76 protein-coding genes, 1 tRNA gene and 3 pseudogenes (1 of these 80 only partly in view) are annotated in these 84,119 nt (G+C 71.0%); 45 read left to right on the top strand and 35 right to left on the bottom strand.

Annotation, left to right across the window (positions count from 1 at the left end; all coding sequences use genetic code 11):
• Positions 1–185 precede the first annotated feature (185 nt).
• Positions 186–362: pseudogene (locus tag ACWD01_RS20925) on the top strand (Sec-independent protein translocase subunit TatA); the annotation flags it as partial.
• Positions 363–517: 155 nt separating this feature from the next.
• Positions 518–925: a hypothetical protein gene (locus ACWD01_RS20920; RefSeq protein ID WP_451163919.1), complete on the top strand. Its 408-nt coding sequence runs from the start codon at positions 518–520 to the stop codon at positions 923–925.
• A gap of 73 nt (positions 926–998) precedes the next feature.
• Here ACWD01_RS20920 and ACWD01_RS20915 read toward each other — a convergent pair whose 3' ends face one another.
• From ACWD01_RS20915 to ACWD01_RS20900, 4 genes are all read right to left on the bottom strand, one after another.
• Positions 999–1,172, bottom strand: coding sequence for a hypothetical protein (locus ACWD01_RS20915; protein WP_451163917.1), 174 nt, complete (start codon positions 1,170–1,172; stop codon positions 999–1,001).
• A 275-nt stretch (positions 1,173–1,447) separates the two neighbouring features.
• Positions 1,448–1,630, bottom strand: coding sequence for a hypothetical protein (locus ACWD01_RS20910; RefSeq protein WP_451163915.1), 183 nt, complete (start codon positions 1,628–1,630; stop codon positions 1,448–1,450).
• Between the two features lie 663 nt (positions 1,631–2,293).
• Positions 2,294–2,911 (bottom strand): hypothetical protein, encoded by a 618-nt coding sequence (locus ACWD01_RS20905; protein ID WP_451163931.1) that lies wholly within the window; start codon positions 2,909–2,911, stop codon positions 2,294–2,296.
• A gap of 235 nt (positions 2,912–3,146) precedes the next feature.
• Positions 3,147–6,128, bottom strand: coding sequence for an AfsR/SARP family transcriptional regulator (locus tag ACWD01_RS20900; protein WP_451163913.1), 2,982 nt, complete (start codon positions 6,126–6,128; stop codon positions 3,147–3,149).
• A 161-nt stretch (positions 6,129–6,289) separates the two neighbouring features.
• Here ACWD01_RS20900 and ACWD01_RS20895 point away from each other — a divergent pair, with 161 nt between their 5' ends.
• A complete protein-coding gene (locus tag ACWD01_RS20895; RefSeq protein WP_451163911.1) occupies positions 6,290–7,015 on the top strand; it encodes a DUF6333 family protein in 726 nt (241 codons plus the stop codon).
• Positions 7,016–7,142: 127 nt separating this feature from the next.
• Complete coding sequence (locus tag ACWD01_RS20890; RefSeq protein WP_451163909.1) at positions 7,143–7,391, top strand: hypothetical protein; 249 nt, start codon at positions 7,143–7,145, stop codon at positions 7,389–7,391.
• Positions 7,392–7,456: 65 nt separating this feature from the next.
• Here ACWD01_RS20890 and ACWD01_RS20885 read toward each other — a convergent pair whose 3' ends face one another.
• The 5 genes and pseudogenes from ACWD01_RS20885 to ACWD01_RS20865 all read right to left on the bottom strand — a co-directional run.
• Positions 7,457–8,119 (bottom strand): hypothetical protein, encoded by a 663-nt coding sequence (locus ACWD01_RS20885; RefSeq protein WP_451163907.1) that lies wholly within the window; start codon positions 8,117–8,119, stop codon positions 7,457–7,459.
• A 58-nt stretch (positions 8,120–8,177) separates the two neighbouring features.
• Positions 8,178–8,621, bottom strand: coding sequence for a discoidin domain-containing protein (locus ACWD01_RS20880; RefSeq protein WP_451163905.1), 444 nt, complete (start codon positions 8,619–8,621; stop codon positions 8,178–8,180).
• Between the two features lie 180 nt (positions 8,622–8,801).
• Positions 8,802–9,029, bottom strand: a complete 228-nt coding sequence (locus ACWD01_RS20875; RefSeq protein WP_451163903.1) for a DUF6243 family protein — start codon at positions 9,027–9,029, stop codon at positions 8,802–8,804.
• 384 nt (positions 9,030–9,413) lie between these two features.
• Positions 9,414–10,247, bottom strand: a complete 834-nt coding sequence (locus tag ACWD01_RS20870; protein ID WP_451163929.1) for a PIG-L family deacetylase — start codon at positions 10,245–10,247, stop codon at positions 9,414–9,416.
• Between the two features lie 318 nt (positions 10,248–10,565).
• Positions 10,566–10,967, bottom strand: a pseudogene (locus ACWD01_RS20865) (hypothetical protein); the annotation flags it as partial.
• A 321-nt stretch (positions 10,968–11,288) separates the two neighbouring features.
• Between ACWD01_RS20865 and ACWD01_RS20860 the strand changes: the two are divergent.
• Genes ACWD01_RS20860 through ACWD01_RS20835 form a run of 6 tightly spaced genes read left to right on the top strand, consistent with a single transcriptional unit; the run spans position 11,289 to position 15,418 of the window.
• Positions 11,289–11,693, top strand: coding sequence for a WXG100 family type VII secretion target (locus tag ACWD01_RS20860; RefSeq protein ID WP_451163901.1), 405 nt, complete (start codon positions 11,289–11,291; stop codon positions 11,691–11,693).
• Between the two features lie 42 nt (positions 11,694–11,735).
• Complete coding sequence (locus ACWD01_RS20855) at positions 11,736–12,035, top strand: WXG100 family type VII secretion target (RefSeq protein ID WP_451163899.1); 300 nt, start codon at positions 11,736–11,738, stop codon at positions 12,033–12,035.
• Positions 12,035–13,783 carry an RNase A-like domain-containing protein gene (locus ACWD01_RS20850; RefSeq protein WP_451163897.1) on the top strand — a complete coding sequence of 583 codons (1,749 nt, stop codon included), beginning with the start codon at positions 12,035–12,037 and terminating at the stop codon, positions 13,781–13,783. The genes ACWD01_RS20855 and ACWD01_RS20850 overlap by 1 nt, the downstream gene beginning before the upstream one ends.
• 11 nt (positions 13,784–13,794) lie before the next feature.
• Complete coding sequence (locus tag ACWD01_RS20845) at positions 13,795–14,400, top strand: hypothetical protein (RefSeq protein WP_451163895.1); 606 nt, start codon at positions 13,795–13,797, stop codon at positions 14,398–14,400.
• Between the two features lie 10 nt (positions 14,401–14,410).
• The gene (locus ACWD01_RS20840) at positions 14,411–14,716 is read left to right on the top strand and encodes an RNase A-like domain-containing protein (RefSeq protein ID WP_451163893.1); all 306 of its coding nucleotides are present in this window, start codon (positions 14,411–14,413) and stop codon (positions 14,714–14,716) included.
• 12 nt (positions 14,717–14,728) lie between these two features.
• Positions 14,729–15,418: a contact-dependent growth inhibition system immunity protein gene (locus tag ACWD01_RS20835; RefSeq protein ID WP_451163891.1), complete on the top strand. Its 690-nt coding sequence runs from the start codon at positions 14,729–14,731 to the stop codon at positions 15,416–15,418.
• A gap of 219 nt (positions 15,419–15,637) precedes the next feature.
• On the opposite strand, the gene ACWD01_RS20830 is transcribed toward ACWD01_RS20835, so the two are convergent.
• Positions 15,638–15,711 (bottom strand) — tRNA-Gly (locus ACWD01_RS20830).
• Positions 15,712–15,931: 220 nt separating this feature from the next.
• Between ACWD01_RS20830 and ACWD01_RS20825 the strand changes: the two genes are divergently transcribed.
• The 3 genes from ACWD01_RS20825 (at position 15,932) to ACWD01_RS20815 (ending at position 17,273) form a co-directional block, all read left to right on the top strand.
• On the top strand, positions 15,932–16,114 hold the full coding sequence (locus ACWD01_RS20825) for a hypothetical protein (protein WP_451163889.1): 183 nt from the start codon (positions 15,932–15,934) through the stop codon (positions 16,112–16,114).
• A 69-nt stretch (positions 16,115–16,183) separates the two neighbouring features.
• Positions 16,184–16,759, top strand: a complete 576-nt coding sequence (dcd, locus tag ACWD01_RS20820) for a dCTP deaminase (protein ID WP_356899406.1) — start codon at positions 16,184–16,186, stop codon at positions 16,757–16,759.
• 16 nt (positions 16,760–16,775) lie between these two features.
• Positions 16,776–17,273: a phosphoribosyltransferase gene (locus ACWD01_RS20815; RefSeq protein WP_451163887.1), complete on the top strand. Its 498-nt coding sequence runs from the start codon at positions 16,776–16,778 to the stop codon at positions 17,271–17,273.
• Positions 17,274–17,358: 85 nt separating this feature from the next.
• Here the strand turns inward: ACWD01_RS20815 and ACWD01_RS20810 are convergent, their stop codons facing one another.
• From ACWD01_RS20810 to ACWD01_RS20800, 3 genes are all read right to left on the bottom strand, one after another.
• A complete protein-coding gene (locus ACWD01_RS20810) occupies positions 17,359–18,240 on the bottom strand; it encodes a Yip1 family protein (protein WP_451163885.1) in 882 nt (293 codons plus the stop codon).
• Between the two features lie 261 nt (positions 18,241–18,501).
• The gene (locus ACWD01_RS20805) at positions 18,502–20,772 is read right to left on the bottom strand and encodes a heterodisulfide reductase-related iron-sulfur binding cluster (RefSeq protein ID WP_451163883.1); all 2,271 of its coding nucleotides are present in this window, start codon (positions 20,770–20,772) and stop codon (positions 18,502–18,504) included.
• 129 nt (positions 20,773–20,901) lie between these two features.
• Positions 20,902–21,468 (bottom strand): sugar transferase, encoded by a 567-nt coding sequence (locus tag ACWD01_RS20800; protein WP_451163881.1) that lies wholly within the window; start codon positions 21,466–21,468, stop codon positions 20,902–20,904.
• Between the two features lie 265 nt (positions 21,469–21,733).
• Here ACWD01_RS20800 and dnaK point away from each other — a divergent pair, with 265 nt between their 5' ends.
• The 4 genes from dnaK to ACWD01_RS20780 all read left to right on the top strand — a co-directional run bounded on the left by dnaK (position 21,734) and on the right by ACWD01_RS20780 (position 26,057).
• Positions 21,734–23,581, top strand: a complete 1,848-nt coding sequence (dnaK, locus tag ACWD01_RS20795) for a molecular chaperone DnaK (protein ID WP_451163879.1) — start codon at positions 21,734–21,736, stop codon at positions 23,579–23,581.
• Complete coding sequence (grpE, locus tag ACWD01_RS20790) at positions 23,578–24,231, top strand: nucleotide exchange factor GrpE (protein WP_451163877.1); 654 nt, start codon at positions 23,578–23,580, stop codon at positions 24,229–24,231. The genes dnaK and grpE overlap by 4 nt, the downstream gene beginning before the upstream one ends.
• A gap of 190 nt (positions 24,232–24,421) precedes the next feature.
• Complete coding sequence (gene dnaJ / locus ACWD01_RS20785) at positions 24,422–25,606, top strand: molecular chaperone DnaJ (RefSeq protein WP_451163875.1); 1,185 nt, start codon at positions 24,422–24,424, stop codon at positions 25,604–25,606.
• Between the two features lies 1 nt (position 25,607).
• Positions 25,608–26,057 carry a heat shock protein transcriptional repressor HspR gene (locus ACWD01_RS20780; RefSeq protein ID WP_451163873.1) on the top strand — a complete coding sequence of 150 codons (450 nt, stop codon included), beginning with the start codon at positions 25,608–25,610 and terminating at the stop codon, positions 26,055–26,057.
• Between the two features lie 66 nt (positions 26,058–26,123).
• Here ACWD01_RS20780 and ACWD01_RS20775 read toward each other — a convergent pair whose 3' ends face one another.
• On the bottom strand, positions 26,124–27,116 hold the full coding sequence (locus ACWD01_RS20775) for a helix-turn-helix transcriptional regulator (RefSeq protein WP_356899398.1): 993 nt from the start codon (positions 27,114–27,116) through the stop codon (positions 26,124–26,126).
• 128 nt (positions 27,117–27,244) lie between these two features.
• Here ACWD01_RS20775 and ACWD01_RS20770 point away from each other — a divergent pair, with 128 nt between their 5' ends.
• Positions 27,245–27,508 (top strand): hypothetical protein, encoded by a 264-nt coding sequence (locus ACWD01_RS20770; RefSeq protein ID WP_451163871.1) that lies wholly within the window; start codon positions 27,245–27,247, stop codon positions 27,506–27,508.
• Complete coding sequence (locus ACWD01_RS20765) at positions 27,505–27,822, top strand: Rieske (2Fe-2S) protein (RefSeq protein WP_100108277.1); 318 nt, start codon at positions 27,505–27,507, stop codon at positions 27,820–27,822. The genes ACWD01_RS20770 and ACWD01_RS20765 overlap by 4 nt, the downstream gene beginning before the upstream one ends.
• A gap of 119 nt (positions 27,823–27,941) precedes the next feature.
• On the opposite strand, the gene ACWD01_RS20760 is transcribed toward ACWD01_RS20765, so the two are convergent.
• Entirely contained in the window at positions 27,942–28,346 is a 405-nt protein-coding gene (locus tag ACWD01_RS20760; RefSeq protein ID WP_451163869.1) for a pyridoxamine 5'-phosphate oxidase family protein, read from the bottom strand.
• 163 nt (positions 28,347–28,509) lie between these two features.
• On the opposite strand from ACWD01_RS20760, the gene clpB reads away from it, so the two are divergent.
• Together clpB and ACWD01_RS20750 are read left to right on the top strand one after the other, a co-directional pair.
• A complete protein-coding gene (clpB, locus tag ACWD01_RS20755) occupies positions 28,510–31,101 on the top strand; it encodes an ATP-dependent chaperone ClpB (protein ID WP_451163867.1) in 2,592 nt (863 codons plus the stop codon).
• 153 nt (positions 31,102–31,254) lie between these two features.
• Positions 31,255–31,791, top strand: coding sequence for a YbjN domain-containing protein (locus tag ACWD01_RS20750; protein WP_451163865.1), 537 nt, complete (start codon positions 31,255–31,257; stop codon positions 31,789–31,791).
• Between the two features lie 216 nt (positions 31,792–32,007).
• Here the strand turns inward: ACWD01_RS20750 and ACWD01_RS20745 are convergent, their stop codons facing one another.
• A complete protein-coding gene (locus ACWD01_RS20745) occupies positions 32,008–33,210 on the bottom strand; it encodes a pyridoxal phosphate-dependent aminotransferase (RefSeq protein ID WP_451163863.1) in 1,203 nt (400 codons plus the stop codon).
• Between the two features lie 766 nt (positions 33,211–33,976).
• Between ACWD01_RS20745 and ACWD01_RS20740 the strand changes: the two genes are divergently transcribed.
• The 18 genes and pseudogenes from ACWD01_RS20740 (at position 33,977) to ACWD01_RS20655 (ending at position 52,073) form a co-directional block, all read left to right on the top strand.
• Entirely contained in the window at positions 33,977–34,597 is a 621-nt protein-coding gene (locus tag ACWD01_RS20740; RefSeq protein WP_451163861.1) for a DUF2617 family protein, read from the top strand.
• A 36-nt stretch (positions 34,598–34,633) separates the two neighbouring features.
• Complete coding sequence (locus ACWD01_RS20735; protein ID WP_451163859.1) at positions 34,634–36,229, top strand: polyamine aminopropyltransferase; 1,596 nt, start codon at positions 34,634–34,636, stop codon at positions 36,227–36,229.
• Between the two features lie 100 nt (positions 36,230–36,329).
• Positions 36,330–37,367 (top strand): CoxG family protein, encoded by a 1,038-nt coding sequence (locus ACWD01_RS20730; protein WP_451163857.1) that lies wholly within the window; start codon positions 36,330–36,332, stop codon positions 37,365–37,367.
• A 19-nt stretch (positions 37,368–37,386) separates the two neighbouring features.
• Complete coding sequence (locus tag ACWD01_RS20725) at positions 37,387–38,184, top strand: aldose epimerase family protein (RefSeq protein ID WP_451163855.1); 798 nt, start codon at positions 37,387–37,389, stop codon at positions 38,182–38,184.
• Between the two features lie 199 nt (positions 38,185–38,383).
• Positions 38,384–38,923 carry an orotate phosphoribosyltransferase gene (pyrE, locus tag ACWD01_RS20720; RefSeq protein ID WP_356899387.1) on the top strand — a complete coding sequence of 180 codons (540 nt, stop codon included), beginning with the start codon at positions 38,384–38,386 and terminating at the stop codon, positions 38,921–38,923.
• Positions 38,924–39,111: 188 nt separating this feature from the next.
• On the top strand, positions 39,112–40,134 hold the full coding sequence (fbaA, locus tag ACWD01_RS20715) for a class II fructose-bisphosphate aldolase (RefSeq protein ID WP_451163853.1): 1,023 nt from the start codon (positions 39,112–39,114) through the stop codon (positions 40,132–40,134).
• Between the two features lie 46 nt (positions 40,135–40,180).
• Positions 40,181–40,584: pseudogene (locus ACWD01_RS20710) on the top strand (aminotransferase class I/II-fold pyridoxal phosphate-dependent enzyme); the annotation flags it as partial.
• A gap of 33 nt (positions 40,585–40,617) precedes the next feature.
• Positions 40,618–42,135 (top strand): MFS transporter, encoded by a 1,518-nt coding sequence (locus ACWD01_RS20705; RefSeq protein ID WP_451163927.1) that lies wholly within the window; start codon positions 40,618–40,620, stop codon positions 42,133–42,135.
• Between the two features lie 11 nt (positions 42,136–42,146).
• Positions 42,147–42,560, top strand: coding sequence for a DUF3151 domain-containing protein (locus tag ACWD01_RS20700; protein ID WP_356899383.1), 414 nt, complete (start codon positions 42,147–42,149; stop codon positions 42,558–42,560).
• Between the two features lie 451 nt (positions 42,561–43,011).
• Positions 43,012–43,785: a DUF3152 domain-containing protein gene (locus ACWD01_RS20695; protein WP_451163851.1), complete on the top strand. Its 774-nt coding sequence runs from the start codon at positions 43,012–43,014 to the stop codon at positions 43,783–43,785.
• 87 nt (positions 43,786–43,872) lie between these two features.
• A complete protein-coding gene (locus ACWD01_RS20690) occupies positions 43,873–44,691 on the top strand; it encodes a tryptophan 2,3-dioxygenase family protein (protein WP_451163849.1) in 819 nt (272 codons plus the stop codon).
• On the top strand, positions 44,684–45,871 hold the full coding sequence (gene kynU / locus ACWD01_RS20685) for a kynureninase (RefSeq protein WP_451163847.1): 1,188 nt from the start codon (positions 44,684–44,686) through the stop codon (positions 45,869–45,871). Before ACWD01_RS20690 ends, kynU begins: the two co-directional genes overlap by 8 nt.
• 435 nt (positions 45,872–46,306) lie before the next feature.
• Complete coding sequence (locus ACWD01_RS20680; protein WP_451163925.1) at positions 46,307–47,179, top strand: alpha/beta hydrolase family protein; 873 nt, start codon at positions 46,307–46,309, stop codon at positions 47,177–47,179.
• Between the two features lie 49 nt (positions 47,180–47,228).
• Positions 47,229–48,050, top strand: coding sequence for an NAD(P)H-binding protein (locus tag ACWD01_RS20675; protein ID WP_451163845.1), 822 nt, complete (start codon positions 47,229–47,231; stop codon positions 48,048–48,050).
• 143 nt (positions 48,051–48,193) lie between these two features.
• Positions 48,194–48,706, top strand: coding sequence for a hypothetical protein (locus ACWD01_RS20670; RefSeq protein WP_451163843.1), 513 nt, complete (start codon positions 48,194–48,196; stop codon positions 48,704–48,706).
• A gap of 88 nt (positions 48,707–48,794) precedes the next feature.
• A complete protein-coding gene (locus ACWD01_RS20665) occupies positions 48,795–50,192 on the top strand; it encodes a sensor histidine kinase (protein ID WP_451163841.1) in 1,398 nt (465 codons plus the stop codon).
• Entirely contained in the window at positions 50,189–50,848 is a 660-nt protein-coding gene (locus ACWD01_RS20660; RefSeq protein ID WP_356894396.1) for a response regulator transcription factor, read from the top strand. The genes ACWD01_RS20665 and ACWD01_RS20660 overlap by 4 nt, the downstream gene beginning before the upstream one ends.
• A 19-nt stretch (positions 50,849–50,867) precedes the next feature.
• Positions 50,868–52,073 (top strand): cytochrome P450, encoded by a 1,206-nt coding sequence (locus ACWD01_RS20655; protein ID WP_451163839.1) that lies wholly within the window; start codon positions 50,868–50,870, stop codon positions 52,071–52,073.
• Between the two features lie 25 nt (positions 52,074–52,098).
• Here the strand turns inward: ACWD01_RS20655 and ACWD01_RS20650 are convergent, their stop codons facing one another.
• Together ACWD01_RS20650 and ACWD01_RS20645 are read right to left on the bottom strand one after the other, a co-directional pair.
• Positions 52,099–53,757 carry an ABC transporter permease gene (locus ACWD01_RS20650; RefSeq protein WP_451163837.1) on the bottom strand — a complete coding sequence of 553 codons (1,659 nt, stop codon included), beginning with the start codon at positions 53,755–53,757 and terminating at the stop codon, positions 52,099–52,101.
• Positions 53,754–54,704 (bottom strand): ABC transporter ATP-binding protein, encoded by a 951-nt coding sequence (locus ACWD01_RS20645; RefSeq protein ID WP_451163835.1) that lies wholly within the window; start codon positions 54,702–54,704, stop codon positions 53,754–53,756. Before ACWD01_RS20645 ends, ACWD01_RS20650 begins: the two co-directional genes overlap by 4 nt.
• 90 nt (positions 54,705–54,794) lie before the next feature.
• Here ACWD01_RS20645 and ACWD01_RS20640 point away from each other — a divergent pair, with 90 nt between their 5' ends.
• Positions 54,795–55,304 (top strand): GbsR/MarR family transcriptional regulator, encoded by a 510-nt coding sequence (locus tag ACWD01_RS20640; RefSeq protein WP_451163833.1) that lies wholly within the window; start codon positions 54,795–54,797, stop codon positions 55,302–55,304.
• Here ACWD01_RS20640 and ACWD01_RS20635 read toward each other — a convergent pair.
• Together ACWD01_RS20635 and ACWD01_RS20630 are read right to left on the bottom strand one after the other, a co-directional pair.
• A complete protein-coding gene (locus tag ACWD01_RS20635; RefSeq protein WP_451163831.1) occupies positions 55,289–57,109 on the bottom strand; it encodes a hypothetical protein in 1,821 nt (606 codons plus the stop codon). The genes ACWD01_RS20640 and ACWD01_RS20635 overlap by 16 nt on opposite strands.
• Positions 57,110–57,146: 37 nt before the next feature.
• Entirely contained in the window at positions 57,147–57,950 is an 804-nt protein-coding gene (locus ACWD01_RS20630) for a diacylglycerol kinase (RefSeq protein WP_451163829.1), read from the bottom strand.
• A gap of 153 nt (positions 57,951–58,103) precedes the next feature.
• On the opposite strand from ACWD01_RS20630, the gene ACWD01_RS20625 reads away from it, so the two are divergent.
• Together ACWD01_RS20625 and ACWD01_RS20620 are read left to right on the top strand one after the other, a co-directional pair.
• Positions 58,104–59,387 carry an adenylosuccinate synthase gene (locus ACWD01_RS20625; protein WP_451163827.1) on the top strand — a complete coding sequence of 428 codons (1,284 nt, stop codon included), beginning with the start codon at positions 58,104–58,106 and terminating at the stop codon, positions 59,385–59,387.
• 477 nt (positions 59,388–59,864) lie between these two features.
• Positions 59,865–60,725 carry an AfsR/SARP family transcriptional regulator gene (locus ACWD01_RS20620; RefSeq protein WP_451163825.1) on the top strand — a complete coding sequence of 287 codons (861 nt, stop codon included), beginning with the start codon at positions 59,865–59,867 and terminating at the stop codon, positions 60,723–60,725.
• 57 nt (positions 60,726–60,782) lie between these two features.
• On the opposite strand, the gene ACWD01_RS20615 is transcribed toward ACWD01_RS20620, so the two are convergent.
• From ACWD01_RS20615 to ACWD01_RS20575, 9 genes are all read right to left on the bottom strand, one after another.
• A complete protein-coding gene (locus ACWD01_RS20615) occupies positions 60,783–61,553 on the bottom strand; it encodes an ABC transporter permease subunit (RefSeq protein ID WP_451163823.1) in 771 nt (256 codons plus the stop codon).
• A gap of 2 nt (positions 61,554–61,555) precedes the next feature.
• On the bottom strand, positions 61,556–62,470 hold the full coding sequence (locus ACWD01_RS20610; RefSeq protein ID WP_451163821.1) for an ABC transporter ATP-binding protein: 915 nt from the start codon (positions 62,468–62,470) through the stop codon (positions 61,556–61,558).
• Positions 62,467–63,423, bottom strand: coding sequence for an LLM class flavin-dependent oxidoreductase (locus ACWD01_RS20605; protein ID WP_451163819.1), 957 nt, complete (start codon positions 63,421–63,423; stop codon positions 62,467–62,469). The genes ACWD01_RS20610 and ACWD01_RS20605 overlap by 4 nt, the downstream gene beginning before the upstream one ends.
• Positions 63,424–63,591, bottom strand: a complete 168-nt coding sequence (locus ACWD01_RS20600; protein ID WP_451163817.1) for a hypothetical protein — start codon at positions 63,589–63,591, stop codon at positions 63,424–63,426.
• Between the two features lie 21 nt (positions 63,592–63,612).
• Positions 63,613–66,399 (bottom strand): DUF4135 domain-containing protein, encoded by a 2,787-nt coding sequence (locus ACWD01_RS20595; protein WP_451163815.1) that lies wholly within the window; start codon positions 66,397–66,399, stop codon positions 63,613–63,615.
• A complete protein-coding gene (locus ACWD01_RS20590; protein ID WP_451163813.1) occupies positions 66,396–68,555 on the bottom strand; it encodes a peptidase domain-containing ABC transporter in 2,160 nt (719 codons plus the stop codon). Before ACWD01_RS20590 ends, ACWD01_RS20595 begins: the two co-directional genes overlap by 4 nt.
• Complete coding sequence (locus ACWD01_RS20585; RefSeq protein WP_451163811.1) at positions 68,556–71,591, bottom strand: type 2 lanthipeptide synthetase LanM family protein; 3,036 nt, start codon at positions 71,589–71,591, stop codon at positions 68,556–68,558. It lies immediately after the preceding gene.
• Between the two features lie 133 nt (positions 71,592–71,724).
• Positions 71,725–71,889, bottom strand: a complete 165-nt coding sequence (locus ACWD01_RS20580) for a class II lanthipeptide, LchA2/BrtA2 family (RefSeq protein WP_451163810.1) — start codon at positions 71,887–71,889, stop codon at positions 71,725–71,727.
• 29 nt (positions 71,890–71,918) lie between these two features.
• Entirely contained in the window at positions 71,919–72,083 is a 165-nt protein-coding gene (locus tag ACWD01_RS20575; protein ID WP_451163808.1) for a plantaricin C family lantibiotic, read from the bottom strand.
• A gap of 393 nt (positions 72,084–72,476) precedes the next feature.
• Between ACWD01_RS20575 and ACWD01_RS20570 the strand changes: the two genes are divergently transcribed.
• A complete protein-coding gene (locus ACWD01_RS20570; protein WP_451163806.1) occupies positions 72,477–74,168 on the top strand; it encodes a protein kinase domain-containing protein in 1,692 nt (563 codons plus the stop codon).
• Between the two features lie 13 nt (positions 74,169–74,181).
• On the opposite strand, the gene ACWD01_RS20565 is transcribed toward ACWD01_RS20570, so the two are convergent.
• Positions 74,182–76,023, bottom strand: coding sequence for a serine/threonine-protein kinase (locus ACWD01_RS20565; protein ID WP_451163804.1), 1,842 nt, complete (start codon positions 76,021–76,023; stop codon positions 74,182–74,184).
• A gap of 179 nt (positions 76,024–76,202) precedes the next feature.
• Here ACWD01_RS20565 and ACWD01_RS20560 point away from each other — a divergent pair, with 179 nt between their 5' ends.
• Complete coding sequence (locus ACWD01_RS20560; RefSeq protein WP_451163802.1) at positions 76,203–77,567, top strand: S1 family peptidase; 1,365 nt, start codon at positions 76,203–76,205, stop codon at positions 77,565–77,567.
• 26 nt (positions 77,568–77,593) lie between these two features.
• Here ACWD01_RS20560 and ACWD01_RS20555 read toward each other — a convergent pair whose 3' ends face one another.
• The 3 genes from ACWD01_RS20555 to ACWD01_RS20545 form a co-directional block, all read right to left on the bottom strand.
• The gene (locus ACWD01_RS20555; RefSeq protein ID WP_451163800.1) at positions 77,594–79,303 is read right to left on the bottom strand and encodes a protein kinase domain-containing protein; all 1,710 of its coding nucleotides are present in this window, start codon (positions 79,301–79,303) and stop codon (positions 77,594–77,596) included.
• Positions 79,304–79,429: 126 nt separating this feature from the next.
• On the bottom strand, positions 79,430–79,930 hold the full coding sequence (locus tag ACWD01_RS20550; protein ID WP_451163798.1) for a MarR family winged helix-turn-helix transcriptional regulator: 501 nt from the start codon (positions 79,928–79,930) through the stop codon (positions 79,430–79,432).
• Positions 79,927–80,520, bottom strand: a complete 594-nt coding sequence (locus ACWD01_RS20545; protein ID WP_451163796.1) for a DJ-1/PfpI family protein — start codon at positions 80,518–80,520, stop codon at positions 79,927–79,929. The genes ACWD01_RS20550 and ACWD01_RS20545 overlap by 4 nt, the downstream gene beginning before the upstream one ends.
• Before the next feature lie 179 nt (positions 80,521–80,699).
• On the opposite strand from ACWD01_RS20545, the gene ACWD01_RS20540 reads away from it, so the two are divergent.
• Entirely contained in the window at positions 80,700–82,055 is a 1,356-nt protein-coding gene (locus ACWD01_RS20540; protein ID WP_451163794.1) for an aminotransferase class III-fold pyridoxal phosphate-dependent enzyme, read from the top strand.
• Positions 82,056–82,344: 289 nt separating this feature from the next.
• Here the strand turns inward: ACWD01_RS20540 and ACWD01_RS20535 are convergent, their stop codons facing one another.
• Both ACWD01_RS20535 and ACWD01_RS20530 read right to left on the bottom strand, forming a co-directional pair.
• The gene (locus ACWD01_RS20535; RefSeq protein ID WP_451163792.1) at positions 82,345–83,583 is read right to left on the bottom strand and encodes an amidohydrolase; all 1,239 of its coding nucleotides are present in this window, start codon (positions 83,581–83,583) and stop codon (positions 82,345–82,347) included.
• Positions 83,580–84,119: the end of a TOMM precursor leader peptide-binding protein gene (locus ACWD01_RS20530; protein WP_451163790.1), read on the bottom strand. The gene runs 1,413 nt beyond the window's last position; 540 of the gene's 1,953 nt are visible here — the last part of the coding sequence; the start codon falls outside the window, past its right edge; its stop codon occupies positions 83,580–83,582. Before ACWD01_RS20530 ends, ACWD01_RS20535 begins: the two co-directional genes overlap by 4 nt.

Genomic DNA, 84,119 nt, shown 5'->3' with positions numbered 1-84,119 from the left:
TGAGACTTCGAACACCTCACCCAACGGCACGGGAGCCCTGTCCGTTGCGGGCACCAAGGCCATCACCCGATCGGTGGTCACGCTGAAAAGGCTCATTGCCTGTGCTTTGCCGAACGACGGCTACGATCCCGCTCGGGAGAACGCGGACGTCCTGAGAGACGGCCCGCTCGGAGAGGGTGGTCACGATGGGTACGTTCAGCGCTTCGCACATCCTGATCGTGCTGGGAGTCGCCGTTCTGCTGTTCGGCAGCGCGAAGCTGCCCGAGATGGCCCGCGCGCTGGGCAAGTCCGCGCGCATCCTGAAGAGCGAGGCCGCCGCCATGAAGAGCGACGCCGCTCCGGACACCGAGCCGGCGCTCCCGGCGGCGCAGCGGAACCACTGAGTCTGCGCTCGCGCGGCCCGGACCCCTTCGCAGGCGGTACGCGTCGTCGGCGAGCAGGTCGTGGCTGAGGTACTCGGTCGGAGCTGAGTACGTGCGCCCTGGCCGGTCACATGTCCAGCCGAGATGCTTCGGCCATGCGACGACCTCTGAAACTTCTTCCCGAGCTGTCGGCCGTCCTCGTGGTGGCTGCGGTGTCGGCCGCGTTGTGGGCGGCCTGGCTGGGCTGGGACCAGCACTATGACGTGCATCCCGACGGTTCGACGACCGGCCCGTACGAGGTGTGGCAGGTGGCAGGGCTGGTGCTGACCCTGCTGGCGCCGGTGTACTGGGCGGCGTCCCGGCGCTACTTCGCGGGCGCCGTGCTCGGCACCACGCTCGGCCTGACGGCCGCCGCCTACTACGACTGGTCGGACGACGCCACCGGCCTCTTCGTGATCGGCGTGGTGCTGGTCATGCTGGGGAGCTTCGCTGCCACGGCCGCGGTCTCCGCCGTGATCGCCGCCGTGAAGAAGGACGGCCGCGGGAGCAGGGGCTCCGCGTAGCGCGGAGGCCAGGGCGCCCGGTCCTCGGGCGCGATCGGGAATCAGGCCCGAGGACCGTGCGCCGTCGTGGTGGCTAATTGCCGGCGCGCTCCTCGGAGAGGATCTGCTGCCGCAGCTCCACCAGGGCCCGGAGCGCAGTGCTGTACATCTGGATGCTCTTCTCGCTGTGCGTGTTCACGGCGGTCTTGACCTCGTTGAAGGTCTTGGCGATGACCTCGTCCAGGTCGTTCTTGTCGATGCCGTTCATGCTGCTTCTCCTTTAGGCGGGGGTGGCCGGTTCCGGTTGACCTTTCACGCCACTCGACCGTCGATAAGCCGCTGCGTTCAGTCGAATCACGGCGGGCCCGGACAGGAAAATCCGAGGCGATTGATCACCGTGAAGAGAAACCCTCGGCGGACTTCAACCGGGTCTTTCGCTCAATAGTTGATTACTTCGGCTTTACCGGGGCGTACGCGGGGACGGAGAACCGGGCGTGCGTACACGGGTGTGACGGCGGCGGCTGTGACGGGCGTCGCGAGGTGCTACTTGACCGCCCTGGTCGTCACGTATGTGGCAACGGCGGTGCTGGCGCTCATGCCCACCCTGGCGGCGGCCGGCGTGAAGACGCCCGGAGCGGCCACGCCGGGCGTTATGTGCACGTCAGGGCCGTGGTCAGCGGCGATGCCCTCGGGTGAGGTGTCCTGGTTCACCTTGTTCGGAAGCATGAGATTCCCCCTTGACTGAGATCACGTGGCTGCGCGGACGCTCGGGACGGCCCCGTCCGGAGGGGCGGTGCGGTGTGGCACCGGCTGTCCGCGGCACCGGGCGAGGATGGTCAGTCCCCGCCGCCGGTGAACGTGCCGTCAGTATATGAGCGACCGGCTCCGCTTGATCAAGTAATTGCCCGAGTGATCGGCGTCACAGCGGGTTTATTTTCGCGAAACTTGAGGTTCCGTTTGTTTCCGGTTGTGTCGGCCGGCATTCGTGGAATCTGCAATAAGCGCATCGCGTCCCGCCGTTCGCGCGTGAAAGGGCCGAACCCTCCCCCGTTCATTTGGGGAAGGGTTCACGGGGCAAGGGGTAAGCAGTCATATTCACGCGGAGGGCGTAGGGCGCCGCTACGGGCGCCAGAGGGGCGCTTTCGACGCCGCGGAAGGGGCGGCGGAGTGAACGGTCCGGCCATGCGGGTCGCTGGTGTCGTTGTCGGTGCACATCCGTCGGCCCGCGTGCCCGGACCCACCGTGACGGCCGAGTCGCCTTGGCGTTCACAAGCGCGGCGCCCGTAGGTCCCGGGCACACCGAGAAGCCCCGGGCCGTCGGCCCAGGGGCTTCTCGTGGAACGGGTGGGGCGGGCGCGGCGGCGAGCTGGCCGGCCGGCGCGTGGGGGGTCAGCTGGTCCAGACGACCGGGCTGTCGCTGTACGCGTCGCCCTCGTCGAACTCGGCCGCCGTGACGGGCTTGCCCGTCGAGGCGGTGAGCGTGCAGGTCTCGTACGACGCGCCCTTGGTGGTGAACTCGGTGGGCGCGGTCTCGCGGTCGCACTTGCCCGGGATGTCGCCGATCAGGACGACGCCCGTACCGGCGCCGCCTTCCAGCACACCGTCCAGCTTCAGCGACGCGTACGACAGGTCGGTGCCGCCGACGTTCTCCACCTTCATCCTGATGAAGTAGGGCGTCATTCCCTTCGCCTTCTCACCGAAGGCGGCCATGTCGGCCTCGGCGCCCTTCTCGATCGCCGTGACCGTGATGGCGATGGTCCCCTTCTTCTTGCTCGTGTACTCGAAGGGGACGACGGCCCTGTCACCGACCTTGAGTTCGGTGCCCGGCGCGGTGACGTCACCCTCGGCCGGAGCGTCGCCTGCGTCACCGGCGTCACCGGCGTCGCCGCTGTCGGCAGCCGGGCTCTCGCTGCTCGGCGCGGGCGCGGCCGGAGTGGAGGCCGCCGGCGGGTCCTGCGCCGCGGGCTCTCCCTCGTCGCCTGTGCAGGCCGAAACCGCGAGCCCCATGGTGGCCAGAGCAGCCGCGAACACGATACGTCCCTTGTGCACTACTACCTCACTGGTAACGAGAGCTGTCCGACACGGCAGCTTCGAGCGTTCGATTGTTTCGAGAAACGACCACCGACAACACGGCCGGACATGCCGGAACGGCCCCCCGACGGCGTTTCGTCGTCGACGCCGACCGTGACACATCGCGGAATACGGCCGGCACACGTCTGGAATCCGAGCCGCGCGGCACGGCTCAGCGGATCTTGGCCCGCACGGCGGACGCCTCGCCGGCCAGGCGCCTCGCCGCGGTGTCGTCTCCCGCCGCGCTCTGGAGCCGGGCGAGCGTTTCCAGCACACCCGCCAGCAGGTACGGGTAGTCGATACCGCGGGCCACCTCGACCGCGCGTTCCCCCTCGCCGATCGCGGCAGGCAGTTCGTGGCGACCGTACAGGCGGGGATCGAGCAGGTCGATGAGACCACGGGTCTCGAACATGGGGTCGTGGAGCGTACGCGCGACCTCGACGCCTTCGAGGAGACGGCGGCGCGCGTCGGCGTACTCACCGCGGGCCAGGTGGAGACAGCCCCACGCGTGGGCCGTGTAGAACACGCCCGACGACCCCACGTCCCGGGCGTACTCGGTCAGTTCGGTGAACGACTCCTCGGCCTCCGCGGGACGGCCGAGAGCGAGCTGCGCCTGGCCGAGCCAGTAGGTGTCCCGCGCGACCAGGGCCCGGATGCCCTCCTTGCGCGCACCGGCGACGATCTCCGTGAGGACCTCTGCCGCGACCGTCGGCCTGCCCGCCTGGAGGTGGGCGAGTCCGACCTGCGAGTACGCGTGCAGGGCCGCCGCGGCCTGCCCGCCGGCGTTGAGCCGTTCGTAGGCCTCGCGGCCTGCTGTGATCGCCTCGGTCAGACGTCCGCCCGGCACGAGGAAGAACGGCGCGTTGCTCAGCGCCTCCAGATAGCCCCGCCGGTCCCCGATCCGCTCGAACAGCTTCATGGCCTCGGTGTTGGACTCCTCGGCCGGACCGTACCGGCGGCGGGTGTAGCGCAGTCCGGCCATCGAGATGAGGAGTCTGGCCCGGCCCCGCACGTTGCCCGCGGCCGTGGCCAGGTTCATCGCCGTGTCGTAGCACTCCTGCCAGTCGTCGAAGTACCGCTCCGTCTCGAACAGCGCGTGTCCGCCCACGGCCAGCTCCCAGCAGAGCTCGTCCCGGCCCAGATCAGCGGCCTGCCGCACACCCGCCACCAGCGGGACGCGCTCCGAATCCAGCACGTCCATCGGCGGTACGGAAGGCGGCAGGCTCGCCTCCACCCGCGCCGGCTGCCACCGGTCGGCGTCCCGCTGGTACATGTTCTGCCCCATGTGGTCACGGTCGGCGATGTCCGTGTGGGCCAGGAGGGCGCCGAGGACACGGACGATGGCCTCCTCCCGGGCCTCCGCCGTCTCCTCCAGCTCCGCGCGTTCCCGCGCGTACGCGCGGATCAGGTCGTGGAAGCCGTAACGCGCCTGACCGTGCGGCGTTCCGGTGACGTCGAGCAGGTGGACGTCGACCAGCTCGTCGAGGAGTTCCTGGGCCGCGCGCAGTTCGCTGTCGACGGCGGCGGCAGCCGTCCAGAGCGGGAAGTCGGGCGCCTCCAGGAGCCCGAGGAGCCGGAACAGCCGCTGTGCCTCGGGCCGGAGCCCTTTGTAGCTCAGCCCGAAGCTGGCCCGTACTTCGAGGTCGCGATAGCGGAGCGCGTCCAGCCGATGCTGCTCGTCCGCCAGCCGCGACACCAGGTCCGCAAGGTGCCAGTGCGGTCGCGACAGCAGGAGCGACCCGACGATCCGCAGTGCGAGCGGCAGCCGGGCGCACAGCCGGACCAGGTCGGACAGCTCCGCCCGGGTGGCCGAGGTCAACCGGTCGGCCGTGCTGTCGCGCAGCATGGCCAGACTGTCGGCCTCGGACATCTCACGGAGCTCGACCCGGTGCGCGCCGCCAAGACCGCCGAGCCGCACGCGGCCGGTGACGATCACTCCGCAGGTGCCGCTCGCCGGCAGCAGGGAAGCCAACTGCTCCTCGTCGTACGCGTCGTCGAGCACCACCAGGACGCGGCGTTCCGCGAGCATGCCCCGGTAGAGATCCGTGCGCTCCTCCGGATCCTCCGGCACCGCGGTGGCGGGCACTCCCAGCGCGCGCAGGAAGCGGCCGAGCACCGTGGCCGGGGCGACCGGCTGGGTACGCGCACCGGCCAGCGCCGCGAACAGCTGCCCGTCGGGGTACGCGGACCTGAGGCGGTGCGCGGCCTGCACCGCGAGCGCGGTCTTGCCGACCCCGCCGGGGCCGGAGATCGTCACCACCGCGGCCGGCTCGTCGGCGGCGCGGTCCTCGCGGAGCACCGCTTCGATCTCCGCCAACTCCGCCCGCTGCCCGCTGAAGTCGCCGAGCGCCGGAGGCAGCATCCGGGCGACGGCGGCGTTCCCGCGTCCCGGCTCCTCGGCCGGGAGCGCCGGGTCCAGCGCGGGGTCCTCGCCGAGGACGGCCCGGTGCAGGTCCCGCAACTGCTGCCCGGGCTCCAGACCGGTCTCCGCGGCCAGGACGTCACGTACCTGGAGGTAGGCGTGCAGCGCGTCCGCCCGCCGGCCACAGCGATACAGCGCGAGCATGAGCTGGGCCCACATCCGCTCGCGGAAGGGGTGTTCCATCGTCAGCGCGGTCAGCTCGCCGAGCAGCTCGCTGTGCCGGCCGAGGCGGAGGTCGACGTCGATCCGCTCTTCGAGTACGCCGAGCCGCAGCTCGTCGAGGCGAGCGGCCTCCGAGGTCAGCGCCGGGACGTCGGCGGTCCCGGCGAACGCGGGCCCCCGCCACAGGCCCAGGGCCTCGTCGAAGATCCGGCGCGACTGATCGAGATCACCCGCCGCCAGCGCCGCTCGGGCCATGCCCGCCAGGTCCTCGAAACGGGCCGCGTCCAGTTCGTCCCGGTCGGCCCGCAGCACATAACCCCGGCCCTGTGTGGCGATGCGCCCCGGCTCCCCCAGGCGCTGCCGGAGCCGGTGGACGTAGGTCTGCACGTTCTTGGCGGCACTCTTCGGCTGCTCCTCGCCCCAGAGCGCCTCCGCCAGCGCGTCACCGGAGACCTGCCGGCCCGGTCGGCTCAGCAGGACCGCCAGGAGCAACCGCCCTTTCGGCGTGCCCAGTTCCAGCGGTACGCCGGCCCGCCACACGGTCAGCGGGCCCAACACTCCGAAGTCCACAACCGCCCCCTGCCTTCGACGGCAACTGTATCGGCCCCGCCGGGCCCGTGACCGGCGCCGCGCGCAGCCCCCGATGCCCTCGGAACGGGCCTCACGTACATGGGCCCGGGCCGGCCACAACCACCCCCGGAGGAACCCAGGAACCCGTTACGGTGACGGGCATGTCTGACACCGACTACTGGACTTTCCCGTCCGACCGCAGGACCCGGGGCAGCGGCAGCCGGTACGAACTGACTGTCCTGCATCCGCCGTTCGCGCTGGACGTCGCCGAGCTCCCGCCCAACGACCCGGAGCGCGCAGCGGAGTTCGCCCGTTCCCTGGGCACGATCGACGACGTGGTCGAAGACCTCGGCCCCCGTGCGCGCAGCGACATGATCACGGTCGCCACGAGAGCCGATCTGGACGTCGTGCAGGCGGGCGCGTGGGGAAACCTCCTGTCGGTCTCCGACCCGGCGTTCGCGGACGACGGCAACGACATGTCGCTGCTGGCGGAGGCCACCCGGCTGCGGGAACGCTTCCCCGACGCGCGGATCGTGGGCCGGGTCGAGGTGCACTGCGGCGCCGAGCACACCGAGGACCTCGTGTGGCTGCCGGGCGGAACCATGTTCCACGCCTGCGGCTGGCCCGGGGACGAACCGTTCGTCGTGACCGGCGACCCGCAGGCCGTGATGTCCGCGCTCGGGATCACGGCGGAAGCCCTCGAAGACCTCGACGTGTACGTCGACCTGGACGACGAACCGAACCAGAACGACTGGGGCGCCCTCGCCACCGCCTGCCTCGCCGACGCGGACCCGTGGGGGAGGGCCGACCTGTACGCCTCCTCGCTGCGGGTGCGGCACAGCGAGCACGCCACCGGCCACATGGAAGCCCTGTACTTCAACGACTGAGGACCCCGCCTTTCCGTTCCGGGTTCCGCCGACGGACGGGACCGGGGCCGCGCAATGGCGCAGCCGGCTGTTCGAGATTCCGCGTTCCGCCGTCGTGCGGCTGCTCGTCATGCCGGCGACGGACGCCATGGACGTGTCGCGACAGTACGGCTTCGCTGACCGCAGGCCGGGCATGGAGGAACACGCGCAGGTGATCCTGTCGCGCTTCCCGCACGGCTCGCAGTTCTTCACGAACACCCGCCACGGCGGCGACCACCCCGACTTCTACGAACGGATCACCGGCTGCCGGCCGATGACTCAGTACGCCTGGGACCTCGGCCTTGTCGCGGTGTCCCGTGCGGAAGTCGGCCTCATCCGGTCGTTCGACGCAAGCTGAAGGTCGACGACGGCAGTGACCATCTCCTGGAAGCCGTAGCCACTGGACCCCTGCCCGGGAGTCCGTCAGTCAGGCGGGGCCCTGGGCGGGGGCACGGGCCAGTGGACGGGGCGCCAGTGCTCCAGCGCATCATCCAGCAGCGGCGCCTCGGGGTCATCCCAGATCAGGCAGCCCCACACCAGGCCGGGCACGTCCGGGCCCATGGCATCCGCCGGCCCTTCGGTGAGTGTGCGGTGAACGGCTTCGAGGTAGGCGGCGATCGACGGATGGCCGGGCTTGTCGCAGGCCAGGTTGTCGGGCAGCGACCAGGAGCCGACGCCGTCCGCGCCCACGTAGTGCCCGGACTCGGGGCCCGTTTGGTCGCCGGTCAGCCACGGAACCACCGCGGCGCCCCACCAGTCCCTGCGGCTGATGTCGGGCAGCCGCGGCCAGAGCGCATCCGCCGGGCCGAGCAGGATCCCGCCCGGCAGGAACGCCCCCGATGCGACCTCGCCCTCTTCCTCATTGGCCTCGATGTACTGGTGTTCCACCCCGCCGCACAGCCGCCAGAGATCGCCCAGCTCGGCGGGAAGACCGAAGTTGAGGTGATGCCTCAACTGGGCGTCCGCAGCCTCAATGGCCTGCTCCGGGGCGGGCGGCAGCAGGGAGGCGTATGAGACCGGGGCATTCACCTTCAGCCAGGCCGTGAGACGGCGCCAGGCCGTCTCCACATTCCGTTGACCGCTCATCCCGCCAACCTACTGAGTCCGTCATCATGGGCTGACATGGGCTTCAGTCCATGATGAGTCAGTGCCGACCAGGACTCACGCCTCGTCCGATGGGTGTCGGGGTCGGTGTGGGGGACGGCGACGGAGCGTCGGTGGTGCCGTAGACCTTGAACTCGTAGAGCGAGTAGCCGTACTGGGCGGCCCGCTGGGTGCCGTACACCCGCAGGTAGCGGGCGTTGCCGGTCACGGCCAGTTCATCGGCGCCGCCGTCGCCGCTCGTGACGGAGGCGAGGTCGGTCCAGGACGTTCCGCTGGCGGAGGACTGGATCCTGTACGCGGAGGCGTGCGCGGCCTCCCAGTCGAGCCGTACCCGGGAGAGGGCGGCGGTGGGGCCGAGGTCGACGGCGAGCCACTGGGGTCGACACCCTTGGCGGAGGCCCAGCGGGTGCCGGCCTGGCCGTCGACGGCCAGGCCGGGCTCGTAGCCGGTGGGCGCGCAGGACTCTGGGTCGGCCCGGACCCACAATTTGCGTCCTGGCATATGACCGGACACGGAGTCGCCCCAATCACGGTCGGCCCTGGTGGCGAGGACGACTGGGTGCGCTGATTGATGCGGCATGGATGAGGCGGCCTTCGCAGGGCCCGGACCGTGCGTCGCGGTCCGGGCCCTGTCCCGTGCGGTGCCTCCCTGCGGCGGCGGTGCGTCAGCTCTGTGCGGTGTCGTCGCCGGTCTGCCCGGTGTTTCCGGCTGCGTCCTCGGCTGCGCCGGCCTTCTCGCGCATCTTGCGCACCAGCTCCGCCTTCTGGTCGGCGGCGCCCTTGCGGTCGAGGTTGCGGTGCGGACCGTTGTTCTGCCGTTCGGCGCGGGACAGCTTCTTGCGCTGACCGCCGCCCATGCCCACGGGGTTGTTGATGTTCTTGCTCACGGTCATGGGCTCTCCCGGTAATGAAGTGATCTATGGACTTACGGGTGGGGGACGGGCGGCGACGTCGAAGGGCGCCGACAGGTCCCCATCACGCTCTCACTCGTAAATCGGAGTCTGGAAGAGCATGCAAAGACGGTACCCGGTTCCGTCCGCCCCGCGCGCCAGGCCTTTGGCCGCCCCGGCGCCGGCCGGGCTCTCGGCGAGTGCCCGGGTTCAGCAATTCCTCCCGGGAATCTCAGCACCCGCCGGCACCCGTCGGAGGTCGCTGCGCGCCCGGAGCAGGTCCAGACGGACATTACTGGGCCGCAGGGGCGTGGTCAGTGATCGCGAGCACACTGGTGACATGAGCACCGGATCCGAGGAACCCGGCGCACACCGACGCGACAGCCGTCAGCGCAGTCCGGCGAAGAGATCGTTCTCGGGTACGGCCGCGTTGGTGGCGTCCTTGACACGTACGAAAGTCTCCAGGCCCATCAACTCGCCGAACCTCTCCTTGCCCATCTTGAGGAAGAAGATGTTCTCGCCCTGACTGGCGTGCGCGGCCAGCGCATCGAACTTCTGACCGCTGAACGCGGTGGTGTCCACCCACGTGGTGATCTCGTCGTCGGGGAGGCCGATCTCGGCCATCGCGGCGGCCTCCGCGGGATCCGGCTCAGGCATGTCCTCACCGAACTCGCGCATGGTCTCTCCGAACCGCTGCATCATCGAGCGGGGCATCGTCGTCCAGTACACCTTCGGTGTCAGCGCGGTCATCTCCAACGCCGCCATCGTGATGCGGTGGGCCTGGATGTGGTCGGGGTGGCCGTAGAAGCCGTTCTCGTCGTAGGTGACGACCACATCGGGCCGGTAGTGCCGCATGAGTTCCGCAAGCCGGGCGGCGCCTTCCTCGACGGGGGTGCGCCAGAAGGATCCGGGGGCGTCGTTACTCGGCCAGCCGATCATCCCGGAGTCGGCATAGTCCAGCATCTCCAGGTCGCTGATCTTCAGGACGTCACAGCTCGCCTCGAGTTCTTGGCGGCGCATCAGGGCGACGGCCGCCGGATCGTGCCCGGGATCGCCCGGCTTGACGCCCCCCGGTCCATCACCGCAGCCGCCGTCGGTACACGTCACGAGAACCGTGCGGATGCCTTCCGCCGCGTACCGCGCGAGGACCCCTCCGGTTCCGGTGGCCTCGTCGTCGGGGTGGGCGTGCACTGCCATGAGCGTCAAGGGCCGGTCCGTCATGAAAAACAGTCCTCCTGCAGAACTACGTCTTGGTCCGAGTGCGCGGCGGGCGTACCGCGGATCTGGGGTCTGGGTCCGGGGCCAGGCGGGGCGGGCGACTCTGTGTCTCCGTCTTCCCCGCCCGTGCGGCACCGGTCCTTCGGTCGATGCAACCGTGACGGCTGGGCCGGCTGTTCCCGGCGCGACCGCTCGGCCTTCCGGGCGTCGGCGTTTTGGGGCACGGGCGATGTGCGATGCTGCGGTGTCCGCCACGGCGCGTGCCTGGGTCGTCCCATGAGGCCGCTCCGAGGCGCGGCTCCTCGAAGTGGGCCGCCGGGTCAGAGAGATGACGCGAATCTGGCTGCCGCAGAGCCTGGTCATGCCGTCGCTGTCGGACCTCAGCGGAGCGACCGGTTTCGGCTGGCGCAGTGCGACCTCGGCCACGGTGGCGTCCTTGTGCCCACGTAGTCCGGCACCTTTGAGAAGTTCTGCCGCATTCGCCGACTGTTCGGTGACCGGCTCCTCCTTGATGCGGGACAGGGCCCGGTGCAGGCGGGGGATGTTGGTACGGGAGTGGTCGACGTCCACGATGGTGTTCGCCCCGATGACCAGGCCGGCCCCCATGTCGTGGAACACCTGCGACATCGCGAGGAGCGTGCGGTCCCGCGCGATCCAGGCGGAGATCCCTTCCGAATCCAGAGCGACGGTATCCAGGACGCCGGTCTCGACGCGCTCACTCACGCGGCGTCCGCGTCCTTGGCGAAGCCGGCGACACCAAAGATCACTGTCAGGGCGAAGACGGCAGAGACGGCAGATCCAGTCCATGGACGCGGGTGGGCGGGAGCGGTGGGGGCAGGCGCACGGGTCCTTGTAGGCAGTTGTCCCGGTCCCGGCCCCCGACCGCACTGGGTGTGGCATCCACCGATACGCGCGGGGTGAGCGACCCCACATTCATGGAGGATTTGCTGCTGCCATGGTCTGAAGTGAAGTTGTTAGGGTGACAAGGGTGTGTCAAGTAACCAGCGGAGCAGCGGGGTTGACGACCGCAAACTGGGGGATGCGATGAGTGGCGCAGGCGGACAGCCACGACTTCGGGCGCAGGACGACCGGCTGACGGACCTGGCCAATGACCTCGACGGTATGCAGGGCTACCTGGACGAGCAGGTCAGACGCATGGACGCGATCGTCGACCGGATCGAGGCGGGATGGCAGGGGCCGGCCGCCCGTGCCTACCGGGACCTCCACCGGGGCGCGGCCGAGGACGCCGTACGTATCCGCATGATCATCCAGGCTGTTGAACAGGCCGTGCGATTGAGCCGGGACGGGTTCTCGGAGCAGGACCTGGACGTCATGGCGCAGCTACGGAAGATCCAGGTCGAGACGGATGTGAAGCGCGAAGCGGACGCGCTTTCGACGCCGAACACAGAGGTGCCCGCCGCGCCGCGCAGCACCCTCTCCGACCTCTGAGGGCCCAACGCCAACTGACGGCTTCTGAACGGGGGAAGCGTGATGGACGACGACCACATAACCGTCGATTTCGCGACGCTGCAGGACCTTTCCGGAGATCTCGAGGACATTCTCAAGCGCCTCAACGAGCAGCTGGACCTGCTCTTCCGGCGCGCCGAGAAGGTGGTCCTGACCTGGGAGGGCGAAGCCCGCGAGGTGTTCATCGACAAGCTAGAAGAGTGGGACCGGTCTGCGGCGGATCTGCAGGCCACGCAGGCCTGGCTGCACGACGTGGTGGTCAACGGCGAGATCAATTACGCGGCGGCGCACCAAGCGGTGCTCCGGGGCTGGGGTGCCGCCTGATGGCCGATCTGCCCTCCGACAAGCAGCGCAAGCAGGAACGCGACCAGGCGAAGACCGCCCCGCCCAATCAGGGCGTCGGGCGCTTCGACGTACAGCCGAAGCACCTCTACTTTACGTCACTTGTCGTCCGCGACGAGCAATTCGCGTACGACAAAAGCGCGAAGAAGTTCATCGAGCGCGTGAACAAGTACAGCCAGTCCGCGGGCACGGGCTGGGGCCCGGACTCCTTCGCCGACCGGTACGGCATCGTCGCCGGGAAGTTCATGAAGCTCTGGGCGAAGAGCGTGGTGTCCGTGGGCGGGGTGTCGGTGGGTTTCACGCAGACCGCGAACAACTACGCGCAGGCGGACTGGGCGGCGAACAAGGGCAAGGGCAGTCCGCCCGAGGAGAAGCAGCCTCCGGCGGTGATCGACAGCGATCCCACGTACGGCCCACCCAATGACCTCACTTGGCGAGGGGAGGGCGAGTACCACGATTCCTGGGCGATCTCGGGAATCCTGGGCGAGGTCCCGGACTTCCTCATGTTCATCATGAAGCCCGTGGTCGACGAAGGGCTGAGACTTGGCCGCGTCCACGAGATCACGCCGGGCGTCAAGGAAGACGAGTTCCGCGACATCGCCGGGGCATGGCGGGATGTCTCAAAGGACGTGAAGAAGGCGGCCGACGGCTTCACGGACGCGATCTCCTACATCACTGATCCCACGGGGAATGGTGAGTGGCAGTCCGCGATGAGGGCCTTCTGCCAGACGATCTGGGGAACCACGGCTTGGGGGAAGGTACGTGACCAGCGGGCGGAGGTGACCGCCAAGAAGGGCGCCCGAAGCTGGAAGACCCTCGGGAAGGTCGACCCCGCTACGAGACGTCCGATCATCGAGGTTCTCGACAAAAGCGCGAACACAATTCAGAAGCTGTTCGACGACCTGGCCGACCTGGGCGAGAAGACCACCGAGACGACCACGCGCCTTGCCAAGGAGGCCGCGGACAAGACAGTGAAGGACCTCACGTCTGGTCTGGACCCCATCGAGCTCACCAGACTCGCGGTTGGGCTCGTGGTCGCGGAGGTCGTCCTGACCTTCCGGTCCCATATGGACAAGGCGGCCATGGACGCGGCGGTCGGGGCCTATCTCGAGGCCTTCGGCGATGCTGCGGGCAAGCTGGCCATGCTTGAGTTCGAGCTCGACGAGGCGCTGCAGAGCGTGCCGACGTTCCAGGCGGAGCGGGCCCGGGCGCAGGGGTTCGGTGCGCGCTCCCTGAATGAGTTCAAGAAGGAGCACCGCTGGCAGTTGCCGGAGAGCCAGTTTCCCTACATGTACTCCATGGACCTCGCCGCGGCGGAGGGGGTGGGCAATGGCCATACCCTTGACAAGCATGTGGGGAAGACCGACGAGCAACTGCTCCAGCGGATGAGGGACGAGAGCAAGGCGGATGGGACGCCCAAGATCCCGGGCGCCTCTACGTACGCCGACATGGAATCCGCTCAGCGGTACACCCAGTACGCTCTGCGTGACAACACGGACGAAATCAACAAGTGGCTCAATGAGAATCCGCCGAAGCCGTTCGCGGAATTCAATACGCCGTCTGTTCCTCTCCAAGGTCCCCTGGCCGGTGACGCGGTGACCGGGCGAGGCACGGCTCTGGTCGACGGGCAGCTCACAGACGTGCGCGACACCAAGGGGGTCTCGCTGCGTCTCATGCACGACCCGAACCTCGATCCGCCGTTCGTCGTCTTCAGCTCGATGCCCAAGTGAGAGAGACCCGGATGGACAGCGATACCGAGCACGACCGGCAGGATGGCCCGCAGCTGCCCCTGGATGCCGAGACCTGGGCGGCGGCTGTGGAGATGTACCGCAACAGGTACTCGTTCGTCGCGGTCGGCCCGCGCGTCCACGAGGACTGGCTGCCCGATGTGGCCGCGGTGATGCACCGCGAGGTTGCCGATCCCCGTGGCTGGAGCGGCAGGGATCCCGAGCAGGGAGACGAGGAGTTGGAGGAGGACCCCGCCTTTCCGTTCCGGGTTCCGCCGACGGATGAGACCGGGGCCGCGGAATGGCGCAGCCGGCTGTTCGAGATCCCGCGTTCCGCCGTCGTACGGCTGCTCGTCATGCTGGCGACGGACGCCATGGACGTGTCGCGGCAGTACGGCTTCGCCGAACGCAGGCCGAGCATGGAGCAACGCGCGCAGGCGATCCTGTCGCGCTTCCCGGAGGGCTCCAGGTTCTTCACGAACACCCGCCACGGCGACCACCCCGACTTCTACGAACGGGTCACCGGCTGCTGGCCCATGACCCGGTACTCCTGGGACTTCGGCCTTCTCGCGGTGTCCCGCGAGGAAGTCGGCCTCATCTGGTCGTTCGACGCAAGCTGAAGTGGAAGACATGACTGTACGAACCAGATCCGCCACCTACCCCGACCGCGCAACCGCCCACTGGGCCACCCAGCAGGTGGTGACCGGCAATGAGCAGAAGATCCACTGCTGGCTCGCCCAGGGCACCCGCGCCCGCCTCGCCATCGAGGCCGCCTGGCCCTCCCGTGAGGCGCCCGTCGGCCGCGTACTGCTGCAGGCGATGATGCTCGCCGGGCGCGAGCCCGTCGATGTGCGCGCGGCACGTGTCGTCCTCAAGCGTGAGCCGGACAGCCCGCACGGCTTCGTCGTGCTCACCACCGTCCCGATCTATCTGTAGAGGTCCAGCGCCGTGTCCATGAAACCGCTCGAATTCGACCGCCGCTACGGCGAGTTGGACCAAGTCATCAGCGCGTACACCGGCATGGCGGCCGACGACGAGCCGGACAAGCCGAGCGAAGCCCTCCAGGCCTACCTCCGCCACACCTGGCACACCCGCCCCTGGGCTCTGGCCGTGGCCGAACAGCAGATCCGCGAGTACGCCCGCAACCCACCGGGCCGGCTGCGCCTGAGCCTCGGTGAGTTCTACCCCGTGCCGGACGTCGGGCTGCCCGAATCGGCGATCCAGGACTGGCTGTTCGTGATCGCGGATCACCTGAAGCGGTCGATCGAGGAGGGCGAGGTCCTCCCTCCGGCCCGCCCTCGCACCCACTGGGAGTGGCACGCCCGCTTTCCCGAGCTCGGCCAGTTCCTCGGCGGCTGGTTCTCGCAGGACATGCCGGACGAGTTCCCGGACCACGACGCGGCCGTACGCGACTACACCGCCACCACGGACCCGCAGCTGGTTGCCCGCCTCACGGGCGAGCTCCACGAGCTGCTCACCCTCGCCCTCGAAGAGTCCGAATATGCCCTCGCGGTGGCACAGCTGGGCATGGAGGTCGACCCACCCCAGCCGTACTCCCCGAGCGGCTGGCTGGCCCACCTTGCGGACTGTCTGGGCGGATTCAAGGCGTACTACGGACCCGGACCGGCCGCGGGCTGACCGCACTGGCGGTGCGACCGTGCACCCCTTCATGCCGTGCCGGCCCGGTTCGGCCCCGCGTGCCGCAAGACGCTGATCGCGCAGCCTCAGAACTTCAACGTGCACACGACGTGTCCCCCGGGCACCTGTGGCGCAGGTCGGGAGCGGTCGAATGGCACGCCGCCCGAAGTGGTCTAGACAAGCAGCAAGGCCCGGGTCTTCGACCTGGGCCTTTATCTTTGGAGCGGGTGACGGGAATCGAACCCGCGCTCTGAGCTTGGGAAGCTCATGTTCTACCATTAAACTACACCCGCGCGGCGGACCGGTGATCGGTACCGCACCGTCGCACACTCTACCTCATCGCTCGCCCCACGGTGTATTTCGCCGCGGGGCGTTCGTGGTTTCCGGGGCGCGGACGCGGCTGCGGGGGGCGGGAGTTGGGGCGTACCGTGGCGGGGCGGAGTGCCGCGTGTGGTGGTGTCCGGGGTATCCCCTAATGTGACCTTCGTCCGCATTCGCTGGGGAAGGGGCCCGATGGACTTGATGGAGCGCACCGTCGTCCGCTGTGCCGAGGGGCACGTGTTCAGTACCGCTTCGTTTCCGATGCAGCAGCTCGGGACCGACCGGATCGGGCCCGGGCGGCTGATCCGGTGCCCGCGGTGCGCGCGGCTGAGGAGCGCCGTACCCGTGGCTCAGGGCCGGCAGAGCACGCAGTAGCGACGCAGGGGAGCGCGCGGGCAGGTGTCCGATTGGGGACGGCCCGCGCGCTCTGCGTATCCTCGGGACGTGCTTCTCTCAGACAAGGACATCCGGGCCGAGATCGCCGCCGGGCGCGTGCGCATCGACCCTTACGACGAATCCATGGTGCAGCCCTCGAGCATCGATGTGCGGCTGGACCGCTACTTCCGGGTGTTCGAGAATCACCGCTATCCGCACATCGACCCCGCCGTCGAGCAGAGCGATCTCACCCGGCTCGTCGAGCCGGAGGGCGACGAGGCTTTCATCCTCCACCCCGGCGAGTTCGTGCTCGCGTCGACCTACGAGGTCATCTCCCTGCCGGACGACCTCGCGTCGCGGCTGGAGGGGAAGTCCAGCCTCGGGCGGCTCGGTCTGGTGACGCACTCGACGGCCGGCTTCATCGACCCCGGGTTCTCCGGGCACGTCACTCTCGAGCTGTCGAATCTCGCCACGCTGCCGATCAAGCTCTGGCCGGGCATGAAGATCGGGCAGCTGTGCATGTTCAGGCTCACCTCGCCCGCCGAGGAGCCGTACGGGAGCGCGCGCTACGGCTCCCGCTACCAGGGGCAGCGCGGGCCGACGGCCTCCCGGTCGTTTCTCAATTTCCATCGGACGCAGGTGTGAGGACTGGAGCAGCGGCATGAGCGACGTACGCGAGAACCTGACCTACGAGAAGTTCGGCGGCGCGATCCGCGAGCTGGCGCAGACGATCGCCGACGACGGGTACGAGCCCGACGTCGTGCTGTCCATCGCGCGCGGCGGGGTGTTCGTGGCCGGCGGGCTGGCGTACGCGCTGGACTGCAAGAACATCCACCTGGTGAACGTGGAGTTCTACACCGGCGTCGGGACGACGCTGGAGATGCCGGTCATGCTGGCGCCCGTGCCCAACGTCATCGACTTCTCGAACGAGAAGGTCCTCATCGCGGACGACGTCGCCGACACCGGCAAGACGCTGAAGCTCGTCCACGACTTCTGCCTGGACCATGTGGCGGAGGTGCGGTCCGCCGTGATCTACGAGAAGTCGCACTCGCTCGTGAAGTGCGAGTACGTCTGGAAGCGCACCGACGAGTGGATCAACTTCCCCTGGAGCGTGGAGAAGCCCGTCGTACGGCGCAGGGGTCAGGTGCTGGACGCCTGAGCGCGGCACCGCGGATGTGCGAAGGCCCCCGCGGACCTGACCGGTCCGCGGGGGCCTTCGCGTCCGCGTCGCCTGCGGACACGGCTCAGATCGTGCCGAGCTTGATGATCGACAGCAGTGCGATCAGCTGGATCGCCGACGCGCCCAGCGCCTTCGGCCACGGCAGGTCGTGCGACTTGCTCACCATCGATGTGAACAGCGCGCCCGCCGCCAGCCACGTCACCCAACCGAGCACCTGCACCAGGGAGTTCTCGCCGCCCAGGAAGAGGGCGACGACGAGGCGCGGCGCGTCCGTGAGGGACATGATCAGCATGGAGAGGCCCACGGTGGGCTGCCAGGCGCCGTTGCCGCCGAGCTGGCGGGCCAGGGTGTGGGTGACGGCGCCGAGGACCAGGCCGCTGATGACGAACGCGGCACTGGTGATCAGCACGTACGAGATCGCGTTCGAGAAGGTCGCCTTGATGACCTCCTCGCGGGGCTCGTCGAAGCCGAAGATCGCGAGCATGCCGTAGAGCACGGTGACGATCAGCGCCGGGAACCAGACCGCGTGGTCGCGCATCTGGAGGAACGTCGGCCCCGGCCGCAGCACGATGCCGCTCAGGAGCTGCTTCCAGTGCAGGCGCGGGCCCACGGGGGCGGGCGCGGCGCCCGCCTGGTAGGTCGCGCCGTCGCCGTAGGGGTCGTCGGGCACGCTGAACATCTGCGTGTGACCGGGGTTGTTGGCCGCGTACGGGTCCTGGGGCGCGCCGTACTGGGAGTGCGGGTCGCCGAAGTACTCCGGTTCGCCGTATCCGCCACCGCCCTGCGGCGCGCCGCCCGCGTGGGGCCACTGCTGCTGATGCGTGTACGGCGGCGCAGGGGCCTGCCCGCCACCCGGGTAGGGCGGCGGCGCCTGCTGCGCCTGCTGCGCCTGCTGTCGTTGCGGGGTGCGGTTGTCCCGGCCGCGTCCGATCCTGAATCCAGCCACGTCAACGAACGTACCTGGTCCGGCGGGACGGGGTGGCGGCGGACCGGAAACGGGAGGGGGTTTGCGGCCGACCTGTGACATCCCCTAGGGGGACCCCGGGGGGCCTGCCCCAGTGCCTGAAGAGGCTCCGACGGCATCTGGCGCGGCGCCCCCACGCACGAGCGGCCGGTCCTGCCCCCGAGGCAGGTCCGGCCGCTCAGCGTTCTCTCGTGTTCTCTCCTGGACTCCCGCGGAGTTGTTCCTCCCCGGAGGGGGAGACGGCTACTTCACCGGCTCCGGTTCCGGCGCCCCCTCGGGCTCCGTCTCCGGCGCGGGGTCGGCCGGCGGGGTCTTGACCGAGTCGAGCAGCAGCTGCGCGACGTCGACGACCTGGAGGGACTCCGGCGCCTTGCCGTCGTTCTTCTTGCCGTTGACCGAGTCGGTGAGCATGACCAGGCAGAACGGGCAGGCCGTGGAGACGATGTCCGGGTTGAGGGACAGGGCCTCGTCGACGCGCTCGGTGTTGATGCGCTTGCCGATCCGCTCCTCCATCCACATGCGCGCGCCGCCGGCGCCGCAGCAGAAGCCGCGCTCCTTGTGGCGGTGCATCTCCTGCTGGCGCAGGCCCGGGACGGCCGACATGATCTCGCGCGGGGGCGTGTAGACCTTGTTGTGGCGGCCCAGGTAGCACGGGTCGTGGTAGGTGATCAGACCGTCGACCGGCGTGACGGGGATCAGCTTGCCCTCGTCGATCAGGTGCTGCAGCAGCTGCGTGTGGTGGATGACCTCGAACTCGCCGCCCAGCTGCGGGTACTCGTTCGCGATCGTGTTGAAGCAGTGCGGGCAGGTGGCGACGATCTTCTTGGCCGACTTCGGCTTCTTCGTCGACTCGTCCTCGTCGTCCTCGCCGAACGCCATGTTCAGCATCGCGACGTTCTCCTGGCCGAGCTGCTGGAACAGCGGCTCGTTGCCCAGGCGCCGCGGTGAGTCACCGGTGCACTTCTCGTCGCCGCCCATGATCGCGAACTTGACGCCCGCGATGTGCAGCAGCTCGGCGAAGGCCCTGGTGGTCTTCTTCGCGCGGTCCTCGAGGGCGCCGGCGCAGCCGACCCAGTAGAGGTAGTCGACCTCGCTGAGGTCCTCGATGTCCTTGCCGACTACGGGGACGTCGAAGTCGACCTCCTTGGTCCACTCGACGCGCTGCTTCTTGGCCAGCCCCCAGGGGTTGCCCTTCTTCTCCAGGTTCTTGAGCATCGTGCCCGCCTCGGACGGGAACGAGGACTCGATCATCACCTGGTAGCGGCGCATGTCGACGATGTGGTCGATGTGCTCGATGTCGACCGGGCACTGCTCGACGCAGGCGCCGCAGGTGGTGCAGGACCACAGGACGTCCGGGTCGATGACGCCGTTCTCCTCGAGCGTCCCGATCAGGGGGCGCTCGGCCTCGGCCAGGGCGGACGCGGGGACGTCCTTCAGCTGCTCCGGGGTGGCCTTCTCGTTGCCCTCCATGTCCTTGCCGCCGCCGGCCAGCAGGTACGGGGCCTTGGCGTGCGCGTGGTCGCGCAGGGACATGATCAGGAGCTTCGGGGACAGCGGCTTGCCGGTGTTCCAGGCGGGGCACTGCGACTGGCAGCGGCCGCACTCGGTGCAGGTGGAGAAGTCCAGCAGGCCCTTCCAGGAGAACTGCTCGACCTGGGAGACGCCGAAGGTGTCGTCCTCGCCCGGGTCCTCCCAGTCGATCTCCTTGCCGCCGGACGTCATCGGCTTCAGCTCGCCGAGGGCGGTCTCGCCGGTCGCGTTGCGCTTGAACCAGATGTTCGGGAACGCGAGGAAGCGGTGCCAGGCCACACCCATGTTGGTGTTGAGCGAGACCGTGATCATCCAGATCATGGTCGTGCTCAGCTTGATCATCGCGAACAGGTAGACCAGGTTCTGCAGCGCGCCGAGGCTCAGGCCCTTGACGGCCAGGACCAGCGGGTACGAGGCGAAGTACGCGGCCTCGTAGCCCTCGACGTGGTGGATGGCGCCCTCGAGGCCGCGCAGCACGTAGATCGCCAGGCCGATGATGAGGATGACGTACTCGACGAAGTACGCCTGTCCCATCTTCGAGCCCGCGAAGCGGGACTTGCGGCCGGGGCGCGACGGCAGGTTCAGCAGCCGGATGACCATCAGCGTGGCGATGCCGAGGATCGTCATCGCGCCGATGAACTCGATGTACATCTCGTACGGCAGGAAGCCGCCGATCAGCGGGAGAGTCCAGTCGGCCTGGAACAGCTGGCCGTACGCGGTGACGATCGTCGGCGGCAGCGTCAGGAAGCCGATGGCGACGAACCAGTGCGCGAAGCCGACGATGCCCCAGCGGTTCATCCGCGTGTGGCCGAGGAACTCCCTGACCAGGGTCACGCTGCGCTGGTAGGGGTTGTCCGTCCGCGTGCCTGCGGGCACCGGCTGCCCCAGCTTGAAGTGGCGGACGAACTGGCCGATGGCGCGGGCGAGCAGCGCAACGCCGACCACGCTCAGGGTCAGCGACACAATGATCGCGGCGAGTTGCATGGAAGGCTCCTCGGGCCTGCGAGGGTGGATGGTCCAGCACTACTACTAAGCGGTAACTTAATCAGTCTGTGCTGAGAGTACCCACTTACTCCGCCGCACTGTAGCCACGCATGCGGTGATCTGTGTCGCTCAGGCAACCCTGACCGGGGTCACCGGGGCGGCATGGACGAGGTTGCGTCCGGCGACCGCCACGGGCACCGTGCGGGCCAGGATCGCCAGGTCGAGTCCCAGCCAGTGCTGCTCCACATAATGCAGGTCCAGCACGGTCATTTCCTCCCAGGGCAGCTCCGAGCGCCCGCAGACCTGCCAGAGGCCGGTCATTCCGGGCCGCACCGCGAGCCGGGCCCGCTCGGGCCCGAGGCCGGCGGTGACGGCGTCCGGGGCCAGCGGATGCGGTCCGACCAGGGACATCTCGCCGCGTACGACGTTGAGAAGCTGGGGGAGGTGGTCCAGGAAGTGGCGTCGCAGTGCCCGGCCGACCGGTGTGACGGCGCCCGGATCTCCGGTGCGGAACGTGAGCATCGAGAACGTGCGGCCGCCGAGGCCCACGCGCTCGCGGCGCCGCAGCACGGGGCCCGGTGACGTCAGCGCCACCGCCGCCGCGGCGGTCAGCAGGAGCGGCGAGAGCGCCAGTAGCAGGAGCAGGGCGCCCGCCAGATCGAGGACCCTCTTCGCCGTCACGGGCGTTGCCGTCATGGGCGTACCCTCCTTGACCGGGCTCATCGTGGAATGACAGTTCTTGACCGCTTTTATCGGATATGACTCTCCCAGAGGCGCGCGTTCCGAAAGGCCTGCGCCACGCGAAGGGCTGCGCCCCGCGCTGCGGCATGCACACAAGGGAGAACTGCCCGTAAGGTCGGGATAAAAGTTGAGTGGCCCCGACTCAGGTCTGTTGACTCCGGGAAACGGGTGAGGCATCCTTGAGCCAGTTCCACTCAAGTCAGTCGTTGGAGGAATCGAAATGGCACGTGCGGTCGGCATCGACCTGGGCACGACGAACTCCGTCGTCAGCGTTCTGGAGGGCGGCGAGCCCACCGTCATCACCAACGCCGAGGGTGCCAGGACCACGCCGTCCGTCGTCGCCTTCGCGAAGAACGGTGAAGTGCTGGTCGGCGAGGTGGCCAAGCGCCAGGCGGTCACGAACGTCGATCGGACCATCCGGTCCGTCAAGCGCCACATGGGCACGGACTGGAAGATCGAGCTCGACGGGAAGAACTTCAACCCGCAGCAGATGAGCGCGTTCATCCTGCAGAAGCTGAAGCGCGACGCGGAGTCGTACCTCGGCGAGAAGGTCACCGACGCGGTGATCACCGTCCCGGCGTACTTCAACGACTCGGAGCGCCAGGCCACCAAGGAGGCCGGTGAGATCGCCGGTCTGAACGTGCTGCGCATCGTCAACGAGCCCACCGCGGCCGCCCTGGCGTACGGCCTGGACAAGGACGACCAGACGATCCTCGTCTTCGACCTCGGCGGCGGCACCTTCGACGTCTCGCTGCTGGAGATCGGCGACGGCGTCGTCGAGGTGAAGGCCACCAACGGCGACAACCACCTCGGTGGCGACGACTGGGACCAGCGCGTCGTCGACTACCTGGTCAAGCAGTTCCACTCCGGGCACGGCGTGGACCTGGCCAAGGACAAGATGGCGCTCCAGCGTCTGCGCGAGGCCGCGGAGAAGGCCAAGATCGAGCTGTCCTCGTCCACCGAGACCTCGATCAACCTGCCGTACATCACGGCCTCCGCCGAGGGCCCGCTGCACCTGGACGAGAAGCTCACCCGCGCCCAGTTCCAGCAGCTCACGTCGGACCTGCTCGATCGCTGCAAGACCCCGTTCCACAACGTCATCAAGGACGCCGGCATCCAGCTGTCCGAGATCGACCACGTGGTCCTGGTCGGCGGCTCGACCCGGATGCCCGCCGTCGCCGAACTCGTCAAGGAGCTCACCGGCGGCCAGGACGCCAACAAGGGCGTCAACCCGGACGAGGTCGTGGCCATCGGCGCCGCGCTGCAGGCTGGTGTCCTCAAGGGTGAGGTCAAGGACGTCCTGCTCCTCGACGTGACCCCGCTGTCCCTCGGTATCGAGACCAAGGGCGGCATCATGACCAAGCTCATCGAGCGCAACACCACGATCCCGACCAAGCGGTCCGAGATCTTCACGACGGCCGAGGACAACCAGCCGTCCGTGCAGATCCAGGTCTACCAGGGCGAGCGCGAGATCGCGGCGTACAACAAGAAGCTCGGGATGTTCGAGCTGACCGGTCTGCCGCCGGCCCCGCGCGGCGTGCCGCAGATCGAGGTCGCCTTCGACATCGACGCCAACGGCATCATGCACGTGACCGCGAAGGACCTGGGCACGGGCAAGGAGCAGAAGATGACCGTCACCGGCGGCTCCTCGCTGCCGAAGGACGAGGTCGACCGGATGCGCCAGGAGGCCGAGCAGTACGCGGACGAGGACCACCGCCGCCGCGAGGCCGCCGAGTCCCGCAACCAGGGCGAGCAGCTCGTCTACCAGACCGAGAAGTTCCTCACGGACAACGAGGACAAGGTCCCCGGCGAGGTCAAGACCGAGGTCGAGACCGCGCTCAGCGAGCTGAAGGAGAAGCTCAAGGGCGAGGACTCCGCCGAGATCCGCACCGCCACGGAGAAGGTCGCCGCGGTCAGCCAGAAGCTCGGCCAGGCGATGTACGCCAACGCCGCGCCCGAGGGCGGCGCCGCCGGCGCCGAGGGCCAGGCCGGACCCGCCGCTGACGACGACGTCGTCGACGCCGAGATCGTCGACGAGGACAAGCCGAAGAAGGATGGTGCCGCGTGACGGAGGAGACTCCGGGTTTCGAGGAGAAGCCTGACGTCCCCTCCGGCGCCACCCCTGACGACGCCGCCGAGACCGCCGAGCACTCCGAGCAGGAGAGCCCGGCGGCCCCGGAAGGGGACGCAGCACAGACCGTCGGCCTGACGGCCCAGCTGGACCAGGTCCGTACCGCTCTGAACGAGCGGACGGCCGACCTCCAGCGGCTCCAGGCCGAGTACCAGAACTACCGCCGGCGCGTGGAGCGCGACAGGGTCACGGTCAAGGAGATCGCCACCGCGGCGCTCCTGACCGAGCTGCTGCCCGTGCTCGACGACATCGGCCGCGCCCGGGAGCACGGGGAGCTGGTGGGCGGGTTCAAGTCGGTGGCCGAGTCTCTCGAGACGGCCGCCGCCAAGATGGGCCTGCAGCAGTTCGGCAAGGAGGGCGAGCCCTTCGACCCGACGATCCACGAAGCCCTGATGCATTCGTACGCGCCGGACGTCACAGAGACGACGTGCGTCGCGATCCTGCAGCCTGGGTACCGCATCGGCGAGCGGACGATTCGCCCGGCGCGGGTCGCGGTCGCCGAACCCCAGCCGGGTGCGGCGCCCGCGGCGCAGAAGGAAGAGAAGCCGGCCGACGAGGAGAGCGGTGGGCCCGAGGAGGGTGCGTGACCGGGCTCCGCGTGGATGAGCGAGCGGCGTCCGGCGCGTGCAGATGCGAGACGGAGGAGGGAGACATGGCGAGGCCATGGCGACCGACGACATCGCAGCGGATGCGCGTGCCGGGGGTCGCGAGCCCACGCGGAGCAGGGGCACGCACCCTGCGGGCCGGCGCAGGAAACGTCCGGGAGGAGGGACGCCGATGAGCACGAAGGACTTCGTCGAGAAGGACTACTACAAGGTCCTCGGCGTCCCCAAGGACGCCACAGAGGCCGAGATCAAGAAGGCGTACCGGAAACTCGCCCGCGAGTTCCACCCGGACGCCAACAAGGGTGACGCCAAGGCCGAGGAGCGCTTCAAGGAGATCTCCGAGGCCAACGACATCCTCGGTGACGCGAAGCGGCGCAAGGAGTACGACGACGCCCGCGCCCTGTTCGGCAACGGCGGCTTCCGGGCCCCGGGCGCCGGCGGGCCCGGCGGCAGCTTCAACTTCGACCTGGGCGACCTCTTCGGAGGTCCCCAGGGCGGGGGCCAGGGCGGCGCCGGCGGCTTCGGAGGCGGCCTCGGGGACGTGTTCGGCGGCCTGTTCAACCGGGGCCCCGGCCCGGGTACGCGGACGCAGCCGCGCCGCGGCCAGGACATCGAGTCCGAGGTGACGCTCAGCTTCACCGAGGCGGTCGACGGGGCGACGGTCCCGCTGCGGATGTCCAGCTCCGCCGCGTGCAAGGCGTGCTCCGGCACCGGCGACAAGAACGGCACGCCCCGGGTGTGCCCGACCTGCGTCGGCACCGGCCAGGTCTCGCGCGGCGGCAGCGGCTCGTTCTCGCTGACCGACCCGTGCGTGGACTGCAAGGGCCGGGGCCTGATCGCCGAGACCCCCTGCGACGTCTGCAAGGGCAGCGGCCGGGCCCGCAGCTCCCGCACCATGCAGGTCCGCATCCCGGCGGGCGTGTCGGACGGGCAGCGCATCCGGCTGCGCGGCAAGGGCGCACCGGGCGAGCGCGGCGGTCCGGCGGGCGATCTGTACGTGGTCGTGCATGTCGACGCCCACCCGGTGTTCGGCCGCAAGGACGACAACCTGACCGTGACCGTGCCCGTCACCTTCTCGGAGGCGGCGCTCGGCGGCGAGGTCAGGGTGCCCACGCTGGGCGGTCCGCCGGTGACGCTGAAGCTGCCGGCGGGGACGCCGGGCGGGCGCACCATGCGCGCCCGGGGCAAGGGCGCGGTCCGCAAGGACGGCACCCGCGGCGACCTGCTGGTCACCGTCGAGGTCGCCGTGCCGCAGGAGCTGAGCGACAAGGCGAAGGAAGCGCTGGAGGCCTACCGCGAAGCCACCGCGGACGAGGATCCGCGAACGGAGCTGTTCCAGGCCGCGAAGGGAGCTTGAGATGGACCGGTCGGGGCGCAGTCGCAACCCTTACGAGCTGACCGACGAGTCGCCGGTGTACGTCATCTCGGTCGCCGCACAGCTGTCGGGGCTGCATCCGCAGACCCTGCGGCAGTACGACCGGCTGGGGCTCGTCTCCCCCGACCGCACGGCCGGCCGGGGCCGGCGCTACTCGGCACGTGACATCGAGCTGCTGCGCACCGTCCAGCAGCTGTCGCAGGACGAGGGCATCAACCTGGCCGGCATCAAGCGGATCATCGAACTGGAGAACCAGGTCGCCGCTCTCCAGCAGCGGGTCGCCGAGCTGTCGGCGGCCCTGGACGGCGCGGCCGCGGCGATGCAGCAGCGTGAGGCCCAGGTGCACGCCTCGTACCGGCGCGACCTCGTGCCGTACCAGGACGTGCAGCAGGCGAGCGCGCTCGTCGTGTGGCGGCCCAAGCGCGCCGACTGACCGGCGGACCGCACGGCCGGCGGGCCGGGAGAGCGACCGCTCTCCCGGCCCGCCGCCGTAACCCCGTCACGCCGTGCCGGTGTCGTCGCCGAGGATTCCGGACTGGGCGATCAGATAGCCGAGTTGGGCGCGGCTCCCGCTGCCCAGCGTGGCGTTCAGCTTCGCGATGTGGGCCCGGCAGGTGCGTACGTTCATGCCCAGGCGGCGGGCGATGGAGTCGTCGACGTGACCCTCGACGAGCAGCTTGGCGATGGAGCGCTGGACGCTGGTGATGCCGTCCAGTTCGGGCGCGTACGACAGTTGCTCCTCCCACGGGGTGGCGTGGAGCCAGAACTGCTCGAAGACGCCCACGAGATACGTCACCAGCCCCTCGTGGCGCAGCTCCAGGGCGACCTGCCGGTCGCTGCGGGCCGGTACGAAGGCGACCTTGCGGTCGACGATGATCAGACGGTCGATGATCTCCTCGAGGGTGCGGACCTCGACGCCGTACGGGCTGACGCGTTCCACGTACGCGAGGGTGGACGGGTGGTGGCGGGCCGTGTGCTGGTACAGCGTGCGCATCTTCACGCCGTTCTTGAGCAGCGGCTCCGCACGGCGCAGACCGTGCTCCAGGGTGTCCGGACGGCGCCCGCTGCCGGGCTGGACCGTGAGCAGTTCCTCCGAGCACTCGGCGGTGACCCGGTCGAGAGCTGCGTTGATGATGCCGAGGCCCTCGAGCACGGTGATCGCGTGCCTGGTCGAGAGGTCCTGCGCCGTCATGGTCATGAACGGCTCGAATGTGCCGGCGATGGACATGGCGAGCTGCCGGCGTTCTTGGATCTCCCGCTCGATGGGGTATATCAGCTGGTTGAGTGCGAGCGACGGTGGAACGGGGCGGAGCCACTGGGCGTCGTCCGGATCGGGCCGCAGCAGGGAGAGATCGAGCAGACAGGGTGCGTCCGCGGCCTCCGCCCGGGAGACCTGGCCGCTGCGCAGAGCCGTTGCGTAGAGATTCTTCCCTGCTTCGCACAGTTCGGCACCACTATGCTTATGCCCGATGTTGTCCTGGTTCGGCGACATTTGACACCCCCTCAGGGTCCTGAATTACAGGAACATGATGCCTGTGGTCGCTGGTGGAAGTATTCGGCGTGAGACATCGTCTTAGACGCGGGGGGAGGGTATTGAACAGAATGGGGTGGAGATCCTCCATGAACAGGACGGTTCGCATACTTTGCGCACTTGCTGCCGGGGCAGCCGCGTTCAGCTTCACTGCGATCAGCGGTGAGCCGACTTGGGAGTCCGAGCCGGCGCACGCGGTCGTCGCGGGTGAGCCGACGTGGGAGTCCGAGACGGCCCACGTGGTCGCCGCGGGTGAGCCGACGTGGGAGTCCGGGCCGGAGGGTGCGGTGATCACGGGTAAGGACGAACTGACGTGGGAGACCGCTCCCGTGGACGCGGATCCGGGCGCATGACCATCCCTCCGGATGATCGTGTCTTCCGGCGCGAGATGGCGACGGCCTACCGGTCCGGGTGGCATTTCATCGACCTCGTCACGGCGATTCCGCACCGTGGCGACTCGTTGATGGTCACCCTGTTCGGTGAGCCGATCGTCGTCGCCCGCGAGGAGGACGAGGATGTCCGCGCCTACCGCTGTCTCCGCCGGCCGAGAGGGGCACCGCAGCCCGTCCGCTGTGCCATCCGGTACGGCATGATTTTTGTCAATCTCGACCAGCGTGACCACCAGCTGGCCGAGCCCGACACCACCGCCACCCCCCGCAGTGCCTGAGCGATTCCCCCGTCGTTTCAAATCGCCCAGGCGCTTCCCCCACACAGCGGCGCCATCGTGGACCTGAAACACGATGGCGCCGTTGTGCTGCCCGGAACACTTCTCCGGGCGCCGGCCGTTTATGCCCGGCCCATCGCTCGCGTGAGCGCGATCTCGATGACGACCCGGTCCGGATTGGGCGTCGGTGTGCGCCCGTACCGCTCCGCGTAACGGCCCACCGCGTCCGCCACGGCCTTCGCCTCCGTGCGGACCGTCGCGACGCCCTCGAGCGTCGCCCAGCGGCCCTTGTCCACCTGGCAGACCGCCACCCGTGCACCCTCCGGGCCGGCGGCCAGGATGTTGGCGACCTTGCGGCTGTGCTTGTTGGTGATCACCCGGGCCGCGCCGCCCGCCGGATCGTAGGTGACCCCCACCGCGACGACGTGCGGAGTGCCGTCCGGGCGCAGGGTCGTCAGGGTGCACATATGGCGGTCTCGCCAGAAGCTGAGGTAGGACGCGTCGGGGTTGCGTGGGTCGATGGCCATGAGGCGGAACCTACCCGGGCGGCCGTGGGCCCTGTCCTCCAGCACCCTGAGTGGAATAGACTCAACTTTGTGCAGGTTGACTGAGTCAGCATTGACGGCCAGTCGTTGACGACCAGTACGTACGGCACGGAAGAAGTGCATCAGCGAGGAGGAGAGACCGGACGTGGACGCCGAGCTGACCAACAAGAGCCGGGACGCGCTCAACGCCGCGACCAGCCGGGCCGTGTCCGACGGGCACCCCGACCTGACCCCGGCACATCTGCTCCTCGCCCTCCTCGAGGGCCAGGACAACGAGAACATCACCGACCTGCTGGCCGCCGTCGAGGCGGACCAGGCCGCCGTGCGGTCCGGGGCCGAGCGCGTCCTCGCGTCGCTGCCCAGCGTCACCGGCTCCACGGTCGCCCCGCCGCAGCCCAACCGTGAGCTGCTCGCCGTCGTCTCCGACGCCTCGCAGCGCGCCAAGGAGCTCGGGGACGACTACATCTCCACCGAGCATCTGCTCATCGGGATCGCGGCGAAGGGCGGCGCCGCCGGCCAGGTGCTGGACCAGCAGGGCGCCGGTGCGAAGAAACTGCTGGACGCGTTCGAGAAAGTCAGGGGAGGGCGCCGGGTGACCACACCCGACCCGGAGGGTCAGTACAAGGCGCTGGAGAAGTTCGGCACGGACCTCACCGCCGCCGCCCGCGAGGGCAGGCTCGACCCGGTCATCGGCCGGGACCAGGAGATCCGCCGCGTCGTGCAGGTGCTGTCGCGGCGCACGAAGAACAACCCGGTGCTCATCGGCGAGCCCGGCGTCGGCAAGACCGCCGTCGTCGAGGGCCTCGCCCAGCGCATCGTCAAGGGCGACGTCCCCGAGTCGCTGCGCAACAAGCGGCTGGTCTCGCTCGACCTCGGCGCGATGGTCGCGGGCGCCAAGTACCGCGGCGAGTTCGAGGAGCGGCTGAAGACCGTGCTGTCCGAGATCAAGGGCAGCGACGGGCAGATCATCACCTTCATCGACGAGCTGCACACCGTCGTCGGCGCCGGCGCGGGCGGCGACTCCGCCATGGACGCGGGCAACATGCTCAAGCCGATGCTGGCCCGCGGCGAACTGCGGATGGTCGGCGCCACGACGCTCGACGAGTACCGCGAGCGGATCGAGAAGGACCCGGCCCTCGAGCGCCGCTTCCAGCAGGTGATGGTCGCGGAGCCGACCGTCGAGGACACCATCGCGATCCTGCGCGGCCTCAAGGGACGTTACGAGGCGCACCACAAGGTGCAGATCAACGACAGCGCGCTCGTCGCCGCCGCCACCCTCTCCGACCGGTACATCACCTCCCGCTTCCTGCCCGACAAGGCCATCGACCTCGTCGACGAGTCCGCGTCCCGGCTGCGCATGGAGATCGACTCCTCGCCCGTCGAGATCGACGAGCTGCAGCGCGCCGTCGACCGGCTGCGGATGGAGGAGCTGGCGCTCAAGAACGAGTCGGACCCCGCCTCCAAGGAGCGCCTGGAGAAGCTGCGCCGCGACCTCGCCGACAAGGAGGAGGAGCTGCGCGGCCTCACCGCCCGCTGGGAGAAGGAGAAGCAGGGCCTCAACCGCCTCGGTGAGCTGAAGGAACGCCTCGACGACCTGCGCGGCCAGGCCGAACGGGCCCAGCGCGACGGCGACTTCGACACCGCCTCCAAGCTGCTGTACGGGGAGATCCCCGGCCTGGAGCGGGAGCTGGAGGAGGCCGCGCAGGCCGAGGCCGAGCAGGAGGCGTCGAAGGACACCATGGTCAAGGAGGAGGTCGGCCCCGACGACATCGCCGACGTCGTCGGCTCCTGGACCGGCATCCCGGCCGGGCGCCTCCTCGAGGGCGAGACGCAGAAACTGCTGCGCATGGAGCAGGAGCTCGGCCGGCGGCTGATCGGGCAGACCGAGGCCGTGCAGGCCGTATCCGACGCCGTACGCAGGACCCGGGCGGGGATCGCCGACCCGGACCGGCCCACCGGCTCATTCCTCTTCCTCGGCCCGACCGGCGTCGGCAAGACTGAGCTGGCGAAGGCGCTGGCGGACTTCCTCTTCGACGACGAACGGGCGATGGTCCGCATCGACATGTCGGAGTACGGCGAGAAGCACAGCGTCGCCCGCCTCGTCGGCGCGCCTCCCGGCTACGTCGGCTACGAGGAGGGCGGCCAGCTCACCGAGGCCGTGCGGCGCCGTCCGTACAGCGTGGTGCTGCTGGACGAGGTGGAGAAGGCCCACCCCGAGGTCTTCGACATCCTGCTCCAGGTCCTCGACGACGGCCGGCTCACCGACGGCCAGGGCCGGACGGTGGACTTCCGCAATACCATCCTGATCCTGACGTCCAACCTCGGCAGCCAGTACCTCGTGGAGCCGCTGACCGGCGAGGAGGAGAAGAAGCAGCAGGTCCTCGAGGTCGTGCGAGCCTCCTTCAAGCCTGAGTTCCTGAACCGGCTCGACGACCTGGTGGTCTTCTCCGCCCTGTCCAAGGACGAGCTGGCGCACATCGCGGAGCTGCAGATCGGCCGGCTGGCCCGGCGGATGGCGGACCGCCGGCTGACGCTGGACGTCACACCGGAGGCGCTCGCCTGGCTCGCCGACGAGGGCAACGACCCGGCGTACGGCGCGCGCCCGCTGCGCCGGCTGATCCAGACGGCGATCGGCGACCGCCTCGCCAAGGAGATCCTGGCGGGCGAGGTCAAGGACGGCGACACCGTACGGGTGGACCGTTTCGAGGACGGGCTGATCGTCGGCGCGGCGCAGTAGCGGGGCGCGCGGCCGGGGCGCCCCGGCCGCAGACCGTTCAGACCATTCGTGCCGGGATCTTGTCAGCCCGCAGCGGATCGCGGGCGGCGGGGCTTGCCACCCCCCGCCGGGGATGGGAGAGGATGGCGGCATCCGTACGAAGGGAAATACACGGTGACCATCGACCCGTCCTCGATTCCGAATTTCGGGGGCCAGCCCAAGCCTCAGGCCGCAGGACCGGCGGGCCCCGTCGTTCCCGACCAGGATCTCGTCAAGCAGCTCCTCGACCAGATGGAGCTGAAGTACGTCGTCGACGACGAGGGTGACCTCGCCGCGCCGTGGGAGGACTTCCGCACGTACTTCATGTTCCGCGGCGAGGACGAGCAGCAGGTGTTCTCGGTGCGGACGTTCTACGACCGTCCGCACGCGGTCACGGAGAAGGCCAAGATCCTCGACGCGATCGACGACTGGAACCGCCGCACGCTGTGGCCGAAGGTCTACACGCACCTGCACGAGGAGGAGGGTGCGGAGCTTCCGACGATCCGGCTCATCGGCGAGGCCCAAATGCTGATCGGCACGGGTGTGAGCCTTGAGCACTTCGTGTCGTCCACGGTCAGCTGGGTGCGCGCGTCGATCGAGTTCGACAAGTGGCTCGCGGAGCAGTTCGGCCTGGCCGTCCAGGAGGAGGAGAAGCCCGCCGACGACGCCTGACGTGTCGGCCCGGCTCCACGGCCCGGCCGGCCCCCGATCCTCATGATCGCGGGCCGGCCGGGCCGCTTCGTCTCCCGGGCCGCGCGCGGATCTCCTTGTCGTGGACGGCGATCCGTCCCAGGACTTCCAGGCCCTGAGGGCCGCCGCCCCCACCTCCCGGAGAGAGCGGCAGGGCGCGGCTGAAGACCGGCCCGCGCAGGCACGGACGCCGTGAGGTCAGGACGTCATGCGCCGCAGCCGGCTGGCCGCCTCCTGGAGGACGTCGTCCCTCTTGCAGAACGCGAAGCGGACCTGGCTGCGTCCGGCGTCGGGGTCGTCGTAGAAGACGGAGTTGGGGATCGCGACGACGCCGCAGCGTTCGGGGAGGGCGCGGCAGAAGGCGTGGGCGTCCTTCTCGCCGAAGGGGGTGATGTCGGTGGTGATGAAGTACGTGCCCTGGGGCCGGTAGACCTCGAACCCGGCTGCCCGCAGGCCGTCGCCGAGCAGGTCGCGCTTGCGGTGGAGGTCGGCGCGGAAGCTGTCGTAGTACGCGTCCGGCAGGCGGAGCGCCTCTGCGACGGCGTACTGGAAGGGGCCCGCGCTGACGTACGTCAGGAACTGCTTGGCCGTCCGGACGGCGGAGACGAGCGGGCCGTTCGCCGTCACCCAGCCGACCTTCCATCCGGTGAAGGAGAACGTCTTGCCGGCCGACGAGATGGTGACCGTGCGCTCGCGCATTCCGGGCAGGGCCGCGATGGGGCGGTGAACGCCCTCGTACACCAGGTGCTCGTACACCTCGTCGGTGACGACGAGCAGGTCGTGTTCGACGGCGAGTGCGGCGATGGCGCTCTGCTCTTCGGCGGTGAGGACCATCCCGGTCGGGTTGTGCGGGGTGTTGAGGAGAAGGAGGCGGGTCCGCGGGGTGATTCTGGCGCGCAGCTCATCGATGTCCGGGCGGAAGGACGGCGCTCGCAGCGTGAGCGGGACGCGCTTGGCGCCGGCCATGGCGATGCACGCGGCGTAGGAGTCGTAGAAGGGCTCGAAGGCGATGACCTCGTCGCCCGGCTCCAGAAGGGCCAGCATGGCGGCGGCGATGGCCTCGGTGGCGCCGGCGGTGACCAGGACCTCGGTGTCGGGGTCGAAGGAGAGGTCGTAGAAGCGCTGCTGGTGGGCGGAGATCGCGGTGCGCAGCTCCGGCACGCCGGGGCCGGGCGGGTACTGGTTGCCGCGCCCGTCCCGCAGCGCCCGTACGGCCGCTTCCCTGACCTCCTCGGGGCCGTCGGTGTCGGGGAAGCCCTGGCCGAGGTTGATCGAGCCGGTGCGCAGGGCCAGCGCCGACATCTCGGCGAAGATCGTGGTGCCGAACTCCGTCAGTCTGCGGTTGAGCAGCGGTCGTGGGCCCTCGTCGCGTGCCGTCCAGTCCGTCGTCATGGCGGCCATCCTGCGCGGAACCTCTGGAGTTGCTCAAGTCTGCTTTGGCTCCGCGCGCCCGGGGGCATCCCTCTGCCACGCGGACAGCTGATCCTGTCATCACAGGAAGCGGTCACGCGGCGTCGTGGGGGTCTGCCTCCCGGAGCCTTCGGCCTGGGCGGCGCTCCCGTCGGGGGAACGAGGAGGACGTGGCAATGACGGCTGTTTTCGTGATGGTGCTCGTACTGGTCGGCGTGGTCTTCGCGGTGTCGATGTCCGGGCGCGGCAATCCGCGCCGCCGCCGCGGGGGGTCCGGCGGCAGCTGGTGGGCCGGGGGCGGTGACTCGGGCGGATCATCGTGCGGGGGTTCGTCGTCCTGCGGCGGTGGCGGTGGCGGTGGCGGTGGCGGTGGCGGTGGCGGGTGCGGCGGAGGCAGCTGACACGGGCGGCCGACCCGGTGAATGCGTCCGGCGGACGGAGGCTGACGGCCCAACGTCCGCCGGGTGCGGGACCATTGGGGGATTGACCGGTCGGGGTGTTGACTTCGGGCTCCCGCACTCCGTTGAACAGTTGAACCGCACTGCCCCCGAGGGGATGGAAACCACGTCAAGTTGGGTAAAAACGCTGTGGGCGTTGCCCAGTTCGTGATTTTCTCGCTGTCGGAACCTGTTGGATTCATTCAGCCCATCGGACCTCACGTGGACCGGAGCAGGCCACCCCCCACATGCCGGCGTTCCCTGCTCGGAGCGTCCTGGTCCACGCGTCCACCCCGCCGAAGCGCGTTTGCGGAGCCGACATGCTCACGACCATCGATACCGCCTATACCGACACCCGCGCCGACGACCTCGCCTGGGCCCTGGGGCGGGAACCACTGCCCGCCCTGGCCGTCCTCGACCTCGAACTCTCGGGAGCGCACGTACAGTTGCGCCTCCTCGGCGCGTCCCATCAGGTGCTGCTCGAGGAGGAGCGGGGCACGTGTTCGGAGACCGTCGCCTGCATCCCGGGCAGCAGCACCCCTCTGCCACTGGGCGTCGCCAAGCGGCTCGGTGCATGGGAGTACGAGTTCGCCGCACGCGTCGAGACGCTCTCGCAGCGCTCGTTCGCGGGCCGGGCCCAGGAACTGCTGGCCCTGGTGGCCGATCACCCGCACGGTCTCGCCGGTACGTTCCCCGGTTCCCCCCACGCGTTCACCGCGATGGTGGCGCAGAGCGACGAGGGCCAGGTCCGCTGGCGCACCTGGCACGCCTACCCGCAGGAGGGCCGGCTCGTGGTCACTCGTACGCGTGTCGGTGTCATGCCCCAGGCGGTGCAGGGTGCGCAGTCCCGGCGCCGTCCCGGAGCAGTCCCGGCGCCCTCCCGAGCGAAGTCCGAAGCGTCATCCGGAGTCTTCCGCACCGTAGTTGACGCGTGTGGGTGACCATGGGTGCGCGATCGGTGACGTAGCGTTTCCCGGGTGATCGACCGGCCGCAGACCTCGCCGCTGCCCCAGGGCACGGGGCTGCCCGTGCGCCCCGAGGCCGGCCGTCGGCTGGTGCTGGCGGCCGTCTTCGTCTGCGCCGCCTGCGGCCTGGTCTACGAGCTCGAACTCGTCGCGCTCGCCACGTACTTGATCGGCGACTCGGTCACCCAGGCGTCCGTCGTCCTGTCGCTGATGGTCTTCGCGATGGGTGTCGGATCGCTCCTCGCCAAGCGGCTGCGCTGCCGTGCGGCCGTCGGCTTCGGGCTGCTGGAAGCGGCACTGGCCCTGGTCGGCGGCCTGTCGGCCATGGTGCTCTACGCGTCGTTCGCCTGGATCGGCGGCTCCAGCGCCGCCCTGGTCTGCTTCAGCCTGACCATCGGGGTGCTGATCGGCGCGGAGATACCGCTGCTGATGTCGCTGATCCAGCGCGTCTCACGCCGGGACGCGGAAGCCACGGTCGCCGACCTGTTCGCCGCCGACTACGTGGGGGCGCTCGTCGGCGGACTGGCCTTCCCCTTCCTGCTGCTGCCGTGGCTCGGCGAGCTCACGGGAGCGCTGGTGACCGGCGCGGTCAACACCGTGGCCGGCGGCGCGGTGGTGCTGTGGCTGTTCCGCGGCGAACTCACACCGCGCTGGCGGACCCGGCTGCTCATGGTCAACGCGCTGGTGCTGGCCCTGCTGGCGGGTGCCACGGCGATGGTCGACGACTTCGAGGCGGCCGCGCGCCGGGCGGTCTACGGGCCGGAGGTACGGGTCGCGGTGCGCACCGGCGTCCAGGAGGTCGTGCTCACCGGAGGACCGTCCCGGCCACCGGACCTCTTCCTGGACGGACGGCTGAAGGTCCGCGGCCACGACGAGCACCGCTACCACGAGGCCCTCGTCCACCCCGCCATGAACGGGCCGCACGAACGCGTCCTCATCCTCGGTGGCGGCGACGGGCTGGCGGCCCGCGAGGTGCTGCGCTACGCGGACGTCGGTGCCCTGACCGTCGTCGAACTCGACCCCGGGGTGATCAGACTGGCGCGAAGCGACCCGGGACTCACCGCGATGAACGACCACGTCTACGACGATCACCGGGTGCGGGTCGTCACGGCAGACTCCTTCACCTGGCTGCGCGAGCACCGCAACGCCCCGTACGACGTGATCGTCTCCGACCTGCCCGACCCGGGCGTCACCGCGAGCACCAAGCTCTACTCCCTGGAGTTCTACGGGCTCGCCCGGCGCGCCCTCGCGGACGGCGGGCGGCTCGTGGTCCACGCCGGGCCGACCACCCGGCCCCGTACGTACTGGACGGTCGACGCGACCCTGCGCGCCGCCGGGTTCGGCACGGCGGCGTACCGGGTGCGAGGTGCGGAGGAGGGTGCGGCAAGTGGTCCGGAACGGTTCAGGGCCACCGCCGTCGCCTCCACCGACTGGGGGATGCTGCTCGCGGCCGAGGGCCGCGCCCCGCGGCTCGGGCTGGGGCGGGACACGCCGCCGCTGCGCTCGGAGACCCAGGACACGCTCGCCCAGGACGCGGCCGCCGCCGTGGAGACCCGGCTGCCGGGCCTGGTGCCGTCGACGCTCGTCCACCCGCGCTACGCGTCGTGACGGCGCCCCGGAGCGGGGGAGGGGCGCGGGACGCACCGCATGCGCCGGGCGCGCGCCGTAAGGCAGACGCGGCGGGCCGTGCTGAGTAGGCTCGGCTCCCATGGAGCATGAGGTGTTCGTTCCGGTACCGGCTGAGACCCTCCGACAGGCGCTGAGGGACCCCGCCCGGGTCGCCCGCTGCGTTCCCGGGCTCCAGCGCGACGCGGACGAGTCGGCGGGCCCCCTCGCCGGACGGCTCAAGATCAGAGTCGCCGGGCACACCATCACCTACCGCGGCGCCCTGCACCTCACCGAGCAGGGCGACGAGCGGGGCGGCGCCTTCGCGGTCGAGGGCGAAGGGGCGGAGGCCCGCGGCAGCGGCTCGGTGAAGCTGACGCTGACGATCCGCCCGGCGCCGACCGACGGCGGTACGACGCTGACGTTCACCGGCTCCGCGCACGCGGAGGGCCGGCTGGCCGAGCTCGCGGTCGGCGCGAAGACGTCGGCCGCGCACCGGCTGCTCGACCGTTTCGCGGAGGCGCTGGCCGCGGCCGCGTTCGAGGAGCCACGGCCCGTCCGGGGTAGGGCGGGCGCGAAGGAAGCGGGCCCGGCCGTCGCCGCGGCCGACGGCACGCCGGACGACGGGACCGACGGCCCGGACGACGCGGACGACCAGGCGAAGCCCACCCCGCCGGCCGCGGACGACGCGTCCGAGGCCGACACGGCCACCCCCGCCGACGCGTCCGAGGCCGACGCCGACAAGGAGACCGACGGCGACGAAGGAACCGACAGCGGGTCCGTCTTCGAGACGCCCGTGCCGCTGCCCTCGCTCGGGCCCGACGCCGACGACCAGTTCGACGACCTGGACGACGACATCGACGGTGTGGACGCGGTCGACGACATCGACGGCATCGAGGAGCTCGACGACCTCTCCGGCCTGCCCGGCGCCGTGCCCGCCGAGGCGGCCCACGCGCGGCGCACCATGATCGGCCGCAGCGCCGAGGAGGTCGACCACGCCCCGCCGCGCGGACGTTACGCGCCGACGCCCGCGCCCGAAGCCGGCTCCGCCGGTGCGACGCTGCGGTGGCTGGCGCCGGCGGCGGCGCTCGCGCTCGCGTCGGCGGTCGTGGTCGGCAGGGCGCTGCGCCGCCGCAAGTGACACGCCGTAATGTCGGGGTGTGAGTAGCGAAAAGAGCATCCGGCTGGCCGCCGGTGACGTCGAGTTGACCGTGGAACCTACGATCGGCTGCCGCATCGGGAGCCTGCGCGTCGGCGGCACCGAGCTGCTGCGCCAGGGCGAGCGGTACGGCTCGTTCCCCATGGTGCCGTGGTGCGGGCGCACGCGGGACGGTGAGTTCAGCAACGGCGGTGTGCACCATCGGCTGCCGCTCAACGCGCCGCCGCACGCCATCCACGGGACCGGCCGGGACGCGGTCTGGCGGACCGCGCGGGAGACCGGCGGCGAGGCCGCCTTCTACTACGACCTGGCCGACCCGTGGCCGTACACCGGGCGCGTCACGCAGACGTTCGAGCTTATCGACGACTCCCTCACCATCCGGATGGGCGTGGAGACGTACGGGACGTCGTTCCCCGCGCAGGCCGGCTGGCATCCCTGGTTCCTGCGCAACCTCGGGGCCGGCGGTGAGGACGTGCGGATCGACTTCACGCCCGAGTGGCAGGAGGAGCGCGGGGAGGACCATCTGCCGACCGGCAAGCGCATCACGCCGCTGCCGGGCCCGTGGGACGACTGCTTCGGTATGCCGGACGGGGTCGATGTGACCCTGACCTGGCCGGGCGAGCTGGAGCTGGCGGTCAAGAGCCCGGCGGAGTGGGTCGTGGTCTACGACGAGCAGCCGGAGGCGGTGTGTGTGGAGCCGCAGTCGGGCCCGCCGAACGGTCTCAACACCGATCCGCGGCTCGTCACCCCGATCGAGCCGCTGGAGATCACGACCACCTGGAGCTGGCGGCGGCTGTGAGTCCCGGCGTCCCGCGGCGGCTTTAACGACCTCACCCGCGATAGAGAGTGGATCAGCGAGCGGCGTCCTGCGGCTTCGAATCCAAGGCGGAGGAGGGAGTGATGGCGGAGCCATCGCGACTGACGACAACGCCGGAGGCGGAGTCGCAGGGCGTCGGGAGCCCGCTGGCTGTCGCGGGTGAGGTCGTAAGCTCTTGGGCATGACTGACGTGCGTGCTGAGCTGCTTCAGCAGATCAAGGACAAGGCCGTGGTGCACGGCAAGGTGACCCTCTCCTCGGGCATCGAGGCCGACTGGTACATCGACCTGCGCCGGATCACGCTGGACGGCGAGGCCGCGCCGATGGTCGGTCAGGTGATGCTCGACGCCACCGCCGACCTCGACTACGACTGCGTGGGCGGTCTGACGCTGGGCGCCGACCCGGTGGCGACGTCGATGCTGCACGCCTCGGCCGCGCGCGGTAAGCGGCTCGACGCGTATGTCGTCCGCAAGGCCGGCAAGGCGCACGGGATGCAGCGGCGGATCGAGGGCACGGACGTCAAGGGCCGGCGCTGCCTCGTCGTCGAGGACGTGTCGACCACCGGCGGTTCGCCGCTGACCGCCGTCGAGGCGGTCAGGGAGGCCGGTGGCGAGGTCGTCGCCGTCGCCGTCATCGTGGAGCGCGGCGCCGCCCCCAAGATCGCGGAGGCGGGTCTTCCCTACGTCAATGCGTACTCGCTCGACGAGCTCGGCCTCGCATGATCAAGGGCTGACCTGCATCGACCCGAAGGGGCGCGCTGTTTCACGTGAAACAGCGCGCCCCTTCGGGTTGCGCGCACGGCAGGCATGGTGGACCCGGGCCGGGAGTCTGGAAAGATGGGCCGCGACGATGACGTCGCCCAAGGTCAGGGCCAAGCAACACATACCCGCACATCACAAGGAGCGGACACATGCCCATCGCGACTCCCGAGGTCTACAACGAGATGCTCGACCGGGCGAAGGCAGGCAAGTTTGCCTACCCCGCCATCAACGTGACCTCGTCCCAGACCCTGCACGCGGCACTGCGTGGCTTCGCGGAGGCCGAGAGCGACGGCATCATCCAGATTTCCACCGGCGGTGCCGAGTTCCTGGGTGGCCAGCACAACAAGGACATGGTCACCGGCGCTGTCGCCCTGGCCGAGTTCGCGCACATCGTCGCGGCCAAGTACGACATCACCGTCGCGCTGCACACCGACCACTGCCCGAAGGACAAGCTGGACGGCTATGTACGTCCGCTGCTCGACGTCTCCGCCGAGCGCGTGAAGGCCGGCCGCAACCCGCTGTTCCAGTCCCACATGTGGGACGGTTCGGCCGAGACCCTCGCCGACAACCTGGCCATCGGCCAGGAGCTGCTGGCGCAGGCCGCCGCCGCTAAGATCATCCTCGAGGTCGAGATCACCCCGACCGGTGGCGAGGAGGACGGCGTCACCCACGAGATCAACGACGAGCTGTACACCACCGTCGACGACGCGCTCCGCACCGCGGAGGCCCTCGGCCTCGGCGAGAAGGGCCGCTACCTGCTGGCCGCCTCCTTCGGCAACGTGCACGGCGTCTACAAGCCGGGCAACGTCGTGCTCCGCCCCGAGCTGCTCAAGGACCTGCAGGCCGGTGTCGCCGCCAAGTACGGCAAGGCCGACCCGTTCGACTTCGTCTTCCACGGCGGCTCGGGCTCGACCGCCGAGGAGATCGCCACCGCGCTGGAGAACGGCGTCGTGAAGATGAATCTCGACACCGACACCCAGTACGCCTTCACCCGCCCCGTCGCGGACCACATGTTCAAGAACTACGACGGCGTCCTGAAGGTCGACGGCGAGGTCGGCTCCAAGAAGACCTACGACCCGCGCACCTGGGGCAAGGCGGCCGAGGCCGGCATGGCCACCCGTGTCGCCGAGGCCTGCGCGGCCCTGCGTTCCACCGGCACCAGGATCAAGTAGGCACTGCCGTCACCGCAGGCCCGGCACCCTTCGCGGGGCGCCGGGCCTGCGGTGTGTCCGCTCCGGGGAGGGGCCGGCCTCTCCGGCCGTGCTGTCGCTGACCGCCCACATCGCCGCGTACCGCGAGGGCGGGCCGTGGCTGGACGCGCTCAACACCTATGTGGCGGGCAGTCTGCGGATGCTCGCCGACCGGCTCGGCGCGGCGTTCCCGCAGCTCGGCTGGCGGCCGCCGCAGGCCGGCTGTCTCGCCTGGATCGACCTGCGGCCGCTCGGCGTGGGCTCACGCGTCGACGACGCCGCCCTCCAGCGGGAGCTGGTCGAACGGGAGAAGGTCGCGATCATGCCGGGCACGACCTACGGCTGCGAGGGCTTCGTCCGGCTGAACGTGGCTACCCCCGCAGCAGGGCGGAACGCGGCGCCGACGCCCTGATCGGGGCCCTGCGCCGACTCGTCCGACCCGCCCACGGCTGGGATGATCCCGGTATGGACACCGGCCCGGGGAACATCAGGCTGTCGTCGGCCACCGGCCGCTGGGTGGTGCTGACGACCGTCCTCGGCTCGGGCATGGCCATGCTCGACTCGACCGTCGTCAACGTCGCGCTGCCCCGCATCGGCGAGGACCTCGACGCCGACCTGGCCGTCCTCCAGTGGACCGTCAACGCGTACATGCTGACGCTGGCGGCGCTGATCCTGCTCGGCGGGGCGCTCGGCGACCGCTACGGGCGCCGCCGGATCTTCGTCCTCGGCGTGGTCTGGTTCGCCGTCGGCTCCCTGCTGTGCGGGATCGCGCCGAACGGCGGCGTACTCGTCGCGGCCCGCGCCCTCCAGGGCATCGGCGGCGCGCTCCTCACCCCCGGGTCGCTGGCGCTGATCCAGGCGAGCTTCCACCCGGACGACCGCTCCCGCGCGGTGGGCCTGTGGTCCGGGCTCGGGGGCGTCGGCGCGGCGGTCGGACCGTTCGTCGGCGGCTGGCTGGTCGACGGGCCCGGCTGGCGGTGGGTCTTCCTGCTCAATGTGCCGCTCGCCCTGCTGTGCGTGCCCGTGGCGCTGCGGCACGTACCGGAGTCCCGCGACCCCCGGGCCACCGGCCGCTTCGACGTGCTGGGCGCGCTGCTGTGCGCCGTGGCGCTGGGCCTGGTGACGTACGCGCTGATCGCCGCGACCGTGTGGGCCGGGCTCCTGGGCGTGGTGACGGCGGTGGCCTTCGTCCTGCGCGAACGGCGGACGCCCGAACCGATGCTGCCCCTGTCGATCTTCGCGTCACGCCGGTTCACCGCCGTGAACGTGGTGACGCTCTGCGTGTACGCCGCGTTCGGCGGGTTCTTCTTCCTGATCGTCCTCCAGCTCCAGGTCGTGGCCGACTACTCGGCCCTCGCCGCCGGCACCGCGCTGCTGCCCACCACCGTGCTGATGCTGCTGCTGTCCGCGCGCGCCGGAGCGCTGGGCGACCGGATCGGCCCGCGCATCCCGCTCACCGTCGGGCCGCTGCTCTGCGCGGCCGGGATGATGCTGGCGCTGAGGATCGGCGAGGACTCCTCGTACGTCGCCGACGTGCTGCCCGCGCTGACGGTCATGGGCCTCGGCATGGTCACGCTCGTCGCGCCGCTCACCGCGACCGTGCTGGCGTCCGTGGAGACCGGCCGGGCGGGCATCGCCAGCGGCATCAACAACGCGGCGGCGCGTGCGGCCGGTCTGCTCGCGGTGGCCGCGCTGCCCCTGCTGGCGGGCATGGGGCCGGAGTCGTACCGCTCGGCGGCGGAGTTCGGTGAGACGTTCCGGCGGGCGATCCCGATGTGCGCGGGGGTGCTGGTGGCCGGTGCGCTGATCGCCTGGCGGACGGTGCGGGTGCCGTCGGCGGAGGCCGAGTTCTGCCACCCCGAGTGCAAGGTCAACTGCGGTGTCGCCGCGCCGCCGCTGGAACCGCCGGGCTCCGGGGCCGCGGGCCGGCCGGACGCCCGGGAACGTGGGCCCGGCGGCCCCGCGGCGCCGCCCGACCTGTGAGACTGGGGACCATGTCGATCCACGAGAACCTGCTCGGGGGCCCGCCCCCGACCCACCTGCCCGACGAGCCCGGCCCGCGCGAGCTCCTGGCCGGCGGCACCGCCCCCGCCGAGGTCGCCGCCCAGTACCCGACCAGCTCGCTCGCCTGGGCGCAGCTCGCCGACGACGCCTTCGAGAACGGCCGCGTCGTCGAGTCGTACGCCTACGCCCGCACCGGCTACCACCGCGGCCTCGACGCCCTGCGCCGCAACGGCTGGAAGGGCCACGGCCCGGTCCCGTGGGAGCACGAGCCCAACCGCGGCTTCCTCCGCGCGCTGAACGCACTGGCCCGCGCGGCCGGCGCGATCGGCGAGAAGGAGGAGCACGAGCGCTGCGCGACCTTCCTGCGCGAGTCCTCCGAGACCGCGGCGGAGACGCTGCGCTGACCTGACCCATGACCCGTGCCCGGCAGGCGCGTTGCCCGACAGTGGTCAGGCGGCGCGCCTGTTGGCGTATCCGAGGGCCGGGCGGCGGGGGCGCATGCCGGGCGGTGCCGGTCGTGGGTACGTGCCGGCGTCTCCGTAACCGGGGCGTCGTTCTCGCAACACCCTGGCGCAACGGGGGCGTTGCCGGACCACGGGCCGGGTCGCCCCGGGGCCCGGGGGCGTCGGGCCGGGGCGGGTACGATCGCACGTCGTAGAGCTGTTTCACGGATTCACCAGCCGGTGCGGAGGCCCATCCCGCCTCTCTCCCCAGCCCGGCCGACCAGGGGAGACGAACGTCTTGGGCCAGCGTGCCTCCGCCCGTCAGGGACGCAGCCGCGCACGGGGACGCCGGAGTGCGGCGCGGCGCCGTCCGGCCGGACCGATAGTTCTGCTGGGCGGCTGCCTGGCCATCATGTCCGTGGGCGCGGGAGCCGCTCTCGCGCACTGGCGGGGCGCCCCGCCCGCCGAGACCGCCGCCGGCGGCCCACCGCCCGAGGCCTCGCCCCTGATGTCCGCCGAGCCGTCACCCGGGGCCGGCTCCCCGTCCCCGTCGAAGAGCCCCAAGAGCTCACCGAAGCCGAAACCGTCGCCTTCCCCGTCGAAGAGCAAGACGCCGGTCGTCCCCGCCTCCGGCCCCGGGACGTTCACCGTGGCGGACGCGAGCGGCGCGGCGACCGGCGACAGCGGCACGCTGCGCCGCTACCGGGTCGAGGTCGAGGACGGTATCGACGTCTCCGCCCGGCAGGCCGCCGCCGAGATCCAGCAGATCCTCGCCCACCCCCGCGGCTGGGCCGCGAACGGCCGCGGCCGCTTCCAGCTCGTCTCCTCGAACGCCGACTTCGTGATCAAGATCGCCACCCCCGCCACCGCGGACAAGCTCTGCCTCGCCGTCGGGCTCAACACCCGTGGCGAGCTGAACTGCGAGACCATCGAGGGAGTCGTGGTGAACCTGAAGCGCTGGCTGCTGGGCTCGCCCACCTTCGCGGGGACGCCGGCCGAGTACCGGCACCTGATCATCAACCACGAGGTCGGCCACGAGATCGGCATCCGCCAGCACCTGGGCTGCCCCGGTGCCGGCCGGCCCGCACCGGTGATGATGCAGCAGATCAAGGGCCTGAACGGATGCGTCTCCAACGCCTGGCCCTACGACGACGAGGGGACCTATCTCACCGGCCCGCCCGCCTGAGGTTCTGTTTATGATGCCGGTGGGGACCGGGGCCCACACCGGCAAAGGAAGGGGCGGACCGCTACCCGGATCGTCGAGGAGACAGAGATGTCACATGACGCCGCCCCGAATCTGGACTTCGCGGGCACCACACCGTACGAGGACTACGTCCAGGCGGACGTCCTCACCCACCTCCAGCATCCGCGGTCGGACGACCCCGGTGAGATGGTCTTCCTGGTCACCACCCAGGTCATGGAGCTGTGGTTCACCGTCATCGTCCACGAGTGGGAGACCACCGCACGCGCCCTGCGCGAGGACCGGATCCCCGTCGCGATGGACGCCCTGAAGCGGTCGGGACGCGAGCTGGAGGCGCTCAACGCCTCCTGGAAGCCGATCGCCAATCTGACCCCCGCGCAGTTCAACGCCTACCGCGACGCCCTCGGCGAGGGCTCCGGCTTCCAATCGGCGATGTACCGGCGGATGGAGTTCCTGCTCGGCGACAAGTCCGCGTCCATGCTCGTACCGCACCGGGGCGCCGCGCGCGTCCACGCCGAGCTGGAGAAGGCACTGCACGAGCCGAGCCTCTACGACGAGGTGCTGCGCCTCCTCGCCCGGCGCGGGTACGCGGTGCCGGCCGAGGTGCTGGAGCGCGACCTGTCGCAGAAGTACGAGCCGACGGAGGCGGTCGAGCAGGTCTGGGCCGAGGTGTACGCGGGCGACCAGGAGACCGATCTGGTACGGCTCGGCGAGCAGCTCACCGACGTCGGTGAGCTGGTGTGGCGCTGGCGCAACGACCACCTCGTGGCGACCCGGCGGGCCATGGGCTCCAAGGTCGGCACCGGCGGCTCCGCCGGGGTGGCCTGGCTGGAGAAGCGCGCCCGGAAGAACGTCTTCCCCGAGCTGTGGACGGCGCGCAGCCATGTCTGAGTCCCTGGCCCAGCGGGCCGCGGCGCTCGACGCCGCAGACGAACTGGCCGGTGCGCGCAAGCTGTTCACCCTCGACGGGACGGTCTACCTCGACGGCAACTCGCTCGGCGCGCTGCCCGCGCACGTGCCCGAGCGGGTCGCCGACGTGGTGAACCGCCAGTGGGGTGAGCTGCGCATCCGCTCCTGGACCGAGGGCGACTGGTGGACCGCGCCCGAGCGCATCGGCGACCGGATCGCGCCGCTGGTCGGCGCGGCGCCCGGGCAGATCGTCGTCGGCGACTCCACCAGCGTCAACGTCTTCAAGGCCGTCGTCGGCGCGGTGCGGCTGCTCGACGACCCGGCCCGTACGGACATCCTGGTCGACGGGACGACATTCCCCACAGACGGGTACATCGCGGCGTCCGCCGCCCGGATGACCGGCCACCGGATCGTGCCCGTCGACCCGGCGGACCTCGCGTCGGCACTGGGCCCGGCCACGGCCGTGGTGCTCCTCAACCACGTCGACTACCGCTCCGGCCGCCTCCACGACCTGCCCGGTCTCACGGCGGCGGTCCACGACGCGGGCGCCCTCGCGGTCTGGGACCTGTGCCACAGCGCGGGCGCGCTGCCGGTCGGGCTGGACGCGCACGGCGTCGACCTCGCCGTCGGCTGCACCTACAAGTACCTGAACGGCGGCCCGGGGTCGCCCGCGTACCTGTACGTCGCCGAGCGGCACCAGGCGTCCTTCGACTCGCCCCTGCCGGGGTGGACGTCGCACGCCGACCCGTTCGCGATGACCCCCGGCTACGAGGCCGCGGCAGGATCGACCCGCGGCCGGGTCGGCACGCCCGACATCCTGTCCATGCTGGCCCTCGAGGCGGCGCTGGACGTCTGGGACGGCATCTCGATCGAGTCCGTACGGGCCAAGAGCCTGGCGCTGACGGACTTCTTCCTGGAGTGCGTCGAGGCGTACGCCCCGGCGGGGCGGGTCACGTCCCTGACCCCGGCCGACCACGCCGCGCGCGGCAGCCAGGTCGCGCTGCGGTGCGCGGACGCGCCGCGGGTCATGGCGGAGCTGATCGCGCGGGGCGTCGTGGGGGACCTGCGGCGGCCGGACGTGCTGCGGTTCGGCTTCACGCCGCTGTACGTGGGGTTCGCGGACGCGGAGCGGGCGGCGCGGGTGCTGGCGGAGGTGCTGTAGCTCTGCGGGGTGGGGGCGGGCCGCTGCGCGGGGCCTGTTCCCCTACCCGCCCCTTCCCGAACCGGGGCTCCGCCCCGGGCCCCGTTCCCGGGGGCTCCTCCCCCTAGGCCTGGCGGCCTGGGGGGACCCCCACCGGACCCCCGCTCCTCAATCGCCGCCGGGGCTGGAACTTGCCCCCTTGTCGGGGCTCCGCCCCGAGCTCGGCGCCTCAAACGCCGGCGAGGCTGGATGTGCCCGGCCCGCCCACCCGGCAAGCACTGGGCCCAGGGCGGGGCCCGCCACGCGGCGGAGCCGCACATCGGTGCGCCGGCCGGCGGGCGAAGCAGCCGGCCGGCGGCACCGGCCCCCGCCCCGGGAGTGAACCGGTCCCGGGCTGGTAGCGTCCGCGCTGGTCAGGTGGAACAGGCCACCACCGCGGGACTGTTGGAGCAGCGCATGCCGGACCCCGTCGCCCGTGACGCCGCCGAGGAAGCGTCGGCGATGTCGCATCCCGCCGTCGCGCCGGACGTATCCGTCGCGTACGGGGATCATCCCGACCAGGTCGTCGACTTCTACGCGCCCCGGAGCGGGCACGCCTTCGTGCCGCTCGTGGTCGTGCTGCACGGCGGGGCGTGGCGGGCGCCGTACGACCGGCGGCATGTGACGCCGTTCGCCGACTTCCTGGCACGCCGGGGGCTGGCCGTCGCCAACGTCGAGTACCGGCGCGGCCGGGACATCCCGCAGCAGCGCGGCGAGACGGGCCCGGTCGCCGGGCGGTGGCCGGAGACGTTCGACGACGTGGCCGCCGCGCTGGACGCGCTGCCGGACCTGGCGCGCAAGGCGCTGCCGCAGGCGGACCCGGGGCGGGTCGTGGTGACCGGGCACTCCGCGGGCGGCCATCTCGCGCTGTGGGCGGCCGCCCGGCATGTGCTGCCGGCGGGTTCGCCGTGGCGGCTGGCCGCGTCGCCCCCGCTGCGCGGCGTCGTCGCGCTCGCCCCGATCGCGGACTTCGGCACGGCCGTGGAACTCGGCGTGTGCGGCGGCGCGGTGCGGCAACTGCTGGGCGGTGAGGAGCGGTACGACGAGCGGGCCGCGCAAGCCGACCCGGCCGCGCTGCTGCCGACAGGCATCGCCACGGCCGTGGTGCAGGGCCGCACGGACATCGTCGTGCCGCAGGCGGTCGCGGAGGCGTACGTCGACGCGGCGGCGAAGGCCGGGGAGACCGTCGGGTGGACGCTGCTGGAGGAGGTCGGGCACTTCCCGCTCATCGACCCGGCGGCCGACGCCTGCGCGGTGGTCGCGGAGGAGATCGCCCAACTGGCTTGGTGACACGGGATCGCGGACAGAAGCTGACCGCAACGCTTTCTACGTTGTTCCCATGACGAATCTCGTGACCGGAGCAACCGGAACCGTGGGCCGCCAGGTAGTGGCGGAGCTGCTCCGCCGTGGCCGGCCCGTCCGCGCCCTGACCCGCGACCCCGCGAAGGCCGACTTCCCCGACGGCGTCGAGGTGGTGCGGGGCGACCTCACCGACGCCGAGACCCTGGCCCCCGCCCTGGAGGGCGTCACCGGCCTGCACCTGATCACCTTCGGTGGTCCGTACTTCGCCCCGCTGGAGACCGGCCCGCGCATCATGGAGCTGGCGAAGGCGGCCGGCGTCCGCCGCGTCACCGTGCTGCACGGCGGCGGCCCGAGCCCGCTGGAGGATGCGGTCCGGGCGGGCGGCCTCGCCTGGACGGTGCTGATGGGGGTGGAGTTCATGGCGAACGCCCTCGCCTGGGCGGACACGATCCGCGCCGGCGGCGAGGTCCGCGAACCGTTCGTGGGCAGGCTCAGCGCCATGGTCCACGAGGCCGACATCGGCGCCGTCGCGGCCGTCGCGCTCACCGAGGACGGCCACGGCGGTCAGGAGTACGTGATCACCGGGCCGCAGGTGCTGACTCTGAAGGAAAAGGTGGACGCGCTGGCCGCTGCCCGGGGCGACAGGATCCGGCTCGTCGAACTGAGCGAGCAGCAGGCGGTCGACCAGTGGCGGGCCGCGGGCCAGCCGGAGGAGGTCATCGGCTTCCTGCTGGAGGTGTACGGCAACACACCGCCCGTCGGCCGTACCGTCACCGACACCGTGGAGAAGGTCACCGGCCGGCCGGCCCGCACCTTCGCCCAGTGGGCCGAGGAGCACGCGCACGCCTTCCGCGCCTGACACGGACGGGTGGGGCAGGGCTTCGAGGGCCTGCCCCACCCCGGCGGCCTCCCCGTCCCGGAACCGCCGGGCCATACTCGTGCGTGGTGTCCGACGAAGACGAGCGGAGGCCGGCGGGAAGGGCTCGCCGCACTCGGCGAGGGATGGACGTGCGCAGCAACCAGCAGATGGCCGACCTCCTGGCGGACGCCGACCTCACCGGTCTGTCGGTGCGGGACATCCCGCCGATGTTCCGCGAGGTCGTGGAACGGGGGTGGGCCGTGACCGGGAGCGGCGCCCGGGTGCTCGTCGACCTCCTTCCCGACGAGGACCGGCCCTGCTTCGACCGCCTCGCGGAGGAGACCACGGTCAACGGACGCGGCATGACCGACTACGACCTCCCCCCGGGCGCCGGGAGGGAACGTGCCGAGGTGCTGCTGCGGAGGTCGATGGCGTACATCGGCGCCTGCCTCCGGTCGGCGGAGAAGGAGTTCGGCGACCGGCAGGTGCGTGCGTATCTCTCCCTGTCCCTCGGCGGTACGGACGACGACCTGCTGACGGCCCACGTCACCTTCTGCACGCCCCGGCCCGACACGCCGCCGTACATCGCCGGTCTCGAGCAGGTCCGGGACGCGGCGGTGGCGGAGGTCTCGGTGGAGGACTGTCCGGACCGGTGATCCCACCTGACGTGTCGGCGGGCTTCGCCACCGGAAACCCGGGTGCCACCAGGTAGTACTCAAGGCGGACGCCCCAGGATCCGCAGTGATGCTGACGACCGGGGCCCGTGCGCCCGCTTACCTTCAATGGGTGACCCAGAAGACCCGCAGCCCCGAATACGACCTGGCCCAGGGAGCGCTCAGCGGCCTCCGCCAGGACCTCGTCCACGACGCGTTCGCCTACTGGCCGCTGCCGCCGCTGAACGCCGAAGGGCCGCTGGTCCGCCGGCTGCCGGGCGAGCGGATACGCCGCGGCGCGGTGTGGCTGCCGCACGCCGTGGTGCTGTTCCTCGCCCTGTGCACCCTGCTGCTCGCCTACGCCGACGACGAGGGCGGTCTCGCCTTCGTCATCGGCGGCTTCGTCCCCGCAGCGGCCGTCGTGATGACGCTGGTCAGGCCCGTGGGCGCCTGGTGGGTGTCGATCGCGAGCACCCCGTTCGTGGCGGTCCTCGGTTCCTGGAACGACTGGCCCTGGGCGCCGGCCGGGTTCCTGTCCCACCTGACCGTGCTGATCGTCGTGGCCCTGCGGACCCGCCCGCGGACCGCCGCCTGGATGTGGGTGATCACCGCGGCGTACGGGATGTTCGCCGACACGGTGATCAGCCGCGGCTACGGCCCCGGCGCGGCGCCCATGCTCTTCACCTCCGCGGTCCTGCTGCTGATGGTGAGCATGATCCTCGTCCGGCGGGAGGCGAAGCAGGAGGTCGCCGCCCAGCAGACGGTCACGGCCACCGAACGCGACCGGCGCACGCTCCTCGAGGAGCGCACCACCATCGCCCGGGAACTGCACGACGTGGTCGCGCACCACATGTCCGTCGTCGCCATCCAGGCGGAGGCCGCGCCCTACCGGGTGGAGAACCCGCCGGAGGAGCTGGAGAAGGCGTTCGCCACGATCCGTGAGAACGCGGTCGCCGCGCTGACCGAACTGCGCCGCATCCTCGGCGTCGTACGGGCGGAGGACTACCAGGCCCCCGACGCCCCGCAGCCCGTCCTCGCCGACCTCGACCGTCTGCTGGCCAACGTCCGCGAGGCCGGCCTCGAGACCGAGAAGACGGTCACCGGGGCGGTCCGCGACCTGCCGCAGGGCGTGGAGCTGTCCGCGTACCGGATCATCCAGGAGGCGCTCAGCAACGCGCTGCGCCACGCGCCGGGCTCCACCGCCAAGGTCGAGCTCTCGTACGTGCTCGGCGGCCTGGGCCTGCGGATCGTCAACACCGCGCCCCGCGGACTGGTCAATCCCGCCCGCCGCCCGACCACCGCCCCTCAAGGAGGGCTTCGCCCACCCCGATCAATGGGAGCGGGTCACGGGATCACGGGGATGCGGGAGCGTGTGACGATGCTCAGCGGCGACATGACCGCGGAGCCGACCGAGGACGGCGGGTACGCGGTCACCGCGTTCATCCCCGTCGCCGCCCCTGCCGCCCCTGCCGCCGAGGAGACGTCATGACGATCCGGGTCCTCATCGTCGACGACCAGATCATGGTCCGCGAGGGTTTCTCCGTCCTGCTGAACGCCATGCCCGACATCGAGGTCGTCGGCGAGGCGGTCAACGGCCGCGAGGCCGTCACCAAGGTCGCCGAGCTCGCGCCCGACGTCGTCCTGATGGACATCCGGATGCCGGAGCTCAACGGCATCGAGGCGACCCGCGAGATCGCCGCCGCGCACGCCGGGTCCAAGGTGCTGGTGCTCACCACCTTCGACCTGGACGAGTACGTCTACCAGGCGCTGCGCGCGGGAGCCTCCGGCTTCCTGCTCAAGGACGCCTCCGCCCGGCAGCTCGCCGACGGGGTACGGGTGGTCGCGGCCGGCGAGGCACTGCTCGCGCCGACCGTCACCCGCCGCCTGATCACCGAGTTCTCCAAGCTCTCCGACACCCCGCGCCCCGCCGCGATGACGCAGGTCGCCGACCTGACGGAGCGCGAGACGGAGGTCCTGGTGCTGATCGCGCAGGGCCTGTCGAACGCCGAGATCGCCTCGCACCTGGTCGTCGCCGAGTCCACCATCAAGACGCATGTGAGCCGGGTGCTGGTGAAGCTGGGGCTCCGCGACCGTACGCAGGCGGCGGTGTTCGCGTACGAGGCGAGGCTGGTCACACCCGGGTAGTGGCGGCTAGCGTCCGGACATGGACGCGCTCTTCGAACCCTGGTCGCCGTCGTTCGTCGCCGACCCCTACCCCGCCTTCGCGGAACTGCGGGCGCGGGGCCGGGTGCACTGGTACGAGCCGACGCGGCAGTACCTCGTACCGCACCACGCGGACGTGTCGGCGCTGCTGCGGGACCGGCGGCTGGGGCGGACGTATCTGCACCGCTTCACCCACGAGGAGTTCGGCCGCACACCGCCGCCCGCCGCGCACGAGCCGTTCCACACCCTCAACGACCACGGGCTGCTCGACCTGGAGGCCCCCGACCACACCCGGATCCGGCGCCTGGTGACGAAGGCGTTCACCCCCCGGACCGTGCAGATGCTGGAACCGGTCGTACGGCGGCTGGCGGCCGGTCTGGTCGCCGACTTCAAGAAGACGGGCGGCGGGGACCTGCTCGCCGAGATCGCGGAGCCACTGCCGGTGGCGGTCATCGCGGAGATGTTGGGCATCCCGGAGTCCGACCGTCCGCTGCTGCGGCCCTGGTCGGCGGACATCTGCGGCATGTACGAGCTGAATCCGCCGGAGGAGACGGCGGCACGGGCGGTCCGTGCCTCTCTCGAATTCAGCGCCTACCTGCGGGAGTTGATCGCCCGGCGGCGCACGGAGCCGGGGGACGACCTGATCTCCGCGCTGATCGCCGCGCACGAGGAGGGCGACCGGCTCAGCGAGCAGGAGATGGTCTCCACGTGCGTGCTGCTGCTGAACGCGGGGCACGAGGCGACGGTCAACACGACGGCCAACGGATGGTGGACCCTCTTCCGCCACCCCGAGCAGCTGGCCGCGCTGCGGGCGGACCACTCGCTGCTGTCCACAGCTGTGGACGAACTGATGCGGTACGACACCCCGCTCCAGCTCTTCGAACGCTGGGTCCTCGACGACATCGAGATCGACGGCGTCGTGGTGCCGCGCGGCTCCGAACTCGCGCTCCTCTTCGGCTCCGCGAACCGCGACGGCGCGCGGTTCGCCCGCCCCGACGCGCTTGATCTGGCGCGCGAGGACAACCCGCACGTCAGCTTCGGGGCGGGCATCCACTACTGCCTGGGCGCGCCCCTGGCCCGCATTGAGCTGGCGGCGTCGTTCGGGGAGTTGCTCAGGGAGGCGCCGGGGATGCGGTTGGTGGGGGAGCCGCGGTGGCGGCGGGGGTTTGTGATCCGGGGGGTGGAGGAGCTGCGGGTGGAGCTGTGACGGTCGCGCGGCGGCGCAGGCGCCCCTACTTCGTCTCCACGTCCCGCCTCCGGAACCCCTCCCGCCCCACCCACACCAGCCCCGCCGCCAGCAGCGTCAGTACCAGCAGCGGCGTCCAGTTCATCTGCGCCGCCGGCAGTTGCGGGACGTGTCCGAACGGGGAGAGGTTGTTCATCCAGTCGGGGAACTGCAGCAGGCGCCCCAGGTAACCGACCATGAACGCGTACACCGGTACGACCCACGCCGCCGCGCTCGCCCTCGGGAACCAGCCGAAGAGGACGACCGCGACCCCGACCGTGACCCACAGGGCCGGTGCGTACGCCAGTGCCGCGCCCAGGAGCGTGAGGAACAGGCCGGCGTCCGACGCGGACGCGGCGCCCGTGAGGCCGAAGCTGAGTCCCGCCAGCAGCAGCAGCGCCGTGCCGCCGGCCATGGCGACGGCCAGGTGGCTGCCGACCCAGCGGCCGCGGGACAGCCCGGTCGCGAGCAGCGGCTCCGCGCGGCCTCCGGTCGCCTCGGCGCGCGGCCGAAGCGCCGCCATCACCACGTACACCGACGCGACGACCGCGATGACGACCATCACCATCGAGGCGAACGACTCCGCCGTCGTGGCGCCGCCGATCTTCTCGAGCGCCTCCTGGATCTGGTCGATGTTCTTCAGCATGTCCTCGGCGTCGCCGAGGATCGACCCGTACATCGCGCCCATCAGGAAGAGCCCGGCGCCGAAGCCGATCAGCATGCCGCGGTGCAGCCGGAGCGCGAAGCCCAGGGGGGTGCTCAGGGCGTCGGACGCCACCGGGCTGCCGAGCCGGGAAGCGAGCAGGCCGGCGCCCACGTCCCGCCGGGTCGACAGGACGAAGCCCGCGCCCGCGCAGAGCACGGCGAGCGCCAGGCACAGCAGCAGCGGCCACCAGCGGTCGTCGACGTAGACGTACGTACGCTGCGCCCAGCCGATCGGGGACAGCCAGGACAGCGCGTCGTTGCCGCCCGCGTCCCCGGCGGCGCGCAGGACGTACGCGATGCCGACGACGGCGAGCGCCATGCCGGACGCGCCGCGGGTGTGCGCGGTGATCTGCGTGGCGACGGCGGCGACGGCCGCGAAGGCCAGGCCGACGGCCGCGTGCGTGAAGCCGTAGAGCAGCGAGCCGCCGGAGTCGATGCCGTCGATGCCCAGCCCGCCGAGGCCGGCGGCCAGCAGCAGGGCGAGGACGAGGTTGGCGACGGCCGCCACGGTGAGCGCGGCCGCCAGGTGGGCGTGGCGCCCGACGGCGGCGGAGCGCACCAGTTCGGCGCGGCCCGTCTCCTCCTCGTTGCGGGTGTGCCGGGTGACGATCAGGATGCTCATCAGCCCGACCATGACGGCCATGAAGCCGATCATCTGGTGGCCCAGCATGGCGCCGAAGCCGTAGTCGTCCAGATAGTGCCGGGGCCCGGTCATGGCGAGTCCGGCCGGGCTGTCCATGGTCCCGACGACGGAGGCGCGGTCCTCCGGATCGGCGTACAGCGTCTGGTAGTTGTTCGCCGTGGAGAGCGTGCCGAGGGTCAGGGCGACGATCCACACGGGGAGCCGGACGCGGTCCCTGCGCAGGTTGAAGCGGATCAGCGTGCCGGTTCCCGCGAGCGCGCCCCCGCCCGTGCGGGACCCGGCGGGTGCGGGCGCCCTGGTGGCGGTGGCGGTGCTCATCGCGTGCCTCCGTCGTCCACGCCGCTCACGGAACCCGCGCCGCCGTTGCGGCCGCTGACGGCGAGCTCGTCGCCGTAGTGCCGCAGCATCAGCTCCTCGAGCGTCGGCGGGTGGCTGATCAGGCTGCGGACGCCGAACTCGGAGAGCCGGCGGATCGCGCCGTCGAGCCGGTCGCCGTCCACGGCGAACCGGACCCGGCCTTCGTCGGTCCGTACCTCGTGCACGCCCGGCAGTCCGTCCAGTCCGGTCACCGGGCGGGCGGTCTCCGCCTCGACGGTCGTACGGGTCAGGTGCCGCATCTCGCTCAGCGTCCCGGACTGCACGACCTTCCCGAGCCGGATGATGCTGACCCGGTCGGCGAGCTTCTCGACCTGCGCCAGGATGTGGCTGGACAGCAGGACGGTCTTGCCGGCGGCCTTCGCCTCGTTGATGACGTCCTGGAAGACGACCTCCATGAGGGGGTCGAGGCCGGCGGTCGGCTCGTCGAGCAGGAGCAGCTCGGCGTCGGAGGCGAGCGCGGCGACGATGGCGACCTTCTGCCGGTTGCCCTTGGAGTAGGCCCGGCCCTTCTTGGTCGGGTCGAGGTCGAAGCGTTCGACGAGTTCGTCGCGGCGCCGCTTGTCGTTGCCGCCGCGCAGCCGCGCGAGCAGGTCGATCGCCTCGCCGCCGGTGAGGCCCGGCCACAGCTCGACGTCGCCGGGGACGTAGGCGAGGCGCCGGTGCAGCTCGACGGCGTCGTGCCAGGGGTCCTTGCCGAGGAGCTGCGCAGCGCCGGAGTCGGCGCGCAGCAGCCCGAGCAGGACCCGGATCGTGGTCGACTTCCCGGCTCCGTTGGGCCCGAGGAAGCCGTGGACCTCGCCGACCTGGACCGCGAGGTCGAGGCCGTCCAGCGCACGTGTCCGCCCGAACGACTTGTGGAGTCCGGAGACGGTGATTGCCTTCGTCATGTTTCTGAACGTACGCTGATTTCACAAATTTGTGAAGTTAAGGAAGCGTATAAACTCCTATCAGGGCCGTGTAACAGGGGAGATGATTCGGTGGGAACCGAACAGACCACGACAGCGCAGCAGCCGCGCGACGCGGACGCGGTGTCCGCCTTCGTGGAGCGTTTCGCCGCCCAGCTCGTCGAGGCGGGCATGCCCCGGATGCCGTCCCGTGTCTTCGCCGCCCTCCTCGCCTCCGACGCGGGCGTCATGACCTCGGCCGACCTGGGCGAAGCGCTCCAGGTCAGCCCCGCCGCCGTCTCCGGCGCGATCCGCTACCTCGCCCAGGTCAACATGGTCACCCGCGAGCGCGAACCGGGCTCACGCCGCGAGCGCTACCGCGTGCACAGCAACCAGTGGTACGAGGCGCTGACCAACCGCGACCAGATCCTCAAGCGCTGGGAAGGCACCCTGCGGGACGGCGTGACGAGCCTCGGCCCCGAGACGGGGGCCGGCCGCCGGATCTCCGAGACGCTGGAGTTCTTCCAGTTCATGGAGAAGGAACTCGCGTCCCTCATGGAACGCTGGCGCGAACACCGCGCCCGCCTCTACGACTCGGCCTGACCCGCCCCGCGGGCCGGCGTGCCGCCGGCCGTCGCCCCGGCCACCAGCCGCTCCAGGAACTCGCGGTTCTCCGGATCGTCCGGGTTCAGCTCCTCGCAAGGGCTCTGCGGCCAGTGGGCCCGCCCCTCGATCCAGGGCACGACGAAGGGCGATTCCTCCGGCCGGCCATGGAGCTCCGCCGTGCCGACGGAGGCCGCCGGAAGACCGAGCCACGGCCGCTTCCTGGTGCCGGGCGGCAGGAGGGCGATCACCGACTCGGGCGGATCGTCGTCCCCGCCCTGCGTGGGGAACAGCAGGAGGAGCGGAGCCCCGCCGTACGAGTCGTGCAGCAGGGTGTACCGCTTGGGTACGGGGTCGGGGGCCACGGCCGCACGGGCCAGCAGCCGCGCGGCGGGCATGCCCCGCGTCAGCGTTCCCCAGCCGCCGTACAGCAGGAGCGCGAGGCCGGCCACGCCGGTCAGCAGCCCCTGTGCCGCGCCGGTGAGAGGCCAGAGCACCGCGCCGAGAGCGATGAGCGCCGCGCCGCTCGCCGGCCTCTCCAGACCGGCCGCCGTGCGAAGGCCGCGCACCCGCCACCACGGCACGTCCCGTACATCCGCCTCGGGCCTGCGGACGCTTCCGTACCGGGGCTGCGGGATCGCCTGGCGCTCCGCCTCGGCGGCGAACACGGCGTACGTCAGCGGAGGGGGAGCGGAGACGCCGGCCTCGTGCGGTGGGCGCTTGGTGAGGTCGACGCGTCCAGGGTGCGGGGCGGTGGCGACCGGGTCGCCGGCACGGCGGCGGGTCCACCACCGGACGGCGCCGCCGATCAGCGCGAGGGGGGTGAGGGCGAGGCCCGTCAGCCCGATGGCCTCGTTCGCATGGTTGGCGCGGGTGCCCTCCCAGTCCGCGTTGTAGAGATCGCCCTTCCACGGGCCGTAGGAGACGACGAACCCGGTGCTCCAGTCGTGCAGCAGCGGGCTCCGGTCGGGGTCGCAGTGGTACGGCCCGGTCCGCTCACGCCCGTCGAACGGGTCGGTCCAGCGGACGACGCAACGCCCGTCGGCCTCTTCGCTCAGCACGGTGAGGTCGATCTGCGGGTCGTGGTCCGACGCGTTCGAACCGGCGATGCCGAGACCGAGGCAGATCACGCCGAGCAGCAGCACCCAGCGGAAGACGCCCCGGCGGCGCTTTCGTCCGGCCGTGGCCGTGGCCGTGGCCGGCGCCCCGCCGGCCGGCGCGGTCGCAGGGGGCGGAGGCGGAGCGACGGCGCGGTCGGACAGCCCCAGCGCCTCGGCCTGCTGTACGAGACCCAGCCGGGTCCGCTGTCCGCGTACCGGCTTCGCCCAGATCAGCTCGTCACCGCCGGGCGGTGCGAGGACGCCGCCCGTCCGGGGGTCGCCCGCCCACCACAGCACCCCGGCGGGGCCCGGGTCGACCAGTGGGTACCGCTGCTTCACCGCGACGACCTTGAGCGGCAGACGTTCACCGGTCGCGGGGTCGGCCAGGACGACGGTCGCCGCGTGCAGCGAGCGCGGCACGGGCACGGCGGCGCAGGTCTGCCAGGGGTACGCGGACAGCGTCCGGCGCATCCGGCGGGAGAGCACCAGGGCCCCGAGGCCGACGCAGACGAGCGCCAGGCCCAGTCCCACGGCGCCCGGGGCCAGGCTCTCGGTTCCATCGAACCGGCCCACGCGGAGCACGATCGCCACGGCGATCAGCCCCGTGCCCGCCGCCGCCAGGACGGCGGCCCGCCGCCGGTACCGTTCCAGAGCCTCCGCGGTTCTCTCCCGGTCCGTGGCGACCGGACCTGGTACCTCGCTCATGACCCCGCCCCTCGCCGTCTCCCGGTCCGCCGGGAGACTATGCCACGGGCAAGGTCAGCCCCCAGGCCCCCGCCCGCACCGTCCACGTCCGCGTCCGGACCGGGCCCGTGACATGGGCGTCGGCCCGGTAGCGGAAGTCCGGGCCGGAGACCGTGAGAGACCGGGCGCTCGTCCGCAGCGGCTCCTCCTCCGACCCGTGCCGTACGACGACCTCCGCGCGGCCGTCGAGCCCGGCGCGCACGGTCACGTCCTCCACCGGGCGGTCGAGGTCGGTCAGCAGGACGCCGTCCGCCTCGACGCGCAGCCGGTGCGTACGGACCGGCGCGGCCGTGGGGACGGGGCGCACCAGCGTGCGGACCAGGGAGCGGGCCGTGGTCCACACCGAGGCCGCCTCCGCCCGCGGCGTCGTCCGGCGGGCCACCGGGATCGACAGGTCGCCCAGCACCACCCCGTCGCTCTCGTCCACCAGCAGATCCAGCCGCCGCGGGCTGCCGTCCAGCACGGCCCTGGCCGCCGCGACCGCCCCGGCGGGCACGCCGAGCGAGTGCGCGAGCCCCACCGAGGCGCCCACCGGGACGACGGCGAGCACACCGTCGCCCAGCCATCGGTCGCGGTGCAGCAGGGACACGGCCCGCAGCAGCGCCCGGTCGTCCCCCACCACCACCGGCCTGCGGGAACCCCGCCGGGCCAGCGCCCGGGCGAACTCCTCCGGACCCTGCGGGAAACAGATTTTCGCCTCCGACCCGCCGCACAGCACATCTTTCGCGATGCGCACGGACTCGCCGTCCATTCGGCGGGCGACCGGGTCGATGACCACCAGCAGCTGGTCGTGAGCCGACACCTCGGTCCTTCCTCGGGTAGCATCTTTGTGCAAGAGCCCCTTGCGCTATTGCGCCAGGGGCTTCGTCTATTCCGGGGCAACCTGTCCCAGGACTCAGGCACGGCTCCAGCCCCCTGACCTTGGTCTTGCCCCGCCCGGAAGGGGTGTACGCCTGTGCCCGCACTTGTGCTGCTCGGTGCTCAGTGGGGTGACGAAGGCAAGGGAAAGGCCACCGACCTGCTCGGTGGATCAGTGGATTATGTGGTGCGTTACCAGGGCGGCAACAACGCCGGCCACACGGTTGTCGTCGGCGACCAGAAGTATGCGCTGCATCTCCTCCCTTCCGGAATCCTCTCGCCCGGATGTACTCCGGTCATCGGCAACGGCGTGGTCGTGGACCCGGCGGTTCTGCTCTCCGAGCTGAGCGGGCTGAACGACCGCGGCGTCGACACGTCCAAGCTCCTGATCAGCGGTAACGCCCATCTGATCACTCCGTACAACGTCACCGTCGACAAGGTGACGGAGCGGTTCCTCGGGAAGCGCAAGATCGGCACCACGGGCCGCGGCATCGGCCCGACGTACGCCGACAAGATCAACCGGGTCGGCATCCGCGTCCAGGACCTCTACGACGAGTCGATCCTGATGCAGAAGGTCGAGGCGGCCCTCGACACCAAGAACCAGCTGCTGACGAAGGTCTTCAACCGCCGCGCGATCGAGGCGGAGAAGATCGTCGAGGAGATGCTCCAGTACGCGGAGCAGATCAAGCCGTACGTCGCCGACACCACGCTGATCCTGAACAACGCCATCGACGAGGGCCAGGTCGTCCTCTTCGAGGGCGGCCAGGGCACGCTCCTCGACGTCGACCACGGCACGTACCCCTTCGTGACGTCGAGCAACCCGACCGCGGGCGGCGCCTGCACCGGCGCCGGCGTCGGCCCGACGAAGATCAGCCGGGTCATCGGCATCCTCAAGGCGTACACGACCCGCGTCGGCGCGGGCCCGTTCCCGACCGAGCTGTTCGACGAGGACGGCGAGGCGCTGCGCCGCATCGGCGGCGAGCGCGGCGTCACCACCGGCCGCGACCGCCGCTGCGGCTGGTTCGACGCGGTCATTGCCCGCTACGCGACCCGGGTCAACGGCCTGACGGACTTCTTCCTCACCAAGCTCGACGTGCTCACCGGCTGGGAGCAGATCCCCGTCTGCGTCGCGTACGAGATCGACGGCAAGCGGGTCGAGGAGCTGCCGTACTCGCAGACCGACTTCCACCACGCGAAGCCGGTGTACGAGATGCTGCCGGGCTGGTCCGAGGACATCACCAAGGCGAAGACCTTCGCCGACCTGCCGAAGAACGCGCAGGCGTACGTGAAGGCGCTGGAGGACATGTCCGGCGCCCCGATCTCGGCGATCGGCGTCGGCCCCGGCCGGACCGAGACGATCGAGATCAACTCGTTCCTGTGATCACCTGCGTGGCCGGTGGGCGTTCGGCTCACCGGCCACGTGCGTGGTGGGCGCGGCAAGCGGCGCCGGATGACGGACGGCTGCGCCGCGCCGCGAACCGTGCCGTGACCGGCGGATTTTGAGCCGGACGTCGCGGAAATGGCCTGTGCGGGGCAGGGGTCAGCGCCGTGTGGCGGGGGGCGAACTCCGGGGGAGCGGCCCAACTACCTGCGGCGAAGCAGGTAGTTGCCACCGTCGACTCCTGGCGTTGACGCAGAGATTCGGCCATGTAATGGTGAGCGACAAGTCGGGGGGCATCGGTCACAGTTCACATCCGCACCCTGTCTTGACATGCAGGAATGAGCATCATGCGGATGATCTTCGTTGCGTGAACCGTGACGGAATCCACCGCCGCACTCATTGGGGATTCACCGGCGGTTCGATTGGTGTGGACATGTCGAATCTCGCCGCCGATGTAGGCTGAGGTGAGACGGGGACATGCTTTTCACCATTCTTGGACCGCTCAAGATTCAGGGGGACGCCGAGATCTGCTCGGGGGTCCGCCGCGCGATTCTTACCGCCTTTTTGCTGCGTACCGGACAGCCCATCGGGGTCACCGGGCTTGCGGACCTGTTGTGGGACGAGCCACCGACCTCTGCCACGGCGAACATCCGCAGCCATCTCACGAACCTGCGGCGTGACCTCGACGAAGCCGAGCCGGGCCTGAGCGGAAGGCTGAAGACCTACCGCGGCATCCAGAGCGGCTACGGGCTCCAGATTCTCCGCGACGAATTCGACGTACCGAAATTCACCCTGGGAGCACGAAGAGGCCGGAGCCTGCTCCTGCGCGGTGACTTCGAACCGGCGGTCGCCGAACTCGAGCAGGCCGTGGCCCTGTGGCGGGGCACGTTCGGGCAGGACCTGCCCTCGACGCGGTGGTTCAACGCCCATGTCACCGGCCTGAACAGCGCCCGGTTCGACGCGTACCAGGACCTGTTCACCGCCTGCATCCTCGTCGGTCGTACCGGGGGGCTCTCCTACCGGATCGAGAGCGTCCTCGCCGAGGCGCCCTACCGGCAGCGCCTGTGGGAACTGCTGGCCGCGGTCCACTGCATCGACGGCGACGCCGCCGGCGCCCTGTCCGTGATCAAGCGCTGCCAGCTGATGTTCGCCGACGACCTGGGCCTCGACCTGCCCCCCCATGTCGACGCGATGCGGGACGCCGCTCTCCGGTGGGACCGCGACCAGGCCCTGCGTCTTGTCGCGGGGCACCTGCTGTCGAGCGGCGGCGGGCATCTGCTGTCGGCCGGCAGCGGTGGCCGACAGGGCACCGCCGCCCCTCTGCGGGGCTTTTCCTAGCGGGAGCGGCCGGAAGCAAGGACGTCCCGAGGAGAGAGGCGGAGGTGCACTTCGCCGTCAGACGTCCCGGCGCCGTACCGCCAGATATCCCGCGGCCACCGAGAGCGCGGTCCACGCCACCAGCACCGCCATGCCGCTCCAGGCGGTGAGCACGGTGTTGTCCGGCGGCTCCCTGAACAGGACGATCCCACCTGCCACGTCGGGCAGGAACTGCGCCGCCTTCCGGACACCCGGAATGTTGTTGAGGATCGTCGAGAGCATGAAGAAGAGCGGCAGCAGGATGCTCATGGTGAGCGCGGAGCTGCGCAGTACGGTCGCGAGCCCCATCGAGAACAGACAGAGCAGCGTCGTGTAGAGCACCGCTCCGACCATGCCCCGCAGCACCCCGTCGTCGGAGAGGGAGACGCTCTGCGGACCGCCCATCGCCACCTGGGTGGTGAAGAAGCTGACAACCACGACGACGACGGAGGCGGCACACGCGGTCGCACCACCGGTGAGCAGCTTCGCCCCGTAGAAGACACCGCGTCTGGGCACGGCGGCGAGCGAGCTGCGGATCGTGCCCGTCGAGAACTCGCTGGTCACTGTCAGCACGCCGAACACGACGAGCGCGGTCAGCCCGAGCCGTAGCCCGCTGAAGCCGGTGGAGACGGGGTCGAACCCCGCCCTGGCCTCCGCGCTCATGTCCCCGTACGCGCCCCTCATGAAGTACCCCGTGGGCAGAGCGACGGCCACGCTCAGCAGGAGGTAGACGGCGAGGCTCCACACGGTGGACCGGAGTGTGCGGATCTTCGTCCACTCGAAGGTCATGGCCGCACTGGTGTCCGCCATCGTCACCGCACCTCCTGCTTCGCCCGGTAGGCCACCGCGTCGGCCGTCAGCTCCATGAAGGCCTCCTCCAGAGAGGCCACGTGGGGACTGATCTCGTACACCGTCACCTGGTGGGCGGCGACCAGGGAGCCAACTCTTTCCAGGGTCGTGCCGACGGCCTCGATCACTCCCTCGGGCCCGTCGTCCGCCCGGATGCCCTCTGCGGCCAGCACATCGCGCATCCGCTCCGGTTCAGGGGTGCGGATCAGAATGTAGGACCGGGAGTTGCGGGCGATGAAGTCCTCCACGGACGTGTCCGCGAGCAGCCGGCCGCGCCCGATCACGATGAGGTGATCGGCGGTCAGCGCCATCTCGCTCATCAGATGGCTGGAGACGAAGACCGTACGGCCCTCACCGGCCAGATGTTTCATCAGCCCCCGGATCCACAGGATCCCTTCGGGGTCGAGGCCGTTGACCGGTTCGTCGAGCAGCAGCACCTGCGGGTCGCCCAGCAGCGCGGCGGCGACACCGGCGCGCTGCGCCATCCCGAGCGAGAGCCCCTTGCTCCGCTTGTGGGCCACGTCGGCCAGCCCGACGGTTTCGAGGACCTCGCCGACCCGCTGGTCGGGAATGCGGTTGCTGCGGGCCAGGCCCAGCAGATGCCCGCGGACGGTACGCCCGCCGTGCATCGCCCGGGCCTCCAGGAGGGCACCGACCGTGCGCAGGGGGCGGGACAGTTCGTCGTAGCGCCTGCCCCCGATGAGGGCCTGGCCGGATGTGGGCCGGTCCAGGCCGAGTACGGCGCGCATCGTGGTGGACTTCCCGGCTCCGTTGGGGCCGAGGAAACCGGTCACCCGGCCCGGCTCGACGCGAAAGGAGAGTCCGTCGAGTGCGACGGTCGCGCCGTAGCGTTTGGTCAGTTGCCGTACCTCGATCACGAGGGCACTCCGTTCAGGATCTTCAGCAGATCCCGGGCAGCGGCCTGAGGGCCGTGCACCAGCCCGACACCGGTGGCGTTCAGCACGACCTCGTCGACACCGGCGTCCCGGTACTCGTCCAGCCTTTTGTGGATTTCTTCCTCGGTCCCGTACAGGAACACGCCGCCGTCGACGAGTTTGACGGCGTCCTCCGCGCTCGGCTCGCCGGACACCTCGATCCCGGCCCTGCGCAGGGTGTCCTGGTAGTGCGGCAGTTGAATGTGCGAACCGCAGGCGGCGGCCGCCAGGTCGGTGACACTGCGGTCCGGTCCGGACAGCGCGACGGGCACGATGGCCGTGATCTTCGCCGGCTCCTCCAGCGTACGGTCCGCGCTGCGGACGGCCGGGAGAAGGATGTCGCCCACGTACTGCGCCGACCCCATCCAGGTGATGGCCACATCGGCGACCTCACCGGCCAGGACGGCCATCTTCTCCCGCAGCACGCCCAGTCCCACGGACACCGGCGGCGCGGGAGATCTGATCAGTTTCGCGGAGACCGCGTGATGCGTCCCGTCGACGTCGACCTGGTGCCCGGACAGCAGACCGCGCACGATCTCCACGTACTCCCGCGACGCGCGCAGCTGGCTCGCGTAGGGCCGGCCCATGACGCCCTGCTGGAGCAACAGCGATCCCGGGCCGAATCCGGCGACGACCGGATGCCCGGTCGCCAGAGCCACCGAACGGGCCTCGACAGCGGCCTGGTAGGGGGAACGGAACGGCATCAGCGAGACGCCGAATCCGGCGGGCACCCTGATACCGATGCCCGCGAGCCAGCTGATCAGGTGGTGGGACTCCAGGACCATGCCCTGGCCCTGCCACAGACGGTCGGCCGCGGTCCACTTCACCAGGTTCGCGAAGGGCACCACCTGCTCGGGCCGGGTGGGGCCGAAGGGGAGGAGAATCGAGTACCGCACTCAGCGCCCCTGCTTGCGTGACTTGACATACAGGACGACCGAGACGACCGCTCCCGTCACGGCGGCGAAGGCGGCGCCTCCGTAGTTCTCCTGAGTGATGCTGACCGCCGCGATCACGGTGCCGATGACGACAGGCATGCTGTAGCCCATGCTGCTCTTGCTGTTCATGGTTCTCCTGTTGACTGGTTGTCAGTCGGTTACGGGGCCGATGAGCGCGACCGGGACGGTGAAGCTGCTGCTGCCGGTGGCGGCGGCGTGAAGCATGATGTCGGTGTCCCCGATACCGGCCCAGCCGAACATGTAGCCCAGCAGCGACGTCCGGCCGAGGGACCCGGTGTGGAAACCGTTCGCCCGGATCGCGGCCATCACGCGTTCCTGGTGGTCGACCGCCCGGTCCAGCAGCGACTCCTCCCCGAGGATCCGGCCCGCGGCGATCAGCGACTGGATCACGCCGCTGCTGCCGTGGCAGACCGACAGGTCCACCGCCCGGTCGGCGGGGAGCCGGGTCGCCCTGTCGACCAGGTCCGCCAGCCGTTGGCCGGTCAGCAGGTCCTGCCGTCCCGCCGACGACAGGATCTCCGCCGTCGTCAGCAGCAGTCCGGCGGCGCCGTTGCACCAGCCCGTCACCGGCGGCTCGTCGTCCTCGGCCAGCCGGGCGGCCAGCCACTCGGCAGCCTCGTTCGCCGGGCCGGCGTCACCGAGGACCCGCCCGATACGGGAGGCGGCCCACCGCATTCCCAGCTCGCCGTGTGCCACGTCGAACCAGTGCGCCGGTCTGGGTACGCCGGTGTGGCCGAGAACCAGGTCGTACAGCCGTGTCAGCCGTTCCTCTTTGATGAGCGGGCTCTCGCCCGCCTCGATCCGGGACAGCAGGACCATCAGCAGTCCGGCGGGGCCGTTGGCCAGGTCGGTCTCCAGCGTGCCGGCCGACGCCCCTTCGTCGATCTTGTCAAGCACCCGGTCCAGCCATACCTGGTCCACCCGGTCCGGCCGGGTGAGCACAAGGGAGGCGGCTCCGGTGAACACGCCTTCCGGCACCTGGAGCAGAACGTCGCCGTACGCCTCGAGGAGCGTGTCGAATCCGCGGTCCGCGCCCAGGTGGGCGTCCCGCACGCCGGGGTCGTGACGTGCGGCGTTCTCCAGGAACGTGACGATGCCGCCGACGTCGTGGAACGAGATGAAGTTCCCGGGAGTGAGGGTGGGTGCGCTCCGGTCGGGACCGATACCGCACACCCAGCCGGTCTCCGGCCCCTCCGGTCCGTCGTAGGTCACACCGACGGACGCGATGGTGCGGGCGATGCCCGGCCACCACTCCCGTGGACGGGAACCGCCGAGGGTCGGGGCGAACACACTGCTCCCGGACAGCCCGCCCGGCCGGTCGCCGGCCACCTCGCCGAAGCACTCCTCCATGAGGAAGTGGTGGAAGAGGTCGCTCCGGCGGGCGTTGAGCGCGATGCCGCCCCGCGCGAAGTCCAGGGGGGACGCCGTGTGCACCGCGGGAAAGCTGGATCTGGGCGTGCCCAGTTCGGTGGAGCCGGCCCTCGCGATGAAGTAGGGCACGTTGCCGGTGTGCAGACTGGCACGCTCCTCCTCACCGACATAGGCGGCGGTCTCGGGCGTCAGATAGTCGGGGTAGTGCCCGAGGAGCCGGAAGATCCGCTCGGCCTCCGTGGCCTGGCCCAGGTAGTCCGGGTGCGTGGCGGCGTCCAGGAATCGGGCGTAGACCATCGTGGAGCGGATCAGACAGCGGACGGGCATGTCCGGATAGCTGTCGAGAACCTTCGTGACGGCGTCGCCCCTGATCGCTTCGAGGGCGTCGGTGTAGCCCGCCAGGATCTCCGGGAAGTGGTCGATCGGCGACAGGGCTGTGTCGCCGAGCCGGGGCACGTTGTTCTTGTGCCGGTAGGTGACGTTCTCCCACTTGACGGAGATGCTGTCCGATTCCCTGTCGTGGACCACCGGCCGCCGCATCTTCGACGTCTGGTCACGGTCGATACCGACGCCCGCCATGATCAGGTCGTTGGGCGAGCTCGGATTGGTCATCGGGACGAGCATCGTGGAGGCGACCGAGAGCTTCAGCTGGTTGATCAGCACATGGGGCAGCGAGTCGTTGTCCACCCCGCTGTTGGGCCGGATCATGGTCTCCGTGTCGATCACACACGGGTGTTCGCCGCCGGCCAGCAGGTTCTCCTCGTGGAGGTCCGACGCACCGATGGCACCGAACAGCGCGCACAGGGCGCCGATCCGGTAGAAGTAGCGGGCAGGCTGGTCCGGGCCGGTCATCGGCCGCGGCGTGATGAACTCCTGCCATCCGTGCGAACCGATCGTCATGGACGCCGGCACGCACTCCTGGAGCGAGTACGCCAGATGCGGCTGTGCCGCGGTGTAGAGGTCGAGGACGAATCGGTCCGAGACCAGGGCACGCGGCTTGAAGACGACCTTGGTGCCGCCGCCCAGCTCCACCCCCACGACCTGCCGGTTCTCGTTGTGCAGGTCCGCGCCCGTGCCGAAGAGCGCCACGACGGGCTTGTCCGGGCCGGGCAACAGCCCCGCACGGTGCAGGGCGGTGCGGTCCTGGGCGTAGGCGGCGAACAGATAGGCGTAGGCGTCGAGCGAGTTGCGCAGGACCGTTTCGAGGCGATCCCGGAGCACGGGGTACGTCTCGAGGATGCGTCGGCTGTTCTCCGGGTCCTCGAGATGCCGTCGGAACCGCTGGAGCGCCTGGTCGCCGTCGGCGGTCATGGGCAGGCCGTGCCGGTCCCTGAAGTCGTGGAACTCACCGATCAGCGTCCTGAAGGAGTGGCCTTCGACCGTGGTGGCGAGTTCTTCCCACACCTGGTGGAGCAGCGTCTCGGTGTACTGGGGCGCCGAGGCCTCGGCGATCAGGCTGTGCAGCCGCGCGGTGACCTCCCCGAGCGGGGCCAGATGGAGATAGAAGGGGAGGAACGCCTTGATGGATACGTCGGGTTCAGTCATGCCTGCTCGCCTCCGACGAGAATGTCCATGGTCTTGTCCGCGTAGAGATCGGTGTAGACGGAGCCGCCGTCGAGCAGCTCCTCGTGCGTTCCCTGTTCGACGACGCGCCCGCCTGCGAGCACATAGATGTGGTCCGCCGATCTGATCGTCGCCAGCCGGTGGGCGATGATCACCTGCGTGGCGCCGATGTCCTGGATGATCTCGTTGACGCGGCGCTCGTTGACGGTGTCGAGGGACGCGGTGGCTTCGTCCATCACCAGGATTCTGGGGCGCTGCAGCAGAGCCCGGACGATGGCGAGGCGCTGGCGCTGACCGCCGGAGAAGTTCGCGCCCATCTCCGACACCAGGGTCTTGAGACCCATGGGAAGGTCGTCGAGGAAGTCGAGGATGCCGACGCTGTCGCAGTACTCGCGCACCTGCTCCACCGAGATGTCCTGCCCGAGCGTCAGGTTCTCCAGGATGGTGCGGTTGTGCAGATGGACTTCCTGCGGGATGTAGCCGATGGTGCGGCGCAGCGCCTTCCTCTCGTACTCGCCCATGTCGACGCCGCCGAACCGCACGGTGCCGCCGGTGGGTTCGTAGAGTCCGCAGATGATCCGCCCGAGGGTGCTCTTGCCCGAGCCGGACGGGCCGACCAGCGCGACCTTCGATCCGGCGGGGATGTCCAGCGAGACGTCGCGCACGACCAGGTCGCTGTGTTTCGTGTACCGGAAACTGACGTTTTCCAGACGGATCGACGTCGACGGGAGCTCGGTACGGCTGCCGCCGAGCGGCTCGGGGTCGGCGCCCGCGATGTCGTTGAGACGTGCCATGTACCGGGAGGCCTCGTTGAATTCGGTGTAGGTCTGGAACACCGAGGTCGCCAGCGCGAAGTACGTCGCGGACACGGCCTGGACAGCGATCGCCGCGCCGAGGGAGATCTGGCCGTGGCTGACGAAATACAGGCTGGTCAGCAGCAGGACGATCGGGCCGAACATCTGCGTCGTGGTCGTCAGTCCGCCGATACGGCCCTGCTGGAGCCGCATCCGCGTCTTCATCGCGTCGAGCGACTTGGCGTAGGTCGTGGTCCATCCGTCGATGAACTCGTCGGCGTAGCCGCCCATCTTGATGGTGGGGATCGACACGATGGCGTCGAGCTGGGTGGACTGACTCTTGGACAGATGGGCGATCTCGGCGTCGACGGCTTCGAGTACCCGTACCCGCGTCTTCATCAGGTACGCGGCGTTCATCAGGAACAGGGCGGCCGCCACTGTGCCGAGCCGCCACTCGGTGACGAACAGGTACACGGTGACGCACACGAGGGTGCCGACGTCCAGGATGCCCTGGGCGACGCGGGAGGACAGCAGGTCGCGGATCGAGTTCACGCTGTTGAGGCGGAACAGGAGCTCACCGGGTTGTCGCGTGGTGAAGAACCGGTACGGCAGCGCCAGCAGTCTGGTGAACGTATGGGTCATCAGATGACGGCCCAGCAGGGCGACCAGCGAGGACAGGGCCATGACCCTGATGAGGTGGATCGCGAGGTACCCGGCGGCCACCGCCAGGATCATCGCGACGGCCAGCGAGAGGTCGTCCAGGCCACGCCAGCCGGCGGACCGGTCGACGGCCCACTCGGTGAGCATCGGGATGCCGAGCACGGCCGCGTACCCGCTGAGGGACAGCAGTGCCACCAGGGTGATCCGTGAGCGGGATCCTTCCGCGAACAGCGGGATGCGGCGCCACTCGGCCAGCGGCTGCGAGCGGGTCTTCTCGAACTGTGGACCCGGTTCGGCGACCAGCGCGATGTTACTGAAGCCGGCCTCCAGCTCGGCACGGCTGATACGGCGGCGACCCACGGCCGGGTCCATGACGATCGCGGTCCGCCCGTCGAACCGCTCCAGCACGAGGAAGTGGTAGTCCTCCCAGTAGAGGATCACGGGGCAGGTGAACTTCTCCAGCGCGGCGATGTCCCTGATGCGGTACGGCTTCACGTCCATGCCGCGGGAGGTCAGGAACTGGGCCAACTGGCTCGCGGACAGTCCGTCGCGCCCCGCGTCCATGGCGTCCCGGGCGGTGGAGATGTCCTCCGCGCGTCCGTAGTAGCGCAGCAGCGACACACAGGAGCAGAGGCCGCACTCGGTCTGGGTGACCTGGGTGACGGTCGGCAGACGGTGTGCCATCTATCGGCCCTCCCCGGTGAGGAGGATCGGGGAGACGCGCCCGGCCGGGTCGATGCGGTTGACCAGGTGCAGCACGACTCCGGCGGTGCCGACCATGAGGCTGCTGGTGTGGGCGTAGCGGCTCCTGGCGTCGCCGAGTTTGCGACGGAAGACCTCCGGCTGGAGCCACTTCCCTTCGATCTCGGTGAGCTCGGCGCGCAGTGGGGTGTCGCCGGCGCCGGCGAGGGCGGTCAGCGCGTCGTGATTGCCGAGGTCGCCGTGGCACCAGGTGAGGTTGCGGCCGAAACCGAGCCGGATGATGTTGCCGACAGCCTGGTCCCGCTGCTGTGCCACGGCGTCGTCGCCACCGGACACGCTGTGGTAGGCGGACAGGGCGAGGGCGACACCGGTGGAGCCGTGGCACCAGCCGGTCGAGAAGGCCTGCGGCGTGGCGACGTTGGAGTACCAGTTGCCCTCGCCGGAGTCGTAGAAGTCATGGAGCCGCTCTGCCAGGCCCGCCAGTACGGACTCGACGACCGCTCGCCGGCCGGCGGACAGCTGCGGCAGGGCCTGGCAGAGCGAGTGCAGGACCCCGCTCACGCCGTGAGCGAACCCGGACTGTTCGAGAACCGACCGGGCGCCGTCGGTGCCGTGGTGCAGGGCGTCCACGAGCAGCGAGGTCAGCGCCTCGACCGAGTCGGCGGCGTGCGGCCCGCCGATCGCCGTCACGCACGACAGCACGCCCGCGACTCCACCGATGACGTCCAGGGGCAGCCGGTCGCGTGACACGGCGCCGATCTGGTCGAGGAGGAGCGGCACCGCGCCCTGGGCCGCACGGGTCCAGCTCTCCTCGCCGAGGATCCGGCCTGCCGCCGAGAGCGAGAACAGGATTCCGGCCATGCCCGTGTAGCCGCCGTGACCGGCCTGCTGGATGCTGCGGGCCTCGTAGCGCCGGGTCGCGAGGATGTCCGCGGTGGTCGAGAAGATCTGCGCGGACAGCTTGCGGTACCGGGGCTCGTCCAGCAGGCGGCCGGCGGCGGCGAGCGCCAGGGCGGGGCCGCTCCGCCCGGTGTAGAGGTCGTACCCGAGGACGCCGGGCGGCCACGGTCGGTTGGCCTCCGCGGAGGCGAGCGGGCCGATCCAGGTACGGGGCAGATGTGCGAACCTGTCGGGCCGCGAGGTGGCGACGAGCTGGTCGCACAGGCGGGCCACGAGGCTGATCAGCGCGTCGTCCTGTCCCTGGGCGGCCGGTGCTGCCGCCGGGCCGGCCACGGTGCCGCCGGCGGGGATGAGGTGGTTGTCGGGGAAGCGGGAGGAGAAGGCCGAGTGGAGGAGCCTGAGCTCCTCCCCGAGCTGGAACTCGTCCATCCGGCCGATCTTGGCGAGCGCCAGATCGAGCGGTGACAGGTCGAAGTCCGCGCCGACCTCGTTGCCTTCGCCGTCGGTGAGTGCGGTGCCGGTGCCGGCGACGGTGAAGTAGGGGATGTCGCGCTCGGCGAGCTGCCGCATCTCCGACCCGATGATCCGGCGGTCGGAGGTCTTGCTGGCGATCGCGATGCGCTTCAGCAGGGCGAGGTAGGGGGCGGTGCCGTCGAGGGCGCTGGGGCCGGCCGTCATCCGCAGCGTCTGGCCGTACAGCGCGGTCGGGTTGTGGACGTACCGGACGCGGATGCCGGCGGCCGTCTTGCGCAGCAGACCGGTCCAGGTGTCCCGGTCGGCCATCACGGCACGGAAGACCCTGGTGAAGCCGTCGGCCATCTGCCGGCCCAGATCGTGGGTCTCTTCCTCGGTCAGAGCGCCCACGACGGTCTTGCGTTCCGCGGCCGCCGCCGGGCGCAGCGCCAGGCTGACCCGGTCGGTGAAGGGGGCGTCGAACTCGACCGACTTGAAAGGTGAGTTGCCCCGGCCCTGGTCGCCGAGGAATCCGAGGTCGATGTGTCCGGCGCCGTCGCCCTTCCCGGCCATGACGAGGGGGAGGATGCCGATTCCGTAGATTGACTGGGCGATCGTCGCGTACGCGTTGCCGGGGGCCTCCGGCGTCGGGCCGGTGTGGATCCGCGCGGGGTGCAGGATCGTTTCCAGGTCGATGGGGAGCGGGCCGCGCCGGGTCGGCAGGATGTTCTCGAAGTGCATGTCCCGTGCGTTGAGCAGATAGAGCACGGCGGCGAGTTCGCCGCTGGCGTGCATGAACTCGGTGGACATGTCCGAGACGTCCTCGGTCTCGACGAACTCCACGTACCCGTACCGGTCGCGTTCGAGGACGGTGGCCGCGACCAGACCGGTACCCAGGCGGGTGTTGAACTCGTGGGCGATGGTGACGTAGGCGGCCTCGCAGGAGACGTCTCGGGGCTTGTAGACCAGGCGCTTCCCGGACCGGAAGGTGAGTACGCAGACGCTGCGGCCGTGGTTGTGCGTGTCGCCTTCGGACTGTCCCAGGGACACCAGCGGGTCGGTGGTGCCGATACCGAACAAGGTCTCGATGGCGGGCCGGTCGGCGCTCAGGCGGGTGCAGAGCTCTTCGAAGGCGGCCAGTTCGTTGCGGAGCACGAGGCGGGTGATGTCCCGCAGGACCGGGAAGGACAGGCGGCTCACCGCCTCGAAGGATGTCCGGACCGACTGCCGGACGAAGTACCGGTAGCGCTCCTCGGGCGTCTCCCCCTCGAGGCTGCCGCTCTCGCGTGCGTGGTTGACGGCGGCCACCAGCGGGCGGGTGTACACCTCGCGGAGGCGGGCCTCGGCGCGCTCGAGCAGCTGGACCAGGGCGGTTCCGGGTTCGGCGAAGAGGTCGGAGAAGGCGGCGAGTGGTTCGGCGTCCGCGACCACGGTGACGACGCTCTTGACGATGTGCTGGAACGGATACTGTTCCGGGCGGTTCAGCCACTCCTGTACCGCGGCCGCACGGCTCTCGGCGTCAAAGACGCGTACGGCCCCTGTGTCCTCGCTCCTGCCGGCTTCGAGGACAGCGGTGATCCGGTCGTCGAACCGTGCCAGAGGCGTAATGGTTTCTTCGACTTCAGCGCTGTCGAATTCTGGATAGTACTCGGCAGGAGATATCACTTTCTTGCAACTCCGTCTTCGCGCGATGTCGAGAAACGAGAAATGAACGCGGATTGGAAGCCGGGCGTGTGAACGACCGGATCCCAATCCGGCTCATCGTGCTACAGGCTCACCGAAATCGATGCGGGAGAATTCAGCACTGGCTGGTGCACTTGGTGGTCGGGCACATCGCCGCGGAGATCAGGGTGACCGTGGCGATGCACCACGGTCCCGTGCCGCCGTAGGTGTCCGCCTCGCTCAGCTCTATGAGCTCGGCCTCGTCGTAGCCGCCGAGTATGTCGGCCTTGTTGTTCTGCATGATGCTCTCCTTCGTCGAGTGATGCGGTGTCAGTTGCAGTTGGGCTGGCACTCCTTGGTGAGGGTGCACCAGCCGCCCTGGTTGCCCAGCCAGTTGGACAGGGAGAAGGTGTTCGTGGTGCAGGCGCCGTAGGCAACGCCGTCGAAGTCCTGCTCCTGGATCTCTTCGAGCAGGGAAAGGTCACCCTGATACATGGAGTCCTCCTTGTTTGTGGATGGAAGGGCGCGGATTGATATGAACCATCAGCGGCCCCGCTGTGCCATCCTCCGCTCCATTCGTTCGCGCAGAGTATTGAGCGGTCACAAGAACGCGTACAGGCTTCGCATGCGCCGTGCATGTGCTCTGCATAGGCCGGCGGGCCGCGCCTCGATCCGGCGGGGGCGGCCGAGATCGACTCGTGCCGCCAGGGCGTTAGAGGGACACTGGAGATCCCGAGGGGCAGATCCGCGGCGAGGGCCGAGCGCTTTCGCCGCGGGTCCGCGTCCGGGGTTGTTGCGCCACCGCCGCACGCCACCGGGGCCGGCGTTGCCGGCGGGCCGGCTGGGCTGTGGGAAGAGCTGTCACCCCTGTCCCTTATGCTCCGGGCCATGAACGACGGGGGGCCCGCACGACGGGTGATCGACGGGCGGTTCGAGCTGGAGGGGCGGCTCGGCGGCGGCGGGATGGGCACGGTGTGGCGGGCGCGCGACGTCGTGCTGGACCGGGCCGTCGCGCTGAAGGAGGTCCGGCCGCCCGATCCGGGACTCGCGGAGTACGACCCGGAAGCCGCGCGCCTGTTGCGGGCGCGGGTCCTGCGGGAGGCCCGGGCGCTCGCGCGTGTCGACCATCCCAACGTCGTGACCATCCACCACGTGGTGGACGGCGGCACCGACACCTACCCCTGGCTCGTCATGGAGCTGGTCAGCGGCGGGTCGCTCGCCGACCGCCTCGCGAACGGCCCGATGACCCCCGTCGAGGCCGCCCACCTCGGGCGGGAGGTGCTGGCCGCGCTGCGGGCCGCGCACGACACCGGCATCCAGCACCGGGACGTGAAGCCCGCGAACGTATTGCTGCGCCCCGACGGGCGCCCGGTCCTCACCGACTTCGGGATCGCCGCGATCCGCGAGTCGACCGTCCTGACCGCGACCGGGTCCATCATCGGGACGCCCGACTACATGGCGCCCGAGCGCATCTCCGGCGACGAGGGCGGGCCCGGCTCCGACCTGTGGTCGCTGGCGATGATGCTGTACGTCGCCGTCGAGGGGCACCACCCGCTGCGCCGGGGCTCGACGCTCGCCACGCTGGCCGCCGTCCTGAACGACGAGCTGCCGCCGCCGCGTCAGGCCGGTCCGCTGGCGGCGACGCTGGCCGCCGTGCTGGTCAAGGACCCGGCCGCGCGTCCTGGCCCCGAGGCTGTGGACCGGATGCTGGCCGAGGTTGCGGAGGGCCCCTCGGCACAACCGGTGGACGCGAAGCCCGTGGCCCCGGCGAACGCCCCGAGGCCCGAGGCAGCGGAGCCCGCGGACGCGGTGCCCACCTCGTACCGGCTGTCCCCGCCCGCCGCCCCCGAGGCCCAGGACGGCGTCCCGGCGCAGGCCGCGCCGGCGACGGCGGCACGCGCAGAGGCCGCCGGCCGTGCGGCGCGGCGGCGGGTCCGGCTGGGCCGCCGGGTCGCGATCGGATCGTCGATCACCGCGACCGTGCTGACCGGCGTACTGGTGTGGGCGTTGCTGCCCGACGGGGGCCGTGAGGCGGGGGCCAAGCCGTCGGGGTCGTCCGTCACGGGGACAAGGACCCCGACGCCGGCCCCTCCCGATCCCACGCCGTCACAGAGCGCCCGGCAGGTCGACCTGCTGACGCCTGACGGCATCCGCATGGCGGTCGCGGACATCAAGGCCAGGACGGGCACGGCCCGGATCGGAAGCCTCACCGTGTACCCGGAGCATGTGTCGGCCAACGTGATGGTCGACGGCGACGACAGGCGGTACGACAGCTGGACCTACCGCGTCGGCAAGGGCGCGGAGAAGGGCATCATCAGCGGCACTCTCTCCAGCGGAAAGCGTCCGTTCAGCCTGGACGACTTCGACTGGGACGTGCTTCCCGCTCTGTTCGAGCGGGCCCGCGAGGACTTGAACGTGAAGAACCCGACCACCCGCTATCTGGTGGCACGGGAGCCGAGTGAAACGTTCGGCACCCCGCTCGGCCTGGGCATCTACCTGTCCGACGAGTACGGCGCGAGCGGGTATCTGAACGCCGACCTCAAGGGCAAGGTCACCCAGGTGTACCCGTACGAGGGTTGAGCCCGCCCAGGGCTCACCTGCGGAAGTACTCCGCCGGTTCGCCGTCGGCGCTCATCCCGTACATCAGGATGCGTTCCCTGCCCTCGACGCGGTCGACGCGCAGGTTCTGCGACGAGCCGGACGGGGAGCACTCGCGGTCGGAGCCCGGTTCGGGCAGCGGCGGCCCGAGGACCACGAGGTCGCCGACGCCGCCGAGTACGGCCGTGCTCTCGCAGTGCACGAGGTCGCCCGTCTCGGCGCCGGTCTCGTCGTCGACGCGCGGGTAGTTCTCCGAGAACCGTACGAGCGGGGTGCCGACCGGTCCCTGGGTGACGGTCATCTCGAAGGTGCGGTTCTCCTCGTGGTCCGGCGGGGCGTCGAGCACCTCGAACTTCTGCTGCCAGTGACCGACGAAGGCGGGCGGGACCGCCTTCGGCCCGCTCCGCGACCGGTGGAAGGTGGCGCTGACGTCGCCCGACGTCCACTCCAGCACGTCGGGCGACCGTACGGTCAGGGTCTGGTGCGCCGCGGGCGTGCAGTGCTTCTCGGGCACGCTGGTGGTGACGTCGCTCTCGCCGAACACGATTCTGTCGGCGTCCGCGGAGACGAGCGTGGAGCGGCCCATGCACAGCCGCTCGCCGGAGACGTGCACGTACACGCCCGTCTTCTCGCCGGCCCGGCCCTGGGTGATCTCGATGCGCCCGGTCTCGTACGGCGCGTCGGCGCTGCCCCGCAGGACGCCCTCCCAGGCGCCGAGGAAGTCGTCGGGCACGATGCCGCCGGAACTGTTCGACGACCCGGCCGGGGAGCCGGTCGCGCCCGGCGTCCCCTTGGCGGTGTCCGCCCCGCCGCCGTCCCGCAGGGCCAGCGCGGCGTACGTGCCGCCGGCGGCGAGGACGGCGGCCGCGCTGACGGCGGCGAGGACCGTACGCCGGCGCCTGCGCGGGGCGGCGGGGACTGCGGCGACCGGTGTCGGCGGGGTGGGGTCGCCGTCCGCGTCGAGCAGCCGGGCCGCGTGGCGGCCGAGCCCGGCCAGCAGCCCCGCGGGCAGCCACGGTTCGCCGGGCGGCGTCACGTTCGCCAGCTCGGCGGAGGCCGGCCGCGCGGCCGGGTCCTTGTCCAGGCAGCCGCGTACGAGCGGCTCCAGCTCGGGCGGCAGCCCGGTCAGGTCCGGCTCCTCGTGCGCGATACGGAACAGGACGGCGTGCACCCCGCTGTCGGCCGACCCGAACGGCGGGCGCCCGGTGGCCGCGTACGCCAGCACGGCGCCCATGCAGAAGATGTCGGACGCGGGCGTGAGCCGCTCGCCGCGCACCTGCTCGGGCGACATGAAGCCGGGCGAGCCGACGACCGCGCCGGTCGAGGTCAGCCCGCCGTCCGTGACGGTGTCCACGGCGCGGGCGATCCCGAAGTCGATGATGCGGGGCCCGTCGACGGTGAGCAGGATGTTCGACGGCTTCAGGTCCCGGTGCAGCAGCCCGGCGGCGTGGATGTGCCCGAGCGCGTCCGCGAGTCCGGCGGCGAGCGCGCGCACCGAGTACGCCGGCAGCGGCCCGTACTGGTCGACGACCACGCTCCGCAGCGACGGCCCGGGGACGTACCCGATGGCGACCCAGGGCGACGCGGCGGCCGTGTCCGACGCGATGACGGGCGTGGTCCCGGACCCGCCGACCCGCTCCAGCGCCTCCACCTCGCGCGTGAACCGGCGCCGGAACTCGTCCTGCGCGGCGAGCTCGGGCCGTACGAGTTTGACGGCGACCGTGCGCCCGCCCGCGGACCGGGCGAGATACACGCGGCCCATCCCGCCCACCCCGAGCCGGCCGAGCAGCCGGAAGGGGCCGATCTGCGGCGGGTCTTCGGGCATCAAGGCATCCACGCCCGGATCCTCGCACACCCGGCCGGTGCCGGACGGGCTTCCGGGAGCGCCGTCGGACACACCGGCCGGGCGCGGCCGTTGAACACACCGCCCTTGCCGCACGTACTGAACGCGGGGGCCCCGGAGCTCGGGGCCCCCGCCAACGGTCAGACCGTTCCGTCACGACCATGGGGCTGCGGATGAAACACACACGCCGGAGGCGCGCACGACGGAAACTCCAGCGGATCGTGCGGCTGGCCGCCGCCGTCGGGCTGCTCAGCGGTGGCCTGATGGTCTCCGGCGCCGTCGCGGGCGAGCCGGCGCCCGTCGGCGGTCCGCAGACGGACCCGGCCGCGGACGTCGTCTCGCGGCTCGGCCCGTCCCGCACCGCCGGCAGCTGGACCGGCGCCGACGGCCGGACGGTCGTCGCGGTCACCGACCAGGACGCGGCGGAAGAGGCGCGGCGGGCGGGCGCGGAGGCGAAGGTCGTCGAGCACAGCATGGAGCAGCTTCGCTCGGCCACCGAGGAGCTGCGCTCGGCGCCCCGCGTGGCGGGCACGGCCTGGTCGGTGGACTACGCCGACAACAGCGTCACCGTGCGCGCCGACAGCACCGTCTCGGCCGAGGACTGGTCGGAGCTGTCCGGCCTCGCCGAGCGGATCGGCGGCTTCGTGCGCATGGAGCGCACCTCCGGCGCCTTCACCACCCGGGTGAACGGCGGCACGCCCGTCTTCGGCGACCGGCGCCGCTGCTCGGCCGGGTTCAACGTCACCGACGGCCGGGACACCTTCATCCTGACGGCCGGGCACTGCGGACCGCGCGACACCACCTGGTTCCTGGACCGCGACGGCGACGAACTCGTCGGCACCACCACCGTGGCGAGCTTCCCCGGCGACGACTACTCCCTGGTCCGCTACGAGGACGTTGGCACCCTGGACCGCACCAACGTCGTGGACACCGGCAACGGCAGCGCCGTGCAGATCGTCGGTGCGGGCGAGGCGGCCGTCGGGCAGCGGGTGTTCCGCAGCGGCAGCACCACCGGCTTCCGCTCGGGCGAGGTGACCGCCCTCAACGCGACGGTGAACTACCCGGAGGGCACCGTCACCGGACTGATCGAGACCACCGTCTGCGCGGAGGCCGGCGACAGCGGCGGCCCGCTCTTCTCCGAAGGGCTGGCGCTCGGCGTCACCTCGGGCGGCGACGGGGACTGCGTCACCGGCGGCACGACCTACTTCCAGCCGGTGACCACGGCCATGGAGAGCCTCGGGGTGGACCTGACGGGCGGCCCGCCGCCGCCCGGTGACGGGAACGCGAACGGCGGGACCGGGCAGAGCGCGGAGAACGGGGCCGGCGCCCCGCCCGTGCCCGCGCCGCCGGTACCGCCGGTGCGGCCGGAGGAGGGCATCGCGTCGCGCACGGTCACCTCGATCGTCGACTTCGGCAACCCGGCTCTGGGCGTGGGCCTCATCGGGGTCAGTCTCACGGGTCTGCTGGCCGCGCGCTGGCTGGTGTCGGTCCAGGAACGCAGGGAGTACCGCAGCTTCCACAGCGCCAGCTGGGGCTGACCGGGCCCGTCCCCGCGCGGAGTGGTTCAGCCCGACTTGGTGTAGGTGAGGGGTTCGCCGCCGGAGCCGACGAGTTCGCGGACGACGGTGGTGTCGTCCCGCAGGGTCAGTCGGCTCCACTCGCCCGGGGCGCAGGACGTCCGGTCGCCGAACGTCACTTGGGTGGGGTCGAGTTCGAGGGGCGGGCCGGCGGCACGGAGGGTGGCGGACCAGCGGCAGTCGTAGTTGGGGCCGGTGCCGGTCAGGCTCATGACCTGTTCGCCCCGCGCGCCCTGGCTGATCGTCATGGTCCGGGTGTTGGTGCCGTCCCCGGTGTCGAACGACGCCTGCCAGGTGCCGACGTACTCCTGCGGCACGTCCCCGTCGGCCTGCTCGGGCGACGGCGTACCGCTGGGCGGCGTGGAGTCGCCGGTCGGCGTCTGCGGGGAGCCGGTGGGCGTCTCGCCGCCCGGCTTCGGGGCCGCGGCCGTCCCGCCGGGCCGGTCCTTGGACATCAGCGCGTAGACGGAGCCGCCCGCGCCGAGCGCGACGACCAGGGCGACGGCGATCAGCGCGAGTGTCCCGCCACGTGAGCGGCGCGGCGGCGGGGCTGCCGGGCCGTGTCCGGCGGGCGGGTAGGGGGCCGGGGCGTAGGGCTGCGGGTATCCGTACGCCTGCCCGGGCTGTCCGTAGTACGGCGGCTGCCCGTAGTGCGGGGGCGGCGCGGGTACGGGTGTCGACTGCGGCGTGAAGGCGGGCGCCGGTTCGTGGCGAGGCGGAGCCGTCAGCGTCGGCGGCATCGCGGGAGGCCGGGACGAGGGCGGGGGCGCGGCGGGCAGCGGATCGGACGTACGGGGCCGGTCCTCGGCGTCCAACAACTGGACGGCGTGCCGCCCCAGTTGCGCGATCAGCGCGCCCGGCAGCCACGGTTCGCCGTCCGAGTCGGCGGTCGTCCGCTCCAGCACCTGCGCGAGCGCCGGCCGGGCCTCCGGCTCCTTGTGCAGACAGTCGCGGACCAGGTCGAGCAGACCGGCGGGGACGCCGACCAGGTCCGGCTCCTCCTGCGCTATGCGGAACATCTGCGCGTGCCCGCCGCTGTCCGCCGCGCCGAACGGGAGCCGGCCGGTCGCCGCGTACGCGAGGACGGAGCCCAGGCAGAAGACGTCGCACGCCGCGGTGACCTGCTGGCCGCGCACCTGCTCGGGGGACATGAAGCCGGGGGAGCCGACGAGCGCGCCGGTGCGGGTGAGTCCGCCGTCGGTGACGGTGTCCAGGGCGCGGGCGATCCCGAAGTCGATGACGCGCGGCCCGTCGATGGTGAGCAGGATGTTCGACGGCTTGAGGTCGCGGTGGATCAGCCCGGCCGCGTGGATGTCCGTCAGCGCGTGGGCCAGCCCGGAGGCCAGCAGCCGGACGCTGCGCTCGGGCAGCGGGCCGTGCTCGCCCGAGACGACCGCGTGCAGCGACGGCCCCGCGATGTACCCGGTGGCGACCCACGGGATCGGCGCCTCCGTGTCCGCGTCGAGCACCGGCGCCGTCCACTGCCCGCCGACGCGCAGGGCCGAACGGACCTCGAGACGGAAGCGGTCGCGGAACTCCTCCTGCTCGGCGAGCTCCTGGCGTACGAGCTTCACCGCGACGGTCCGCCCGCGGTCGGACCGGGCGAGGTACACCTGCCCCATGCCGCCCGCGCCGAGGCGGGCCAGGATCCGGTACTCACCGATGCTCTGTGGATCCCCTGGTGCCAGCTGCTCCATCGCCGCGCGGCCCTTCCCCCGTACGAAACCCCGACAGGGCCGAGGATAGTGCGCCGACGGCGGCCGTACGGGTCCGGCTCCGGCCTCTTGCCTCCTGCCGCGTGCCGGGGGCCGGCGTCCACGCCCTCAGCCGTCGCCCCGGACCGCCCGCGCCGGGGCCCCCGCCTGGTCCGTGCCCTCCGCCTCGATCACGGACATCGCCTTCGAGAGCCGCTCCAACACCCGTACGGTCTCGGCGAATTCGTCCCGCCCGAGTTCGTCGAGCAGCCGGTTCGCCAGCCGTGCGTGGCCCGGGTCGATCTGCCGGACCGCCGCCCGGCCCTCCTCGGTCGCGTGCAGCAGCTTCGCGCGCCGGTGGGCCGGGTTGGGCCGGTACTCCGCGAGCCCCTGCTCCGCCAGTACGTCGGCGATGCGCTGCACGCTCTGCCGGGTGATGCCCATGGTGCGGGCGACCTGCGCGACGGACTGCGGCTCCCGGAGCACCGCGCCGAGGACCTGCCAGCGCGCGGCCGTCAGCCCCGCCTCCCGGGCCAGGGCGTCGGACACGGTGATGAACTGCCCGTTCAGCCGGAAGACGCCGAGGGCCGTGCGGGTCAGCAGCTCCTGGGGGTGGTGCGCGGGGCTCATGCGCTCAGGACCTCGAAGGCCGCCGGGTCCGAGTCGTGGAACAGCCGGTACCAGGCTTCCAGCTTCTCGCCCTCGTAGACCCCGAGGCGGGCGAAGACCTCCCGGGCGAAGGCGACCGGCTCGGTCGGGCCGGCGGTGATCAGGTCGCCGTCGGTGACGGCGTCCGTGTCGGCGTAACGCGCGCCGCCCTGGTACCCCGTGGCGTCCAGATACATCGGGGCCGCGCTGGTGTGCGCGCGGTCGTCGAGCAGGCCCTCGCGGGCGAGCCCCGCGGTCGCGCCGCAGATCGCCGCGACCGGCACGCCCGCGTCGAGGAACGCGCGGGCCTCGGCGGCGAAGGGGGCGAGGTCGTCGCCCATGTCCCACAGGCCCGCCCCGGTGAGGATCAGCAGGGCGCTGTCCGCCGGGTCCAGGTCGGCGAGCGCGAGGTCGGGCTGGACGCGGACGCCGCCCATGGTGGTGACGGGGTCGGTCGTCGGACCGACCGTCTTCACCGTGAAGCCGTTCTGGGTGAGGTGAGCGGTGGTGTGGCCGGTCTCCCAGTCGGCGAAGGTGTCGTACACGGCCAGATGAACGGTCTTGCGGGTCATGGTGCCCTCCTTGACGCGTGCCCCCGTCATGTTCATATGACAACAGGCTGTCATGTCGACAGGATGCTGTCAAGCACCCGTGAGGGCGGGAACGGCGCGACATCCTGCCCGGATAAGCGGCCGAGGGCGTACAGGATGGCCATGTCGTCGCCGCCCGGCGCCTCCTTACGCTGGTCGGCATGACCCCTCATGCCGACCCCGAGGCCGGCGCCGCCGTGAAGGCCGCCGACCGTGCCCATGTGTTCCACTCCTGGTCCGCCCAGGGCCTGATCGACCCGCTCGCCGTCGCCGGCGCAGAGGGGTCCTGCTTCTGGGACTACGACGGGAACCGCTACCTCGACTTCACCAGCGGCCTCGTCTACACCAACATCGGCTACCAGCACCCCAGGGTCGTCGCCGCGATCCAGGAGCAGGCCGGGAAGCTGGCCACCTTCGCGCCCGCGTTCGCCGTGGAGCCGCGTTCGGAGGCCGCCCGGCTGATCGCCGAGCGCACCCCCGGCGACCTGGACAAGATCTTCTTCACCAACGGCGGCGCGGAGGCCGTCGAGAACGCCGTCCGCATGGCCCGGCTGCACACGGGCCGCCCGAAGGTGCTCTCCGCCTACCGCTCGTACCACGGCGGCACGGCCACCGCGATCAACATCACCGGCGACCCGCGCCGCTGGGCCAACGACAGCGCCACGGCGGGCGTCGTCCACTTCTGGGCGCCGTTCCTGTACCGGTCGCCGTTCTACGCCACGACCGAGGCCGAGGAGTGCGCCCGCGCCCTCACCCACCTCGAGGACACCATCGCCTTCGAGGGCCCGCAGACGATCGCCGCGATCGTCCTCGAGACGATCCCCGGCACCGCCGGCATCATGACGCCGCCGCCCGGCTACCTCGCGGGCGTCCGCGAGATCTGCGACCGGTACGGCATCGTCTTCGTCCTCGACGAGGTCATGGCCGGCTTCGGCCGTACGGGCAAGTGGTTCGCCGCCGAGCACTTCGACGTGGTGCCGGACCTGATCACCTTCGCGAAGGGCGTCAACTCGGGGTACGTGCCGCTGGGCGGCGTCGCCATCTCCGCCGAGATCGCCGCGACCTTCGACAAGCGGCCCTACCCCGGCGGCCTCACCTACTCGGGCCACCCGCTGGCGTGCGCGGCGGCCGTCGCCACGATCCGGGTCATGGAGGACGAGCAGGTCGTCGAGCACGCGGCCACGATCGGCGAGCAGGTGCTCGGCCCCGGCCTGCGCGAACTGGCGGAACGCCACCCGTCGGTCGGCGAGGTGCGCGGCCTCGGCGCCTTCTGGGCCCTCGAACTCGTCCGCGACCGCGAGACCCGCGAGCCGCTGGTTCCGTACAACGCGACGGGCGAGGCGAACGCGGCGATGGCGGCGTTCGGGGCGGCCTGCAAGAAGAACGGCCTGTGGCCCTTCATCAACATGAACCGCACACACGCGGTCCCGGCGTGCAACGTCAGCGAGGCGGAGGCGAAGGAGGGGCTGGCGGCGCTGGACGCGGCGCTGTCGGTGGCGGACGAGTGGGCGTCTTAGGGGGCCTGTTCCCCTACCCGCCCCTTCCCGAAACCGGGCTCCGCCCGGGCCCGGCACCGCGCTCCGCGCGGTGGCCTCAAACTCCCCCTACGGCCTGGCGGCCGTGGGAGGTGCCCCCAGGCCGGGCTGAAAATGCCGCTGCGCGGCAACCCAGCCCGCCGGGCAACTCCAGCCTCGCTGGGGGCACTCCCCCTACGCCTGGCGGGGTGGGAGGTTACCCCCACCCACGGCCGCCAGGCGTAGGGGGAGTTTGAGGCGCGGGATTAGGGGCGGAGCCCCGGCGGGGGCGTCAGCCCGGGGTGAAACGGTCCAGCGCCGCGGCGGCCAGCGTGGTGATCGCGGGGCGCAGGGCGCTCCCGATGTGCGGGGCGAAGAGCGGGGAGTGGTTCGGGGCCGGTGCCCGTTGCCACTCCCGCGTGCCCACCACCCCCAGCATCCAGTAGACCAACGGCACTCCGTGCAGGCCGTGCACGGCGGCGCCGGGGTCCCCGAACAGCGGGAAGTCCTCGGTGGCCATCGAGCCGGGCCAGTCCAGGACCCGCCCGGCGCCCAGGAGCGCGGTGTGGGCGCGCCGTACAGCGGCGGTGCTGTGCGCGTCGCACAGCAGGGACGCCGAGCGGGAGACGACCGCGATCTCCGGCTCGCGCGGCGCCCCCGCGGCCGCGCTCTCCGCGAGGACGACGCGGCGCACCGCGGCCAGCGCCCGGTCCAGGGACGCCTCGTGCGCCGCGCGCAGCGCCATGCCCAGCCGGGCCTCGTCCGGGATGACGTTGGCGGCGGTCCCGGCCCGCAGGGTGCCCACCGTCAGGGTCACCTGGTCGGCGGGCGCCGTCTCGCGGGCCACGACGCCCTGGAGCCGGGTGACCACGTGGGCCGCGGCGACCACCGGGTCGACCGCCAGGTGCGGGGTGGCGACGTGGCCGCCCCGTCCGTGCAGCAGGACGTCGAGCACCGCGCCGGCCGCGGCCATGGGTACGCCCTGCGGCGCGTGCGCGACCGTGCCGGCCGGCAGCGGCGCGGCGTGCTGGGCCAGCACCACGTCGGGCCTTCCGAACCGGTCGTACAGACCGTCGGCCAGCATGGCCTCGGCACCGCTCAGCGTCTCCTCCGCGGGCTGTCCCACCACCACCAGGGTGCCCTGCCACCGGTCGGCCGGACCGGCGAGCAGAGCGGCCGCGCCGGTGGCCGCGGCCATGTGGAGATCGTGGCCGCAGGCGTGCATGGCGCCGTTTCGGGCGGCGTACGGCAGTCCGGTCCGCTCCTCGATCGGGAGCGCGTCGAGTTCCGCCCGCAGCCACACCCGGGGGCCGTCCCCGTTGCTCAGGACGCCGACCACACCGTGGCCGCCCACCCGCTCGGTCACCGTGCACCCGGCCGCCTCGAGGGACCGGGCGAAACGGCCGGCGGTGCGCTCCTCCTGCCCGGAGGTCTCCGGGTGCGCGTGCAGGTCCAGATACAGGTCGAGGGCAGGCCTCAGGACTTCCCCGGCGCGGGCGAGGAGACCCTCGGGGGGAACGGACGCCTTCACGGGAAGGGATGCGGGGCCGGCACGAGGTCCGCGTCGGTCAGGTCGCGGTCCCGGTGCCCGCCGCGGCGCAGCGCGGTCCGCAGCCGGGGCATGAGCAGGGCCCGCTGCCGGTTCCAGCCGAAGTCGATCGGCAGCAGCCCCGGCACCACCGTGGCGACCGTGCGCAGCCCCGCCCGCTCCTGCTCCGGCGGGGTCTGGTCGACGGCGATCACGTCGTGGCCCGCCGCGACGAGTTCGTCCCGCACCGCCGCCACGTCGTCGCGCAGGTCGCCGGTACGGGGCCGCCCGTGGCGCTCCCAGTCCCCGTACACCTCGTCGAAGTGCCGGGCCGGGGACGGTTCCAGATAGGCCCGCGCGTAGGCGGACATCCGGGGCAGCCCGTACAGCTGGGGGTGGTCCTTCAGTTGGCGCACCAGGGCGAAGTCGTCCGCCATGGCCTCCAGTTCGTCCCGGCGTTCGGCGGTCTGCCGGGACAGGTGGGGGATGTAGCTCAGCACCTCGGACAGGGCTCCCTCGACCGCCGACCTCGGGTCCAG

This window comes from Streptomyces sp. NPDC002835 (assembly GCF_053591995.1).
This window is presented reverse-complemented; position numbering and strand designations above follow the sequence as displayed.

What these genes read in the sequence shown, in the direction of transcription:
- ACWD01_RS20875 (WP_451163903.1), bottom strand. Translation starts at nt 9,029, where the DNA reads ATGACCGTGAGCAAGAACATCAACAACCCCGTGGGCATGGGCGGCGGT.
- ACWD01_RS20675 (WP_451163845.1), top strand. Translation starts at nt 47,229, where the DNA reads ATGACGAATCTCGTGACCGGAGCAACCGGAACCGTGGGCCGCCAGGTA.
- ACWD01_RS20540 (WP_451163794.1), top strand. Translation starts at nt 80,700, where the DNA reads ATGACCCCTCATGCCGACCCCGAGGCCGGCGCCGCCGTGAAGGCCGCC.
- ACWD01_RS20705 (WP_451163927.1), top strand. Translation starts at nt 40,618, where the DNA reads ATGGACACCGGCCCGGGGAACATCAGGCTGTCGTCGGCCACCGGCCGC.
- ACWD01_RS20545 (WP_451163796.1), bottom strand. Translation starts at nt 80,520, where the DNA reads ATGACCCGCAAGACCGTTCATCTGGCCGTGTACGACACCTTCGCCGAC.
- ACWD01_RS20590 (WP_451163813.1), bottom strand. Translation starts at nt 68,555, where the DNA reads ATGGCACACCGTCTGCCGACCGTCACCCAGGTCACCCAGACCGAGTGC.
- ACWD01_RS20570 (WP_451163806.1), top strand. Translation starts at nt 72,477, where the DNA reads ATGAACGACGGGGGGCCCGCACGACGGGTGATCGACGGGCGGTTCGAG.
- ACWD01_RS20805 (WP_451163883.1), bottom strand. Translation starts at nt 20,772, where the DNA reads ATGCAACTCGCCGCGATCATTGTGTCGCTGACCCTGAGCGTGGTCGGC.
- ACWD01_RS20915 (WP_451163917.1), bottom strand. Translation starts at nt 1,172, where the DNA reads ATGAACGGCATCGACAAGAACGACCTGGACGAGGTCATCGCCAAGACC.
- ACWD01_RS20615 (WP_451163823.1), bottom strand. Translation starts at nt 61,553, where the DNA reads ATGGCGGACACCAGTGCGGCCATGACCTTCGAGTGGACGAAGATCCGC.
- dnaK (WP_451163879.1), top strand. Translation starts at nt 21,734, where the DNA reads ATGGCACGTGCGGTCGGCATCGACCTGGGCACGACGAACTCCGTCGTC.
- ACWD01_RS20580 (WP_451163810.1), bottom strand. Translation starts at nt 71,889, where the DNA reads ATGCAGAACAACAAGGCCGACATACTCGGCGGCTACGACGAGGCCGAG.
- dnaJ (WP_451163875.1), top strand. Translation starts at nt 24,422, where the DNA reads ATGAGCACGAAGGACTTCGTCGAGAAGGACTACTACAAGGTCCTCGGC.
- ACWD01_RS20890 (WP_451163909.1), top strand. Translation starts at nt 7,143, where the DNA reads ATGGACGTGTCGCGACAGTACGGCTTCGCTGACCGCAGGCCGGGCATG.
- ACWD01_RS20760 (WP_451163869.1), bottom strand. Translation starts at nt 28,346, where the DNA reads ATGGCCATCGACCCACGCAACCCCGACGCGTCCTACCTCAGCTTCTGG.
- ACWD01_RS20745 (WP_451163863.1), bottom strand. Translation starts at nt 33,210, where the DNA reads ATGGCCGCCATGACGACGGACTGGACGGCACGCGACGAGGGCCCACGA.
- ACWD01_RS20690 (WP_451163849.1), top strand. Translation starts at nt 43,873, where the DNA reads ATGTCACATGACGCCGCCCCGAATCTGGACTTCGCGGGCACCACACCG.
- ACWD01_RS20895 (WP_451163911.1), top strand. Translation starts at nt 6,290, where the DNA reads ATGTCTGACACCGACTACTGGACTTTCCCGTCCGACCGCAGGACCCGG.
- ACWD01_RS20665 (WP_451163841.1), top strand. Translation starts at nt 48,795, where the DNA reads ATGCTGACGACCGGGGCCCGTGCGCCCGCTTACCTTCAATGGGTGACC.
- pyrE (WP_356899387.1), top strand. Translation starts at nt 38,384, where the DNA reads ATGACTGACGTGCGTGCTGAGCTGCTTCAGCAGATCAAGGACAAGGCC.
- fbaA (WP_451163853.1), top strand. Translation starts at nt 39,112, where the DNA reads ATGCCCATCGCGACTCCCGAGGTCTACAACGAGATGCTCGACCGGGCG.
- ACWD01_RS20850 (WP_451163897.1), top strand. Translation starts at nt 12,035, where the DNA reads ATGGCCGATCTGCCCTCCGACAAGCAGCGCAAGCAGGAACGCGACCAG.
- ACWD01_RS20825 (WP_451163889.1), top strand. Translation starts at nt 15,932, where the DNA reads ATGGACTTGATGGAGCGCACCGTCGTCCGCTGTGCCGAGGGGCACGTG.
- ACWD01_RS20560 (WP_451163802.1), top strand. Translation starts at nt 76,203, where the DNA reads ATGAAACACACACGCCGGAGGCGCGCACGACGGAAACTCCAGCGGATC.
- ACWD01_RS20860 (WP_451163901.1), top strand. Translation starts at nt 11,289, where the DNA reads ATGAGTGGCGCAGGCGGACAGCCACGACTTCGGGCGCAGGACGACCGG.
- ACWD01_RS20730 (WP_451163857.1), top strand. Translation starts at nt 36,330, where the DNA reads ATGGAGCATGAGGTGTTCGTTCCGGTACCGGCTGAGACCCTCCGACAG.
- ACWD01_RS20680 (WP_451163925.1), top strand. Translation starts at nt 46,307, where the DNA reads ATGCCGGACCCCGTCGCCCGTGACGCCGCCGAGGAAGCGTCGGCGATG.
- ACWD01_RS20700 (WP_356899383.1), top strand. Translation starts at nt 42,147, where the DNA reads ATGTCGATCCACGAGAACCTGCTCGGGGGCCCGCCCCCGACCCACCTG.
- ACWD01_RS20695 (WP_451163851.1), top strand. Translation starts at nt 43,012, where the DNA reads ATGTCCGTGGGCGCGGGAGCCGCTCTCGCGCACTGGCGGGGCGCCCCG.
- ACWD01_RS20870 (WP_451163929.1), bottom strand. Translation starts at nt 10,247, where the DNA reads ATGACGGACCGGCCCTTGACGCTCATGGCAGTGCACGCCCACCCCGAC.
- ACWD01_RS20910 (WP_451163915.1), bottom strand. Translation starts at nt 1,630, where the DNA reads ATGCTTCCGAACAAGGTGAACCAGGACACCTCACCCGAGGGCATCGCC.
- kynU (WP_451163847.1), top strand. Translation starts at nt 44,684, where the DNA reads ATGTCTGAGTCCCTGGCCCAGCGGGCCGCGGCGCTCGACGCCGCAGAC.
- ACWD01_RS20855 (WP_451163899.1), top strand. Translation starts at nt 11,736, where the DNA reads ATGGACGACGACCACATAACCGTCGATTTCGCGACGCTGCAGGACCTT.
- ACWD01_RS20650 (WP_451163837.1), bottom strand. Translation starts at nt 53,757, where the DNA reads ATGAGCACCGCCACCGCCACCAGGGCGCCCGCACCCGCCGGGTCCCGC.
- ACWD01_RS20645 (WP_451163835.1), bottom strand. Translation starts at nt 54,704, where the DNA reads ATGACGAAGGCAATCACCGTCTCCGGACTCCACAAGTCGTTCGGGCGG.
- ACWD01_RS20765 (WP_100108277.1), top strand. Translation starts at nt 27,505, where the DNA reads ATGACCATCCCTCCGGATGATCGTGTCTTCCGGCGCGAGATGGCGACG.
- ACWD01_RS20780 (WP_451163873.1), top strand. Translation starts at nt 25,608, where the DNA reads ATGGACCGGTCGGGGCGCAGTCGCAACCCTTACGAGCTGACCGACGAG.
- ACWD01_RS20555 (WP_451163800.1), bottom strand. Translation starts at nt 79,303, where the DNA reads ATGGAGCAGCTGGCACCAGGGGATCCACAGAGCATCGGTGAGTACCGG.
- ACWD01_RS20600 (WP_451163817.1), bottom strand. Translation starts at nt 63,591, where the DNA reads ATGAACAGCAAGAGCAGCATGGGCTACAGCATGCCTGTCGTCATCGGC.
- ACWD01_RS20550 (WP_451163798.1), bottom strand. Translation starts at nt 79,930, where the DNA reads ATGAGCCCCGCGCACCACCCCCAGGAGCTGCTGACCCGCACGGCCCTC.
- ACWD01_RS20800 (WP_451163881.1), bottom strand. Translation starts at nt 21,468, where the DNA reads ATGACGGCAACGCCCGTGACGGCGAAGAGGGTCCTCGATCTGGCGGGC.
- ACWD01_RS20845 (WP_451163895.1), top strand. Translation starts at nt 13,795, where the DNA reads ATGGACAGCGATACCGAGCACGACCGGCAGGATGGCCCGCAGCTGCCC.
- ACWD01_RS20575 (WP_451163808.1), bottom strand. Translation starts at nt 72,083, where the DNA reads ATGTATCAGGGTGACCTTTCCCTGCTCGAAGAGATCCAGGAGCAGGAC.
- ACWD01_RS20775 (WP_356899398.1), bottom strand. Translation starts at nt 27,116, where the DNA reads ATGTCGCCGAACCAGGACAACATCGGGCATAAGCATAGTGGTGCCGAA.
- ACWD01_RS20770 (WP_451163871.1), top strand. Translation starts at nt 27,245, where the DNA reads ATGAACAGGACGGTTCGCATACTTTGCGCACTTGCTGCCGGGGCAGCC.
- ACWD01_RS20660 (WP_356894396.1), top strand. Translation starts at nt 50,189, where the DNA reads ATGACGATCCGGGTCCTCATCGTCGACGACCAGATCATGGTCCGCGAG.
- ACWD01_RS20840 (WP_451163893.1), top strand. Translation starts at nt 14,411, where the DNA reads ATGACTGTACGAACCAGATCCGCCACCTACCCCGACCGCGCAACCGCC.
- ACWD01_RS20595 (WP_451163815.1), bottom strand. Translation starts at nt 66,399, where the DNA reads ATGACTGAACCCGACGTATCCATCAAGGCGTTCCTCCCCTTCTATCTC.
- ACWD01_RS20885 (WP_451163907.1), bottom strand. Translation starts at nt 8,119, where the DNA reads ATGAGCGGTCAACGGAATGTGGAGACGGCCTGGCGCCGTCTCACGGCC.
- ACWD01_RS20905 (WP_451163931.1), bottom strand. Translation starts at nt 2,911, where the DNA reads ATGGGGCTCGCGGTTTCGGCCTGCACAGGCGACGAGGGAGAGCCCGCG.
- ACWD01_RS20740 (WP_451163861.1), top strand. Translation starts at nt 33,977, where the DNA reads ATGCTCACGACCATCGATACCGCCTATACCGACACCCGCGCCGACGAC.
- ACWD01_RS20635 (WP_451163831.1), bottom strand. Translation starts at nt 57,109, where the DNA reads ATGAGCGAGGTACCAGGTCCGGTCGCCACGGACCGGGAGAGAACCGCG.
- ACWD01_RS20655 (WP_451163839.1), top strand. Translation starts at nt 50,868, where the DNA reads ATGGACGCGCTCTTCGAACCCTGGTCGCCGTCGTTCGTCGCCGACCCC.
- ACWD01_RS20620 (WP_451163825.1), top strand. Translation starts at nt 59,865, where the DNA reads ATGCTTTTCACCATTCTTGGACCGCTCAAGATTCAGGGGGACGCCGAG.
- ACWD01_RS20670 (WP_451163843.1), top strand. Translation starts at nt 48,194, where the DNA reads ATGGACGTGCGCAGCAACCAGCAGATGGCCGACCTCCTGGCGGACGCC.
- ACWD01_RS20815 (WP_451163887.1), top strand. Translation starts at nt 16,776, where the DNA reads ATGAGCGACGTACGCGAGAACCTGACCTACGAGAAGTTCGGCGGCGCG.
- ACWD01_RS20920 (WP_451163919.1), top strand. Translation starts at nt 518, where the DNA reads ATGCGACGACCTCTGAAACTTCTTCCCGAGCTGTCGGCCGTCCTCGTG.